The sequence below is a fragment of the Microvirga lotononidis genome, assembly GCF_034627025.1.
GTDB lineage: Bacteria > Pseudomonadota > Alphaproteobacteria > Rhizobiales > Beijerinckiaceae > Microvirga > Microvirga lotononidis.
Map to the genome: position 1 here is coordinate 455,646 of NZ_CP141049.1, position 113,444 is coordinate 569,089.

Sequence of the window (113,444 nt, forward strand, 5' to 3'; positions counted from 1 at the left end):
AGCGCGACAACGCCCAGGCCAAACAGGTGGCCGAATCCTGCCCACCCGAGAAGACTACGAGGGCGGAGGAGTCAGCGGTGGTCATGGCCAACCGGTGCGTGGTAGGTGCAGGTTTCACCGCAGCTATCGCGGTAGATCGTCACCCGTGCGATTGGCCCGATGTGCTGGACCCGATCGAAGATGAACCGGGTAATGTTCTCCAGTGTCGGCCGCTCCAGCCCCGCGATCCGGTTAAGGAACTTGTGATCGAGGGTGTGGCGCATCTCGGCGAGCTTGTCTTCGAGCAGGCCCAGGTCGACCAGCATGCCCGTTTGAGGATCGGGCAGTCCGCGCACGGCGACCTCGGCCCGAAACGAATGGCCATGGATCTCCTCGCTGGCTGGCCCGAGCGTGGTACCGGTGAGCGTATGGGCGGCTTCGAAGTTAAATGATTTGGTGAGTTCCCACATCAGCGGATCCCTAAGTACTTACGTGTTTGGAGGCTTAGCCGCCATTGCGGGTGAGCCAGGCAATATTCGACGGCCAGCGCCGTGTTCGAGAGTTGATCCGGTCCATCCATTGGCTGAAGCGAGAACCGCTCGAAGGACAATGAGGCAAACCGCTCGGGCGGGGCATCCTCCTGCGGGAAGACCAGCTTCAGCTCATGACCGGCCCGGATCTTGAGGTCGGTGCTGCCTTTCGGGCTGATGCAGATCCAGTCGAGCCCCAGCGGGGGCTCAATGGTGCCGTTTGTTTCGACCGCGATCGCGAAGGAGCGGCGGTGCAGTTCATCAATGAGAGCGGAATCGACCTGGAGCAGCGGTTCGCCGCCCGTCAGCACCACAAGCCGGTGATCGGTCCCAGGGCCCCATAGATCCTCGATGCGGTGGCACAGGTCGGCGGCGGTGGCATAGCGTCCGCCGAATGTTCCGTCAGTGCCCACGAAGTCCGTGTCACAGAACCGGCAAGACGCCGCTGCGCGATCGCTCTCCCGTCCGGACCAGAGATTGCACCCGGCAAAACGGCAGAAGACGGCCGTCCGGCCGGCTTGGGCGCCTTCACCCTGAAGCGTCAGGAAGATTTCTTTGACCGCGTAGCTCATTCAGATCTCGTTCGAGAGCTTGCGCCCGCCACTTGGCTGCTGGCCGGCGTCAATCCGGCCAGAAGAGGTTCTGTGGCAGAGAGGTCGATGATGTTGTGAGGCATGCTCAAACGCAGAGTGCAGGCCCGTGCCGAAGCCAGTTCCTTTTTGAAGCGCTGAACATGATCAGAGGACATAAGGCGCGTGGGAGTTCGCTCAGCCACGATCCTGCGCGCAAGCGTGACGGAGTCCAATCCGCCGGAACAGATAACAAAGGTCTTCACCAGGGCTCCTTGTTTTGACCGGGTAGGCTGCGACCGGATCGGCTCACGTGCCGATGAACGTGAAGCAAATTGAAGAAATGAACGCATGGTCTCACCAAGCGCTCACTCCATCAGCTTCTGCGCGACATAAACGACAACCCATGTGCGCATGTCAATGAGAATGCATTCCGTAATAAATGGAACCCCGTCAGGGCTGGTACGATGGTTACGTGCAGGACGGCTGAAGAACGTCCTGTTCGAGGCCGCAGGTTGCCTAGAATGTGTTGTGATGACTGGTTGGTCCCGCCCCTTAACCCGAGCTCTCCTGTAGAAGAGATCTCGACTTCTGGCGCAAACCACGACAGATGGTGGCTCATACCTGACCTGAAGTAAGCCATGACTGCGATCCTGAACGACCTCGGCAGACGCACCCTGATTATGGGTGTCCTGAACGTCACACCTGATTCGTTCTCGGATGGAGGGCTGTTCAGCGATCATGTTACTGCGGTCAAGCATGCCTGCAAGATGGAGCAGGCGGGCGCCGCCATCATCGACATCGGCGGCGAGTCCACGCGCCCGGGCCATACACCAGTTGGAGCCGAGGAGGAGCAGCGGCGGGTCCTGCCGGTCATCCGCAACCTTGCTCCCGTCCTGACGGTGCCGATCTCCATTGACACCTATCGGGCCTCCACCGCCCGAGCCGCCCTCGCGGCAGGGGCCAGGATCGTGAACGACATCTGGGGCCTTCAGCGCGATGGTGACATGGCTGCGGTCGTGGCGGAGCACGAGGCCTATGCAATCATCATGCACAACAGGGCCGAGGTCGAAGCCTCGCTCGACATCATGGCTGATATGTTGCGCTTCTTTGAGCGCTCCCTGGCTCTCGCCCACCAGGCCGGCATCCCGGATGCTCGCCTGATCCTTGATCCCGGCATTGGCTTCGGCAAGACCGCGGACCAGAACCTTGAGGCTCTCCGCCGCCTGCCGGAACTGAAGGCGCTGGGTTTTCCCGTGCTGGTAGGAGCCTCCCGTAAGTCGGTCCTGAGCCGCTTCTATGATCCCGAGGTCCCACCACGGGATCGGCTCTTTGGTACCCTCGGAGCGCATGTGACTGCCGTGAGCCGCGGCGCCGACATCGTTCGGGTTCACGACGTCACGGCTCATGTGGAGGCCTGCCGTGTGGCCGACATCCTGTTGAGGACATTGTTGTGAGCGATACGATCACGCTCTCCCGTCTGGCGCTCTATGCTTACCATGGCGTTCATGCCGAAGAGGTCTATCTGGGGCAGCGCTTCTATGTCAGCCTGACCTGCTCGCTTGATCTGAATCCGGCCGGGTGGGTGGACGATTACCGGCAGACCGTCTGCTATGCGAGCTTGGCCAAGCTCGTTCATGAGATCGGAACCACACGTCGCTTTCATATTATCGAGGGCTTGGCTGAAGCGCTTGCCGCAGCCGTGCTCGAGAGGTTTTCACAGATTACGTCCCTGACGGTGCGGGTCGAGAAGCCTGAGGCTCCGGTGCCCTTCATCCTCGACGGTGTTGCGGTTGAGATCCGGCGCTCCCGCGATGGCTAAGGCCGCACTCAGCCTCGGCAGCAATCTGGGCGACAAGCGTGGGAACATTGCCAAGGCGCTGTCCGCTCTGGATGAGGGCGGTGCGCGGATTGTGACGCGCTCTGCAGACTATCGCACGGAGCCGTGGGGACCCATTGCTCAGGACTAGTTCGTCAATGCCTGTGCCCTGGCCGAGACGGATCTCGCGCCCGATGACCTTCTTGGGCTGTGCCTTCGGGTGGAGCGTGAGTTCGGGCGGATCCGCGAGGTCAAGTGGGGACCCCGGGTCATCGACATCGACATTCTCACCTATGATGATCTTGAGCTGAACACCCCCACTCTGACCCTTCCCCACCCGTACCTAGGAGAGCGCGTGTTTGTGCTGGTACCGCTGGCTGATATCGCACCTGATCTGAACCTCGGCAGTCGACGTGTAGCAGACGTCCTCGCCGGGTTGAATAGGGGCGATGTCACGAAGCTTGCCTAACCGAATACGGGATTTGCTGTTGCCAACCTCCCAGGCGCGAGGTCGGCTCAATCATGGAGCCCTCCATTAACCCAGCATGGTGATGAGCTTAGAGCGAATTCGCTCCACTAATTCCCGCTCTCGTCGAGCCACGGGGTGTTATCGAGCTCCACCACGTGGGTGACGAGAGCCACAGAGTTGGTCAGGAACACGCCATCGGCTTGAAACAAGCTGCCTGCCGATAGACTTGACGTTGGTGCGTAAATCGATCCGAGATGTCGTGCCAAGTCAGAGGTAAGGTATAGAGGCGGCCTTCTGATACCGAGAGCCGCATGCCCTACAAGGTTAATGAAAAGCGCCGCCACAAGATTCCAAAGGCCCGCTACTGCGTACAAAACTGGCGGGATTACGATGCGGCGCTGCGTCGGCGCGGTGACTTGACCGTGTGGGTGACACCAGCGGCGATGGGCATTGTCAACTTGACCAGATTTGCCCTGCTTTGAGGGATCCTGACCCAAGGTCCAGGACGTACTTTCAATAAATTAGGTCTGGTCGTTGCGCCCTCAACCAGTCCTGATTTGCTCAAGTTGACAATGCCCTGACGAATGCAACTTCCAATTACAGGCCCTATCTATCTAGGGCGTGTCATCGCTTGATCCAATCGAGTGTAGCGGCAAGACAGAGAATGCCCATGAACGATGAGGCGGTCTTCTCATAGCGAGTAGCAACCGCTCGCCACTCCTTCAACCGAGCCCAGAGCCGGTCGACGACATTGCGGTTGGTGTAGATCCACTCGGGACAGGCCACCGGCGCCTCATGGTGCTGCGGCGGGATAGCGGGGGGTGCGCCGATGCTCCAGATGTGCTCGCGAAAGGCATGGCTGGTGTAGCCGCGATCTCCGACCCCCACGGTGGGACACCCGCCAGTTGCTCGAGCAGCGGGATGACATGGGGCAGCTCATGCGCCTGCCCAGGCGCGATCCGAAAGGCGATGACGTGGCCAGAGGCGTCGGCGATCACACAGACCTTGGTGCCATAGCCGCCACGAGAGCGGCCAAGTGCTTCACGATCGTCTCGTTGAGCTTGAGATCCCCTTTTCGCCGTGCCTCTGCCGCCTTCTGGTGCGCCCGCACGCTCGTGCCGTCGAGAAACACCATGCCGAGCTGGACCCCACATTCCTGAACAAGGCTCAGCAAGCGCTCCCAGACGCCGGCTCTGGCCCAGCGGATGAAGATCTGGGCGGCACGCCACCAAGGGCCCAGCTCCTCCGGGACAGCCCGCCACTTGGCCGTTCTGGTGCCGCCAGAGGATGGCCGAGACGGTGCGCCGCAGATCCTGTGGCGGGGTCTTGCCTTTCGGCCGGCATGCTTCAATCAGGGGCTCCAGAAGAGCCCATTGTCCGTCGCTGAGCATTGCTCCTCCTCATCGCGACGGAGCAAAACGCAAGTCGATCCAATCAGTTCAAGCGACAACACGCCCTAGTTTTGACTCGTCTCATGGGCCCTCTACGGAGCTTCGCAATCTGAGAGGATGCACTTCGCTTTGCACCAAGAAAGACGGGATGTGCTCAGCTTGCATTGGCCTACCGATCAAGTAACCCTGCGCCGTCGTGCATCCGGCTGCGCGAAGTACACCGAGTTGTTCCTCTGTTTCCACACCCTCAGCGGTTGTAGCAATGCCTAAGCGACTCGCCAGATCCAGGGTGGCATACACAATCGCAGCGCTACCGGATGAGCTATTCATCTCTTGGACGAAGGATTGATCAATCTTGATCTTGTCGAACGGGAAGCTGCGTAGAGAACTCATCGAGGCATAGCCGGTGCCAAAGTCATCGAGCGCAATGGTGGCTCCGAGAGTCTTGACTTGCTGAAGAATGTCACCCACGGCCCCCGCATCCAAAAGCGTCGATTCAGTAACTTCCAACTCTAACCGCTCTGCAGGCAGCCCTGACGATGCAAGCGCGTGCGTGACCGCCGCCATGACGTCGCCAGTCTTGAATTGGACCGGCGAGAGATTAACAGCCACCTTTATAGACGCTGGCCAATTCGCCGCTTGATGGCACGCCTGCTGAATAACCCATTCACCGATTGGCCCGATTAAGCCAGTTTCTTCTGCTATTGGTATAAACTCGTGTGGGGAAACCAGCCCATGTCTCGCATGACGCCAACGCAAGAGTCCTTCGAATCCGACAACGAGATCGGTGCGGAGGTCGAAAATTGGCTGGTAGAAGAGTTCAAGTTCTCCAGCCTCGACAGCCCGCGCGAGATCGCGTTCGAGTGCGCGGCGAGCAAGACGCTCTTCATCCATTTTTGGTTCATAGAGCCGAAACGTTCCTCGCCCTTCTCTCTTCGCACTGTAGAGAGCTAGGTCGGCCCGCCTCATCAATTGATCAGCGTCCTGGTCACCATCAGGGCCGAAGGCGATGCCAACGCTTATGCCAATGGACGCAAGGTCACCGTACAACCTGTATGGTGCGCGCATGGTCTCGATGAGGCGTCTTGCAAGAGCGCTCGTCTCATCGGGATGCTCAACATCTCGCTGCACAACGGCGAACTCATCACCTCCAATTCGTGCAATCAGATCACTCTTTCGAATGCATGCCCGAAGCCGCGCGCCCACGTTCCGAAGCAGTTCATCACCTGCTTGATGCCCAAGTGTATCGTTCACTTCCTTAAACCCATCAAGGTCGAGCAGCAGTACTGCGAACGTCCGATCCGACTGCTTGGCTTCCCTTACAGTTCGCTCGATTTCCTCATTAAAAAGGATGCGGTTAGGCAAGCCGGTGAGCGTGTCATGGCGAGCCAGAAAGCTCTCTGCCTCGGCTCTCTTCGCGGTTGCACGGATCTGCCGAACTCCAAGCAGACAAGCCATCGCCACAGCTACGTCCATTAGGGCCGCAATTGCGGCCAGGAGTGCTGCTTGATAGTACCATGTCGAGAGCGCTGTCTCCACTGTATCACTGACGAGAAGGACCAGCGGATAACGCTTCAGGTTTTGAACTGCAATGATCCTGTCTTTGCCGTCGAGAACACTGATGCTCCTAGTGACCCCTCCCGCTCGCCCAACAAAGGCTCTTGGCGAATTCAGGCGCACGCTATGTGCATCTGTTAGGGCTGACTGTATCTCAGGGTAACGCACGAGAAGAGCACCATCGCTCCGCGCCAAAGTGACCGCACGTTCAGGCAATAGCGCGATTTCACGATACAGGGTCTGAAAATAGTCCAAGGCAATCGCACTAATGATGAGGCCCGTGAACTCGCGGCTTGGGCCGGTCATTCTGCGGACCACAAGCACCGTCAGCGTGCCGGATACCCGACTTACTGCGGGCTCGCCTATCATCAATTGCAGGTCAGGATTGTCCCTGAATGCTTTGAAGTAGGGCCGATCCGAAACGTCCATTTCAGGGATCGGCCATGACCGGGATGAATTCAGTAGCCTTCCCTTATCGTCAACTAGGGTGAGCGCTTCAACGTGAGGCAGTTGTTCGACCTGGTTAACCAGAACTTGGTAGAAACTATAGGTTCGCGCTGCTGTTTTTAGATCATGGGACCAAGCCTCCTCCAAGCCGTCTAGAGCTTGAAGGGCAGTCTGCTGAGAAAGGTCGATGCTCTGGAAAGCGCGCTCTGTCTGCTCTGCTAAGACAAGAGAGAGATTACGCAGGGTATTTTCAGCGCTTGAGATGTCCTTGTTGTAGAGGGTCACCGAAACAAACCCTGCTCCGAGGGTTGCAGAACCGGCGACAAAGCACCCAAGCAAGACTATCCATCGCGCGGGTCGCCGCCTCATCTGATGAAACGATGTCACCTATTCCCCCCCCCGGGAGCCGCAGCGTTCATATATTCTTATGAACAATGGCTAAACCTTCGCATAGTTCACGGCGTTGTGACCCATTGCAGCAGCCCTATGCCAGTTTTTTCCGGGACTTGGTGAGGCCCGAACTAGCGCCATCAGCACAGGGCTCAGAGAAAACTGTCATTCGGCTCTCAACTTGAACCCCGCCACTGGGGAGACACAACCTTCTGAGTCAATACACTCTTTTTTCAAAGTAGGACGGTCACGCGCGGCGCCTCTCGTGCCCCCCGCACTCTGGCAAATTGTTCCGAATGTTCGGGAGTTTGCCTCTTTTCTGGCAGGGGTCGGGATTTCTGCGCCGATTGACAGGCTTCGATCCAATCGCGCACCCGCTCGCGCACGCCGGTCTCGATTGGGTCGATCCAGGTGTCGAAAAGTTGGGGGGCAGGTTGGCCGGTCAGATGCGCAGAATGTGACTTGCTGATCGGTTCGTCATGGCGTGGTCTCCAATGGGACCCTGGCGCTCCAACGCCCGAATCCCGTTTTGTGGGCTTCAACACCCGGAGACTACGCCACCCTCTCAAAAGTCCACCACATCCCAGATGGCGCGAACTTCAGTTCGCCCAAGGGGCGCATTGCCTCACGTTGAATGTTACCGGTAGGCTCGCTGTCCCCGGCGGGATGGGTCATCTTTTGTCATCCTGTTGCGGGGATGGTGGATGGCAAGGTGTCTCGGCATGACAATACGCTCGGAATTGGTCGAAGCAATCGTCGAGCGCTACCGATCAAGCGGGCGCACGCCAACCCTTCAGCCGCGGAAGGAGAGATCGTTCGTTCCATCACAGCGCCCGGTAACATTCTTCGGTGAGGCAACAGGGGGGCAATTCTTCGGTTCGCTTGACACCTATAACACGGTAGATCCGCCAAGCTGCTGGTGTAGGAGGCGCGGAGATTGAGCAGCTCAACGGCCCCGAAGGCACATTGCGTGTTGATCGGTATGATCAGAATTTCTCTATCACCATCAACTGGTAAGAAATCTACCTTCCAGCTTGCATCTTCTGAGTATTGAGAAGCCGGAAAGCCCATGGAGCACGCACTATCAGTTTCCTGTTGAGACACTAACCTGATCTTCGGCGGAAGCGCTGTGGGCTTGGCATGTCCAAAGTCGCATCAAGCTGTAGTCAGGGATCCACTATTACCTATGCGGAGTTCTGTTGCAAACGCGCAGCAAGGATGAGGAGGGAACAGGTGCCTCGTCGTGCGCCTATAGGGCGAGCAGGTCAAACTGCTCGGCGAGAGATCGCTGCGAACGGCAGGCATACTTCGCCTGTCCTTTTCGCATCATGTGGATCATCTCAATACCGCCCAGGATCGCTCGAGCGGACTCCATCGACTTAAATCCGAGCATCGGTCGAACCCGGCATTTGATAGCACGATGGTCCTGCTTGATGCGATTATTCAGGCAGGCACTTCTTCGGATCCGGATCGGCTTCAACTGACGTCCTGATCTGTCCTGGAGACGGTCTATGGTATCGCAGGCCAGAATCGCTTCGCGGTTGGTCTGACTGCCGTCGATCACAATCCGCTCCAGCCGGCCATGTCGCTTAAGAGCCTTGCGCAGGAACCGCTTGGCCGCAGCGAGGTTGCGCCTTTCGCTGAACCAGAACTCGACCGTATCGCCGTTGCTGTCGACCGCGCGATAGAGATAGATCCGACGCCCGCGGACTTTGATGTACGTCTCGTCCATGTGCCACCTCCCGGTGACGGCTCTCTTGCGCCGATTGAACTGATCGAGCAGTTCGGGGGAATAGCGCACAATCCATCTATGAATAGTCGCATGATCAACCGAGATACCGCGCTCGGCCATCATCTCTTCCAAGTTCCGGAGGCTCAGGCCGTAAGCGAGATACCACCGGACACACAGCAGGATTACCGAGCGATCAAAATGGCGGCCTTTGAACATCATAAACCTCCGGGGCTTGCCGAAGGCGTTAACCGAACTCAGTTACTGAACGGTTTGCGACAGTTCCGCCGCGCGAGCCAGAAGGTCGGCTTGATGAAAGATCGCGCGGATCGTCTCCCGCAGGTCGCCCAGTCCCAGCCCAAACCCAAACGCCCGGGCCGTCGGCGCTCCGATCGAGCAGTCTACGCGCCGCCGTCCCAGGCTCCGTCTCACCCGGCCTGACTGACACTTTGACTTTGCACATCAAGCGACATTTCAACTTGGTTGTCACAAGTCGGTAGGTGCAAAGCCAAAACGTCACTGTTTGCACGACGCCGGCTGAACTGGATCAGACGCAATGTGAGAAGAGGACTTTATCAGACATCTTCTATAAGTGAGTGCAGGATAGTACAACAAATCCGCGCTCACTTTCTTCGATCGTATTGGACATGGCCCGCCTTTTTGGCTGCCGCCAATCGAATACTGCAAGGGTGTGAGCCAAAAGCAACTAAAAGAAATGCTGTTTTCCCAAGGTCAGTCCATTCCGAGAAGGTGATAAATCCGCTTGGTATAGGTCCCGAACTGCTCCGTGGTTTTGACTTCTAGCGTGCGTGGCAATGGCAGCACGATGTCGAAATAATCCGCCATGCGGGCTGGCCCAGCCGTTAAAACCGCACAGCGTGAGCCGAGGAATACAGCCTCCTGAATCGAGTGCGTCACGAAGATAATCGTCTTCGAGCTTCGCTGCCATATTCGTAGCATCTCAAGGTTCATCTTCTCTCGGGTGAGGGCGTCGAGCGCCCCGAAAGGCTCATCCATCAATATGAGTTTGGGATCGTGCACCAGAGCTCGCGCGATGGATGCGCGCTGCTGCATGCCCCCCGACAGCTCATATGGATACTTGTTCTCAAAGCCCTGCAGCCCAACCATATTGAGCAGGTCGCGAGCGCGCTCCTTCGCTTCCCTGTTGGGAAGGCCTAGGATTTCCGCAGGTAGGATCACGTTCTCCAGAATGGTCCTCCATTTCAGCAGGAGCGCCTGCTGGAAGACCATGCCCACGTCGCGCCCAGGCGTGAAGGTAGAGGCGCTCGTCCCGATCCTTACCTCGCCATCGTCGGCATCGTGAAGCCCGGCGAGAATCCTGAGGAGGGTGCTCTTGCCGCATCCGCTTGGGCCGACAAGGGAAACCATGTCTCCTTCCGCGATGTCCATCGTCACATCGGATACAGCGACGAATTCGTGCCCTCCTGTGCGGTAGACTTTGCGCACGTTGCGCAGGCGGATCATCGGATCGGCTTCGTTCCCAGTCCGCGTTGGGTCCGATGCAAGAGCGCTCATCATGCCAGCCACCTGTGCAGGTTCTCAGCAACGAAGGAATCGTCGGACAGGTCGGCATGGTCGCGGCTCACCCGGTCGATTTCCTCCAATTGTCCGGGGCTCAGACCCTCGTGCGGATCGATGCACCAGATGCCTTCGAGCAGGCCTTGGCGGTGCAGGATCTCATGGCAGCCGGCGATGCAGCCATGAAAGTCATGGGCGACGTCGAAAAACGCCGAGTTGCAATCGGTCACTCGGGAATCGAGCGCAAGAATCTCCGGTGAGAGGGGGCCCGCTTCGACGGCCTTTTGAAGCTGATCCAGCATCCGGACGGCGTTGCGTGTCCAGACTGACCAATGGCCGAGAAGGCCGCCCTTGAAGCGGACCGAGACAGGCATTCCGTCGCGAATGGCGATGAACGGCGTCACGAGATCAAGCACGATGTGATCGTCGTTTCCCGTGTAAAGCGTCACGCGCTCCTCGGCACGCGCCGCCACCACACCTCGCACCACGTCCAAGGTCCGATAGCGATTGAAGGGCGCTACCTTGATCGCAATGACGTTCTCGATCGCGGCGAACTGCTCCCAGAACGCTGCATCCAACGACATGCCGCCGACGGCAGGCTGCAGGTAGAAGCCGACGAGGGGAATTTCTTCGGCGACGCGGCGGCAATGGGCGATGATCTCGTCGGTGCTCGCGCCCTTGAGGGCGGAGAGGCTCAGCAAGCCTGCGTGGTAGCCGAGACGCACGGCGGTCTGCGCCTCTGTGACGGCCTGCTCGGTCTTGCCGCAGATGCCGGCCACCATCACGAGAGAGCGGTCCGCCCATGCCTTGCTGTCCTCCATGGCGGCGGCGAGAACCGGCTCATAGAGGCCAATCTCGCGGATGGCGAACTGGGTCGTGTGCACGCCCACCGCAAGGCCTCCGACACCTGAATCGACATAGTAGCGGGTCAGCGCCCGCTGTCGCCGACGGTCGAACCGACGCTCGGCATCAAGAGCCAGGGGATGCGCCGGGATGGCGACGCCCCTGCGGATCATGCTGAGAATCTCCGGTGGAAGTTGGGAGTGGTGCAGGGCCATGCGGGTCGTCCTCTCAGCAGGCGGAATGATTAGCCGAATTCGGGTCCTACGGCGGCAAAGAGCCGGCGGGGATCACCGAACGGTGTCGAACGGTTCTGCGCCATGCGCAGGAATGGCCGTTGGATCGAGAACCCTCTGTCCTTCAATACACGCGCGAGCTTCGGGTGAGCGTCAATCACGTCGATGAAGACCGGGCCATCGACCAGATCGAGCGCAGCCTCAAGGAGTTCCCTGGCTTGCTTTTGGGTCTGGGCGATCACAGGACCCAATTGTGTCGCTAATCTTCCCGGTCGGGACAGCACACACCCGGATCCATCGTCGCTTGCAAGAGCAAGCCTTGGCGCTCTCTGAAGCAGAGACTTCAGCAGGGAGGGACGCTCGGCTCCGAACGCCATTGCATCGGAAGCGACGAGAGCCGCCACGTCGCTTTCGCGCAGCGGCCTTATTCCCGGACGCATCCTGTCCGTGTTGCCGCCTTGTCCCTGCCAGCGCGACAGGCCGAAGTGAGGCTCGAATCCCAGAGGGCGATAAACGGCTTCACCAGCAGGTGTCGCGTCCAGAACCGGCACAAGGCCTTTGCTCCGCACCTCCTCCATGCAGGCCTGGAGGATGCGTGTGCCGAGCCCCTGCCGCCGGTGCGAGGCGGCGACCAGAACCATGCCGATCCACGCGAACCCGCCCGGATAAGGAAGGGTCGCCCCCGTGGCCACGGGCTGCCCGCCGTCGCCCAGCAGGGCGAAGACCTTGCCGTGCCCGATGAAGAAGGACCAATCATCCGAAAGCTGGTTCCAGCCGGCTTCCCCTGACAGGGCCATGCAGCCCTCGATCAGGCCTTCATCGATCGGTTGAAGACGGAGGTCCTCAATAGGCGCCATCGCGCGTCTCGAAATGCGTTGGCTTGCCGAGGCTCGGACGATCGCGGGCGACCCAATCGGCGATCCAGTCGATCATGCGATTGAGCGGAACAGAGGGATAGCCGAACAGCCCAGACGCCTGCGCCGTGTTCACGAGCCAGGCGGTTGGTGCTTCCTGGCCGACGATCTGGGGCGTCTTTCCGAGGCGCTCGCCGAAGGCCTTCGCAAGCCAGCGGATGGACGTGGTTTCGGGACCAGACACGTTGATCGGGCTCGTCGGGTCCGTCGCATGGCGCAGGCACCGCAGGGCCTGGGCATTCGCATCACCCTGCCAGATGACATTGACATGGCCCATGGTGACGTCCACCGGCTCGTTGTTGCGAACCTTCTGGGCCACGTCGAACAGGACGCCATAGCGAAGATCAATGGCGTAGCTCAGGCGGAACAGCCGGCCGGGTGTTTTGTAGATCTGGGAGAAGTGCTCGAAGATCCGTTCGCGGCCGATGCAGGAGAATGCATACTCGCCCGGCGGGTTCAGGACGCTGTCCTCCGTCGCTCCCTGGCTGCCGATGCCGACGAACGGGTACACGCAGGCGGTCGAAAACGCGACGATTCGCGCCTCGCGGAAAGCTTCGGCTACGAGCCCGGGCACATGGACGTTCATGGCCCAGGTGAGGGCCTGGTTGCCCTGAGCGCCGAACTTGCGCCCGGCCATGAAGATCACGTTGCGCGTCTTCGGCAGGCTTTCGACTGCGGCGCGATCCGTGAGATCGCAGGAGATCGTCTCGATGCCATGGGCTTCGAGGCTGTCGCGCAGGCCCGGTTCGCTGAAGCGGGCCACGCCGATCACCCGCTTGTCGGGCGCCGCTTTGCGGGCGAGGCGCGCAAGGGTAGGGCCCATCTTGCCGCCGACGCCCAGGATCATGATGTCGCCGTCAATGGCCGCCAGATCGCTTGCGAGCGCGCGCGTCGGTATTGCCATGAAGGCATCCACGTCTTCGGGTGAGTCGAACCCCGTGGGCCAGGAGCCGTCTTCGAGCCAAGCAGTCATGTCATCCTCGCGTCTTTTGGAACCCACAGGTGCTCCATCACCATGACGATGAGGTACAGCGCGATGCCGAGGAGCGTGAGCAGAACGACGGCCATGAACATGGCGGGCGTGTCGAGCGAGGCCTGGACCTGGATCATCAGGTAGCCGAGGCCGCGCTCTGAGGCGATGAACTCGCCGACGACCGCGCCAGCAACGGCCAGGATGGCCGCTACCTTCATGCCGGAAAAGATGTAGGGCAGGGAGCCCGGAAGCTGGATGTAGCGGAACGCCTGCCAGCGCGAGCCCTTGAGGGACCGCACAAGATCAAGAATGTCCGGCTCCACTTCGTTCAGACCGCGCACTGTCGTGAGAAGGATCGGGAAGAAGCAGAGCGTGAAGGTAATCAGGATGTTCGTGCTGATGCCATAGCTAAACCAGACGATCACCAGAGGCCCAAGGGCGACTTTCGGGATCATATTGAGTGTCACCAACAGGGGGAACACCAGCAACGTCATGATGCGCGACCAGGAGAACAGGAGCGCAAGAACGACGCCCAGCACCACCGAGAGGGCATAGCCGCCGAAAATCTCGGCCGCGGTCACCAGCGTATTCTCGACCCAGCTGTAGTTGGGCTTGGCCAGCGAGGCGAGGATCGCCGTTGGGGCAGGCAGAACGAAGGAGGGGATCGGGAAGATGGTGACGATCGCCTGCCAGAGGCCGATCATCCCGATATGGACAGCGGCAATCGTGAGCCACCTTCGGGTGGCTATTGAAGCGATCTTGCCGGAAGCAGTTTCAACCCGGACCGTGGCAGTCTGGACGCCGCTTGCCATGAGAAGCTTCTCCCGTTTCCGTCATGGGAGGAAAGCGTAGCTCACCCAAAACTGCTAATCAACTATCTGGTTGGTTGATAACGTGCAACTATGGTTGCAGAGGACGAAGCGCCCCGAGGGCAAACTCGATGACGTGGCGCCGGCGAACCGCTACCGCCTTCGAGTCGCCCAGGTTCGTGCCGAAGATCGCCGACAAGGTCCGGTTGTTGGAAAAGAAGAAATACGAGAGCCCGGCGATGGAAATGTACAGGTTGATCGGATCGACATCGTCTCGAAATACGCCTTCCCGAACGCCCCGCTGCAGAGCGTCCCGGATGAGTTCAACGAGTGGCAAATGCATGGTCTGCACCTCACGCAGACCATCCAGGTGCATGGCGCCATTACGGTTCTCGTCGTTGAGGAGGGCTATGAATTCCGGATGCTCCGCCAAATAGTCGAAGGAGAATCCGACGAGACTCTCCATAGCCCTGACAGGAGGGAGATCGGAAAGGTTCAGGGCGCGCTCACGAGCACGGATCCGGCCATAGACCTCTTCAAGGGCAGCCTGAAACAAGTCGTCCTTGTTTCCAAAATAATGATACACCATTTGCTTGTTAACGCCTGCACGGCGCGCGATCTCGTCGACGCGGGCTCCTGCCGGTCCCTTGGCAGCGAACTCGGCAATGGCCGCGGTCAGCAGGGCTTGTCGAGAGGCTTGCGGGTCGCGCTTGCCGGCCCGTCGGACATTTTCTTCAGAGTAATTGATGAGATCAGCCATCTGGGCCCCTCTAAGTAGCTATCAACCAACCAGTTAATTGATAGTTGATCTAGGTCGGCTCAGAAGGCTAGTCTTTTTCTAGTGCCGGCACCAGGACGGGCCGGAGACCTAGAGGGACAACAACTATGATCAAACTTTCGTCCGCCGCCCTTGCCGCCGCTGCGCTTCTGGCTCCGGTCGGCGCCTTGGGAAAAGAGAAGGTCAACTTGGTTCTCAACTGGGTCCCGACCGCCGACCATGCTCCGTACTATTATGCGAAGGCGCAGGGATGGTACGACGAGGCCAATATCGATCTGACGATCGAAACCGGAAAGGGATCCGGTGTGTCGGCCCAGCGGGTCGGTGCCGGAACCTCCGAACTCGGCATCTCGGATCTCGCAACCTCACTCCTCGCCCGCGGCAAAGGTGCCAAGCTCGTGGCGGTCATGGCCGTCTATGCCAATTCCCCTCAAGGCTTCTACTGGCTTAAGAGCAGCGGCATCGGCGGCCCGAAGGATTTTCCTGGCAGGAAGATCGGCAACCCGCCCGGTGACGCGTCCCGCATCATGTGGCCGGCCTTCGCCAAGCAGGTCGGAATCGACCCCGGCTCGGTCAGCTTCGTCAATGTGAGCCCGCAGGCCAAGGTGCCGTCCCTCAAGAGCCGCGCCATCGACATCACGAGCGATTTCTACAACGAGCACGATCTCAAGGTGCGCGAGTTCGGTGACGATCTCAGCTTCCTTGCCTGGCGCGACATCGGCATCAATCCTTACGGCAATTCCATCATCGTTAACGCCGACTATCTCGACAAGAAGCGCGACGTGGTGAAAACCTTCACCCAGGTTAGCCAGAAGGCGTTTGCGGCCTGCGTGCAGGACGTCGCGCCTTGCCTCAAGGCCCTGATGGCCAGCGTCAGTGGTCTCGATGAGGACAACCAGCGCGATCAGTGGAATCGGATCAAGGAACTGATGCGCGATCCGACGACGACTTCGACCGCCCTCGGAGCCTTCGATGACCAGCGGGTGAAGAACGACTTCGAGATGGTGAAGACCTATTTCGGCCTCGAGCAGCCCTTCGAAGCCTCCACGGCTTACACCAATGAGTTTCTCGATACTTCGATCAAGATGACAGCAAAGTAGGCACTCATTCGCGACCCGATGTCAGAACACGACAGACGACCGCCAATTTCGTGGTTGACGCCGGCACATCAGCATGAGTCTAGTTTCGTACTTGTATACAGCGTTTGGTTGCACTTCCGGCGTTCGTTGCGCATAGTAGCGGCGTGATGCTGCAATCGGCGTCACACAAGCGCCCTGACAGGGTTAGCCGTGCGGAGCTCACTGTCAGGGCGTTCTCGTTTGTGAGCGCCACGCTTTCATTGTTGGCGAGCCTGGCGGAAACCATATTGTGGGATCAGGGTTGCCGCCCCTGTCCTGCAGCAGATACCAAAGACATGCGTCTTTAACCTTTGTCTCCTCAGGCTTCATGACACTTCGCCGCCGCTTTCTCCTCACCCCATCCTTCGCTCGTCTGATCCGGCGTGAGAGGGATAGTCTGCGCTATGTCGAAGGCTTCTTCCCCGAACAGCGGGATCGCTCCTCCTGGGTTCGCCTCAAAGAGGACAGAGGCCTGCTGATCCTCAAGACAGTCGGACCTGGTGGTGAGGCTGAGGACGAGACCGTAATTCCGATCGGCCATGCCCAGGCGCTGCTTGATGTCTGTGCCGGCGAGGTCAACTACACCCGGACAGCCTTGCCGATCGGTGGGGGTCATGCCCTGGTCGACGAGATCATCCGGCCCCGTGTCCTGCACCTCGTCACTGTGGAATTCGCCTCTGACGGGGAAGCGAGGGGCTTTCGTCCCCCAGAGTGGTTCGGGCCTGAAGTGACGGCGGATGCCCGCTACACCAATCAAGCCATCGCCCTGAGGGGACTTGATGGAGAGCCAGAGATCCCGCTGTCCGATGCGGCGCTCAACAGCCTGATCGATGCTCTGGAAGGTCGCTTCCCCGTCCAGGCACGGATGGCCCTCAACCAGCCCAAGGCTAAGCAGGTCCCGTTGACCCGGACCAAGGCACAGATCAGCGGTGAAGCCGTCAAGGTCAATCTCGACGAAATCGAGGAAGCGATGAGGCGCGAGATGGAGAAGACGCTCCAGAAGGGCAATCCCACGTAAGTGCGCCTCCAGAATGCCTGACGCCCGCTCGCCGATACGGCATCATCTGGTGCTCTATCGGCGAAACCCGGAACAGGGCAGGGCGCGCTTCGTCAGCCTGATGATTGAACGCGACCTGCTCGGCACGATCCGGCTGGTGCGCAATTAGGGCTTCGTTGGTGCCAAGGGCCGGGAGAAGGTCGAGATCTTTCCCGAGGAAGCCCAGGCTGCCCGCGCCCTAGAGGCGTGGGCTGAAGCGCAAAGGCGCAAGGGCGATGCAGACCTCTGACTCGCGGGGAAGGCTCGCTGCGCTGTTCAAGGCAGCGTGTCAGCTCCTGGAGCCCGAGACCTCCATTGTGCCTCTGCCGCCGTCACGCGCTTTAGAGGAGCGCGACCAAAGTGGTCTGGATTTCCGTTTTAACCTTTTCCTAATCGGGATCGAGGGATAGTGCCCAGTGCAACTCACCCTTGGTCATGACCCTGGGCCTGATGATTGTATCCCTTCGGGTGTCACGTTGGGACGTCCAATGAGCAAAGAACATCCTGCCGCCTATGCAATGCAGCTGAAACGGTCTTGGCGCGTGGTAGTCCCTGTCCGGGGGAAACTGACGCCCCGGATCTGTCGGGAGAAGTTCACCTGCCGCGCCGACGCTCTCACCTGGATGAACACGGCTGAAGGTCACCGAGCCATAGCATTCGCTCGAGAGGATGACGTTTTACAAGTATAGAGACTTATCGGCTGCCAAGTTTCCACGTGTCTTGCCGACATCCTATGAAGGCCGCTGCAAGCCGTGCTCAATATCAACCCGGCACAAGATCTTTGCCCGCCATGTATCAAGTTCTATCGCGTGGCCGATTAAGGATGTTTGCAGAATCCCATACCATTCCATCGCAGGTACTGCCTACACTCACCTGAACCTTTCAGAGGGTTTGAGGCATGAAGCGGTTGGTCACGATCACCGGTCCTATCACAGCCGCCCAGCTGGATGGGTACCTCATCGAGGAAAGGCTGTTGGATCAGATCATGATCCAGATCAGCGACAGGGACGACGGCAACTTGGAGTTCGCCTTTCAGGAGCGGGATCAGCGCTACCTGTCGCCGTTCTCTGCCGCGCAGCAAGCGGAATGGCTGCAGAAAGCAATGATCCATGTTGAAGCTGGGTGCCCGCTGGAGACACCCGAAGGGAAGTCAGCCTGGATCACTGACGCAGTGCCAGCTAAACCAAAATCCCCCATCAAAGCCATGAGACCAGCGCGACAGGAACACGACCTACCACCAGGTTTGGAGTTCTTGCGGCGAAGCTAACTCTTGTTCTCGGTCAGACCGAGCTTCAGAAACAGATGGGCTGCCAGCAACGCATCGTTCAAGGCGTCGTGCTCGGCACGCAGGTGAGCAATGCTGATGCCGGCCTGCGAGCAAGCCTGACGGAGTTTGCCAGGAAGACCGGATCGCTTGGCCAGGGCCATGGTGCAAAAGAAGCGCTCCCGCGGGTACGTCGGCCGTGCCGCGCGCTCGAACTCCCGTTTGAGAGTGTTGTACTCGTAGGCGTAGTTGTGAGCGACGATTGTGTCATCGCCCACGTAGTCGATTAAATCGTGAACGACGTTCTCGAAATACGGCTCATCCTTCACGGCGGCCAGGGAAATCCGATGCACCGCGTAGCAGAAAGGGCTCATGGCTGACCGGGGCTTGACCCGTCGGACAAACGAGCGCGGGGAGATAGCCCCGCCGATGACCTCAACCGCAGCGATTTCGATGATATGATCGTAAGATTGCGCGGTTTCGACGTCGATGACAACGTACCTGTCTTCCGGCTTCATTGGGCAGTATCGTTGATAGATCTTGGGGCAATAGGAGGTTTAGGCGTCTATAGCCTACTCAATACCGGTAGCTGGTGATGAATGATACCAAAGTTTCAAGTTCTTAAAGTCGCAGGGTAGGCGACCAACAATGGTGCCCTGTTACCAGCTGTATGCACCACGAGCTCAGGATCAAGGAGTTATGGTTTTGCCACGGGGTCGGCGTACCTGATCCAGTGTTGTTATGCTGCATTCGAGGAGTGCGCTTTAGCGCAGAGCTTCCAACCTTCAAGAGGTCCTTCTGGAATGCCAGATCTGCGAAGTGCGCCGACAGCGTAGCCCTATTCAGATCTCCTGTTTTTCGGCACGCTGATCCAAACAGGGAGACAGAGCCATGCCGCATCCACTTCGATCACTAGCGTTTGCAACCTCTCTGATCGTTCTTGGGGTCCTCACAACTACCCCTTCGAGGGCTCAGTCCCTTGTTCCTGACCTCGAGCAGCAAGTCCGCTCCAAAGCGGCACAGATCGAGGATAAGCTGATCGCCTGGCGGCGAGATATCCATCAGCACCCCGAGCTGGGTGAACAGGAAACCCGGACGGCTGGCCTCGTCGCCGAGCATCTCTCAAAGCTTGGACTCGACGTGAAGACCGGTGTCGCCCGGACCGGGGTGGTGGCTGTGCTCAAGGGAGCAAAGCCTGGTCCGGTCGTGGCGCTCAGGGCCGACATGGACGCCTTGCCCGTCAAGGAACCTGAGGGGCTGCCCTTCGCCTCCAAGGCGAAAGGAAAGTATCTCGGCCGAGACGTCGATGTGATGCATGCCTGTGGCCACGATGCTCATACGGCCATTCTAATGGCGGTTGCCGAAGTGCTCGCGGGCATGAAGGACGAGTTGCCCGGAACGGTGAAGTTCATCTTCCAACCGGCTGAGGAAGGACCCAGTCTCTATGCGGCCGGGTCCGACAAGATCTGGGGCGCAAAGGCGATGATCAGGGAAGGTGTTCTGCAGGACCCAAAGCCTGACGCAGTGTTCGGCCTTCATGTCACATCCGGCTTGCCAAGCGGCCGCATCGGATACAGGGCCGGGGCAGCCAATGCCAGTGCAGACGAGCTGCGTATCAAGGTCACGGGGAAGCAAGGCCACGCAGGCTACCCTTGGCGTGCTGTCGATCCAGTTACGACGGCCTCTCAGATCGTGCTGGGCCTACAGACGGTCGTCAGTCGCCGGACCGACCTGATGAAATCGCCGACAGTCGTGAGTGTCTCGACCATCAACGGAGGCTCGCGCTTCAACATCGTGCCGGAAACGGTAGAGATGAGCGGCACCATCCGCACCTATGATGCCGGTGTGCGGGGCCAGGTTCATAATGATATCCGTCAGATTTCCGAGAACATCGCAGAGAGCGCCAACGCCAAGGCCGAGGTCGAAGTGATTGAGCTGTATGACCCGCTCGTGAATCACGACAAAGTCACAGCCCGCATGGCGCCGGTGCTCGAGCGGGCTGCGGACGGCGATGTCGTTGTCACGGAACGCTCCGGAGCGTCGGAGGATTTCTCGTTCTTCCTGAACGAGGTGCCTGGGTTGTTCTTTAATCTGGGCATCGTGCCCAAGGACCAGGACCCAAGCAAAGCTGCTCCGAATCACAGCCCGAATTTTCTTGTCGACGACAAAGCCTTGGTTGTGGGTGTGAGGGCTCTGGCCGCAGTGACGGTGAACTACTTGGCCGCGGCCAAGATGGATTGAAGGAGAGGTTCATTGAGCACGAGCCGATGCATGGGCCTATTTCGGAACTTGATTGACGTTTGAGTTCGTGGCCGTGCCGTTTAGGCGACTGACGTGCGCTCCTCCTCATTGAGCGGGTGGAGGTCGCGGACCATGTGGTGGAGGCGGGAGGTGTCGAGATGGGTGTAGATTTGGGTAGTCTCGATGCCGGCGTGACCCAGCAGCTCCTGCAGCACGCGCAGGTCAGTACCGCCAGAGTGCATGTGGGTGGCAAAGGCATGGCGCAGCACGTGCGGCGACACCCGCTCCGGATGAGCCAGGCCCGCCGCCACCGCGGCCTCCTTGATCTCGAGCAGCGCCGCCTGGCGGGTCAGGGCCTTGGTACCGTTGCGCACCGAGTGGAACAGCCAGGAGGAGGGGGCTCCGCCGGCATAGGCCGCAGCCAGCCGCTGCCAGAGGGCCAGCGCCTCAATCGCCCGCTCGTGCAGCGGCACGAGGCGCTGCTTGTCGCCCTTGCCGCGCACCAGCAGCATGCGGGTGCCCGCAGGGGTCGCGTCGGCGGGTAGGGACAAGGCTTCGCTGATGCGCATGCCGGAGGCATACAGCGTCTCGAACAGGGCCGCCCGCCGGGCATAGCCGGCCTGCCGGTACAGTCCCACCGACGGATCCGCCGCAAGGGCATGGGCGGTCTCCAGCAGCGCCTCCGTCTCGGCGATCGACAGGACGAAGGGCAGCTTGCGCGACCGCTTCATGCGCGACAGATGCGAGGTGGGATCGCGTGAGCCGAGCTCCTCGGCGATCAGGAACCTGTGCAGGCCGCGCGCCACTGTGATCCGGCGGGCGATGGTCGAGCCCGCGTAGCCGCGCCCATCAAGACCAGCGATGTAGTCCCGGATCTGCTCCAGGCCGACCTCGTTCAGGCCGAGGCTGTTCTCCTCCAGCCACGCAAGGTAGCAGTTCAGATCATCGGTGTAGGTCTCAATGGTGCCAGCCGAGGCCCCGAGTTCCGTTGCCAGAGCATCAAGCCAGAGCTGGGCCAGCCGCTGATTGGTCCGCATAAGATCCTCCTATGGGAGGATCCTGCCACGGCACCGGTTACAGACTTCTTGTCAAAATGCATATTATGCGAAATGTTATAATACATTGGTGGATTCTATTCTGAAGTGCGAATCCCGTTACAACCAAAGGATTTGCACTCGGAGGCTGAATGACCCTGCCCTACATCCATCTGAGCCTGGCTGAACGGCGTGAGATCGCCCGCATGCACGCGGCCAAGATCCCGATCAGTGTGATCGCTGACCGCCTGCAGCGTCATCGGTCGACCATCTACCGGGAGATCAAGCGGAACTGGGTTCACGATGAAGAGCCGTTGTATCGCGGCTATTTCCATGTGGCCGCCGACATGCAAGCCCGCGCCCGGCGTCAGCGTCTGGGCAAACTCTCCCGCAAACCGGTGCTCGCGGTCTATGTCATGGATCGCCTCAAAGCTGGATGGTCGCCAGAGCAGATTGCTGGCCGTCTGCGGGCATCCGGTGCTCCTGAACGGTTGTCGCACGAGACGATCTACCGGTTCGTCTACAGCTCCCAAGGACAAAAGCTCGGGTTGTACCAGGATCTGCCCATGGCACGGCGCCGGCGGCGTGTGCGCTACCAGCGCAAACCTCGCGGCCTTTTCATTCCGGCGAGTAACACCATCGAGCAGCGTCCACCGGAGATCGCAGCCCGCACCAGCTTTGGTCACTGGGAAGGCGATCTGATGATGTTTCGCAAGGAGCTGGGCAAGCACAACCTTACGTCACTTACGGAGCGCCAGAGCCGTTACACGATCCTGACCCGCAACCGAGATCGCAACTCGACAGGGGTCATGACCGGCATGATCGAGAAGCTGAAAGTCCTGCCGGAGACGGCGCGTCTGTCGATCACGTTCGACCGCGGGACGGAGTTTGCCTATTACCCGTTGCTCAAGCAGAGGCTCGGCATGGACAGCTATTTCTGCAAGCCACAGGCCCCCTGGCAGAAAGGCACGGTCGAGAACACCAATGGCCGGGTTCGGCGCTTTCTGGCACGGGACGCGGACATTGCCACTTTGCCCGAGGAGGCTCTGCTTGAGATCTGTGATCGGCTCAACGGGACACCGCGCAAGTGCCTGGGCTATCGCACACCCAAAGAGGTCCTGATGAGTTCTCTGGATCCGGGACTGCCGGAGCTGTGCAACCCTGATCAGCTCCGCCCCGGCAGTCCCTGACCGACCGGGAACCGATGCCCGCCAACCGTCGCACTTCGGCTTGATTCCACAATTAATCGGACCTCATCCGGGATCGCTTCCCGCGATCGAGTCAACATACGTTGATTGTAATTCTTCTGACCCATAAATGAGAGCCCTGGACGCACTCGGGACGCGACATGGCCTCACGGAAAACCCTGAACGCGAAGAATCTCGAGGCGCTCGGGATCGAGCGCCTGGCTGAGCTGTTGATTGAAATCAGCCGGGGCAATGCAGCAGCTCAACGCCGTCTGCGGCTGGAACTGGCCGGAGCCACTAGCCCTGCCGACATGGCACAGGAGATCCGCAAGCGCCTGACCGCCATTGCCCGATCCCGCTCGTTCGTCGATTGGCATCAGCGCAAGGCCCTTGTTGCTGATCTCGAGACCCAGAGACAAGCTATCAGTCAGGTAGCCAAAGTCGATGCCGCTGAAGCACTGGACCTTCTCTGGCGCTTCATGGCCCTTGCTAATTCAATCTTCAATCGCTGTGACGACAGCAGTGGAAGCGTGATTGCGGTCTTCCAGGCTGCCTGCCGTAATCTCGGTGACATTGCCATCGCGGCGAATCCCGGCCTCACGGTGCTGGCCGAGCAGGCCTACCGTGCCTTGATCGAGAACGAGTATGGCCAATATGACGGCTTGATCGAAGTTCTGGCCCCGGCGCTTGGCGCGACAGGCCTCGACCACCTTAGGCAACTCGTCCTTAAGTTGTCACAGGAGCCACGGCAGAAGCCTGATGCGGAAGACCGGAAGGTCGTAGGCTGGGGGATGGGCGGTCCCTTGTACGCCGATGACCTGGCTGAGCGCCATCACAGCAGCGTTGTTCGAATGGCGCTGGAGGCGATTGCGGATGCGCAGGGTGATGTGGACGCCTTCATCGCACAGCAAAGTGAGAAGGCACGAGGCGTCCCAAGTGTTGCCGTGGAGATCGCACAACGGCTCTTGGCCGCCCTGATGAGGCCTGGACTGCGATCAATGCCGTCGATCAGGATCGATCCGGCTGGATCCCCGTCGAGTGGGAGCAGACCCGGATCGATGTTCTGGAAGCCCTGGGACGAGCCGATGAGGCGCAGGCGTTCCGCTGGACCTGCTTCGCGCGCTCACTCAACCCGGAGCACCTGCGCGCCTATCTCAAGCGCCTGCCCGACTTTGAGGATCTGGAGGCTGAGGAGCGCGCCATCGCCCATGCGCTGACCCATCCGAGCGTGCACCATGCCTTGGGTTTTCTGGTGACCTGGCCAGCGCTGGACCAAGCCGCGCATCTGGTGTTCACCCGTGCGGACGAACTCAACGGCGATTTCTACGAGATCCTGGCGCCGGCCGCGGCTGCGCTGGAGGCGAAACATCCTCTTGCTGCTACCGTTCTTCGTCGAGCCTTGATTGACTTCGCCCTGGAGCGGAACCGGACCAAGCGCTATCAGCACGCTGCTCGCCACCTTGAGGAATGCGCGAACCTGGCTGAGCGGATTGAGGATTTCGAAAAGTTCGAGGCTCATGAGGCCTATCTGAGACGCCTCAAAGCCGAACACGGCCGCAAAAGCTCGTTCTGGAGCCTGGTCGTGTGAGCGGGTGCGAAATCAGTGGCTGAAGCAGTTGTATGGCGCAATGCTTGACGCAGAAACATAGCTTTGCTCAGGTCTTCAACGAAGTTCGCGAGAAGAATAGCCCATGAACCCATCGTCACAATGGACCCTCTTCATCGCCCGCCCCGGACGAGATCGGCAGCACGTCATCCGGGATTCAAGAGGCGTGCCCCGTCTCATCTTTGGTGAAGACGATGGCACGCGGATCAACGATCATCTCGCCAAGTATCTCGTCGAGAGCCTTAATGCAGGTCTCGAAGTAGAAGACCCGAATCCGGATGAGGGCTGGTTCCTGGACAGCCTGGAAGACGGTGACGAGCAGGACCCCGCCATTCTCATTTGTGACCCCGATTTCGAGATCCGGCTTGAGATCCTCGATACGGGCAACCTTGAAGAGGATCAGGCGCTGGGCCGGAAGGTTGTCGCCCTGATCAATACCTATTTCATCCAGAACCAGGTTTCACATTCAAGTGCTTCCTCCGTCGGCCCTCCAACTGATACACAGCAAACCGGATCCAACCGCTGAACGGTGGAGCACATAGCGACGACTTTGCAGTGCAACTTTGCTTAGCCTCTACCACAAACTTCTTGTCAAAAACTATCGTTATTTCAAACCTTATCTCGTTTCAGTTATTTCCTATCCTGAAATGCGAATTCCGTTACAAACATGGAGTTTGCACTCGGAGGCCGAAGGACCTTGCCCTCCCTCCACCTGAGCTTGGCTGATCACAAAGGGCAATCCATACTCGGCGTATCATGGGCACGGGGTGCTGTTGATGAACCGTGTGCTGATGGTGTTGGCGTTTTCAGGGTGAGATCTCTGTTCTAAGCCCGCGCATTGTGGGATCCGACACACGAGCTGAGATTGCTCAATTATCCCAAGCAGTCCAAATGGCCGAAGCAGGCCCGGATGCACGTGCTATGGAATTGGGTCATCTCAAGGAGACTAAAGCATCTCGAGTATCTTCGCGCTCGGGTCAGCGACGAGATCGACGGTATACGCCCTTAGCCCACTACCGCTACAACCCGCGCGAAAACTTCGGGACATGATGCGGGCGACACAACTCCAGAGGGACATGATCAGAATCAGTATCAGATCGAGCCAAGGATAGGTCTGCCCGTCGTAGGCTAACCAAGGGTTCACCTTGGCTCCGGCATCCGAACACACGCAGTCATCGGATCTTAAGTTCTCCCTGCTCTAAGCGCCCTCCCCGTCTCGCTCCCTAGAGCAAATCCTATTCACGGACCGATCCTTGAGCATCTCGATGACGAATGAAGCCATTATTTTCACGGACGGCGCTTGCCTCGGAAATCCCGGACCTGGAGGCTATGCTGCTGTCGTCACCATTGCGGGTGAAGAGCAGGTCATTGTGGGACGCAACCGCTCCACAACCAACAACAAGATGGAAATGACGGCAGCCATCAAGGCGCTCGAGGCTGTTCCTCAGGACCTCCCCATCGTGATCCACAGCGACAGCCAATACGTGATCAAGGGAGCGACCGAATGGCTCCGTGGTTGGAAGGCTAAAGGCTGGCGTAAGGCTGACGGAAAGCCTGTCCTGAATCAGGAGTTGTGGATGCAGATGGACGCTGTAATGGTGGGCCGGACAATCACCTGGAAGTGGGTGAAGGGTCATGCCGGTCACCCTGAGAATGAGCGCGTCGATCGGCTCGCCAACTGGGAAGCCGTGAGGGCTGCTGCGGGAGCCGGAACGGACCCGATCACCATTGAAGCGGCTACGGCTTGAGCCAGACATCTGCTTCAGGTGTACCCATCAACAAGCTCGTTTGCCGAACCTGTAGGGTTAGCTGAGCCGTTCACTTACGGTTCAAGGCTGTCGCCCGACCTTCCCTGTCAGTGCTGGACTATACCGGTCGGCGTCGCCAGCGAACACAGGGAGGCTCTCATGGTGAGTTGGTCCAAACGAGTAAGTCCCACCGCCACTCTGGTCGCCGTTGCAACTTTGCTCGGTGGGTGCGTGACCGGTACTGAGGTTTCCTACAGTGAGTATCGGTATGACCGTTATGGCGGGACTGAGCGCAACCTCTACGCAGATCCGTCCCGTGGCATCGAAAACGAGAGATGTCGAACCGTTGTCCGGAGGCTCATAAACCGCTCCGGAGAAGAGGTTGTCAGGCGTGATCGCGTTTGTGGCCCGACTGGTGAGATAGAAGCCGCAGAAACTTGGGGAGTCCGAGAGCCTCGCCGGAACGTCTATCCCAGCCCAGTTGAACCACCTGAGGACGTTCCATATGTCGACTAACAGCAATCAACGTAGTAAGGCGCCCTAAGGTAACTCTGATTCAACGTGCTCGTCTGTGCTGCACTACCAAGTCTAGACCGCCTTCCGGATGCTCAATGGGCTGGCAGTGCGCCTAATCATTGACAACCAAGGACGCTTACCCAATATGACTACTATGGTCACATTATCCCGGAGAGGTGATGTCATGCAGGAAGTTCAGCTCAAGGACGCGAAGGCATCCCTGTCTGCCATCGTTGATCGCGCCGCCGCCGGTGAGGAGATCGTGATCACTCGCCATGGCCGAAAGGAAGCTGTTCTTATTTCCTGGGACGAGTTCCGGCGCCTCTCGACCGTTCCGTCCTTTGGTAAGCTCCTCATGTCAGCCCCAGTCGAAGCAGGAGATATTCCCGAGCGGCACGAGCCGCCGCATCGATCCGAGGAGTTTTAGGTGTATCTGGTCGACACAAACGTCATCTCCGCCAGAGCACCATCCAAGAGCTTCCCCCCGGACGCGCTCATTGGGTGGATGGATGTCATGTCTCCCAGACTTTTCATCTCGGTTGTCACGACAGGTGAGGTGATCGCGGGCATTGCAAAGGCCCTGCGCGAAGGAGCCACGACAAAGGCCAGCAATCTCGAAGCATGGTGGGCTGCTGTGGAGCACCTTTACGGGCCTCGGATCCTGCCTTTTGACGGTGCGGCTGCCCGAGCTGCCGGACGGCTTCTCGACAAGGCTCGCAGCATCGGTCAATCGCCTGGTTGGGCGGATATTGCCATCGCCGGCACGGCAAAAGCTCATGGGCTCACAGTGCTGACCCGCAACCTGAAGCATTTCGAGCCGCTTGGTATTGAGTGCCTTGATCCGTTCAGACAGCTTCCACCGCTACCCTGATGATAGATCCTGCGTTGCTCTTCTAATCACAGTAGCCCGGCCTTAGATCAGGGAAGTAGCCAAGCACATGCCTCATCCCTGATAAGTCTCGGTTATCGGGAGTGAACCAGAACCTTCATCTGTGTTGTCACCGCTCGAGTGGAATAGGTTACGCCTCGGCGGTTGAGGGGCTGCATCAACTTTCTTATCGAGTGGCTTTGCCTCAGTCTCCGGCGACAGATGCATGATAGCTGCCAAGATCACGGTGGGACGGATCTTCATTGCCTGATCGATCGCCTTCAGGAGCTCATCGTCCTTTGCCCCGTACTCGAGGATGCCCAGCAGGAAATGCGATGATGTCGCCGATTCTCGGATCGTCTCGGGCTGCAGGCCGGTGACGTTCAGAAACTGGATGATCCGGTCGACATCCGCGACAATAAAGTTCAGGACTTGGATGGCGATACTCTCGGCGTCGCCTCGGCCGGCAATGGTCCGGCGCTGAAATGTCTCGGTCATGTCAGCTTCCGCCATGTCCCGTATGGGTCGGCACCAGAGTATTCGATACAGCCTGTCCAGACACGATAGCCATTCTAAGCCAACGCAGAAGCCTGCCCATTTTTCCTGACGTGCCGATAAAGCCTGCCCTGGTGACCGTTTGAAGTTTGCAGCGATTGGTGCTAGTCCCCTGCCCTTTCCCATAACTGCTTCCAGGGCAGCCCAATCCAAGACGCTGCGTCTTGCCTATCTTGAAGACGATTATCTAACAATCAGGAATTGCCAGATGCCCGGCATCGCACGTCAGTTCGAGCCGCAGATCACCCGGAGTGGTGGCGCCCCCTCGAAGTACCGTTTCATCATCCACTGCTCGGGCTGTGCAAGTACGGACGTGTATGAAGCAGCCAGACCGACCAGCAGCGAGACAGTGAGACACTACTTCGACGGGCGGGGCTGGCTGCTTGGACGGGATCGCTCCTATGACCTGTGCTCAGCCTGCCTGGCACAACCACAGCGAGCCAAGGGGACCAAGCCTTCCAGTCAGCCCCAGCACAACAGACTGTCTGCCGGCCAGCGCCACCAGGACACGGCCGATATTCTGGCCCGGCACTTGGGCAAACCCGAGGTTCTGGCAGCCGAGGTCTTCCGCCCGAAGGAGACCACATCACTGCAGGCCGCTTCTTCAAGGACTCCGCGACAAGTCAGTCCTCCACCATCTCTCTCGTCCGAGGTTGAGCAAACTATGACCGCGATGGCGGCGGACCTGAAAGGCCTGCGTGCGGCAGTTGAACTCATCGCAGATCAGATGGGCAAACTCGTGGCGCTGGGTGGCCAACAGGTTGAAGTCATAGCCCGCTTGGCCCCTGCCCTCCTCCAGTCCACTGGGGAGCTCTCAGGCAGTCTTCGGCATGTGGCTAGCGCGGTCCAGGCGATTCCGCAGCAGCCGCTTCCGGCCATCGACCCGCAGCCAACACCGGAATCTGTGCCCGAAACAGATGGGACGCGCGCAGGCGATGCTGAACCAGCGGCAAAACCAATGTCGCTGGTGCACCCCCGACCCAAGGGCGTTCAGGGCAAGCGAGCGCCGAAGGGCAAGGCCGATCAGACTCCATCCGCTGCTGTCGTGGTGAAGTCGATTCCAGACGCCAAGCGTTCGGACCGGTTCTACACCTCCATCCGCCTGACCCGCGAATTGTGGGAGAGGACTGGGTTTGGATCCGAGGACCGTCTCCTCCTCGACTGGAGCGGTAAGGTTCTCACCATTGAGCGCGCGACGGACGGTGGTGTGAAGCCGAAATCGATTGGCGACACCTCGGTGGTGCTGCAATCCTGGAAGCTGGGCAATCTCAACTTCGATCAACCGATCATCACCTGTGGCCGAGCCTCCCTGCGCCTAAGCGTCGAACGGGACCGACAAGCACCTTGATTGTCTTCCGCTAGTAACGGCGCGGTAGCCGAAGATGTTGGAGATGGCGCTACCTGCAAGGGGAAGGTCCATGGTCGAGAAATCCTGGTATCGCCTGCGAAACTGCTACCGCCGTCACACACTTTGCGGGAAAAACGGAATCCAACACCTGTTGACAAAAGCCATCAAGGACGTGGTGAGACGCTGAACTTTGTTCGCGCCAATCCGCGAGGACAGGCGGATGAATGCCGAACACCCTTGGGAAGCCTTTGGTCTTGCGTGTGACACGGTTTTCCAGTTGTCACACGCGATAAAAATTGCTCGTTCCCATGTTCCCGCTAGTCTCCCGCGGCAACACCAGGCCCCTAAATGAGCGCACCTCAAAAGAAGAGTGAAACCCTCTCCGTCCGCGTCTGCAGTGAGCTGAAAGCCAGTTTGGATCGCTATGCTGCCGGTCTTGGACGGGATTCGTCATCCGTGGCACGAGAGCTTTTGGTAAGAGAGCTACAGGAGAGATCACTGATGGTGGCACAATACCGGCCGCCCACGGTCGAGATCGGACAATATGGTCCGCAGGCGGAGTTTTTCTCCGATGATGGCCAACTGCATGTTGGGGTCATGGTCGCGACGTATCGGCATATAACAAACCTTGTCGTCTTTAATCCCGCCGACCCCATGACACCGCGGATGGACGCTCTCGGCATCCATTGCTGGATGATGTGATCGCCTTTATCAGATCAGGATCTTATGATTGGGACCACCCGCGCTATCGCGAGTTGTGCACAAAGCTAAACCTCGATCCGGACCGGGGACGACGCCAATTCCGCGCGGAGGATCAGGAACTTGTGTTCCAATTGGACCAAGCGCTAAACCGCAGGTCCTGGACACCGCACACCGCCTTCATTTTTGATCTGATTGAGTGCCTGCGAACGGATCACAGGCCTGATATCCAGGTTGTTGAACGTGTCCAGCGGGAGATGATCGAATGGGAAGACGATGACAAAGCCGCTCTCTTCCAGGAGGCCCTCAGCCGCATCGATACCACACGCCTGAGTGGTTCCAACTTCACCCTCATCCGCTTCTTGCCCAGCGCCTCGGGGGGTGAGTTCCTCTCATCCATCTATGGGACTTATACGGAGGATACCCCTGATGGCTGGCCTCCCGGGCGCTATGACAGGTTGAGAGGGATCGCCCTGGAGCCTGATGGTCAGAGTCTCTGGGTCAAAACGGTTTGGAAGCGTTTAAGCGAGCAGGGGGTGATCTTCCTCTCCCGCGAGGAGGCCCGCCATTATCTTGATGGTGAAGGGGCCTATTGGGCCTACGTGATGCCTGGGGGCACGCCGGAAGCGGGGCTTGAGCCGCGTCGCCCATCACCCAAGGAAGCTCTCCTGTGGCGTGTGAAAAAGCCGAAAACTCTGCTCGCTGACAGAGCGCATGGGCTCCCATAAGCCTATCGGTTCCGAGCAGGCTCGATCGACCACGGGGAGCAGCAGGACAGCGGCCTGCTCCTCCCCAATTTCTCCCGCTTGGGAGAGCAATCTCACTCGCCGGTTTCAATCAGCGCGCCGCCGTCACAGAGGTTCGACCGCGGTTGCCTTGCACGTCGAAAGCGAACTTTTCCTCGCCGAAAAGGTCACCGTTCCCACCCCCCCTCTTGGTCGCGACTACGCTCTTGTACCCGGTCCTGGCTCCGCTCTTCCATTCGATCACGCGTGGCGCTGTTGTGCTCCCGCCCCTCCCGCGCCGCCTGCTGGCGTAGTTCCTGCTCCTGCCGCACCTGGGCCATGCGCGCCTGCCGCTCCTCGGCGGTCAGCGCTCTCTCGGCACCGCCGCTGCGCAAGCGAATTTCCTCCATCCTGGCCCGGCGCTCCTCCGCCGTTATCTCCTGCACCTTGTCGCCTTGTGCCCGCATCCTGGCCTCCTCCATCCGCCGCTGCCGGTCCTCGGCGGTGACCGGCCCGAGTTGGTGTTCCTGCGTCCATTCGCGCGCCGGCTGCCGCTCACCCTCTGGCGTGCCCGCCCTCTCCGCCTGGCGCTCGCGTGTCTGCTCCTGCTGCCTGGGTTCGGCAAGGGTGTAGCTCAAAGCTGCCGCCTTGCCGCCCCCGCGCTCCATCTGCCGCCCCAAGGCCACCTCATCTCGCGCCAGATCCTGACTGGCATAGACCTTCAGGTCCTGCGCGTGCCGGGTCAGCGCCACATAGCTCGCTTCCCGCCGCCAGGCATGGGCATGATCGTAGAGGGTCATGACCTCCCTTTGTGTCTTGCCCTGCCCCTTGTACACCGTGCCGGCATAGCCCAAGCCCCAGCCGCGGTGCTTCACGGCGTCAAAGGTCACGGCCCGACCGCCGTCTAGATGCACCGTGAGCCGACTGTCCTGGATGCGGGTCACAACCCCGCCCTCCCCATTGCGCAGCTCAAGATTTGCCGCCCGATCACGCACGGTGGCGTGGAACGTGACCCGGTCGCCGGGGCTGACCACGGTTTCCAGCTGCCGCTCGCCCTTCTCGGTCGCAAAGGTGCGGCCGGCCTCCTCATCAATCTGGCCGAGCGCGATGCGCGCCTGGCGCAGATCTCGGTTCAGCGCATCCACCGCGTCATTGGTCGCGGCGTAGACAAAGGGCAGCGGCTGGGTCGGGCCTTGCGTGCGCACCACCTCCGTCCAATCACGAACCAGATCAGCGCGCGCCTGCACCAGATCGGAGGACCAGCGCACCGCCCCGCGTTCGCTGTAGGCCCGCACCGTCGCCGACAGATCACCCCGCGCCGCCGCCGCACTCGCCTGGCGCTGCCACTCGTGCCGCTGCCGGCGCACTTGGGTCAGTTCAACCGCCCTCGCCTCCTCCGCCACCAGAGCGAACATGCCGCCGCGCTCGACGCTCGCCAGTTGCCGCTCGTCGCCAAGCCCGATCACCTTTGCCCCGGTCTCGCGCGCATGTGACAGGACCCGCTCCATATCCCGGTGCGAGAGCATGCCCATTTCGTCCACGATCACCACCGTGCGCGCATCCCAGGTCTCACGGCCGCGCTCCTGCCGCAGCATCTCGGAGGCCACCGTGCGGCCTTCGCCAAAACCGTCTTTGCGCATGTCGGCTGCCACCGTGTTGGTGGGGGCCAGCCCGATCACTCGGTAGCCACTGCTCTCATGCGCCTCCCGGATCGCCGCCATGGTGTAGGACTTGCCCGTGCCGGCCCGGCCGCGGATGACGGCAAGCCCCTGCCCTTGCGTCGCATAAACCAATGCCCGCTCCTGCTCACCATCAAGCGTTCGCGACGACCGCGCGGCCTTCATCGCCCGCGCGGGCACTGGATGCGCGGATTGCCGGGTCAGCGCACCGGCATCGGCGAGGATGCCGCGCTCCTGTTCCAACACCGCCTTGGTGGTGAAGCGCTCACTGACCAGCACCTGCCCGTCGCGTCCGGATTGCCGCTCATCGAGATGCACCAGATCGACGTGGCCGAGTACCGCGGCACGTGCGGTCTCAATCTCCTGGGCCGGCAGGCTGGACTTCGTCAAATACGTGTCGAGATCGCGCGCCGTGAACGTGGCGGCGCGCGCCGTCAGGTGGGCCAAAACTCGCTCCGGCCGGCGCGCGTTCTCCCGTTCTTTTTCCGCCCGCGCCGCATTGGCCTGGTGCAGTGCCGAGGTCTCGGTTCGAAACGCGGCCCCGAGATGCAATTGCGGTGTCATCCGCGACGGATCGACGGTGAGCGCCAGCCCGCGCGCCCGGAAGAATTCATCCTGGAACGATCGCCACTCCCGTGTCAGCGCACCGGTCTCCGCAATAAAGCCCTTTTGAAGCCCGGGCGCGCGCGCAAATTCCGGATTGAGCTCGCGCGCCTTGGCCCCGAATCCGTCAGGTCCAAGCCGGCGCGTCGAGACCAGAACATGCGCATGCACGTTGCCGTTCTCGCCATGATCGCGGTGGATTGCCCATTGTACCGCGACACCTGCTTGGGCGAACTTCCGATCGAGCCAGGATTGCAGCAGCGCGCGGTTGTCCTCGGCCGACAATTCCTTTGGCAGCGCGAGCACGTAGGACTTGGCCACCTGCGGCTCGCCGTGGCGCGAAAACCGCAGCTCGCCGGTCTTGCGGTCCCGCACCAATTCACGCTCTGTTGCGGCGTTCCACAAGGCATTCGTATCGAACGCCCAGTCCGGCGCAGTCTCGGGAACCATCAGCCCCCGCGCCAGCACGTCGACGTCCTTGCCATCGAAGCAATAGCTCGTGCCGCTGACTCGATCGCGTCCGTTCGAGCGATCGATGTAATGCGATAGGCCCACGGCAGAGCCGGAGCCGGCACGTACAATCGCGACGGAGGCAAACTCGATGGCCATGCGGGATGTCATACCCCTCGGAGAGCGCACAAAATGCACAAGCATTTTGTATATTGCGTCTGAAACTCCTTCGGAGCCTATTGCCAAGCTTGGCTGGCGTCAATATCAGCCTCCCCGTCATTCAAAGGGGACTGACAACAAACGATGAGTATCGAAGTGAATAACGCTGCTCCGTCTGGGGCGGCAAAGACGGCTGATCCAGCCGTTGGCATTCTCGCCGAGATCGAGAGGCTGCGGGACAAGTCGAAGGCCAAAACTGCAACCCCCGCCGAGAAGCTGCGCCTGCGCCGCCTCTCGCTCGATCTGGCTGAGCTGCGCCTGGCCCAAAAGACCGCGGCCCTTGCCGAAAAGCGCCGCAAGATCGAAACCCAGCAGAAGGTGATTCTGGGCGGCTGGGTCCTGCACGCCAAGGGCGATCCGCGCCTGGCCGCTCTGCTGCGGGAATCTCTGTTTGATTACCTCAATGACCGCGACCGCGCCGTGATGGCCGATCTGCTCGCCGAGATCGGAGGCTGACTATGGCGGAAGCGACCAAACCTTCTCCCGGCGAATCCATGGCTCCGTTCTGGATCGGCCTCGTCCTGGCGCTTGGCGTGATCTTTTGCCTCTACTTCGCTCTCTTCGCCGTCGTCTATGACGCTTTCCTGTGGCGCTGGGAGGCGATCCCGGCCCTGATCGCCCGCCCCTGGGCTACCATCGATTGGGCCTTCGGAGTTGTGAACAAGTTCGGCTTCATCGATCCGATCCGGGGGCCGATGATCGGCGCTGGCGTCCTCGAAGCCCTCATCGCCGTCGGCGCATACGCCGGTCTTAAGCGCCTCGGCCTGTTCAAGGGCAAGCAGCGTTATTCCGAGCGCCGTCTGCGTGGGGCCCGCGTCCTCAACGACATGGCCTACGGGGCTGCGGAATTGATCGCCTACGGCTCGCCCAAGGGCATGAAGGTCCGGCACATCGAGCGCCTGGCCAAAAAGCCCTGGGCCAAGATCGTCACGACCGCCCATGAGCAGGACATGATCCGCGTCGGCGGGCTTCCTATGCCGCATTTCGTCGAGACCGAACACACCCTGATTACCGGCTCCTCCGGCTCCGGCAAATCCTTTCTCATCGCCCAGACCTTGCATGACCTCGCAAAGCGCGGCGACCGGGTGATCTGCTTTGATCATGGTGGCGCCTTCCGGCGTCAGTTCCCGAAAGTCGATGCAGTCTCGCTGTCCCCAGCTGAGGAAGGCTCGCCGGGCTGGGATCTGCGCAACGAAGTGCGCGCGCCACACGATTGGGAACTGCTCGCCGCCTCCGTCGTTCCTGAGGGCTTTGGGGCGAGCGCCGATTGGCGCAACTTCGCCCGCGATCTGCTCGCCAATCTCGGGCACAATGTCGGGGCGCAATCCTCCAATGCCGAACTGCTGCGCCTGTGCACCGTCGCCGACCGGACGGAGCTTGCAATCGCTCTCGAAGGCACGGCGGCAGCCGCCCATTGCAGCGATGACAACAAGGCCTTCCTCGCCTCAGTGCGTTCAACTCTCGTGCCCTTCGTCTCCGGCTGGAAGTACATGAAGGGTGGCGACTTCTCCCTGCGCCACTTCATAGCTGAGGACACGCGCTGGCTCTGGCTGCCCTATGACGCGACCAACATCGCAGCCCATAAGACCCTGCTTGCCACCTGGGCTGACATCCTGGTGACGGCCGGCCTCGAACGGCCTGACGACGCCCCGCCGGTCTGGATCGTAATCGACGAGATGGATGCGCTCGGAGCGCTGGGCCGCTTCCGCGATGCGGTCTCGCGCCTGCGCAAGAAGGGCGTGCGCATCCTGGTCGGCGTCCAAAGCCGCACGCAACTGGTCGAGCTCTATGGCGAGGCTGGAGCCGATACGGTGCTGGCCTCCCTCAGTAACAGAGTGATCATGCGCGCCTCCGATCACCGGCTCGCCGAGTGGTCCTCGAAGACGCTCGGCGACGTGGAGGTCGAGGAAACCCGTCTGCAACGTGGTACGCAGACCAGGGACAATCCAACCTCCTTCGCCTCGACCAAAAGCAACAGCGAGACCGAGATTGTGCAGCACCGCACCAAGCGCGCCGTGATGCCGGAGCAGATCTCGGCGCTCAGTCGAGGCCATGGCTATGTGAAGTTCAGCCAAGGCCTACCGACAGTCCGTATCTGGCCGCAGGATATGGCAGCCTGAGAATGAAGCACCGGTTCTTCGGTCTTTTGCTTAGAATCGGTGCTTCAAGCTCGTGGAACCGCCCTCCCCTCACGCCCGGGCCTCGTTAGGGGTCCTCGCAGGGCCTCGGTCCGAAAGATGAGGAGACCGGATTTTCAGGTTGCTGGGGAGAGAGGGCCGCGCCTCTCTTCTCTCCCCTTCTTCATGGTCCTGAGAATGTCGCCGACGGCGGCGGCCTTGTGAACGGGGAGGCTCGGCCTCCCGCAAAAGCTGTCCAGGCGCGCAAGCGGTAGCCGCGCCCGGAGCGATGGCGAAGCAGGCCCGAAGCCGCCGCGCCTTCATCAAGCGCTGAAGGTGTGCTGAGGGCTATGTGGCCAGGGTTTCCGCCTTTTAGGGTCCGATAATCGTTCCAATAAACTGAAACGGGTCCCCTGATATGCCTCCTGAGCTTGCCCTCATCCTGTCTCTGGTCAGGATACCGCGCTGGTAATGCGGCATAGGAGTAACCTTTCGGGAGTTCGAATCCTCCCTCACCACCTGAATTTGGATGGGACAGCCACTTGGTGCCCAGGAGAGGATTGTACCATTATAAGGATTGGTCCAGCAAAATCAAAGACTTATCCTGCCTCTGACTTGGTCATGTGTACCACCTTCTTGGACCACCGTCGAGCCCCTGCAAGGTATCGGTGCCTCTCCGGAGTCTACGATTAGCAGCCTGCTTCTACACCGATGAAAAAGGCCCTGGACTACTCCAGGGCCTCACACCGCAGGTGGCTGGACTTAGAAATCCATGCCTCCCATGCCGCCCATTCCTCCGCCTGGCATGGCCGGAGCGGCTTCCTTCTTCGGCAACTCGGCCACCATGGCTTCGGTGGTGACCAGCAACCCGGCCACTGAAGAAGCATCCTGGAGAGCCGTGCGAACAACCTTCGCTGGATCGACGATCCCGGCCTGGAGCAGATCGACGAACTCCTCGGTTTGGGCATCGAAGCCAAAGGTCTCGGACTTTGTGTTGTCGGTGATCTTGCCGACCACGATCGAACCTTCCACCCCGGCGTTCTCGGCGATTTGGCGGATTGGAGCCTCGAGCGCACGCAGCACGATGTTGATGCCGGCTTGGATGTCTGGATTGTCGCTCTTCAGCTTGGCGACGGCCGCCTTGGCGCGCAGCAGAGCCGTTCCGCCGCCGGGGACAATGCCCTCCTCAACTGCGGCCTTTGTGGCATGCAGCGCGTCGTCGACACGGTCCTTCTTCTCCTTGACTTCAATCTCGGTGCTCCCGCCGACGTGGATCACCGCAACACCGCCCGCGAGCTTGGCCAAGCGCTCCTGGAGCTTCTCACGGTCGTAGTCTGAGGTGGTCTCCTCGATCTGTGCCTTGATCTGCTGAATGCGCGCTTCGATGTCCCGCCGGTCACCGGCCCCGCTGACAATGGTGGTGTTTTCCTTCTCCACCCGAATGGTCTTGGCCCGACCCAGCATATCGAGGGTCACGTTCTCGAGCTTAATGCCGAGGTCTTCGGAGATCGTCTGGCCGGCGGTCAGAACAGCGATATCCTCGAGCATGGCCTTGCGGCGATCACCGAAGCCCGGAGCCTTCACGGCCGCAATCTTGAGGCCACCCCGCAGCTTATTCACGACCAATGTTGCAAGAGCCTCGCCCTCGATATCCTCCGCGATGATCAGCAGCGGCTTGCCAGTCTGAACAACAGCCTCGAGGATCGGCAGCATGGCTTGCAGGGAGGAGAGCTTCTTCTCGTGGATGAGGATGTAGGGATCCTCGAGCTCGGCCACCATCTTCTCGGTATTGGTGATGAAGTAGGGAGAAAGATAGCCGCGGTCGAACTGCATGCCCTCGACCACAGCGAGCTCGGTTGCAGCCGTTTTAGCCTCCTCGACCGTGATCACGCCCTCGTTGCCGACCTTCTGCATGGCTTCCGCCAGCATGCGGCCGACCTCGGCATCGCCATTGGCGGAGATGGTGCCGATCTGCGCAATCTCCTCGGACGAGGCCACCTTCTTGGCGCGGGCCTGGATGTCCTTGACGGCTTCCGCGACAGCCATGTCGATGCCGCGCTTGAGGTCCATCGGGTTCATGCCGGCGGCCACTGACTTGGCGCCCTCGCGAACGATGGCCTGGGCCAGAACCGTCGCGGTGGTGGTACCGTCGCCTGCCACGGTGCTGGTCTTGCTTGCTACCTCGCGGACCATCTGGGCGCCCATGTTCTCGAACTTGTCGGAGAGCTCGATCTCCTTGGCGACGGTAACGCCGTCCTTGGTGATGCGGGGCGCACCGAAGCTCTTCTCGATCACCACGTTGCGGCCTTTGGGGCCCAGCGTGACCTTCACCGCATCGGCGAGGATGTCGACGCCGCGCAGCATCTTTTCGCGGGCATTCGCGGCGAACTTGACCTCTTTGGCTGCCATCGTTTTTCCTCCTGATGATAATTGTCGTGTGGCGCCGCTCAGGCGGCCTTCTGGGCTTCGGCGGTCTGCTCGAGCACGCCCATGATGTCGGATTCCTTCATGATCAGGAGATCCTGACCGTCGATACGCACCTCGGTACCGGACCACTTGCCGAAGAGCACACGGTCGCCGGCCTTCACGTCGAGAGCAGCCACCTTGCCGCTCTCGTCGCGAGTGCCGTGGCCGACGGCGACGACTTCGCCCTCTTGCGGCTTTTCCTTGGCAGTGTCCGGGATGATGATGCCGCCAGCCGTCTTCTCTTCGGCTTCGATGCGGCGGACGACCACGCGGTCGTGCAATGGGCGAAAGGTCATGGGTGCCTCCTCGTTCTTAGAATTGGGGCACTCGTCTGCGCCAGACAGCAGCATTAGCACTCGGCGCATGAGAGTGCTAACCGGAGATAATCATGGGGCCGGGAGGGCTGCAAGCCCATCCTTATGGATAGGTGAGCCCGGAGAGAACCGGATCCTCGGGAGCGACGTTGACCCATAGGCTGCTTGGCCGTTTGGAGGTTCAGTCGTGTTGAGTTTTGAGGCTGTTGAGGAGGTCTGTGAGAGCAAGCAGACGACACTTGTCATCCACCCGGCGATCCGCCGCGCGATCAAAGGATACGAGGAGAGCTTCTACGTCGGCTTGCGCTGCTACCTGGCAGGAGAGTCCGATGGTGTGTACTTCCTTCCTCTCAACGGGAGTGGCTACGTGCGCCTCATCTTCTCGAAGCGGGTTTCGTCTGGGGGACATAACCTTCTCAGGATCGACCCGCTGACCAAGGAAGGGCTGGCTCGAATCAAAATATCGTTGGGCTAATCAGAGCCAATGCAATAATACTGCGTCTTCGATGGTTTCCCTAGGCCTCGAACTCTGGATCTAGCAAGACCACCCGCAGCTCAGCATGCAGCGTATCAATCCTATTGTCAGGGGGCCCAGACCTGTTTCGCCTCACCTGATGAAGCTCAGACAGATGAGTAGTATGACGTCTCATCGGAGCCTGAATGAGCTTTATTTACCCTTGGTCTCTTGCTGGTGATCCGTGGCAAGGACAAAAGCCAAACTGTCTCGGAGGGTGCCATGGCCGACCACAACCACGACAACGCCCACGATCCGCACGAGCACTGGAAGCACCACGGCGTTCAGGTGATCAAGGGCGACCGCCTCGATCCGAACACTGCCCAGACCCCAGGCATGTTTCGCCAGGCCGCGATCAATCATGCTCGGGTGGGGGCCCAGAAGATCTGGGCGGGCACGGTGTCGATCCAGCCGAATGCTAAGACCGGGGTGCACCACCACGGCGAGCTGGAGAGCGTCATCTATGTGATACGCGGCAAAGCCCGCATGCGCTGGGGTGAGCGTTTGGAGTTCGTGGCGGAGGCCGGACCAGGCGACTTCATCTATGTGCCGCCCTTCGTGCCCCATCAAGAGATCAACGCCAGCCCCAACGACCCGCTGGAGTGTGTCCTGGTACGCAGCGACAACGAGGCCGTCGTGGTGAACATCACCGATGTGGACCCGGTCGAGCAACCAGAAGAAGTCTACTGGATTGACCCGATCCACAAGCACCCAGAATAGGGCCAGGACAGCGGCTCAGAGACAGGCTCAAATGTAGCCGTTGCTTTATCTGGGCCGCCTGCGGGTTCACTCTGCCCGCTCGCTTGCCCGCAAGATCACCCCAAGGACGGAATTTACGCCCACATGCAAGCCTACAAGACGCTGGAAGAACGCTTTGCCCGCATCAGCTCGATCGAGGACGCGATCGGCATTCTGCAATGGGATTCCGAAACCCTGATGCCGGAGGGCGCCGCCGACAGTCGGTCCGATCAGCTCGCAACTCTCAAGGGCATCGCCCATGAGCTTCTCACCACCCCTGACATGGGCGACCTGCTGGACCAGGCGGATCAGGGCAGTGATCGCCTCGACAATTGGCAGCGCGCCAATCTACGTGAGATGCGGCGGATCTATCTCCATGCCGCCGCGGTTCCGGCCGACCTCGTCGAGGCGAGCTCGAGAGCCGTCTCCCGGGCGGAGCTGGTGTGGCGCGAGGCCAGGCAGAACGGCGATTTTGCCCTGCTCCTGCCGCAACTGTCCCAGGTGCTCGCCTTCCAGCGGCAGATCGGCCAAGTCAAAGGCGAGGCGTTGGGGCTGTCCCCATACGATGCTCTCCTCGACAGCTACGATCCGGGCCTCCGCCAGGCGACCATAGATCGTCTTTTTGCCGATCTCGGCGCCGAGCTGCCCGCCCTAATCCAGGAGGCGCAGGAGCGCCAGAAGGAACTCCCCGCCATCCAGCCACTCAACGGCCCCTTCCCTGCCGATGATCAGCGACGCATCGGCGAGCAGTTGATGAAGGCCGTCGGGTTCGATTTCAACCGGGGTCGGCTGGATGTGAGCCTGCATCCGTTCTGCGGCGGATCCACGGGCGACGTCCGGATCACCACCCGCTACAGCGAGGCCAACTTCATGAGCGCACTCATGGGGGTGCTTCATGAGACTGGTCACGCGCTCTATGAGCAGGGCCGCCCGGAACTGTGGCGGCGTCAGCCGGTCGGGCTGGCGCGCGGGATGAGCCTGCACGAGAGCCAGTCGCTGCTCATCGAGATGCAGGCCTGCCGCAGCCGGGAGTTCGTCACCTATCTTGCCCCCCTCGTGCGGGAGACTTTCCAGGGAGAGGGTCCAGCCTGGAGCCCGGACAACCTCCACCGGCTCCTAACCAAGGTGGAGCCCGGCTTCATCCGCGTGGATGCCGACGAGATCACCTACCCGGCCCACATCCTGGTCCGTTATAAACTCGACAAGGCGCTGATTGGTGGCGACCTCCCGGTCCAGGACTTGCCCTCAGCGTTCAATGACGATGTCAAAAAGCTTCTCGGTCTCACAGTTCCCAATGACAGCCTGGGATGCTTGCAGGATATCCACTGGCCAGGCGGCGCCTGGGGCTACTTCCCAACCTATACCCTTGGCGCCATGACGGCGGCCCAGCTCTTCAGAGCTGCCTGTCAGGTCGATGCGGACATCCTCCCAGGGCTGGCCAAGGGTGATTTCGCGCCACTACGGACATGGCTGCGCGCCAACGTTCATGCCAAGGGCAGCCTGATGACCACCGATCAGCTTCTCGTGGCGGCAACCGGGCGACCGCTGACTGCTGAGGTCTTCCGCGCTCACCTGCGGGAACGATACCTCGGACGCTGAAGGGGCGTAAGCTGCACATGAGATCCATCATCTTCACTCTGGACCGAGCGTTTTCGCGGATAGCCACCATCCTGTTTACAGTCCTTATGTCTCTTGGGCTGCTTCCCGGACGTGCAGCGGCTCAGCCCGTCAGCGATCCATGTCGGCCAGTCCGATACGCTGATAGCGGCTTCGTGGTTTGTACGGTGGATCTCCGACAATACGAGGTCAGGCTGTTCTGGCGCGGGCCGAACGGGGAAGTCCTTGGCTCGTTTGATCGGTTGAGAGGGACGCCGGAGGGTTCACGCCTTGCTATTGCGATGAATGCCGGCATGTACCATGAGGACCGCTCGCCCGTAAGACTTTACGTTGAGAACGGAAAAGAGCTGAAGGCGACCAACACAAGGAACGGGCCCGGTAACTTCCACCTCAAGCCCAACGGCATCTTCTATGTCAAAGGCCGTCAGGCAGGCGTGCTTGAGACAGGAGCCTATCTGAAGCGGAAAATCAGGCCGGACTTCGCGACGCAATCGGGCCCAATGCTCGTCAACGACGGGAAGATCCACCCTCAGTTTTCAGAACAAAGCACCTCCCGCAAGATCCGGAATGGCGTCGGCGTGAAAGGCCAAGACGCGGTCGTGTTTGCGATTTCAGAAGACCCAGTCACGTTCAGCACATTCGCTCGTTTGTTCCGGGACGAGCTAGGTTGTCCGAATGCTCTGTTTTTGGATGGAAGTGTCTCCAGCCTCTATGCCCCTTCATTGGAGCGGATGGACACACTCATGCCCATGGGGCCGATCGTCGGGGCCTTACGCCGGCGCCCATAGTAGGTGGCTTCAGTGGCAGTGCAGACGTTTCAGGCGGAAGCTAGAGGCGGAACGGCGATGCCTTCAGGGTCTATGCAGAAAGTGGTCATTCACAAAGCCGGCGGGTACGAGCAGCTGAAGCTTGAAACTCATCCCGTGCCCAAACCTGGCGAGGGTCAGGTTTTGATCCGCACCGAGGCAGTGGGTGTGAACTATGCTGACATCTGTGTTCGCTGGGGCGTGTACGAGTCCGCGCGTCGGTTTGTGGGCTGGCCGATCACGCCCGGATTCGAATATTCAGGCTGGGTGGAAGACGTTGGCCGTGAGGTCAAGCATGTGAAACCCGGCGACCCGGTGTTTGGGGTCACTCTCTTCAACGGCTATTCCACGCACGTGTGTGCCCCGGCGGATCTGGTATGGCCCAAGCCTAGGGCGCTCGACTTCGAGGCCGCCGCCGGTCTCCTGGCCGTCCATCTCACCGCCTATCATGGCCTGCTGCAGAACGTGGTAATTCGGCCCGGCATGAGGGTGCTCGTGCATTCGGCCGGCGGCGGCGTAGGGTCGGCGCTCGTCCAATTATGCAAGCTGCACAATCTGCATGTGACAGGAGTGGTGGGGAGAAGTCACAAGGTCGAGTATGTGCGCCGGCTCGGCGCAGACGCCGTGATCGACAAATCCACTCATTCGCTTTGGGATGAGACCAAGCGCCTCTGCCCTGACGGCTACGACTTAATCTTTGATGCGAACGGCCCTGAAACTTTGGCGCAAAGCTACGCCCATCTGAAGCCCACGGGTAAGCTGTTGGTCTATGGCTTTCATAGTTTGTTGCCCAAACAGGGTGGGCACATCAACTACCTCAAGGCGACCCTTGGAATGCTGAGGATGCCACGCTTCAATCCTTTGTCGATGACAAGCGAGAACAAAGGTGTCGTGGCGTTCAATTTGTCGTTCCTCTTTCCGCGTGCCGACCTGTTGCACGCGGCTGTGAACGATCTCACCGCCTGGTTAGAAGCGGGGGACATTCGGGTCCCCAAGGTTCGTTCTTTTGCATTGGAAGATGTGGCTCAAGCTCACCGAGTTCTGGAGTCAGGCGAAACCACGGGCAAGTTGGTCTTGCGAACAGCGCCGCGCTTCAGTGCGTCAGCGAACGAGGCAACTGTTCAGGGAGCCTCTGCTCCCGATCAATGAGCGCCAGAGTTGCCTGAATACGCTGGGGAAGAGGCTGCCTGATCACCTCGGCATAAATAGAACGGAGATCTTGCCCGATCCGGCGCAGGAGTTCGGTATCGGAGATTGCCACGGGTCGCTCGCCTCCATCCGATCCGTTGTCCATCTTCACCTCCAAATCCGCAGCCATCTCCTGAGTATCGCTTTGCTAACCAATGGTTAACCACATTCCTTTTCGTCTGTGGAAACCGAGCAGAACTCTGTGACTGTTCAGATTTGACGCTTGCAACCTCAGCATCACAACTGGACCCGCGAATTGCCCTTCCTCACGGTCGTGTCAAGCCGAATCGCCGCAAAAAAGCCTTGAAACGAACCAAGAACATCTGATGCCAATATAGGGAGAGCATCCTCGTCAGCGGTGCCATCCAACGATACAGTCGGAGAGCCCAGGAACCTTCCCTGGCAGGCACCATGAACCAGATGATTCGCCCATCACAAACTGATCAGAGGCCTGCCCTCGAGACGCTCGCGGGTTCGGTGGAGCGCGTCACTTTCCACAATGCGGACAATGGCTTTGCCGTCCTGAAGGTGCATACGCGGGGCAAACGTGACCTTGTGACAGTCGTGGGCCATACCCCGGCGGTGTCGGCCGGGGAGTGGATCACGGCAAGCGGACTATGGATCAGCGACCGCACGCACGGCCTCCAATTCAAGGCCGAGGTTTTGAAGACCACCCCGCCGACTGGGGCAGAGGGCATTGAGAAGTATCTGGCCTCAGGCCAGATGCGCGGCATCGGGCCAGCTATGGCCAAGCGCATCGTCGCTGCCTTTGGCGTGGACACCTTTGAGATCATTGAGGCCGCCCCTGAGCGCCTCACGGAGGTGCCCGGCATCGGCCCTATGCGGGCCTCTCGCATTGTGGCGGGCTGGGCTGAGCAGAAGGCGGTGCGGGAGATCATGATTTTCCTCCACGCGCACGGGGTCGGCACGGCGCGAGCCGTACGGATCTTCAAGACCTACGGCTATGAGTCCGTTCAAGTCATGACCGAGGACCCGTACCAGCTGGCCAAGGACGTGCGTGGCATCGGCTTCCGGACGGCGGACGCCATTGCAGCCAAGCTCGGGATGGAAAAGACTGCTCCTCAGCGCATCCGGGCTGGTATCTCCTTCGCCCTCCAGACAGCGACGGATGAGGGGCACTGCGCATTGCCGGTCGAGGCTCTCACCCGGCTGGCCGAGCAACTCCTTGAAGTGGATGAGGCCCTGATCCGCACCGCCATCGTCGAGGAGCTGTCCAAGGGCGAGATCGTCTCGGACACCATCGGTGAGGAGACCTGCCTCTTCCTGAAAGGGCTGTACTTGGCCGAGCAGGCGATTGCCTCCCGGTTGATCGAGCGAGCGTCTGGTCCAGCACCTTGGCCCGAGATCGACCTCGACAAGGCCATTCCCTGGGTCGAGAGCCGCACCGGCAAGACCCTGGCGGCCTCGCAGCGTGAGGCGCTGAAGCTGGTGCTCGGCTCGAAGGTAGCCGTGGTAACCGGCGGTCCAGGCGTCGGCAAGACGACGCTGCTCGACACCATCCTGCGCCTGCTCGTCGCCAAGGGCGTGCAGGTGGCGCTGGCGGCGCCGACGGGACGCGCAGCAAAGCGCATGACCGAACAGACCGGCCTGGAGGCCAAGACCATTCACCGTCTGCTGGAGATCGATCCAAAGCACGGCGGCTTCTCGCGCAACGAGGAGAACCCGCTCGACTGCGATCTGCTGGTGGTGGACGAGACCTCCATGGTGGACGTGCCGCTGATGAATGCCTTGACGAAGGCTATTCCCTCTCATGCGGGCTTGCTCCTGGTGGGTGACGTGGATCAGTTACCCTCTGTCGGCTCGGGGCAGGTGCTGGCCGACGTCATCGCCTCCGAGCGCATCCCAGTCGCCCGTCTGACTGAGGTCTTCCGGCAGGCGGCAGAAAGCCGGATCGTGGTCAACGCCCACCGGATCAATAAGGGTCAGATGCCCGAGGTGCCAAGGGCTGGCGAGGAGACTGACTTCTACTTCGTGGAAATCACCGATCCCGAGGAAGGTGTGCCGAAGATCATCCAGATGATCAAGGAGCGGATGCCGCGCCGGTTCGGCCTTGATCCGATGAAGGACATCCAGGTGCTCTGTCCCATGAACCGGGGTGTGCTCGGAGCCCGCAACCTCAACATCCAGCTTCAGGAGGTGCTCAATCCCAATCCGCCTGCGAAGGTCGAGCGCTTCGGTTGGCGCTTCTCGCCGGGAGATCGCGTGATGGAAACCCAGAACGACTATGACCGGGATGTGTTCAATGGCGACCTCGGCACAGTGGTGCGGATTGACGACGAGGAAGGAGCTTTGATCGCCTCGTTCGATGGGCGAGAAGTGTCATACCCCTTCGGCGAACTCGATACGCTGATGCCGGCCTATGCCACTACGATCCATAAGTCGCAAGGCTCCGAATATCCCGCCGTCATCATCCCGGTCGTAACACAGCACTTCACGATGCTGGCTCGGAATCTGCTCTACACAGGCGTCACCCGCGGCAAGCGGTTGGTCGTTCTGGTGGGCCAGAAGAAAGCAGTCGGAATTGCAGTTAGAGGCGGGCAGATGAAGAGGCGCTGGACGAAACTGCGGGAGTGGTTAGCTGCCCACTGATCAACAGCTCAAACTTCCTTTGTTATGACGCGCCCAAGGTGTGGGATTCCAACACCATACGCAAAGCTCGAGATAAAATAAGTTAGACCATGCCGCTGCTCGCATACACCAACTCAGGAGAGCCGCTTATTGCTCCACTGATGACCGATGTTGAATGGGAGCAATTGCGATCAGCGCGAAATCGCGATGCGTGGATGCCATATGGGAAAGGGCGGGCCATTCCCAAGACATCGCGCCTTGGAACACGTTTCTTCGCGCACCCTCCTGGGCAGACTCCCAGGGGAGCAAAGGAAAGCGACCTCCATCTTTACATCAAAGCCCAAAGCCTGATTGGAGCTCGAGCCGCGGGTTGGGACGCCCTGCCGGAGCAATCTGGGACAACACCGGATGGTCAGGATTGGCGGGCAGATGTCCTGTGCCGCCGGCCTGGAAAACCCTGGACCGTCGCCATTGAAGCTCAGGTTCAGCTCCAGGGGGAGGAAGCCTACCGCCAGCGGCAAGAGCGCTATGTGGCTTCGGGCATTCGCGCCCTCTGGCTGGTCGCTCATGAGCCTGCGGCCCTGCATCATTATTGGCTTAGGCCTGACCCACATCTACCGGCCTTCAAAACCACAACCTGGAAGGATCAGGATGGCCAACCGGGAGCGCATGTGCATGTCGACCACCTGTCGCTCAGCATCTCTGATTTTGTCACCGGTGCCCTCACTGGTCAGCTTCAGTGGTCCGGAAATGGCCGGCACGGGATCATCACACTTGTTCTTCGTGAGGACCAATGTTGGCACCGCACCTGCCGAAAAAGAGTTCTCCTGGCCTACAGGGCTGAGGCGCCACATGGGAGACCTCTTGAACTTGAGGTGGTCCAAGCGATGAACGGCTATGCAGACGCTTATACCAAGGCTCAGGCGGCTCTTCCTGATCTCGCAGAAAGCCCACTGCGCTTCAGAAAAGTTCTCACGTCGCGCTGTCCCCATTGTACACGGGAGATCCGTTATCAGCGCGAAGATTGGGCAGGCCAGAGCGCCGCTTATAAGTTGCCAATCGGCATCAATATTCCGGAGCAGGGAAGCCAGATCGGCTTACCCCCCCATACCCAGTGGCGCTGGGGGCCCGAGGCCCGCTGGCCCCAGTGGGCTCCCCTCGGTGGCATCGGTCCGATCTCCCATCAGCCTCTTGAGATCCGGCCGAGGCGCCTGGCGCCTAAGACAGGTTGATGGATCTCGATCATCGAGCTTGACGCGAGAGTCATAGGTCCCGCATCCGGGGTGAGGAGCTTGCCGGGTCGCAAAGCTATGTCTAACAATCGGCTGTCAGGAGATCATTCATGCTGCACGTTCCGGCCTACATCACTGCAAAGCCCGGTATGCGCGAAGCTGTGCTCCGGGAGTTCCGGGCGAACATGCCGGATGTGCATGCCGAAGAGGATTGTATCGAGTACGTTCCCGTTGTTGATCTTCCGGCATTCGGACCCTCCCAAACCGAGCTTGGGCCGGACACCTTTGTTGTGGTCGAGAAATGGGCGAGCCCTGAAGCGCTCAGAGCGCACGCAGTCGCCCCACACATGCGGGCCTATAGTGAGGGGACGGCTGACATGATCGAGACCCGCGTGATCCACGTCCTGTCGCCTCTCTAAAATCCTCCCTGAAGAGTCGCCCCTGCTGCTGGAGCTCTCCTTTGATTACATTCTACTACAATCTTGCCCGAACCCGATGAAGGTGGCGCTGTGCCTGGAGGAGATGAACCTCCCGTATGAGCTCAAGCCCGTGGATACCCGTAAAGGCGAGCAGCACCAGCCGGACTTTCTGGCTATCAATCCGAATGGCAAAGTGCCTGTGATCATCGATCAGGATACCGGCGCAAGGGTCTTCGACTCGAATGCAATCCTGCTCTACCTTGCGGAGAGGACCGGACGGTTTCTGCCCGACAGCACACCGGTTGCGCGGGGTGAGCTTCTCTCTTGGCTGATGTTCGTTGCAACGGGCGTCGGCCCATTCTCAGGCCAAGCCGTGCATTTCAAGCACTTTGCTCCTGAGCCCAAGAACTACGCCGTCAATCGTTATCTATACGAAGCGAAGCGGCACTACGGTGTCATTGATGCCCATCTATCCGGGCAGCGCTACATGGTGGGTGAGACTTACACCATCGTGGATATGGCCTTATGGGGATGGGCACGCATGGTGCCGTTCATCTTGGGCGAGAACTCATGGGGCGACTTCCCGAACCTCAAGCGTCTCTTCGATGAGATCAGCGCTCGCCCGGCTGCTCAGGCCGCTGCCGCGCTGAAGGAGAAGCACAGCTTCAAAGCTGAGATGGACGACGAAGCCCGCCAACATATGTTTCGGCATTTGGCCGCCCCGGCCAGCTGACTTCTCACCCGTGCCGCGGCTCCTCCGTCCAGTATGCAGAATCGCCACTGGGCGGAGATAAATGCCGTAGAGTAACATAGATGTCCAGGGGAGTTCCCCGTCGGATGCTGCAGGTACGGCACCCGATGGGACGAGCGGCCCTGGTGCGAAACTGCTAAGGCAGCCTTCCCGCCTTAGGTCCCACAGAATGTCCGATAGACGCGCTGGTGCGGTTCCGGCGGCTCGGAATAGTGGGCGAAAGCGGGCTGATCCTGATAGGGATTCGAGAGAACAGCCAGAAGCTCCTCGAAAGGAGCAAAGTCGTCCCGCTCCACCGCAGCCTGTATCATCGCCTCCACGCGATGATTGCGCGGGATAAAGGCTGGATTGACGGCGCGCATCGCGACTTGGCGGCTTGCGCCATCCTGCGGCTCAAGGCTCAACCGCTCCCGCCAGCGGACGGCCCAGGCGTCGTAGGCGAGCGGGTTGATGAAGAGGTTTCGGACGGCCTCGTCTCCCGCAGGACCAGCGGCAGCATCGCTCAGCCGCCGGAAAGTCAGGGTGAAGTCAGCCTGGTTCTCAGCCATCGCGTTCAGCAGATCCCCGGCCAGTGTCAGGTCTTCCTCGCGCTCCGTCAGCAGCCCGAGCTTGCGCCTGAGCCCCGCGTGATAGGCCGCCTCGAACTTACCCGAGAAAGCTTCGAGCGCCTCGCTCGCGTCAGCCACGGCCTTATCCTCGTCCAGGAACAGGAGCGGCAGAAGCGTCTCGGCCAGCCGGGTCAAATTCCAGAGGCCGATGCGCGGCTGGTTGCCATAGGCATAGCGGCCCTGGCGGTCGATGGAGCTGAACACCGTTGCGGGATCGTAGGCATCCATAAAGGCACACGGGCCGTAGTCGATCGTCTCGCCGGCGATGGACATGTTGTCGGTGTTCATCACCCCGTGGATGAAGCCGATGTGGAGCCAACGGGCGATAAGGTCTGCCTGGGCTGCAATGACTTGGTCTAGAAACGCGCGATAGGGCCGGTCGCTCTCGGCAGCCTGCGGGTAGTGCCGGGCAATGACGTAGTCCGCAAGGAGGCGTAGCCCCTCCACATCCTGCCGGGCTGCGAAGAACTGGAACGTGCCGACCCGAATATGGCTCGACGCCACCCGGGTGAGAACCGCACCGGGAAGCAGCGTCTCGCGGGCAACCGTCTCTCCGGTTAACACTGCCGCAAGCGCACGCGTTGTCGGCAGGCCGAGCGCTGCCATGGCCTCGCTGAGGAGATACTCACGCAGGACAGGTCCCAACGCCGCCCGCCCGTCGCCGCGGCGTGAGAAGGGTGTCGGACCCGAGCCCTTGAGCTGAATGTCCCGACGGATGCTATTTTGGTCTACCACTTCGCCAAGGAGGATGGCGCGTCCATCGCCGAGCTGTGGCACAAACTGCCCAAACTGGTGCCCGGCATAGGCCATGGCGATGGGCTCGGCCGCATCCGGAACGCGGTTGCCGGACAGAAGCTCAACTCCGTCAGGACTGGAGAGGCGATCAGGGTCGAGGCCGAGGTGTAATGCGAGATCCCGGTTCAGCCGGACGAGCCTTGGAGCTGCGACGGCTTCGGGTTCTACGCGCGCATAGAACCGATCAGGCAGGCGCGCGTAGGTGTTGTCGAAGGGAAAATGAATTGTCATGGGACCGATTTCACCGTCGGGACTCCGTGAAATCGTAGCTGGCCCTCCTGAAAGCAAGGGGCAGAGGCCACAACGTTCCTTGTTATATGAGAATGAGCGACGCCTTAACGTCGCTCCCTAGATTCGACAGGCACTGCGTTGGGCTGCCACTCGAGAGCGCCCTGTCTTTATGCTGTCAAGGCAACCATACCCGTTTCAGCAGCTCGCTAACTGACAGGGTTGGCCTGACATCTTCAACATGTTCCGGTACCGGCTGTTCAGGCCATCGGTGTTGGTGCGTCAGGCGGGATTAGCCGCTCTTCCTTCAACTCGCTCCAGACTGCCGATGGGATCTTCGCCGCCATGAGCTGGCCATTCTCGCGCACCTTGTCGGGATGCTTGGCGCCGGGGATGACCCCTGCCACAACCGGATGCGCGGCGCAGAACTGGAGCGCGGCTGAGCGTAGATCGACACCGTGACGGCGGCAGATTTCCGCTATCCGATCTCGCTTCCGCACCATTTCGGGTGGCGCCTCCCGATATTCGAAGTTGCGTCCGCCCGCGAGCAGCCCGGAATTGTATGGCCCTCCGACAACCACATGCACGCCCCGCTCCGCGCACATGGGGAAAAGGCGATCAAGCGCAGGCTGGTTCAGGAGGCTGTAGCGGCCGGCGAGCAGGAACACATCGGGATCGGACATTTGGAGCGCACGCTCGCACGGTTCGGTCAGATTGACACCGAAGCCCCATCCCTTGATGACACCTTCGTCGCGCAAGCGAATAAGTGCCTTGGCGGCACCGTTCATCGCTACCTCGAACAGTTCCTCCCAGGCAGGGCCATGGTGATCGGCGGCGAGATCATGGATGTAAACGATATCGATCTGGGCCAAGCCAAGGCGCTGATAGCTATCCTCGATGGAGCGCATCGTTCCGTCATAGGAGTAGTCGTACTCGCCCCGGAACGGCAGGCCATGAACGAAGGGCGGGTTTTCCGGTCCGCTCGGATCAGCACGCATAATCCGCCCTACCTTCGTGGACAGGACGAACTCCTTGCGCGGGTAGCGGCGCAGTACATTGCCGAAGCGGTGTTCGGATAGCCCGCTTCCGTAATGAGGCGCGGTATCGAAGTGGCGTACTCCCGTCTCCCAGGCTGCAAGAAGCGCCGCTTCCGCTGTTTCGTCGGATACCACGTCGAACATGTTGCCCAGCGGGGCGCCGCCGAAACCGAGCGAACCGGGCGGAGCGAAGTGTGATTGGGTCATCTTGTATCTTTCCGTTTCAGGGGATGATGCGCTTCAGCTTCAAGCTATCGATGGTGGAGAGGAGCGATAGGCGAGAATCCATTCGTTCCGTAAAGCCGAACCGGTAAATCTTGTTCGACCAAGACTTCGCCCGCCTTTGGCTCAGGAGTTTCGATCTCGCCAACGTGAAGGACGTTGCGTGCCGCGCCCCTGCTCTCGTGCCAGGCCACCTCATCCCAACCTCGCAGTCCTTGTGATTAACCCGTGTTGTCCTCTCAACGCGCTATGGGGACCTGGTTTCCATCCTAGCAGCAGCCCAGGGGAGGCTAACAGAACCGGTCATCACTCGAACGCAGAAGCGTGGCCTCTTAGCTTCCTGCCACACGGGGACCTGGGAATTTGCGTTGCGCCTGACCCTGAACCTCATTCGGGTTGGACGGCTCACCCCGTTCATGGCCGTCCAAGTCGCCGTGCTTGTATTGCTCCTTGGACCATATCCGGGTTCATGCTTGAAATCTTGGCTGTGCGCCGCCATCTCATCGCCCGCCAGAGCAACAAGGTTCATCTCACGCCATGACGACTGCTGACGCCCCTCCCGCCCCTGAGAGCCATACCTTCGAGGCCGATGTCGCCAAGCTGCTGCACCTGATGGTGCACTCGGTCTATTCCGACAAGGACGTCTTCCTGCGCGAGCTGATCTCGAATGCGGCCGATGCCTGCGAGAAGCTGCGCTATGAGGCGATCGCCAACCCTGCCCTGCTCGGCGACGATCCCAAGCCCCGGATCACGCTGCTGACTGATACCGAGAACCGCCGCCTGACAATCCAGGACAACGGCATCGGCATGAGCCGCGATGAGATGATCGAGGCCCTCGGCACCATCGCCCGCTCGGGCACCAAGGCTTTCATGGAGCGGATCCAGGCCGCCCAGGGTGGCGAAGGAGCCCAACTCATTGGACAGTTCGGCGTCGGCTTCTACTCGGCCTTCATGGTGGCCGACCGAGTCGATGTCGTCTCACGCCGCGCTGGCAGTGATGAAGCCACGATCTGGTCGTCCGACGGCAAGGGCTCCTATACGGTTGCGCCGATAGCGTTGGATGAGGCCCCGGCCCGCGGCACCCGGGTGGTCCTGCACCTGCTGGAGGACGCGGCCTCCTACACTGAGCGCTACCGGCTCGAGCGCATCGTCAAGGAGCAGTCCGGCCACGTTCCCGTGCCGATCGCCATCATCGAGAAGCCCGGCGCGGAGCCGCAGGAGGTCGCTGACGGCGCTGCTCTGTGGGCGAAGCCGCGCTCTGAGATCACGCCTGAGGACTACACTGACTTCTACCGCAGCGTGGCCGGCCAGTTCGACGAGCCAGCCCTGACGGTGCATTTCCGGGCCGAGGGCCGCCACGAATACACGGCGCTTGCCTTCGTGCCGGGCTCCACGCCGTTCGACCTATTTGATCCCGACCGTCACGGGCGGATGAAGCTCTATGTGAAGCGGGTCTTCATCACCGACGAGGCCGAGATCCTGCCGCGCTACCTACGGTTCGTGCGCGGACTGGTCGACTCGGCCGACCTGCCGCTCAACGTCTCGCGCGAGATGATCCAGGAAAGCCCGCTTCTGGCTGCCATCAAGAAGGGCGTGACCAGCCGGATCTTGAGCGAGCTCGAGAAGCTCGTGCAGAATGATGCGGAGGCCTACACCAAGGTGTGGGAGGCCTTCGGCCCAGTGCTGAAGGAAGGGCTCTACGAGGATTTCGAGCGACGCTCGACATTGCTGGGCCTGGCCCGGTTCAAGACCACCGCGTCGGGTGGCGGGTGGCGCTCGCTCAAGGATTATGTCGGCTCACTGAAGGAGAGCCAGACGGCCATTTACTATGTGACGGGAACGGATCTCGCCCGGCTTGAGGCCTCGCCGCAGCTCGAAGGGTTCCGGGCCCGCGGCATCGAGGTGCTGCTGTTGCCGGATGCGGTTGACAGCTTCTGGGTCACGGCCGGCATCGATTACGAGGGCAAGCCGCTCAAGTCGGTCACACAAGGCGCTGCGGATCTGGCATTGATCCCGCTGACCGAAGCCAAGCAGGAATTGGACACGAATGCTACAGAAGCGGTGGCGCGCTTCATCCAGTCTGTGAAGGAGACCCTAGGTGCGAGCGTCGCCGACGTCCGCGCCTCTGAGCGACTGACGGAAAGCGCCGTCTGCCTCGTGGCATCTGAGACCGGGATGGACCGCCAGCTGGAGCGGCTGCTGGCCCGAGCCGGGCAGCTGGGATCGGCGGCAAAGCCTGTTCTCGAGATCAATCCTCGCCACGACCTCGTCCTCGCTTTGGCGAACCTCGGAGACGCCGAGCAGCCCCTCCGCGAAGACGCAGCCCATCTCCTGCTGGATGAAGCTCGGATCTTGGACGGTGAGCTCCCGGGCGATGCGAAGGCGTTTTCACAGCGGCTCACCCGGGTGATGCGACGAGGCATGCCTTAAGCGGCGACTGCGAACGATTATTCGCGGGGGCGATCAACAATGACCGCCTCCTGCTACGACGCGGACAACCGCTCAGGCGGTCTTCCGTTTCAAATCGAGCGCCTTTCGCACTTCCGGCGCGACCTTCGTGCCCAGGATCTCGATGGCCCGCATCAGTTTGGCATGATCCAGCACCCCGATGGCCATCTGGATCAGGATACGGTCGAAGCGGAAGATTTCGTGCGCGGCTAGGATCTTGTCCGTCACCTCTGCGGGGCTCCCGACAAAGAGCGCACCGCGTGGACCACGGGCCGCGTCGAAGTGCGAAAGGCTCGGCGGTGGCCAGCCTCGCTCTCGCCCGATCCGGTTCATCACCTCCGCTTGCGGGGCATAGAAGATATCGACTGCTTCCTGAGTAGTGTCGGCAACGAAGCCATGCACGTTGATAGACGTCTTCAAGGTTGCTGGATCGTGCCCTGCCCGCACGGCCGCCTGCCGGTAGAGGTCAAATAAGGGAGCAAAGCGCGCCGGCTCGCCTCCGATGATCGCCAGAGCCAGTGGCAGGTTGAGCACCCCCGCCCGCGCGACGGATTGGGGCGTGCCGCCGACCGCAATCCAGATCGGCAGGTTCTCCTGATAGGGCCGTGGGTAGACGCCACGATCCATAATGGCAGGAGTATGCTGACCGCCCGGCCAGCTGACGCGCTCGCTCTCGTTCAGCTGCATCAGGAGTTGCAGCTTTTCCGAGAAGAGCGTGTCGTAATCGTCGAGTTCATAGCCAAAGAGGGGGAAGGACTCGATGAAGGAGCCGCGTCCGGCCATGATCTCAGCGCGTCCGTGGCTGAGATTGTCCAGGGTGGCGAACTGCTGGAACACGCGAATTGGATCGTCAGAACTCAGCACCGTCACTGCGCTCGTCAGGCGAATGCGGTTCGACTGCGTCGCAGCCGCCGCCAGTGCCACAGCGGGTGCTGAAACTGCATAGTCAGGCCGATGGTGCTCACCGAGGCCGAACACATCAAGCCCCACTTGGTCAGCGAGCACGATCTCCTCCACGAGATTACGGAGGCGCCCGGCCGGGCTGATCCGGCATCCAGTGACGGGATCGGCGCCCACGTCGCCGAAGGTGTAGAGTCCGATCTCCATAAGAATGGTCCTTCCGTAGGGCCTTTGCCCAATCACAACTCCGCTGTCATGGGCACCAGCTGCCCTTTAAATGGCAATGCCCCTGGTGCTCGGCCTATGACTCGTGGGTGAGACACTGGTTACTGCCGGCTGTCGCCGCCTCCTTAGGGGGCGTCTGCATGCACGCATGGTTTCCGAAGCGGGACATAACACACCTCATGTCCCGGTCTAGCGACTTTGAACCCTCGAGCAAGCTTGTGCCTACGCAAGGCAAGCAACTCGGTCTGAAGGTCGATTTCGCCGCTCTTAACGAGGCGAATAATGGTCTGGATGAACCCAACATGAAAACGCATGGAGGTTTGGCGAGTGATAGACCGGCCCGAGACCATAGGTCTGCTGCGGCGACGGCGGCTCTCCGAGGAAGAACTGAGCTAGGAACGTGAACACGCCACTGCCTCCAAAGATGCGGGGAGTGTCACCTCCCCTTCCCTCGATGTGGCTCAGCTCTGCGCCTGGATCGTCACCGAATCGCCGAGACAGCGTAAGCGGTGCGGTGAGCGAAGCGAGTGGAGCCAGATAGGCTGAAGGCCGTCGCGCCCTCTCCTACCCTCATGCTTACGGAAAACACTTACTTTTGCATTTGTCGACTGAACTCTTCTAACGAGTTGTGCATAGTCCAAGCAAAAGCTGACAAAGATTTCTATCAATAGAACATCCGTAGCTTCATGGCGGCTTTGCGCTCAAACGTTGCCCATCAATTTTCCTGGATAGCGCGGCTTCATCATAAACCTTGCATGTTCCGATCGCTGCATTGTCTTATTGTGAGGATCCACTCACCATGCCGCCGAGCCAACTCAGGACCGTGTTGGCGAGAGCTTCCGGAGTATCACGCCCGGAGTCTAAGAAGCGGGTCCCCTCCGGCATGATGTCCCGCGCAGCCACGCAGCGATCTACTTGGGCCAAGCGCCAGTCCCGGATCCGCTCGTTCCGAGTTGGATCGGGGGACATCGTTTGGTGTTCAATGCGCTCACGCAGAACCTGTTCATCAACAGTGAGAAAGATATGAAGGATGGGCTCCCCGCGTCCCGTGAGATCACCCAGGATCTCGTTCAGGTAATCGGGCCGGACAAGGGTCATGGGCACGACGATGTCCTGCCTGTAGTGCTTCCGAAGCTCGATTAGCGCAGCAGCGGTCATTCCTCGCCATAGCGGCAGGTCCTGATAATCTCCGCTCGGAGCGGGAGGGACCATCGACTTGACGATAAACCCGATTTCTTCGGGATCAAACAACAGCAGGTCCGGTCTCCGCTTGCAGAGCCTCTGAGCAAGCGTGGTCTTCCCAGCACCGAATGGGCCATTCAGCCAGATGATCATTCAGGATTCCTCCATAGGCGTGCCAACCCACCTGGCAAACCGCTGCTCAAGATAGTTGACGCCGAATGAGACGATGGGCTGCCCGTCGAACCAGGAGTCGTGCGCGTTTGCTACTCGGCCCTCGGCGGCTCACAATCCATTCCCTATGCCATTCTTCGCCTCCGCATGGCGAGGAGCTCGACGGCGAGGTCGATCTTGCCGGCTTTGACCATGCGGGTGAGCGCGCGGAAGTAGCCGCCCGGGTTCTTGATCCGGCTCTCGCCACCGTTCCTGGCCACATCGTCCTCGTAGAGCTGCAGGGTGTAGATCACCGCGATCGCCGCCCTGACGGTGCCGATCTCCTCCACGGCCTCGGCCCAGGCGCTCTCATGCGCCCCGAGAGAGGCCCTCAGGTAGCGCCCGGCCGAGACGATGTCGGCCAGATCCCGCACCGGTTGGCCGTAGTCGCTCAAGGTCGGGCAAGCCTCAAGGATCAATTCCGGTGATAGGTGCTCCGGGGTTTGTTCGGTTGAACGAACCGCCTCAGCTTTCTTCGGAAAGCCTTTGTTACAAGGCTCACTAGGAGATCCGTTGTTGTTATCAGAGTGCCGGACTCCGAGTCCGGCATTGCCCGCTTCAAAGAATACTTCCTCAACCTGGGTTCTCAACAGCTGCCAGGCCTCCAGCAGGTCCGCCGGCAGCGTCACCTTCGACCGGGCTGGCGTGCGGGCCTGCAGGCTCTTCAGCTCGCCCTCGAAGGCCGTGCGGTCGACCTCGGGGAAGTGCTCCGCCAGGGCGCTCAGGGCCTCCTCGGTCGCTCTCCGGCAGATGGTGACCTCGTCAAACGCCCGCTTCTGCACCTCGCGCAGCTGCTTCTGCTCCATGAGCATCACGGCCCAGTCGCCCCGGCGGGCATAGACCGGGGTCAGATCGAACCCGAAGGCGTCGACCACCTGTCCCGCTAAGTCCTTGACGGCATAGCGCTTGCCGTTGGGCGAGTCCTTGGGCGCCAGCAGCTGCAGGTCGATGAGCTGGCGCAGGATGCGCCGGATCGCCCGCTCGGTCAGGCCGGTGCGGCTCATGAGGTAGTCGTTGGATGGCCACACCAGCAGCCGCTCCCATTCCTGCTCGCCCCAGCAGGCGACCAGTTCCGAGAGAACGGCCCGCTGGGCGGGCCTGAGGTCGAGCGCCTTGCCGGCGTCCCGGGCCGCGGCCGACAGTTCTTTACGCGTAACCGTGCGCTCCGCCTCGAGCACAAGTTTCCTTGTGGCCAGAGCGGCATGTCTCAGCCGCCGGCCTCCTGACGATGCAAGCTGCATCGTACCCTCCTATGTGAGGGCAAAGCGGGAGCGTTCACCGAAACCGATGCTCTTGACAGTCAGCTTGTCGGGATGGCATAAGGAAGCTGCAACACTTTCCTGATGGCCACCCCTCGGTGGTTCTCCAAAGGCCCTCGAAGTTTCCAGCTTCGTGGGCCTTTTGCTTTGCCTGGGTTACGTCACGACATTTCGCTCCTTATGGGCAAATGCGGTCTCGAGGGCGTGGGTGATGGCGTCCTGACGGGACTTGAAGCGACCGTTCTCGACGGCTTCGTCGATCGCTGCGCTTATCATCCCTGGAACCCAGACGTTCATCTCCTTGTCACCTCGCTCACGGCGAGACTGACGGAAGCGCTGAACCCGCTGGGCTTGCTTTGCATCAGGCATGGCATCCACCCGTTACACTCGTGCCATATCGAGTGATGACCGATTCTGAGTTGGCTGTGGAGTCGCGCGTCAAGAATCCATTCACAATAGATCGATTCAGCGGTGGGAAACTTCTTTGACTAGAATCATTTAGCCCAAAAGGCCGAGTCAATTCGCATGTAAAAGCCCGGTTCCGGGTGATTCCAAGTTACACACTGGATTCGATGTTGCGTAGTATTCAGCCCGAGGTTGGACTCGCGATCCCGCATTATGATTCGGGCGCGGTGGAAAGGAAGTGGTTAAGAACTGTTAACGGAACCACGAAGGCGGCTGGATATTTAAGCTAGATTCAAGGATGCCGCTATCGGGTCCGTCTTGGTTGGCCGAGGCAGCCCTTTGTCCATCCTCCGTCGGATTTCCTGGCGATTTGAGTGTGTCCCGCACGGGAAGACGTAGGCGTGATTGCCGTTGTGGCGCATCTTGCTAAATGGTCCTTCCTGTAAGGCGCGACGGATGTAGTCAGCTTCCTTCTCACCTGACGCGATAGCAGGTGCCCCATGGGAGCGGAGAAAATCATAGGCGTAGGCGGCACCCCGCTCCCCGTTCTGGAGTTTCGAGAGAGTCCGCGGCGACACGATGGAGCCATCTTGGGTCAGCCAATGGGTCCGTGCCTTTCCACGACCGAGATAGGCGCTGGACCCGCCGCAGGCCTGATAAATCCGGCCCACATGACCAACGTGGATCAGATCCCCGGCAGCGCTCGTCCGAGGAACGGGATCGTTATATGACAAACAGAGGTCGTAGTATGGCCTTCGGTCAGGACGCTGTTTGTCCTTTGCCAGCATCGAAAGGGCACGCCGAAGAAGCCAAGTTTCTCCGTTCCCACCAACGTGGTCCTTCAGTACGAAGCGTCCAAGTTCGCAGAATTTGGCATCGCTGGGCGCCCCATAGGCAGCATGGGCACCGAGAACACGGCAATACCCACGAGTTCCTCCTGGAATGGAGCGACTCGTTCAAACATACTGTAGGCCGCGGCCGCAGCGGGATAAGAGCCGGAGTAGTGATGCCTGATGACGAAATCACGAGCCACGGCATCTCCTATCGGGTTCACTGAGAACAGGCTCAGATCGATAGGCTCCTGAGAGGGGCGATAGGACGCGCGGCGGCGATTCCACAGCATCGATAGATCGAAGAGCGATAGCTGGGTCATTCCCGAAGGTGATTTGAGAGAGGCGGCTGCGAGAACTGGTACCGGGGCGGTGAACGTCGCGACGGGCCGGAGCCGAAAACAGAAAACCCTGCGTAGCGGGGGCAACAGCTACGCAGGGTTCCCTGGGGGTAGGATCAGTCAGGTCGATCCTTGACGCCAGAGGTAGGCGCTGGCTCTTAACAAAAGCTTATCGAGAAGGCGGATCCACAGGCAGGAGTTTGAAAGGTGTGATGGCACTATCGGGGATCGGCGCACTGTATCTCACCTGGCCGGTGATCTTGAACACCGGGGCCCAAGGGATTACGCCGGCGTCCCATTCGGACTGGGTGTAGCCCAGGACTAGGATGTCATCGGCCATGATTTGCGCTTCCTGATCCATATCTGGCAGCAGGTGCGCCGGGTCTAGGACCGTCGTGTCGACCTCGAGGACAATCAAGTCGACCGGCCACTCTTCACCCCGATTGCAATCAGCGTAGTTCGTGGCGATCCCGACTTCGTCTGTCGGAAAAATGACCGGCACATCCCTACTCGAATGCATGCTCGGTTTCAGGCCATGGTCTTTGATCTGACCATGAACAGCGGGGGCCCAGATGCCGTGATTGTCGGTGGCATTGGGATTGTATCGATAAAGAGGGGTTGCGTGGAAAAGCGTACGCGGGAGAACAGCTGTCATCAGAAAGCCAAAACCCCGCGCAGCGATGGGACAGCTGCACGGGGTTCGCTGGATTAAGGTCATCTGAGCAAGGACCTTAATGTGAGGATGGCATGGTATGGTTAATGGCTGCTTAAGGGAGATCTAGGCTGCCATCCGCTTAAAGAAGCGATGTTGGCCCCCAAGCACGTACTCAAGCATACACTCAGAAGCGACCCACCGGCGGCCCAGAGCCTCGGCAACGGCGGCAGTCGTGAGAGAGCCGACGAAGGGTTCAAAGACAAGGTCCTTGCGCCGCGTGAGGAACTTGATGAACGTCTCAGGCAGTGCGGCTGGGATCCTGGCTGGATGAACTGGGAGCCCGGCCGCCTTAACGCTCCAGATGTAGTCGGAGTTGCTCTCGGTGTTGGCTGCTACAATGAGGTTGCCTGGAATGGCACCACCATTGCCATTGCCGAATCCGCCTTCTGCCATCTTGTATTCGGCTGGTCGCATCGCTGCTTCCTGCCCTTCTCTCTTCAGGACTGCCTTCATGCTTTCGGAATAGGGGACAAGAACCTGCCGATTGTCAGCATACGGATTGTCCGAGGCAGACAACCTGTTGCAGCCCCCGAAATGAGCAGACAGGGCTTCCCACTTGGCCGAAATGCTGCAGGAGTGCGGTATCAAGGCCGACCCATCCACGATCTTCCGTTGGGTACAGCGTTATGCCCCTGAGCTCGAGAAGTGGGTCCGTCAGCACCAGGGATCCCGTTCCGGATCGTGGCGTGTGGATGAAACTTATGTGCGGGTCGGTGGGAAATAGAAGTACCTGTTCCGTGCGGTCGACAAGCATGGGCAGCTGATCGACTTCATGCTCTCCAGTCGTCGCAACACCCGAGCCGCGTATCGTTTCTTGCCCAAAGCCCTCAATATGATGAGCGACTATCCTCCATGCTCGACTACAACCGACAAACTGGCCTCATACCCGAAGGCCATCCGACGCTTACAAAGCGAAGGGCTGCCGGCGAAAGATGTCGAGCATCGGACCTCGAAATATCTCAACAATGTCATTGAGGCGGATCACGGCGCGCTCAAGCGGATGATCCGGCCGACCCGTGGCTTTCAGAGGATGAAAACCGCCTCCGCGACCCTTAAGGGATTTGAGATCATGCGGATGATCCGCCGCGGCCACTGCGTCCTTCCACAGCCTGGCGCGACAGGCGAAATCCGTCTTGTGAACCAGCTCTTCGGTCTTGTCGCCTGAGCAATCCACTCAGGCTGAGTTCGTCATGTCCATTCCAGGTTCATGCACCCAAGCCATCCTTCTTCCAAGTGAGCAGGATCGGATTCACGGACTGGTGATTTCCGGCACAGACAAAGCGCAGATCGCGAAAAGGATCGAAGCCTACATAAAGCGCAACGGCTGGGTGGGGATCAGCATGGTGCGCTTATTGATATGGGCCTAGCGGCCTTTTGGCAGCATCCGTGCTTCGAAAAGCTCGATCCGACCGCGAGAGAGAAGATCGTACGTTTCGCTTCTATGCGGGAACACATAAACGATAAGGCTTGCGAGATTTACGTCGGCACTACAGGCGAGGGTAAGCAACCCAATTTCCGATTGAAGTTCCCGAATGGCGACGAGGATCATAATGGAGCCACGTATGATCCGGTGTCTAAGGGATTCAAACCCAAAGACGACATTAATAATCCAGAGAATTTAGCCCGCTTATTCATCAGAAAACTCTCGTAGGCGTCGTCTGAACTCAAACGCGATTGGCGGCGCACGTCTTTCCCTTCCGGCGCCGCTACTCGAGGCAGTCAGGCCGCGGCTTCGCTCTCTGCCGATTTGCCTGGTCGAGGAGCGCTGGCCAAGCTCTGTTCAATGAGCTTGCGGGCTTCTGTGTCGGTGATTTGGTTCACCGCTGCGACCTCCTTGATCATGAAGTCCAGAGCACCCTCGAAGATCTGCCGCTCACTGTAGGAAGCTTCTTCCTGCTGCGGGCCTCGGTTCAGATCCCGCAGAACCTCAGCGATAGCGACGAGATCCCCGGTTCCGATGCGCTCCTGGAAATCTGCCGCACGGCGGTTCCACATGCCGCGCTTTGCGCGAGCCTTTCCGCTGAGAACCTCAAGGGCCTGCTTGACGACAGCCGGCTCCGATAATTTCCTCAAGCCGCTGCTTTTCGCCTTTGCCAATGGGATGCGAACCGTGAGTTTGCCAGAGTCGAAAGTGATCACGAGGAGTTCGAGTTTGAATCCAGCGATCTCTTGCTCCCCAATTCCTGTGATCAGACCGACGCCATGGCTCGGATAGACGACTGCTTCGCCAGTCTGGAAGGTCAGAGCGTTGTTCTTCGTCGTCATGCAGAAATGATCTCCTTGAGCTACAGACGGTTCTGATGCTGAGCCGATCTGTGTCGCAGACGTCGAACTCCCTACGCTCGCGAGGGAGCGTAGATGATTTGAACTCGATATCTTTGGCGCGGTTCCCGCATATCGGATTCCCACCGTGGCTGTGCAAGGGGGAGGTTCAACGATGGTCTACGCTCGCTACGCTGGAGCTGTTACGGCGCGGTCTCATTCTCAGAGACTTGATGGCGCCGCTTAGATGCAATTCGACAACGGTAGGGTGCTTTTGGTTAACGTTCCGTTTACGAGAGCGGAATCGGCTTCAAACCGGACAAGGGTGGCTTAAGTCCTGCCCTCTGCCGGGCTCGACGCCGAAGTTCTTGGCAGCCGGCATCGAGACTGGCTCCTGGCGGGTTGATGTGTTCGTAGTCGCCCCAGAAGGCTTTTCGGCCTGCAGGTGACCGATCAATGCCGGCAAGGATCTCCAATTGTCCAATCGTACTGGCCGCCCGGAGAATTTTCTCGATCGGATGTTCCGGCGGTGGTTTCCTCCGGCTACTAGACATGGATTCTCCTTGGTGAAAGTGGACTGAGGGCGATTGGCGGCGCAACCCCTTCCCTCCTGGTGCCGCCAATCGAAGCTGTCAGGCAGCCAAAGCTAACTTTGGGATCGAAGCGGTCTCGGCTTCACCGTCATCGCAGGTGAAGGCCAGTACGCTCTCATCATGACGCTGCTGCCAGTCGATCTCCCCTGCCTCGAGGAGTTCGCGCATCTGCTCACGGGCGCAATGAAGTCGTGCCTCGAACGGGCTTAAGGGGGCTGGCATTCTCAGATCGAGAAGCGCCGGAGGATGGCGGTTTTCGCCGGCCGGAGCCTGAAGGGCTTCGATCTGCTTCAGGTACCATTCGGTCATGATCTGGGCGAGGAAGCGGTTGGTTTTGCTGATCCCGGCTTCCCGCGCCTCGACCCTGGCCTTCGTGCCGTAGGCCTGAGAGTCGACGGTCGCCACGCGGGAATGCTGGCGGAGTTCGGCCGCCCCTATACCTTTGAGACCGAACAGGTGAAGCTGGATGCTGGTCCCGCGGAGTTCCCGGTCGAGGGTTTCGATGACCTGCAGAATGCCCTGCGGCCCATGAAGGTGCCGCCGGCACATGGAGCCGACGCCAATGATCGGAAATCCCGAGAGATGGGCATCCGCTCCAGGCAGCGGACGTAATCCTCCGGCAACCAGCCCTGTAACACAGGCATCAAGCGGTTGAGGATGCCCCGTTCTCGGGCGCCGCGGATGCAGGCCCGATTGAGGTCCACCGTCTCGGAGATCCTGTCGAGGACCAGATCGCGGTTTCCGGCGATTTCGGGTTCCACGCAGAGGTCAGCGGATGAGGTCCATTTCCAGGGATAGGCCGCGCACAAGTCGAGGTATTCATCCACGGACCAAGGCGGTGCGCGGTAACGACTTGCAGCCGCGAAATCCGCGCTATCAAGATACGCCTCTAAACCATTGAGATAGTGTAGGTTATTGGTTCTGAACCCGTGCCAGACGGGAACGCCGCTGTTGTCCTTCTTCCGAATGGAAAGGGCGTTCGCACTGATCAGAACCGGCGCATTCAGGGATCGGGCGGCGTCGATTAGCGGCCCTCTCATGACATGAGGGAGGCCGTAGCAGAAACTTGAGCATGAGTTCTTTGTCCGGAAGGGCGGGGTTGGGGATCGCAACGGGCAAAGAAAAAGGACCGGCGGAAATCACCGATCCCTCCGACTTTTCAGCATGTTAGAGAAATAGCTTAAGCTGCCACCTCAATGGTGCTCATGCCGCTGTTTACGGTAGTGCCGATGGTTGAGCCATGCGGCACCCCATGCCATTCCCAGAACGAGAGCCGGGGTGATGACGAAAGCCAGTAACGCAGTTCCATTCATGGCTCTAAATCCCTAAGGACAAATCTTGCTGCAAAATGTATCCCAGCCGACGTACCAAGGAAACCCAGAACGGCCAGGCCAAGTTGCCATGGTGCTACATTTTGCCCAAATCCGTTGATCTGGAATATGATGCCGACGATCGGAGATGCAACCCCTAAGGTTAGAACTGCCGACGACGCTCGATCGATGTTGCTGGCGAGAAGTTTGATCCGCTCGTTTCGGATGTGCTTCATCTCAAGCCGCCTCCCTCCTGGATCTGAGTCCGGTTGAACTTTCTGGGGTTTGTCTTCCCTTTCGCTCATTGGGAGGGCTTCTAGGTTCCTTAAGCGACTTTGGTGCCGCCGCGTGCGGCGATGGCTTCCAAGGCTGCCTCCGCTCCCTGCTGCAGGCGCAGGTCAGACAGCTGCTGGCGCAGGCTCAGGTACAGCGGCCGGAAAGCTGGGCCATTCCTTTCCACGAGATCGGCGAGGATATTGACGGCCTTGAGGAGCTTTTCCTCGGTGATGGGTTCACGGTCATGGGTGGGCAAAGCCGTCATGGTGCGTACTCCTTACAAACGAGGAGGCACACTGCCGCGATCGTCTTGATACAAGGTTAAGCTTGCCCAAGGCTTCTGAGGGATCCGAGTTAAGTGACTGATCGTGCGGCGTCACCCTCACACAATGCTGACGCGGTAACTGGCTGTCGGGGAAAGGGGGCTCCCATGTGCAAGAGACAGATCAGGAAGACGCCGGCACCGCCGAAGCCGTGCAATGACAATGAGCCACGTACCGTCAGCTTTTTGGCGCCACGGCGGCAGATTGCGTACCGTACGGGCATCCTGGCGGTAGCCTTGGAGCGGACGGAGCGTGTCAGGCTGGATGTCCTGACTGCGGGTGTGATGACGATCCAGGGGTATAAGGATCCGTTAACCGTCCTCGCGCGACGATAGACGGCCTGATCAAGACTGGGGGAAATGGCATGAATGTCGTGGTTTTTGCGTCCCGCAAGGGAGGTTCCGGAAAGAGCTCCCTTGCCGCGCATTTGGGGAGCTACATGGCCGAAAATGCTCGGCCGACGCTGCTGATCGATGCGGACCCGCAGGGGTCGCTGGCCCTTTGGCACCGGATTCGGGGCTCTCAGGATCTCGCGCTTCACATGGGCACCAAGCATCTCACCGCCACCTTGGCGAAGGCGCGCCGCGCCGGGGCTGAATGGGTTCTGATCGACACGCCGCCGAACGCGGACGCCCCTGTCGCCGAGGCGATCTGGCATGCGGACCTCGTCGTGATCCCGATGCGTCCGGGGCTGTTCGATGTCGATGCCGTCCAGGCCACGATCAAGGTTTGCCGTGAGCTCAAGAAGCCTTATGCGGTGGTGATCAACGCGGCTCCGGCCAAGAATGGCTCGGAGGATCCGATGGTGGCGGATGCCCGAGGGGCGATGCGGGTGCTCGACATTCCAACCTGGGGTGGTCAGATCACCCATCGCCCGGAACTGTCGCTCTCCCTGGCCCATGGGGCTGGCGTGAACGAGTCCCACTTCGGATCGGCTGGATCGGAGGAGATCGGCAGCCTCTGGCGCGCGCTCACAAAGAGCTTTGACGCGATGAAGGCGATGTCGGGCACCCAGGCTCAATCGGCCTGACCGCTACGAACGAGCCAATGGGCGGTCTTCAGTACTGCTGAGTGACACAGCAGCGGCGCAAGCAAGCGTCTGTGTCACTAGCCTTGTGGCTCTGTCGGTCTCTTACCGAGCGCCGATACGATGTCACTCGTATCGTAGTAGAAGGGTGTCGCCCCAATCAGGCGCTCACCATGCCGCACGGAAGTTCGAAAAATTGTCAGTCCTTGAGGCACGACGCTAGGCTACCTCGAATGAAACCTGATTCCCGCATATACATCACCGGGGCTTCGTGCGCAGGCGTGACGACCTTGGGCCGGGTGTTGGCACGGCGGCTTGCTATCCGGCACTTGGACGTCGATGACTTCTATTGGATGCCGACGGACCCTCCGTTCACCACAAAGCGCCCTCCTGAGGAGCGTGTCAGCCTCATCCGTCACGAGCAAGGGAACGACGGGTGGGTGCTGACTGGCTCCTTCGACGGTTGGGGGGACGCGCTTATCGTCGATGCTGATCTCATCGTGTTCGTCGACACACCGACACCGGTCCGGATGGAACGGTTGCTGGTGCGCGAACGAGAACGCTACCGAACCCGGATCGAGCCAGGCGGCGACATGCGCGAGATCCATGTCGCGTTCCGCGACTGGGCATCGCAGTATGACGACCCTGCATTCTCGGGACGCAATCGGGCCCGGCATGAGGCTTGGCTTTCGGTCCAAGCTGTCCCTGTCCTTCGCCTGGATGGGACGCTTGACGTCGAAGAACTCTCAACGACAGTGATGGCTGCCCTGACTGGGGAGCGGCGCGCCCTCCCTTCCAGCGAGCACACAGCGTAGCGCGCATCGGCACTCCACTCGTTACTACCGTCCGTGGGGACATCATTGAGTTGCAAAGGTGCCTCGGATCGGGGGCCAGGATCCCCGCGCTCGCGCGATCTCCCGACGGCCAACCAGCGGACCCGAATTTCCGAGAAGCGCCGTTACGCAACGAGGCAGAACCTGAGCTAAAGCAGGGCTTGGGTCCCTTGTCTGATCAAGAGCAGGCCGCCAAAGACGACCACCCCATCGAGGATCCTTGCATGGGCTGTATGTGAGAGCCCTCGGGTGAGGCGCTTTGCCAAAAACGCTCCCGGTAGCGCGCTCACACCGATCAGCAGTGCCATGATCCACGCGGAGGGCGGCAGCGACCCGGCGGATTGAAAGACAAGGACCTTTGCAAGGCCGAGGACGAGCGAGATACCGGCATCCGTTGCGATAACCGCGGCCCCTTGCAGCCCCGCCGCCAGAAGGATCGACAGCAGCAAAACCCCGGCACCTGATGTACTCCCCGTGATCAGCCCATACCCGACTGCCGCAGCGGCAACCTGTGATCGGCTCAGATGCCCTCGCACCCGTTTGAGGACCCGACGCAGTGGCACGAGCAGCACCAGCATGATGCCGATCAGCAAGGTGACGGCCGGTCCGGACAGGCGGGTGTAGAAATACGCGCCCATGAAGCATGTCGGCAGGGCGACAGCGGCAATCAGGATCGCCGTCCGCCTGTCAAACTCCGTGCGGAAGGCCGTCACCCTGCTCGCATTCGTCATGAGAGCAGACAGACTGATGATCGGGACCACAAGTTCAGCGCCAACAATGGGGATGAGAACAGGGGGTAACAGGAGGCCTGTCCCGTAGCCTGTGATACCGCCGAGCAACGATGCGGCGAATGCGACCACCGCAACCAGAACATAGGATGCGGCTCCAACGCCATCGATGAACATGACCATGGTTCAACTATGAACCTCGGATGGTGATGTCAAACAGCGCAGGTGCATAGCACAAGGGTTATGCACCACTCCCAAAGAGCATGAGCGTAATTTCCGATAAGCCTTTATGCAATGAGGGTAGAGGATGAAGTGCGCTTGGCTCGGTAGCGCAGTACGCACCAGCTTCCGATCAACGCAGGAAGCAAAGTGGCGAACATCATGAGTGTCCGATGAACAGGCGTGAAAGCATCCGGGCCGTCGAGAGAGAATGGATATCCGAGCAGCGCGTCCTGTCCGTAGATGACCAAACCGCAGACGGGCACAAGCAGAGGCACTGTCCAAATTGGAGCCTGCCCAAGGCGACGCACAAGAGCCGCTGTGATTGCCGCAGCCGTGACTAAGGCCCCAGACAACTGCACCAGTGCGATCCCCAAGCCTACGACTATCCCGAGGAACGGAATGAGCAGGAGGGCGTGAGCTTGTGACCGGTTTGGGTTCTGCTGAACGACGTCGATCCAGAAGACGTCCCAGCTCGCACGGGCCATCACGGTCAGGATCACAAAACCAAATCCGCTACAGATGACCGTCCAAAAGGCTCGGGTCGGAGGGCTGATCATTGCTGGGTAAATCCAAGGGTCGTGGGCCTGCATAGACCTTTTAGACCGAAGGGTGTGCTGAGTTGATGATGAATTTTGCAGAAGTCCATTTATTGAATGATCTTCCATCAAGCGTTATAAAGCAACACCCGCTTGCCGCTCTGATCGAAACGGATGTTGAACCCCAGCCCGGTGTAGAACGACCCAACATCATTGCCTGGAAGAACCGTGCCCGTCAGGCGTCTGCCTGTTTCAGCAGCTTCTCGCTTCATCTGCTCAATTGCGGTGGTCCCAATCTTCTGGTGCTGAGCCTGCGGATCAACACACAGCAGGAACAGGATCAATGCGTCATCGGCTTCCTTGATGATCGAGAAGCCATCGAAGGGGCTCACAAGTGAATAGACGGTCGTCCGGTGCTCAAGGCAGGTCCTTGCCAGGTTCAGCCGTTGAAAGCCCTCATCCCAGCCGAAGTTTGCCTCGATCACTCGCCCCATAGCTCTCGTGTATACGGAGAAAAGCGCGTCGAAGTCGGCCTCTGTGTATGGTCGCGCGTGCAAACCCGTCTCCTGCTCACGAACACCCGGGTCTACGACTGACCCGGGAGATGGCTGACCACCAGCGCAAGAAGGCCGAGGGCCAGGAGCAGGACCAACAGCAGGGCAGCCCGACTCAATCTCTCATGACGGGCTAACTGGGCTTGAGCCGCCTCAACCTTGCGGCGTTGCTTGTCCAAGTTGGGGTTGAAGCGGGGCACAATCCACCATGAAATCGTTTACATCGAAGCTCGCTTATCAGCCTCGCATTCCCATGGGAATAGAGTCCGAACGCGTCATATGAGGCGGTGTGTGGAACAGCACATGCAACGATCCATTAGAGCATGATGCAGGTCGAGCCGACGACGATTTCGCGGAATGCCCTTTATAGAACCGGATAAGGTGTCTTTTGAGCGTATTCGGAAGAATTTTACGGTGACCGAGTGGATGGTTCAGTAAATAGCTAGTCTAACAGTGTCAGAGCGCACCTCGAGAGCCCACCGGAATACTTAGAAATTCTATCAGTCGGTCTTATCGCCAATCCCCGAGGAAAGGGTGGGGATGATCCACCCTTTCCTCACTTTTCAAGCAGTGAGCACCCGGTAAAACAGCCTCATCTCACCGGGCATTCCCTCTATAGGCACTGCCCGATCAAGGACGCCGGCGTTCGCTTCGATGACCTTGATCGAGGCAAGGTTCGTGTCCTTGCAGGTGATCGCAACTCTTTCGAGGCCCTCTGCCTTTGCAATCGGAAGAAGGAGCCCCAGGGCAGCCGTGGCATAGCCACGACGCTGCTTCCACGGCACCACCGAGTAGCCGATGTGCCCCAGGGTGTAGGGCGGCAACTCCTCTGTCCCAGGCCGGAAACGCAACATGATGCTTCCGCAAAACTCGCCATCCCAGATCCAGAAGAGATGGAATGGCAGGCGCGGAACGATCGTCCCGTTGGCAAGTGTGACAGTGCCGTTTTGATCGGTGAGGCACTCAATGAAGGATCCGGGATCAGCACGCAGGGCCGTGAGCTGCTCCTGGCTCACATCCCGGGTCGTATCGGAGGACCACCCTTTCTCAAGGGCGACCTCGTAGCCGGGTAGCCGCTCCGGGCTAGGGGCAACAAGTTCGATCCCGGTACGACTGATGAGCCGAACAGGTGGAGGCTTCTGGGAAAAGGGGGTGGTGCTCATTGAGCTCTCCAAGGCTTGGCCACGAGGAGAGCAGAAGTCAGCACCCTACCCGCCTCGGGAGGGTCCGCAGGATGATCAGGCTGTCCTCAACGCAGCACCGTTCCCGCACACCCTCTCAGGTGCGTGGAATTTTGGGCTTGATTGAACGGGCGAATGATCATGACTTTAATCTTAGCATAGGCGAGCCCAATGCCAAGCCTGATGCTGAGGCGGCAATTTCGCGGAACGGAAGCTTATGGAACGCACGGGCATTATTTTGCCCGAAGAGACCACCCTGGCTTGATGATGCCCGGACGAATTATTTGCGCTCAGGTTGGCGCTCTTTCGGCTGCACGATGATGGTCCCAGCGTTCGGGTGGCGATTGTCCGCCTGCTCTTCCCGCCGGACACCATCACCTTTCATCCGTCCGTCGAAGAGGAACGGTTGAGTTCCATTCGCGCTCGATGCCGCCGGAGCCTGCAATTGACCGGACGGAGCATTTTGAGCGTTGGCGGTTGTTGCGGCCAATGCCAGTGCAAACGCGACTACCAATCTTGTCATGATAGAGTTCTCCTTTTCCTGCCTGGAGTCCTTACTACATTATCACGTGTCCTTAGTTGCCGTTGTGGAGCAACTGGAAACTAGGATGATAACCCTTTTCCAGGTCTTCTAGAATCGTGCTCTGTAACTGGCTTTCGCCGCCGGGCGACCTATAGCAAGGGATTATAAGTCCCTTGCGTCTACAGGCTTCGTCAGAGGTCCGAGTATCCCTTGCGCCTCTGGGCATCGGCCCACGCCTCTAGGGCATGGGCCGCCTGGGCTTCCTCGGGGAAGATCTCGACCTTCTCCTGGCCCTTGGAGCCTACGAAGCCCCAGTTCCTCACCAGCCGGATCGTCCCGAACAGGTCACGTTCGATCATCAGGCTGAAGAACCGCGCCCTGCCCTGCTCCGGGTCGCGCCGATAAAGCACCAGGTGGTGCTTGATGGGTGACCGGGCGTCCGGCATCCGGGACGAGGTCCTTAGGAGGAGCGGCTATTCTGGAGCGCCCGCTCCATTTCGCCCATCATGGCCGCCTCGAGCTCGCCGAGGTCGACCTTGGCGCCCTGCCCGTTCCCGATCGTAGATCCTGCAGACACCTTGGTCACTGGCACCTGCTTGGCCGAGGGGCGGCTTACCGGGATTCGAGCCTGGATGGGAAGCCGGTTCTCGAGGGTGTCAATGAGGCCGTTGAGGGCCTCGTCGGACAGCGGAATCTCTGGAGCCTCATCGAGCCCAGTCAGGGCCAAGGACTGGTTCGTGTAGCGCTCGTCGCCCGTGACCTCAGGACCAAACCAGGGGAGTGGCCGGAATGCCCGCGCCTCGCCGTCTGTCTCGAACTCTACTGTGACGACCTGAAACGAGCGAGGACGGAAAATCTGATCCACCAGAGCGGCCTGATCTCCGATCTGGAGCCTGGTGCGGGCGTAATCGACCTCGCCGGCACAGACATCGAGGAGTGCATGGGCATGAGCCACCGGAACCGCGGTCTGTTCCTCTGTCTCCCCATGAGGGCCAGCCGCCCTCAGGATCAGGAAGGCCCTGTCCTCTTCGAGCCGGACCCAGGAGGTGCGATCGCTTTGAGCCGGGAAGAAGCCTTCAACCTGGCGGAGCCCGCCCCGCTCACGTTGGATGAGGCGGGCAAGGGACGGGGCGAGGAGAAATCGGCGGCGAAGGGTCATGCAATCCAGGAAATGTAATGAATGCGGGGTTTGGCTTCCTATAGGACGGCGTCTGGCCGTGGCAACCCTGAACCGCGCACCGCAGCCCCTTGCCTAGCGGCTTGCCCGGGACGCCTCCTTCTCCCGGATCTGCCGCTCGGACAGGTACTGGCGATCGTAGAGAAACAGCGGGTCAGCGTCTTCGCCCCGCATGTCAGACCATGCAGCGATGTTGGACAGCGGGATGTAATGGTAATGCGAGGAGCCTTTGTGCCGAGGCTCGAAGAGACCAATCTGGTCGTCCGGGCACTCCGCCAAAGCACCTGTGAGCGAGTGGCCTGAAGTCAGATAAAGGGTCACGGCACGGTCGAGTGGCATTTCCTTGAGGCCGGAGAGAGGATCGCTCTTCTCAGATCTCAAGACTAGCGCCGGGACAGGGGCCTTGGCTTTCAGCTTGTCCTGAAGCTTCTCGATAAGGTCAAGGCCCGTGCCGCCGATATGGGTGATGTCCGTCAGGGACAGGGCGTTGGCCTCCTCAGTCGCAGAGAGGGAGACCTGCTCGCAGTTCGCCAGCATGGCGAAGTAGGCATGGATCGTGTTCAGGAGGGCTCCAACCGTCTCAGGTTGATCTCCGGGCTTCTGTTGGGTTGTGTCCACGAGGCGAATTCCTTGAAATAGAAAGCGGCGTCAGGCGGCGATCTGCTGGCCGATCTTGTCGACCAGGTCGTTGGCGCGGGCGATGATCCTGGTCCGGATCTCGCGCTCGCTCTCGGCATACTGATCCGGGTGGTAGATCAGGGTCACTGCGCGGCGAAGTTTCGTGAGCTGAACCTTCTCTTTGATCGGCTGCGCCCGGATGAAGGTTTCGGTAACGGACCAGAGCCGATCTTCCTGAAGATCGGACTGCTTGGCCCCGGGCTCGGGCACCCTCGGACGAGCCTTTTGGTGCGAGGGCTGGAGCGTGCAGGTGAGATCCAGCGAGGAGATGTCGCCGACGGCGAGGTCAGCGACCGGCACCGGGACCGTGAGCTTGTCTGATCCGAAGTCGACAACCAGGGTCATCGACTTCGTAAAGTCACGCTCTCTTCCAGCAAATGCGCTGCCGTAATAGGTCGTGCCGTCCTGGCCGGTTGCGCGCAGCTTGCGGTACATGCCGCCATTCGTGGCCTGAAACACAGCGTCGGTCAGGTGGATAGGGGTTTGCAGGCTTGGCTATTGATCAGTGAGACCGCGTGCAAAAGCGCGCAGGTGCGATGCCCGTTCCTGAGCTTGAAATCATGTGTCATGGGATCCTCCGGTCAACGCTGTGCCGGTAAGGGTGGGTTGCGGTTTGATCGACCCTGCGTCGAGCCCGCGCCGTCGAGCTTCTTCTCTCGGAGATTGAAAAATGCCGACTGGCAGATGATCAGAACTGAAAAAGAAAAAGGCTGGCCCGAACTCAATCGGGACCAGCCTTGTGACGTCTCAGGTATCGAAGGACTAGGCGCCCGTTGGAACCTGGTCGAGGAAACCCACGACCTCCTTCAGGCGCCCATTGTCCAGGGTGGCGAAGTCCGTACCTTTGATCGGCCCGTCTGCGCCCTCGGGGCCGAGCTGCCATGAGAACCGGACGTTGCTGCCATGGCCGTCAGGCTGACCAACTAACGTGAAGCGGAAGCCGGGGAAGCGCTCGTGCACCGCGCTGATGAGGGCGTCAATCTGGTTATGGCCGCTGCCCTGCATCAGTGGGTCGATATAAGTCCCGTTCTCGGTCCAGAGATCGGCCAGCAGCGCCCGCCGACGGTCGGCATTGGTCTCATTCCAGAGAGCGAGGTAGCGGGTGGCGATCGAAGTGGCGTCGGTCATGTGCTGTCTCCTGATGGTGGGCTGGGGTAATCCCGGCATGAGGACCATGGAAGAGACGCGGCATCGGGTCGATTACGCCGGAGGTAATGCTTTACGCGGCGGTCGCGACGATGTCGTCGGCCGCCGTTTCCGGAGAATGGCCGGTCTCGTAGTAATCCCGAGCCTCGCCATAGCAGGCTTCGGGAAGCTTTCCCTTGGCCAATCCCCCGTTCAGCGCCAGCCACCACGGCGAGAATTCTGTGTTGGCCTTCGTTGATGCCGTCTCGAGAAGGCGAAGGCTTGTATTGGTGAAGTAGGTCACTGATCCTCCTTGGGGCTGACAACAAAGGTGACAGACATGCCGATGCGCGCTCACTCCGCGAGTGGAGTGAACACTGGGAACATCGGATGAAATCGGGGAAAAACGTATGCTCGGTAGGCTGCGAGACGCAGAAGAACGCCTTGGCAGAGGTGCTGTCTTGGAAACCTCGACCAAGGCGTTCGTGGTCCAAGGGAATGACACCACACCTGGGAGATAGGCAGCAGACGCAATTCCGTCAACGCTGCTCAAACGAAAACGCCCTGACAGAGTTAGCCGTGCGGAGCTCACTGTCAGGGCGAATTGTTGTGATGCCGGTTGCAACACCACATCGAGATAATACGCCAAGTGTCTGGTCGGTTCAACATTAGGCTGTGCATAAACAGGATTGCCCTGGCAGGAGGCTGAGCACCAGACCTCCCACCAGGGCGCTTGCGATGTGTTCCGGCATCGCAAGATCTATGTAGATGCACGCGCGGCGCAGCACTGTGTGGCGGCGCACATCATCAGTTCCGAGCGCGATCACTGGACCGCACCGTCGAAACGTCACTTGGCTCGGCTGCGGTCGACGCCAATATCACGCAGCATATGCGGGCTGAGTTCGTGACGCAGCGCCTGCTCGAGATCGTGATGCAGGAAAGGATCGAGTTCCGCAGTTGTTAGAGGTCGCTTGTGATCGTTCGCAGGCCCGCGCGGCACGCGAAGGAGTTCAAAGCGGAAGGCGAACCCTACGAAGGGCAAAGGAAAGACAGTCGGTTTCATGGGAGCCACCAGCAGCAAGAGTCATGACGAGGAGAGCGGCGCGTCGGTACATGCAAAGTCGCATAGACATGTAACCCCTCCTCTGGCTGTGGCTGTGAACCGAACGGAAGATCCGCGGGGCAGCTTCAATACCAGAATTCGTCTGTCGTTTCTACCCCTGAGACGCACAATCGTTGATTTCGCCTACGTGATTAGGGTTCAAGCGGTAGTAGGTGGATACCGATGTGCTGTTTGCGGGCACGATCAGCCCGTGTCCTTTCAGTTCATACATCGTGCTAATGCCGATACCGCGAACCATGCGGCCAGAGGCGGTCTTGAGGCGTGCCTTGAACTGCTCCCGCCTGGTGTAGCTGCTCGTTTCGAGCGCATAGCGAAACTCCCGGCTCTCTTGGAGCAACGTCAGGGCTTTCCTAGCCAGTGATGGGAGGGCGGGAAGTTTGCTCATGGTAACCTCTATCTTATGGGGACACGCCGAGTGCAGCGCATCGGATCCGCCAGAGCTCGGTTGCCTGGCAGGCGTGACCAGCCTGACCGAACAGGTCCTGCAGGCCGCTGGCGGACGTGAGCACCGGCAGAAGGTGCGGATTCTCAGCGATGTATTCATCCCAGAGCACCGAGTAGAACGCCCTGACCTCGTCGGCGTTGACGGCACGCTTGCCTTTGGCGTCTCGCCAGGTCAGGCCGGTCGAGCCATCCTCGAACCGCTTTGCGGCCTGATAGATCTCTTCAATGGACCTGCTCCCACGGGCCCTGATCCGGGCCGCGAAGGCACTGAAGCGGCGATCTCCGCGGCTGGAGCATTCAAGGAACGGAGCCGTGCCATGCTGAATCATTTTCTGGGGATCCTTCACTGATTTCGCCAGTCCAAGATTCCAGAGTTCGGTCTTTACTGAGTGCCTGCCGCTTCAGGCTGAGGAGGCGCAGCCTGTTTGTGGCGGTTTGCCCATGCCGGCTTGACGGGATCGCGCCACCCGAGCTTCGCTTCCGGCCGATCCGTGCGGTGGCAGACGACAGCAACACCCTCGAGGATAGCAGTCGCGATGTATGTGCCTGGAGGAGCGGCACGGATAGTCACTTCTCGGTCGCGCAGACCCGGACTTCCCAATTCGTCCTCGTGCACCCGGACCTCCTTGCCGATCCAGGTGTCGGGCGCCCACCACCAACTGCGCTGGAAGAGGATGGTACCATCGTTCCGAACCCGCCGAAGGCCGCCGAGCAGGTACCCGTCCGGCGCCTTGATGTCGTTGGGCCGTGTCATGATGGGATTGCGACGGCTTCCGTCTCAGCGCGGTACTCGCCGCGATCATCGGCAGGGAATTCGAACTGCGACAGCTTGTTGTGGTTCGTCGTCAGCATCTGGTCCGTGACCTCGAAGTTCAGGACCTTTTCGAAGTCGCTGCGGTTCTTATGGAGGCCTGCGACCTTCATCACGCAATCCGGGACCTCGGAGTAATAGGATTCCACCGACTTGAACCAACTTGGAGATTCCTGGCCGGCGGGTTCACGGATGGCGCTATCGGCGATCATGAAACTCCGCCGGCGCTGAACGGCCAGGACGATGTTCAGCATGTCGTAGTTGAGGCTGCGCATCGGACATCCTTGGGTGAGTTTTCGGGGAATAGTTCGCAAGTGAACCTCATTAAGTAGAACTACTTAGGGAAAGGATCCCTCTTCGAATTATTCCAAAGTTTAAGATCTTCTTCACCGGTTTAGCCAATTTTCGCCGCAACCCGATTTATTGCGCGTCAGGGGGCGCGTGCTTCCCGCGGCGATGCGGGCGGGTCATCGAAAGACAATGCGTGCGCTCAATAATTTGAAGCTTCTCTCGAAGCTCGCCATTCCGGTTACAATCTTCGTCGCTGTTGCAATCGGGCTCGTCACCCTGGCAAAGTTCGGGCTCGACGATATGGCCCAGGACACTCAGGAGCTGGTCGAACAGGAGGTGGCTCGTCAGATGCTCACCCTGCAGATCAACGCCGAGGTCAACGAGACCACGACGCAGGAGAAGAACCTGATCCTCTTCAGTGATCCGGAGATGATCAAATCGGGCGATAAGACCTTCAGTACTTACAAGGGCCTGGCCCTAAAACATGCGGACGAATTGATCGCTCTCGCCGACACCCAGGAGCGGAAGACTTTCTACTCCGATCTGAAAGCCAACATCGTCAACTACTTTGGCCTTCTTGATAAAAGCGTGGACCGTGCCAAGGTCAACGATGATGAAGGTGCCCTTAAGATCTCAAATGGCGAGGGCCGGGATGCTCGTATCAAGCTGCGCAATCTCCTCACCGAACGGGTCGAGACCAGCAGGCAGTCTCTGGCGCAAGCGGCCGACGATGCCGATCAGCTTGCGGCCGATACCTCCCGCACCCTGATTGCGTCTGCTGCTGCTGGCATCATCGCGGCTCTTGGCTTGATCGGAGCGATCGTGATCTACGGCATCACCCGTCCGCTCGGCGCGATGACCGCGGCGATGGGCCGGCTGGCCAATGGCGACCTTGCTGTCGAGGTGAGTGGCACGGAGCGCAAGGACGAGGTCGGCGGGCTTGCCCGCTCGCTCCAGGTCTTCAAGGACAACGCCATTGAGGCACGCCGCCTCGCTGCCGAGCAGGCCGCCGAGGACGAAGCCAAGATGCGCCGCGCCCAAGTCCTCGATCAGCTGACCAAGGACTTCGAGCGCAATGTCTCGGCCATGACCCAGGGTCTCGCCTCGGCCGCGACCGAGATGGAAGCGACCGCCCAGACCATGACGTCCATCGCGGACCAGACCAACAATCAGACCGTCAGCGCTGCCTCGGCGGCCGAGCAGACGTCGGCCAATGTGCAGACGGTCGCTGCCGCCACGGAGGAGCTGTCGATTTCGATCCGGGAGATCGCCTCGCAGGTGACCCAATCCTCGCGGATTGCCGAGCGCGCGGTTCAGGATGCCCAGCGTACCGACACGATCGTTCAGCAGCTTGCTGCCACTGCGGAGAGGATTGGCAACGTGATTGCCCTGATCAACTCGGTGGCCGGTCAGACCAACCTGCTGGCACTCAACGCCACCATCGAGGCGGCGCGCGCCGGCGAGGCCGGAAAGGGCTTCGCGGTCGTGGCTTCCGAAGTGAAGGAGCTTGCCAACCAGACAGCGAAGGCGACGGACGAGATCTCGCAGCAGATCGCTTCGGTACAGCAGGCGACCCGAGAGGCTGTCCAGGCCATCCAGACGATCGCCCATACCATTGGGGAGATGTCGCAGATCTCGACTTCGATCGCGGCTGCCATGGAGGAGCAAGGCGCGGCCACCGGTGAGATCGCCCGCAACGTCCAGGAGGCCGCCCGTGGCACCGAGCACGTGACCGGGAACATCGGCGACGTACGCCGGGGTGCTGGCGAGACTGGGGCGGCGGCCTCTCAGGTCCTGAGTGCCGCTCAGGAGCTCGCTCGCCACTCCAACAGCCTCGGCGACGAAGTCGGCCAGTTCCTCCGGGGTGTGAAGGCAGCTTAAGGCAAGCTTTCGGAGCTATATGCCGGATATCGGCGGACTGAGGTTCGCTGGGCGGCTTGCCCCGCGGCGAGCTGAAAACGGAAGGCGCCCCGACTGGGTAGGGGCGCCTTTCTTTTCGGGCCGGCGGACCGCCGTCAGACCGGGCTGAGAGCAACCACCCCGAAGGTGACCCCTCCAAGAGACTTCGGAGTTCCGTTGAGCGGCGGGTACACCAGGTGTCCGGTGCCATATGTATGGTCCGGCCGTGCGTCGCAAGATGATGTTGGCAGACTAACGAACGTGAGAGCTGCATCAATGTATTCGGCCTCGTGGTGGAGCCTCAGCTCCGGGCCATCATGGGTATCCGCGCGCATCCAAGACTCGCTAGCTGAAAGACCTCGATGGGCCATCATGGCACCCAGTCTCATGGTTGCGCCGGGCAGACCGTTCGTCCATCTCCTTCGTTACCTCGCAGACCTCGGCGGGAAAGTCGTTGATTACCTGACTGACGTCATCATCACATCCTCAGTGTTGAGGGTTCATCCGAGCCGGTTCCGGAAACGCTCACGCGCAAGTTCGTCTCACATCGTATGAGAGGCGCTCCGGGGCTGATAGCCATGCCCTCGCGCCAGCACCGCCCAGGCGATGCGGGCGAGCTTGTTGGCGAGCGCAATTACCAGCATGTTGCGGTGCAGCCGTCGTCCCGCGGCCTCGATCCAGGACCACAAGCCCAATCGCGCCCTATGCGGGCGAGTCAGCAACACGATGTGAGCCGCCTGCACGAACAGCGTCCGCAGGTACTTGTTGCCGCGTTTGGAGATCTTGCCCAGGATCGTGCGGTCGCCGGTCGATTCCTGCTTCGGCACCAGCCCGAGCCAAGCCCCGAAGTCGCGCCCCTGCTTGAACCCGGCACCCGTTCCAACCGCCGCTACCATGGCCGACGAGATGATCGGCCCCACGCCCGGCACGCTCATCAGGCGCTGACAATGCTCGTCCTGGGCCGCGAGCGCCTCGATCTCGGCCGAGACATGGGCGATGCGCTCATCCAGCCGGTGCCAATCCTCCATCAGGTCAGAGACGAGGCGCACCAGCCGAGGCGAAAGCACCTCAGAGGACGAGCCCAGAATGCCGGGCAGTGCCTGCCCTTTCAATTACCCACATCTCCGGGGTAAGGGCCGCTCCAGCTTGCAAGACGTGGCTTGGGCGTGATTCCTTGTTGGGCACCCGTTCAGATGGAGGGGTACCATGGATCCGATGCTCGAGGGTGCCGCGTGGCTCGATGAGGAGCTGGCCGGATCGACCTTTGCCGATGCCCGGCTGGACCAGCGTCTGCGGCGGCTCCTGGAGCAGCTCGGCGGGGCGATGGGAGCAAGCCTGCCGCTGGCCTGCCAGGACTGGGCCGCCACCAAAGCCGCGTATCGCTTCTTCGACAACGATCGCGTCAGCGAGGCTCAGATCCTGGCCGGCCACTTCGCCGCCACCGCCAGCCGCCTGGCCGCGACTGAGGGGCCGATCCTCATCCTTCATGACACCACTGAGTTCGTCTATCACCGGGTCCGGCCCGAGCCGATCGGCCTGACCGGGCAATATCCCTGCCGCAACACCAGTTACGATCGCCGCCAGTTCTATACCGTCTGTGGTCTTCTGATGCACTCAAGCCTCGGTGTCACGCCGGGCGGGTTGCCGCTGGGACTGTGCGCGATCAAGTTCTGGACCCGCGCCAGCTTCAAGGGCACGAGCACCCTCAAGCGGCATATCAACCCGACGCGGGTGCCGATCGAGCAGAAAGAGAGCCTCCGTTGGCTCGAGAACATGCGCCAGGCATCCGGACTTGCTGCCGATCCGGCGCGGTGCATCCACATCGGTGATCGCGAGGGCGACATCTATGAGCTGTTCGTCACGGCGCACGAACTCGGCACGCACTTTCTCGTGCGCAGCAGCGTCGACCGGCGGGCGGATGACGGCACCCGGACGATCATCGCAGCCATGGACGAGGTGCCGGGCTTGGGCGAGCACTGGATCGAGGTGCGCGACGACAAGGGCAAGAGCGGCCGGGCCCACCTTACCATCAAGTACCAGCGCCTTCATGTGTTGCCGCCCCTCGCCAAGCGGAAGCGCTATCCTGCTCTCGAACTCACCGTGATCTGCGCTGATGAGCGAGGAACACCCGAGAACCGCCCGCCGATCCAGTGGCGCCTCCTCACCGATCTGCCCGTCACGTGCGTTGATGAGGCGGTCGAGAAGATCGGCTGGTACGTCCTGCGCTGGAAGATCGAGCTGTTCCACAAGATCCTGAAATCGGGCTGCCGCGCCGAGGATGCGAAACTCCGCTCGGCCGAGCGGCTGGTCAATCTGCTGGCGCTGTTCTGCATCCTGGCATGGCGGGTGTTCTGGCTGACGATGCTCAATCGGACGGCACCCACGGCATCTCCACGCCTGGTGTTCACCCCGCTCGAGATCCGCCTGCTCGATCAACTGATCAAGGACAAGGCGTCGTCACCGGCGCCAACACTGCCCCACTATCTGACCAAGATGGCCCGGCTTGGCGGCTATCTCGCGCGCGCCAAGGATCCGCCGCCCGGCAACATGGTCCTGTGGTGCGGCCTCTCGCGCTTCACCGATATCGAACTGGGCGCCTCCCTCGGCATGAGGCTTGTGGGTAATTGAAAGGTGCCTGCCGCAAGGGCGCAAGCCCCTGGCGTACAGTGATGCCGCGCTCGAGCAGGAAGCCGCGGATCTGGTTGGTGACGCCCGTGCGCTGGCTGACCAGGCGCGAGCGCACCCGGTGCAAGGCGAGCAGATCCATCTGGTCGGGGGTCTTGATCGCCACGAAGGACATGGTGGGCCGTTGCACCGCCTCAGCAATGGCCTCTGCGTCGCGATAGTCGTTCTTGTGCCCCTTGAGAAATGGTTTGACGTACTGGGCCGGGATCAGGCGTACATCGTGACCGAGCGCTTGTAGCTGACGGCCGATGTGGTGGGCTCCGGCACAGGCTTCCATGCCGATCAGGCACGGCGGGAGGTTGGCCAGCCGCTGCGGGAGCTGGGAGCGGGAAAGCTTGATCCGCAGCACGATGGCGCCGCGCTGATCCTGACCGACAAGGTGGAAGCTGTTCTTGCCCAGATCGATGCCCAGCGTGGCAATGGCGGCAGAGGAAGAAGACCGTGACATGGGACGTGCTCCTTACGTGGCTCGAAGCCCCACAGCTTACGAACAAGCGGGGCAGGAGCCCGGCCGGACCATTCCATTAACTGACCTTCCCGCTAGCGGGTTGACGCAGGCGATCCTGATTCAAGGTAGGCAGGGGCGTGCTGGTCCGAAAACCCTCAAGGCTTGCGGAACGACACTACGTTGGCGGGCTCGCAGGCTGGCGTGACTAGGGACGCTATCGCATGTTCCAACTCATCGCGACGGAAGGGCTTGGGCAGTCGCGGGAGAGCAAGCCCGGCCCGCTCCGGCAGCTCGGCATGGCCGCTGGCCAGAAGGATCGGCATGGTCGGCCACTTCGCCCGGATCCGCTCTGCCAACTCCAGCCCTGTCATGCCCGGCATGGCGTGGTCGGTCACCACCAGATCAATGGACGTGTTTTCCCGGAGGACCCTCAGGGCTGCCTCGGCGGACGAGGCCTCCACCACCGTATGGCCGAGATCTTCCAGCATGGCAGCCGTCCCGGTCATCACCAGCGGATCGTCCTCGACCAACAGCACCGTGCAGGTGCGATGCTCCGCACGGGCTTGCTCACTGCCGGCAGACGCTTCCGTCAACGTCTCGCCCTGAGGCAGCCAGATCTTAGCCGTCGTGCCCTTGCCCACTTGGCTCGTCAGCGTCAGGGTGCCGCCGGACTGGACGGCGAGCCCGTGGATCATCGACAGACCCAAGCCCGTTCCCTTGCCAACTCCCTTGGTCGTGAAGAAGGGCTCAATGGCGCGGGCCAGGGTGGCCGCATCCATGCCCATGCCGGTGTCGCTCACTGACACGCAGACATAGGCTCCCGGCGGGAGGCTGTTCCCGTCGCCATCCGCCACATCTTCCGGATTCGCCGAGATGGTGATCGTGCCGCTGGTCGGCATGGCATCGCGGGCATTCACTGCCAGGTTGAGCAGCGCCATTTCCAGCTGGTTCGGATCCACCTTGACCGGCGGCAGGCCCGCGGGAAAGCGGGTGACGATCTCGATGCTCGGGCCCAAGGCACGCGCCAGCAGGTCGGTCATGCCAGCGACTAGTTGCGGCACGTCGACGGCTTGTGGCGTGAGATCCTGGCGGCGCGAGAAGGCCAGCAGCCGCTGGGTCAGAGCAGCCCCGCGCTGGGCGCCCTGGATGGCGCCCTCCAGCAGCCGCCTGGCCCGGTCATCATCCTTGATGCGCTTGCGCAGCAGATCGAGGTTGCCGAGGATCACTGCCAGCAGGTTGTTGAAGTCATGCGCGATACCACCCGTGAGCTGGCCAATGCTCTCCATCTTCTGCGCCTGCAACAGGCGCTGCTCGGCGGCATGACGCTGTTCACTCTCATGCCGAAGCTGGATGAGGGCTGCCTGTTCGGCCTGGGCGCGTCGAAGCGCCAGCCAGGAGACCAACCACAGGATCAGAGCGGACAGGACCGCGACCACTCCATAGACCACCAGATTGCGGTACCAGTGTCCCAGCACGACGGCGGCATCAATCCCGAAGGCGACATAAACCGGGTAATCGCCGACATGGCGGTAGGCATAATACCGCTCGCGCTGGTCGGTCGATGAGGTTCCAAACAACACGCTTCCGTCGGACTGGGCTGCGATGCTGCGCATGAGAATGTTGTCCGGCCCGAGGCGGCTGTAGGCCACCTGCGTGGGAGACCGGGCCAGGATCGAGCCGTCTTCGCGGATTAGGGCTGCCGCATGGGGTCCCGGCGGGGCTGCCTCCCGGAAGAAGCGGCTGAAGTACTCAGGGCTGAGCGCGACATGGATGATGCCATCGAAGTGACCCTCGGGAGTCGATCGACGGCGGCTGACGGCGAACGACGACTTGCTGGTGGCCTTGCCCTGGAACACTGCGCTGATGTAGGTGCCGGCATCGCGGCCGCGCTGGGCCTGAAAGAACTCGCGCTCGTCAATGGTGACATTGGTGTCCCACGGTTGGCTGCCCGCCCGAACATGCCCGGTGGCATCCGTGATCCAGATCGAGACCGCCTGTTCCAAGGGCGCCTTGAGCCTTTGGAGGAAGACACTGGTCTCAGGGGCTGCGATCTCGTCCCAGGACATGCCATGGGTGCGGTCCTCGACCCTCCCGATCACGAGCTCGACTGTGTCGAACACCTTGCGGGCATGCTCGTGCAGGATCGCGGTCGTGCGGGTGATGGTTTCCTCGTTGTCGCGCAGAACTTCCGTCCGGTTCCAGACTCCGGCGGCCGCGAACACGACAGCGGGCACGAGCAGCGCGGCGACCAGCAGCAGCTGGTGCAGGCGGACAGAGGGCATCGACACAAGAGGTTCCGAGCTGAGTCCAGGTGGGAAGCGATGAGGCACGATAGGCACCGGTGGATTCAGCCGGTGCTCTGTGGTGGGATTACATGGGTCTAGGCTGAGGGTAAGGCAACCCTTGGAGCGCTCTGTGCCTATCATGAGACCGCTAGGTGAAGTGCACCGGGAAACCTTCAGATGCAACGCAACGCGGGCTCAGGCGGCGCTGTACCCGTCGCGGGTCGAATCCCAGATGATCGCGCGGCCTCCTTCCGGCTCGTCGACCAGCACCTGGACCCTCCGGCCGTAGGCTGCCGTGCGGGAGGCGACCTGGACGGCAGCCTTGATGGCCTCGGGAAGGGTTGGGCAACGAGCCACGATGATCTCGCTGCTGACGACCGTCCACAGGCCGCCGATTGGCTGAATTACGAAGTAGTCGTCCACTGCCCTGCCCCAGCAAGACGAGCTGAGATATCGCGGCCGTCTGACTGATCAAGGCCTGCTGAAGCGGGCCACGGTGGCATGCGACCCGGTAGCCAATGCATTGCGGCCTTAAGTCGAAGATTTCCGCAGGTGGCGCGACCCAGACGCTCAGGCTTCTAGCGCGTTTGACAGGAGCAGATGGCAGCAGTTGCCCTACCATGCATGAATCGGCTTGTTGGGCGTCTCCGTGAGGAAGCCTTCGGGGGGCTCCGCATCCGTGTAGTAGTAGGTGTCGAAATCGACCGCAGCATTGGCGTTGATCCTGCGCACGGCCCGGCGAGGCTGATCCAAAGATAGGCCATGGGGCAGCCGTAACTTGATGGCCCGTGGGCCAAGGCTGCCCCTCGTCCGAGCCTGGACGCGGAAGCCCCGTGCTTTCAGCTTCGTAAGATCAGCATCGGTCAGCCCTGAGGCAACAAGGGTGTATTTCGCCCGCTGTGGGTTGACCCGCACGTCGCGTGCCTTCGCAGAGGCTGTCGGGCGATGCCCCTGCGCTGGTCCGTGACGAACCCGCGCGCGAGCGGTCCCATGGTGCTGAGCGGAGCCTGTGCCCTTGTGGCTGATGTCTCCTCCGCCAGGGTTGGTGTTCTTATCCGCATTGCCTACATTGCGCCCGGAAGGATCATTTCCGCCGCGGCTGGCACCTCCACCATTACCGTTGCTGTTTCCTCCGCCGTGATCGCCGGCGCCCTTGGCACTTCCACCGCGGCCGTTTCCGCCCCCGCCATTGCCGGATTTCGCGAGAGCGAAAGAACCCTCAATATGAGGCAGGAGGGCGTGAGTGATATGGAAACGGACGACCATCGGACAGCATACGGCGATCATCGAAGCCGCGACCAGAAGAGCAGTCTGTCGGCGAGACAAGGTCGCTATATCGCGTTGGCGCTGACACGACCTGACCCCTGATCCGGTCCCACAGGAAGGATAGAGCCTCGCCCCACAGGTTGGCTCGGTTGCGTCTGTCGTGGTTTGCACATCTCCTGCCCCGTCCAACTCAACCTATTCGCGCTTAGGATGAAGAACGAACAGGGTGCGGGTTTATTCCCTCAGCAGGTAGCCAACCTATTGCTTCCTGCGTGCTGAAGCATCCTGTCGGGAGTGCCGCATCAGGCGGCCCTTCGCTTGCTTATGCGTCTCGTTCTGGTCAATCTCCGCTGATGGTCTTTGGCCAGCATTGCCGTCTCCGCAACGATCGCCGTTGCCGGGATGATGATCCTGCGAGATATGATCAAATCCACTCCGCAGCATCGTGCTTAGCTCGGAGCAACGTTTGCCCTTGCAGGCAAGCCTCTCTCGAGCCCCTGGGTCAGGATCCGAGCCCTGCGCCCCAGGTCACCAAGCCATCACGTCGAAGCGGTAACCGGGCCGAGGCCTTCCTTGATGCCCGCCCTTTGATGCGGCCAGGGCGTTGGGCTCGGCAAGGCATTGGATTGGCATCCAGATCATACGGGTGACCTCGCTTGGATGCGCGAACAAGGCCTCTGCATCGGTGACGACGCCCACGACTGGCATCGTCCGGTAGCACTTACCAACCGTAATCTCATCCAACAAGGCGATAAATGAGCACGCATCAGGGGACAGCCCGACCTCTTCCTGGGTCTCGCGTAGAGCCGTTTCGACCGCATCGCGATTGCTGGGTTCGGCTCGTCCGCCGGGGAACTCAGATCTCTACCTTGGGAGCGTAGCGCCGGCGCCCGCGAGGTGAGGAGCACCTTGTCTCCAGCGGAAGTGCACCGGATGCCGACGAGAACAGCGGCCCGGTCCAATTTAGCAGTTTCGACTTGGGTGGGAATATGTCGAGCACGACGCTCAAGGTCGAGCTGCACAGGAAGCTCCCGGAGATAGCAGAGGAGAGTCAAGCCATATGGGTGGACGATTCTGTCATCCGCACATCCGCTGGACGGATCCCCACCGATGTGAGAGCCGGCCCATGGTCGAGGCCGTCTGCCGGTTCGGCCTCTTGGTCGAGCCGACGTTGCGCTTCCGAGGACCCTCAATCTTAATGCGTGGTGATCACCGCCAGTGTCACTGAACAGAGGGCGATAAGCATAACGACTGCGTTCACTGCATGCGAGTATTCCCACTCCTGGCGCAACTGGCTCCAGTCGTCCGGCAGGGTGGTCCAATTGGAAGTCGCCTGGTTAACAGGGAACGTCCACGTGAAGAAGATGGCGAAGAACACAACAAAGCAAAGGACTGCAATCACGGCAAAGGAGAAGGCTGGGTGCTGCCGACGTAGCCTGACCGCCAGAAAGACATTCGTGACGAGCGCAGCCAGATCGATGATGCCGAAGAAAGCCCAGCCAGCGTACATGCCCTGAACGGTCAAATAGGCATCCCGCGATAGATTGAACTTATTGGGCAGCTCGAATAGATGAGCCCCGGTAGGTACTAAGGCTAAAGCCGTCAACACGACGGCGAAGAACTGGACCATGCGCAAAGCCATGTGGCACCTCCACGTCTCGGAGTTTCTGCCAACGCCGGCTGCCCTCCAGGACGAAGGAGGCGCGTCGGCGGGAGACCTCCCCGATCAACCTAGATGTCAAAATGCAGCATCTCCTCGCGGGTCTTAGGCTTCTCGTCCAGCGGTTGCCGCGTCGTCACTGTAGTCGGCCCGCACGTAGATGAGGCAAGCATGAAGTTTCGAGGGCCAGTTACAGCCCTGGGAGCGGCTCTCGAGGCCCGGACGATCGTATGGCAATGGCAGACTCCTGAAGCCGAATCAGCACCGATCGCCTCATAGATCTCTATGCTCCCTTATCACCTGGCATTGACAGTGCCCGCGGTGCTCCCAGCGATTTGCAGTGGCGCGACCAAGACGAATATAGACTATCGTGAAAAGCGCGGCCCAGATCAGATCGACGGAGCCCAGTGACACGATGCCCAGTCCAACGCGAGACATACTCCAGAGCATCCAGACAGGAATTCCGAAAGCCAGTTTCTCGATCACGCACGCGACCATTGCCGGTCTGAAGCGGACCGGGTCCGTCGAGACGATGAGAAAAAGGATCTGCGCAGACAGCGCCGTGCCGACAAAGCCATAAAAATATTCAGGATGGGCAATCGGAACGGTCACGGCACCAATCTGTTTCTCCAAGAAATAGAAGGGGGTGAGCAGAACAATCCCGTAGAGACCGGCAAGTCGGAAGACCCATCGTGCAAATCTCATCGCTACCTCCTGGACCGGGCCGCTTCCAGCCTTTTTGCAGCCCTACAACTCGCGCCCATGCAGTGATGCTCTGTGGCGCGCCCCTCACTTCTTCCCCTCCATGTCATCGAGCGGCTGAACCAAAGTCGCTGTCTTTCAACCGATGACTCGCATGAGACTCACGCCCCTGGCTCGGTAAGCCCATAGAGGATCAAGCCAAGTGCTGCTCCATAGACGATCCAGCCCGGGTGCCGGCCTCGGGTTGCCCAGAGATTGCCGAGGGCGGCGAACAGGTACGAGCTTCCCACCAGCAGACCCGCTGCCAGCCTTGCTTCCTGCCCTGAGAGGCAGACGGCTGCGATCAGCGCGAGCCCCCCAACGAACCAGTTGAAGGTGCTGAACTGCAGCAGGATCATCACCAGCCTCTGGATCGGCACCCTGATCCGTGTAGCCGAGAGTTCCCGGACCGGAACGACAAGATGCGATTGGGTGAGCATCCCGTGGATGACGGCACCAAAGCTGCCGATGAGCCCGGCGAGGACAAGAGCGGCCTTGTAGCTGGTCATAACCATACACCTCTGTATGGTTATGACCATAGGCTGACGGCTGGACGAGTCAATACACATGTGTATGGTGCAGCCATGGGTGAGCGGCTGACGAAGCTGGACTGGTTGAAGCACGGCCTGCGGACGCTGGCAGGAAATGGGCCGGGCGCGTTGAAGGTTGGCCCAATGGTAGCCAAGCTCAATGTGTCGCGCGGCAGCTTGTATTGGCATATCCCGGACATCGAAGACTTCCGCTCCGAGCTTCTGCAGCACTGGCAGGAAACCTCAACGAACCAGATCATCGATGCGTTGGATGCTAGGCCGAACGACCCGGAGCTATTGCGGGACCTGCTGAACGAGGCCTTCGCCCGACAACCCAGGGTAGATCGTGCCGTCCGGTCCTGGGCCGCCCACGACGACGATGTTGCCCGTCTTGTTGCCGCCGTCGACGAGCGGCGGATCGCCCGGGTATCTCAATTGCTGGTCGATGCTGGCGTGGACACCACACGCGCGGCCCATCGGGCTTTGTTTCTCTACTGGGCTTTTCTGGGGCAGGCGGCCGTCGCGGACCAGCGCCACAGATCGTTGGCGAAGGATGCACTGAACGACATCGCACATCTGTTCGGGGGGCCCGACTAGGCGCTGTTCGGCAGCCTAGTGACTTTGCCGGCCGTGCCTCGTTGTGCTCGGAGGAACTCGCCGCAGCGGGCTGGTATGGCGACTATGTTTCAGTTGGCACACTTCGCCCTCATAGGCATCGGGACAAGAATTGCTCCGAGACATCGTGTCATCGGGGACGGCTCTTGTTCTGCCCCTCCTCACGCTCCGTCCGCTTGGGTGGAGTCTCAGTGATCTGAGATGCCCGAAGCGCGCGACGAGAGCCTACGGACCTGGAAATCCGCCACCGGCTCCCTGGTCTGCTCGCCTGTGGTCACAGAAACCCAGGCGCGCGGGTTGGCTCGCGACTGGCGCGACAGATACGTGTAGCCCGTCTGCGACATAGTTCGCAGAGTGTCCGTCCGGCTGTCGAGAACATAGTCCCCCTTGTCCGTGACCGCAGTCAGGACCAGATGCGGGTCACCCTGTGGCGTGAGCGCCGCCGTCAGCAGGAGCACCGACGACGGCCAGCCGCGCTCGATCAACAGCTTGCGCTTCATCAGCGCATAATCCTCGCAGTCCCCGCGGCCGGTCGTCGGCAAGCTCCAGACATCTTCCTTTTCCCATTGCTCCCGGTCAGACATCTCTTCGACCGACCTGTTGACGGTAAGATTAATCTGCTGAAGTTCGCTCATGTGCTGGGCTGTCGCAGCAACCTGCCTGACCGAAGGACCAGCCGGCCTGCATTCGGACGGGTGGCGGCGGCAGAACTCATGAAAGCCATGGAGCGCTTCATGGCCGCTTTGGGCGAACGTTGGACTTGCTAACGAGCACAATGAGAGAGCGGCAAAGACCGAGAACATGCCGCCATGCAACATCGCCAAGATCCCTGAACCATTCATCGAATAAAGCTGACTCGCACGCATGCGGCCCGGCGCTCCCTTCGTGACAGGAAGGCGGGCGGAGGCCCCTCTCTCCGCCCGCGCGTCTCTACCTGGCGTGAGGACATCCGGCTCATGTAATTGCACAGAGCCGTCCTATCCGCCTCACCGCGATCGGGAGACGCAAGTCCATCAGTGGGTTTCTTTCAAGGCTTTGTTGGCACCGGAGTGAAGCTTGCCGTTCGTCCCGGTCGCGGCACCGCTTGCGCCAAGAGTCGAGTTGGTCGTGCCGGTGGCACTCCTGTTGGCAGGCGGAAGCACTGTACCGGTCGTATCCGACTTGGCCCCGTTCAGAGCCTTGTTGGCTCCAGAATGCAGGGCGCCATTGGTCCCGGTCGCAGCACCGCTCGATCCAAGGGTGGAGTTGGTTGTCCCATGAGCGCTCTGGGCCAACGCGGCGGACACGATCCCGCAGGCGAAACCAGCGGCCATCACACTGATACTGATCTGCTTCTTCAACACGAATGATCTCCTCATCTCAAGGTTTCTACTGACGACTCGCGATCACGGCACCAACAAGCCTCCCCCTCAAGGACGTCGAGTGAGAGGTTCCAGTCTGGAGGCATAGGCAGGTGAGCCGCACCTCTAAAGGAGTAATTCGTCAGGGGTAGGAGAGGTTTCAGCTTTGCTGGGCAAAAACGGACACAATGGATATTGTAGGAATGGGCTACGTCCACCGAGCGACGGCGGCTGGCCGCAAGAATGCGGATCATGGCCCAGCCCACGCCTAGTGCCCGCGATCCATTGCTCATCGAGTACCTCCACGGGCATCCCGCCCGGCATCGGCATGTGCAAAGCTTGGTCCAGAGTGCTCAGGCTGTTGGAGCGAGGATCACCTGAGCCCAGCGGGCTTTTGCGATCCAACTCCGGTGTTCCGCTCGAAGGGGCATGGGGCGGCCCACACGATTTGCTCTTGTAGCTCTTGGCCTGCCCCCCTTCCGCCTCCGCGAGCAGATCGCCGAGATCCTCGGCAAGCTGAAGGATCTGCTCGGATCTGGTGGTAAACAGCGACTTCGCCCGATCCGTCCTCGATCTGAAGCTGGTGCTCGCCGTCTTGTCCCGTGACAGTGATTCGCGTCAGCGTCTTGGTCATCGGGAATCGCGCCATTGAGTCCTCTGTGGGGAAAGCTGAACGCGTGGCCCTCAGGCTAGATCCACCTTGACAGAAGGGCATCGGAAGCTTTGCGCCGCGGGATACGAGCCACGCAGGAACGTCTGGTAGTCCTCTTGGACAAGCGCCGCAGCCAGATATGACGCTGTCTGTAAATCGGCTCCGAAACGTTGCCCCCTGCTAGAACAGCCACACCCAGCTGAACATTCGAAACAAACAGCTATAGCAGAGGGGTCACAGGCGGTGCCGGTCGTGACTCCCACTGTGAGAGAAGATCCAAGCCTCTCAGGGGCTTACGCTAGACAAGTGACAGGGTCCAGGTTCAAAGCCAATTGGATGCTCAGCTATTCGCCCCTTCGGTCTTGTCCCCTATCCTGAGGATGCGAGTTGCATCGTGCGGCATATGGGAAGGACGCGGGATCATGCCGATCCTGTCAGCGTTTGCCCCCGCCTCCGTGGCCCCCACCATTTCCTCCGCCATTGCCGCCCCCGCCTGCACCGGAGCCGCCACCGTGATCGCCGCCTCGGCCTGCGCCCTGGTTGCCGCCGCCGCTATTGCCCTTGCCGTTGTTGCCGCCGTCGCCTGAACGATTGCCAGATGATCCGCCTTGGCCGTCGCGGCCGCGAGCGGCGCCCGGCGAGGTGTCTTGGCGGGAAGGCCCGAAGCCTCGGTTCGAGTCACGAGGGGTGGCCCCGCGTCCCCGGGCATCCGCCGGCGTGTTGCGTGAACTGCCGCTATCCACCCCTTGCGGTGCTCCGCGCGACGTTGGTTTTCCTTCGAGGGACACACCCTCGATGCCGAGACGTCCTCTCTGATCGGTCACGACAGTCACCACCGCCGGGGCATAGGACCCGACCGGCAGGTTCGCTGAAGGGCGGCCTGCCACCTCGAGCCCCGACCCGAGGCGCAACCCGTTTCGCGTCCGCTCGACATAGGCCTCGATGGAGAGCCGCCGGACATTCGCCCCCAGGAGATCCCGCTCCCGGGCGGTTGTAGTCACCTGGAGCGTCTCATTGGCATAAGATCCTTCGAGCACCGCCCGCGTGCCGACGAGCGCAGGATCCACGCCAGTGAGCCTCAATGTCCCGATCCCAAGGCTGCCGTTACGCGATCTGATCACCTGGCCGGCAACCCTGTCGGGTCCGCCATCCCGCCGCTCGATCAAGCTCGCGACGATCGTGCCGTCCGGCCGCCGCAACCCAAACACCGCCACGCGGTCGCCGCGCTGCCACGGGCCTGAGGCGCCCAGCGCCTGCATGGAGACGGTCTGACCGAGCACTGTCAGAATCGTCCTGCTTCTCGTCTGAATCGGGCCGACAACCTCGCTGGTCACATCAATCTGCCGGGTCGCCAGCACGCCGTTGCGGTTTTCGGCGACCACCCGCACCACCTGACCGATCTTGAGGTCGGCTGCTGTGCGCGGCTGCCCGTCGATCCGCACTGACACGTCCGGCGCATAGTTCACATGCTGGCCGTTGACGATGATGCTGCCGAAGCCGCGGATGCGGCCCATCATGCCCGTGCCGCCGATGCCCCGGTCGCCGTCCTGATCGTCGGCCACGACCCCAGTGCCGCCGATGCCGCGGTCCTGACCGTTCTGACCCCACGCAAGACTCAGCGAGGCGACAAGCAGAGTCAGTGCTACGAGCCAGTGGGCATGGGCTCGTGCGAGCGAAGCGGCGTGATCCTTCACGTCCTGGAGTCCTTGTCGTTGGTATCGGTGGATGTCGCTGGCGTAGATGGAGGCACGACCTCTTCGGAATAGACGTAAACGCCGAAATTCCAGCGCCATTGCCCCGGGGGAGCCTTGTCGCTGGCGGCGTGGGCTTCACGGTTCAGCGTGTGGAGAGCCTCCATGGCCACGTCGCGGGAGCGCCGCTGCAGCTGCTCGGCCAGTTCCTTCGTCAGGCCATCGTAGTGGACGGCGCGTTCGAGAAAGGGAGGAGATTGGGCCTCCACATTCGCGACTGCAGCCGCGATGTGGTCGTGCAGGTTGCGTCCGAGATAGTAGAGCTGCTGGTCCTCTCCGCCTCGCGGCACGTAGGCCGCCTCGGCCAGCACGGCGCGATCCTCGTCGTCCAGCATCACCAGCTTGCGGTCGAGCCACTCGTCCAGCACGGCGCGCGGCCGCACGTCGCGCGTGACCGAGGCGACGAGGCGCTCGAAGGACGGCTGCGATGGTTCAGCCATGCGGGGGAGAGGCAGGGGACGCCCGTCGGGGCCGGTGAAGTCCGGGTCGGCAAGCCAGCAGGCCAGGATACGGCTCGTCTGCGAGACCGTTGCCGGCACCGCGTTGACCGGGGCTCCCGCGCCCCGCAGCCGGCGCACCTCCTTACGGTGGATGCCCGTCAGCAGGCTGACGCGGCTGTCCGTCTGCTCCTTGCCCGGGAGGACGAAGTCGTACTCGGCGACGTTCACGTAAAGCTCGCGCAGCAGCTCCGACAGCATGGGGAACGTGATCCCGCTCCGGATCAGGAGCCGCACGAGCGGGCGAAGCAGGCGCGCCAGAGGCGCATGCAGCTTGGCTGGATCGGGTGAGCGGGGGGCATCGCCGGGCATAACGTCTAAGTAGGCCGATCAGCCGTGGGAAGCAATCCCACACCGCTGTTGACGTGGGAAAATTTCTCACATAACTCTTGAGGCAACGGGCTCACAGGCTCACATGTTTTGGAAGGAAACCTCATGACACGACGTCTTACTCTCACTGTCTCTGCTTTCGCCTTGGGTCTCGCCATCGGCTTGCAACCCCTGTCGCTCGATCTAACCTCCTTCAAGCTTGAAAAGGCGCAGGCCCAGGCGAAAGGTGGCGATGGCGGTGGTAACGGGGGTGGGAACGGCGGTGGTAACGGTAATGGGGGTGGAAACGGCGGCGGTGGCGGAAACGGCAACTCCGGTAGCGGCGGCGGCAACTCTGGCGCCCATGACGGCGGCTCCGGCGGACATTCCGGCGGCGGGTCGCGCGGTGGTGGCGCCGAGAACTCCCGCGGCGGCGCCAGCGGCCGCAGCTCCGGGCCCAACGATGCAGCCTCGAAGGGTCAGGCCAGGGCCGAGCAGGCGCACAGCACCCGCGATGCCAAGCGCGAGGCCAGGGAAGCCGAAACGCCCATCTCCGCCGGCGCAAAGAAGGCAGCCTCCAGCGCTAAAACCATCGGCCTCGACGCCGCCAAGCTCGGCCGAATGAATGCGGTGAATGCCTCGGCGACGGCCCGTCGGAATGCGGCGCCGAATTCGACGGTCGGGTTGATCGCCGCCTATGAGAAGGCACTGACGCTCGGCCCGAATGTCGAGGACGAGATCACCGACGTGGAGATCACCGCAGCCGCCACCGCTTTGGCGTCGCTGTCGAAGCCAGGCGTGCCGGAAGAGCCCGTCAAGGTGCTCAACGAGAGGCTCGGGCTCAAGATCGATCCTGAATCCGCGGTGTTCGATCAGATCGTCGATGAGGCCCGCGAGATCCAGGCTGCTCGGCAGTAACACGCGCGGCGTCCTGCCGCCGGTCGGCGGCAGGACGCGTCATTCATCACGATCCATCCTACGCAGTCGAGCTCACATGCAGGGATCCGTTCATTACAGTCGAACCACCGGGAGAGCGCCCATGCAGACCGCCCGCGGCCCTCGCGTTCTCATCGTTGAAGACGAGACCCTGGTGTCGATGCTGATCGAGGACATGGTGGGTGATTGCGGAGGATACGTCGTCGGCCCTGCCGCCACTTTCGAACAGGCTATTGCGATTGCACTAGATGAGGATCTCGACCTCGCCATCCTAGACGTCAATGTTGCCGGTCTCGTGGTTTATCCTGTGGCCGATATCCTGCGTCACCGCGGCATCCCGTTCATGTTCGTGACAGGCTACGATTCCAGCATCGTGCCCGCGCGCTATCAGCATGAGCGTGTGCTGATGAAACCCTTCTCGTACGAGACGTTCAGCGATGCGTTCGACCCCATCGTCGCCGAGCGGCGTGCGGCTTTAGCAATCTGATAAACGCATAACGCATCCCCACGCCGAAACCATTCGCTTATAAGGTGCTGAACGCCTGAATATCAAAGACGAAAGCCCGTGATTTCCTCCTTCATGTCGGATGTCTGCTTCAGCCGAGTCCGCTGACGTACATGTACTGTCTCGGATCTGCCAAAACGCGACATTTAGGCTCGCGTGGCCATCTTTCAGGTCATGGCTTTCCTGCAATGGCTGTTCAAGCGCCAATGATGTGCCCGACAGGCTTCAACGGCTCGACACGGTCCGCCACAATCTTCATCATAGCCAGTAGCGGCACTGCCAGCAGTGCGCCGGGGATGCCCCAGAGCGTGTGCCAGAAGAATAGTGAGATAATCACTAGCACCGGATTGAGCGTGAACCGCTTGGCCAGCAGCATGGGCGTGATCGTTTCGCCTTCTGCGACGTGGATGAGAAGATAGATTCCGGCGGGGATCAGTGCGTACCAAGGCCAGCCGAAACTCAGAACACCCGCGATGAAGAAAATTACGAGGCCGGCCATCGGACCGAGGATCGGGATATAATTCAGCAGGAACGCGGTAGCGCCCCACAGAAGTGGCGTGCCGAGCCCACAGGCCCACATGGCTAGCCCTGTGGCCACTCCGACAACGGCATTCATCATCGTGATCGTCAGAAGATAGCCCGTGATGTTCTCCTGGATTTCGGTCGCGATCTCGACTGCCTGCCGCTTATCGGAAAAACGTGGCAAGACCTCGACAAAGCCACGTAACAGGCGATCCCCTGAGGCTAGCAGAAAGAAGAGCATGATCATGGTGGTGAAAAAGCGGGACAGCATCGTCGCCGTACCGCTGGCCAACGATCCCCCGAGACCTGAAGCCTGCTTGACCGTGACGGTCTGAGCGCCTCCATCCTGACTGGCCGCACTGGTGACGTTCTCCAGTTCATTCAAGCCTTGTTGGAGGAAGTCGAGCGGCTGGCGCAGCACCGCCAGTTTCTCCTTGAGAAGCGGCAGGCTCTCGGGAGCGCGCTGGATCCAGCCGGAAGCTGGCAGCGAGACCGCAAAGCCAACGGATGCAATGGCACCGAACACAACGAGGATCAGGAGCAGGGCTGACAGCGCCTGGGGCACGTGCAGCCGCTCGTGCAGCAGACGCATCGCAGGCTGAAGCAGAAGCTTCAGCACAACGGCCAGCGCGATTGGCAGGATGATCTCTTTGCCGAAGTACAGTGTATATACCACGGCCAATACGCTTAGCACGAGGAGGCCGACCGAGCGGATGCCCTTGGGCACGGCTTCGCCGCTGGCCACAGCCTCCTGCGCTTCGCGGGTTCTTCGTGCCTCGACCTGCACATTGGCTTGCGACGGAGCGACGGTCTGTTGTTCCCGTGCCACTCTGATTCTCCTCAAGCGCCAGGACGGCCAACTCCCACCGGAACGGAAGGTTGCCAGATGTCCGACCGGAGCGGGGCTTCGCTCGGGATCGGGGATTGCTAATGGCTTTCACGGTACTGCCGGGGACGAGCCTAACGCTGAACCGGAACGGCGCACCCGGCGGGGCACGATCCGCAGACCCGCCGTGGCCTTGGCGAGCGCGACGTGCCGCAGCGCCGATGCCAAGGTTCACGCCCGACCACGGCGCAGTGACAACTCTTCCGCCAATGTGGCGGGGCGCTCCTGAACCATTGCAGGTTGGGCCGGTAGACCGAGCATCAACTCGGATGGAGGAGGGCTGGCGGATGGTGCTGCAACCGAACTGGCCGGGGAGTTCAAACGGCGCGGCACCTAATCCCCCACCCATTCCGAGCATCTCCGCAGACCGGCCGTGCCGTCCAGGCTGCGGGCGGTGTCATGGCTTGGGAAGGCGGCAGCGGTGACGACCTTTTGAAGATCGTGCTGATGCTCCAGATCAAGGGTCAGTTACCGGGCACGGGCGTCGCCCTAACTGGGCCTGTGGCGACTCGTTTACCGCACTAGGATCGATGCCACTCCTTCGATACGGACGGAGGGGCTGAGCCTGGAGGTAAGTTTCCCGGGTCACTGCTGGTCAGGTAGTCCAGAAATCCGACAGCAGGAACGTCGTGCAGGTGGAGATCCTCAGTGTCTATCTGCCACCCTGAGGGCCTATCCGATGAAGGATAGTAAGAAGAGAGCGAACAAGATGAAGGACGTCTCATTGTCCCACAGAATTTGACGCATTCACCTAGCCGCGCGCGGGTGAATGACTACAGTTCGTCAACGCGGAGGCGGATTGTCGTTTTCAGGCTCTGCCTCATCGGCGACAGTGGCACCAGCCTGGGCCTCGCGCTCGATGATCGCCCGTTGCTTGCGCAGGGTGACCGGCACCTCGACGGATTCGGTTTCGATGCGGCGCCTGATGTGCAGTTCCTCCTTTAGGACGAGCTGCTTCGTGACGATGAGGACCTCCTCAAGTATCGGCACGATCGTGACGTCGCCCTCAGTTCGGATTTCCGGCGCCGTCTCGACCACCCGATCGATAGGCACGCGGGTGACCTCAACGTCGTCCCGTTGCACGGATGCGTGAGCCAACTCCTCGACAGTATCGGTGACCGTTTGCACTCGCACATGCCCGGTCACAACCTGCCGCTTGTCGATAATGGCTCTCTCCGCGACGACAGGGATGGCCTCCTCCGCCACGGTTTGAGGATCGCTCCTCAGCGCGTCATCAAGGACAGGTACCTGCTCCTGGTCATCCAAGGGCGCGTTCGGGTCTGGGACGGGGTTGGCCATCGATCCTCTTACAGTATGCGACAACCAACGGGTGCTGGGAAGGCGAGTTCCCCGCTCCTCGGCAGGAATAGTCCACTGCTCACAAGCCTGACATTCGGAACCGCCACCGTGGTCGCACATTGAGCCCCTACCTGTTTGAAAAAGAGGAGACGCACCTTGAGACGCCTCGGCATTGCAACTCTGGCCGTCCTGTCGACCCTGACCACGGCGGCGATGGCCCAAACCTCAACGACCCAGCCGACGAACAACAGTGGCTCGTCAAATCCTGCCGTCACCCACAAGCCCGCCGACAGTCCGCAGACCACCGGCGCGGTCGAGCCGGGCGCCAACAGCTTCACCGAGGCGCAGGCGCGCTCCCGCCTGGAGGCACAGGGCTTCAGCAACGTCACTGAACTGCGCAAGGATGATCAGGGCATCTGGCGCGGCAAGGCCCAGCGCGACGGCAAGTCCGTCAGCGTGGCCATCGACTACAAGGGCACCGTCCAGACCCAGTAAGCCCGCTTTCCATCACGCCTTCCGCACAACACACAGGGTGGGCCGCGCAGCCGCACCCATTTCCCGAGAAAGTGGAACAGACATGACTAACAAGACCCTCACATCGTTCTTTGACAGCTACGAGGATGCTTCGGAGGCCGTCCGCCGCCTGGAGGCCGCCGGCGTTCCCCGCAGCAACATCAGCCTGATCGCCAACAACGAGGGTGACCGCTACTCGTCGCATGCCAGCCGCACCTTCGACGGCACGAACCATCATGATGACGATGTGAGCGACGGCGCCGGCACGGGCGCTGCGGTCGGCACGCTCGCCGGCGGCGGCGCCGGCCTGCTTGCCGGTCTCGGCATGCTCGCCATCCCGGGGCTCGGTCCTGTGGTGGCGGCGGGATGGCTGGTGTCCACGCTGGTTGGTGCCGGAGCCGGCGCGGCCATCGGCGGACTGACGGGTGCGCTCGTTGACGCCGGCGTGGACGAGAATGACGCCCATGCCTATGCCGAAGGCGTCCGCCGTGGTGGTGCCCTGGTGACGGTGCGTGCCTCCGACGCCGAGGTCGACCGGATTGTCGACATCCTCGACGATGAAGGTACGGTCGACTTCGACGAGCGCGAGACCACCTGGCGCTCCGAGGGCTGGGCGGGAGCCAACGCCGCAACGGCGGGCACAACCTCCCCTTCGGCCACCACTGGGCTGACGGACCGTGCCTCATCCCCCTCTCGTGGTACGGACGAGGTGATCCCGGTCGCCGAGGAGGAACTGCATGTTGGCAAGCGCGAGGTCAACCGCGGGCGCGTGCGCCTGCACTCGCGCGTGATCGAGCAGCCCGTCCAGGAGCAGGTCACCCTGCGCGAGGAGCGCGTCGACGTGGAGCGCCGTCCGGTCTCGGGGGCAACACAGGCTGGTGCCATCGCCGGCGATCCCTTCCAGGAACGCACCATCGAGGTGGAGGAGCGCGGCGAGGAGGCAGTGGTCTCCAAGGAAGCCCGCGTGGTCGAGGAAGTGGTTGTGCGCAAGGAAGCCGACCAGCGCACCGAGACTGTTTCGGACACGGTGCGCAAGACCGAGGTCGACGTCGAGGACGAGCGGGGTAACACCGTCTCGCGGACGGGCACCATGGGCAACCCAAGCGGCCGCACCCGCTGATGGTCATGGGAAGCCCGGCTCAGCCGGGCTTCCCAACTCATACGGGACTTCCGCCTGGGAAATCACATTGGGCTGTGCCACGGCCGAAAAACAGGAGATTGCGATGGGATTGCTGGACTCGATCCTCGGTAACATGATGGGTGCCGGAGGCGCCTCAATGCAGGGCCGCGGCGGAGCGACGTCGCCGATCGTGAAGGCGCTGATGATGCTTCTGGCCGCCAAGGCCTTCCAGCACTACCGCTCCGGTTCTCAGGGTGGATCCATGGGCGGAGGGCTCGGGGACATCCTGGGTGGCCTCGGGGGCTTGCTGGGTGGGCTGCTCGGCGGCGCCAATGCTGGAGGGGGCGCCTTGGGTGGGTTGTTCGACCAGTTCCGTCAGAACGGCTACGGCGACCACGTCGACTCCTGGGTGAGCCCGGGCCAGAACCGACGGATTGCACCGGATGAACTCTCGCAGGCGCTCGGGCCGGGCACGCTCGACGAGCTGGAGCAGCAGACCGGATTGCCGCGCCAGCAACTCCTGTCCGAACTCTCGCAGGAACTGCCCGACGCGGTCGACCAGTTCACCCCGGACGGCCGCCTGCCGACGGAGCAGGAGGTCTCCGGCCGCTGGGTCTGAGTGGCCTGCTCACCGCAAGGACTGAAGTATCCCACGCTTGCAGCGGGAGGAACGTGCGCGTGGGGACAACGTTGATCCGTAGCCCCTGTGGCCGAGAGAGGACCATGATGCTCAACAGGCTCTACGCTTCGACGATCGTGACACTCGCTGCGGTGAACGAGGCCCTTGCCCAGGCCACGCCGCCCGCCACGTCCGGCTCGCCCGCGGCACCCGCAACAACCGGTGGCGGTGGTCCCTCCTGGCTGTGGCTCATCATCGGCTTGGTGATTGTTGCCGGCCTTGTCTGGTACTTCATGCGCGGGCGGTCACGGACCACCACGGCAGGCACGACCCGGCCCTCGGCCACCTCCGGGACGACCACGGGCCGCACCAACGTGTACGACAACGACAGAGGCAAGTAAGCGGCACCCTGGCCTCACCTCGCCTCCTCCACTACTACAGCCGAGGACGTGAGATTGGAATGATGGTTTCCGGAGGGCCATGTCTCGTGATCCAGCGCTGCGGCGAGGATGCGGTTCCGTTCGCTGGAGACCCGGTATCCGTTGCTTGCCTGTCGAAGCATAGCAGCGACCAAGGGTTGGCCCTGCCGCTCCAGCTCGGCGGCGAACGATGCCAGTTCGGATGCGAGGATCTCCTCCTGGCGGGCGAAGTCCTCCAAGGCTCGCTTGGAGGACGGACGATCCGGCTCCGTGTCGGCCGAATTCTCTATCTCGAGCCTCCCGGGGCAAATTGGGCAATGGTGACCTGGGGCGCCCATAGCGGGTGCAGCAGCGGCCAGGCGACGATGGCGCCAATGAAGGCGAAGGAGACGACGATGAGAGCGGTGCAGCCGTAACGCGCCAACCAATCCTTAGGGGCCATCATAAACCCTCCAAGCCCAGCATCACGCACGATAGGCAACGAACGGATCGAAATCCAGTTTCCAGCGGATCAGGGCCCGGACCTCAAGGGCTTGAGGCAGCATCCCCTGGCTTGCCGAGGGCCGGTCATCTCCCCACCAAAAGCACCTGACCTTATCGCGCCTCGGATCCATGTCGGAATGTGACTTTCCTGCCGACCCGGTAGCCATGTCAGGGCATGACTATGAAGCAGCGTCGAATGCTGACCCATGCGCCGACTGCTATTAAATGGATAGCATTGCTAGTGAATTCATCGCACCGGCAGGGTCGTCGGCGGCGCCGATCATAACCCCACCGAATTTTCATTTTATGTCGGTAAGCCAAGGCGTTGCGCTTCTCTCGCGAGGGGTCAACCTTCGGTGCCGCTTCACACTTCATCGAAATCATCGGGCGCGAGATCGAGGCGGCTCAGAGCGCGGACCATGAACATGCCGTCGCCGGCATTCGGATCGACCAGACTTCCGTCGGCATCCGGCCAGCCGATCCGGTCGAGGAGAACGTCGACCACAGGCTCCGCCGTGTAAAGGGCCGTGGCGGCATGAAGAGCTTCGATAGCAGCCGATAGGTCGCCTGCTGCATCAAACAGATCGAGCATGTTGGGGGATTGCCTTGGAATCGAGCCGTGGTATGAGGCTGCAAGCCTGATCGAGGCACTTCCAGGGGTTTTACCTGGACCTGTACTTCTTGGATCAGATGATTGATCCAGTGTTGAGTATCACCTTCCGATTTCCAAGCATTTGGGTCCGGTTTTTAGACCCGACAGAATTGAAGTGATGAAAAAATCAACATCTCATTTTATTTTCGAAGTGAAACGGTCCCGTCTACCCTCCCAGAAAGCTTCAACGTTCCAGCGATTCATTCTTGACCCTAAACCGACAGAAGCTGCTCCAAGGCATGAGCCACGGGTTACCGGCGGGAACTCTAGTGCTGTTTCAGAAGGTGCTTTGCCAGAGCGGCGCGTGTTGCCGAGTCTCGTCGAGAATGTCGTCCCGCAGGAGCTTATCGCTCCACGCCCTAGGAAGCGGCGGGTCATAAAACCGAAGCGGATGGTTGAGCCTGAGGCCGCTACAGAGAGCCGGCCTGAAGTGGTGAGTGAGCCGATCGCGATCGACGAGACCGTAGCGGTCCGAGCGGCGCCTATTCTTGCCTCTTCAAAGCGGCAAAGAGCAATCCTGAAAGCGGTTGCGGATCTGCCCAGAGCTCAGAAATGGAAGCGCAGGCTTCCTCGGGCAGCATGGTGAGTTCGTACGACTTTTTTGCTATTGCCCGGCGTCGACTGGGAGTTAGCTTACTGAGCACAAAAAAGGCCGCTCTAAAGCGACCCGAAGTTTAAGGAGGAAACGCCCAGGAAGGGCGGCAACACTGCGACGCCAATCGCCGTGCTGCAATGCAAAAGATAGCCCGAACTATGGGCAAGATCAATCGGGCAGCGTCGCTGCCCTTTTTTATGTCACGCGATTGCGCTTCCGATCACTGCCACCCAAAATCACCGCGCAGCATTTCGGATCAGGCAGGACAACTCACAGAAGATAGCGCATCGGGGGGAGCGTTAAAGTGCGCTTTCTGCCGAAAAGCCATGCAATCTGCACACACTATCTGAGCGCTGGATCTTTACTTTTAGCCTTGTTCTCGCGGGAGAAAGATTCTTTCATTGGAAAGTGTCGTGCTGATTTGGAGGAACAGCTGCGCACCAGCAGCGGTAATATTTCGAAATTCGAAATATTCCTTTCCACGGACGCTGGCACATGTCATCGGGAACAATGAGGGAATTATGAAGAAGAGAGTGCTGTGCATGGCAGTTGGATTGCTTGCCTTATCAACCGCTTCGGCGACGGTAGCCGTTGCGCAAAGCCCGCAACCAACCAACCATGCTGAGGTTGCAAGCTCGATCATCGCTGATCCAAAGTTCAAAGCGGCAACCGCCGTTTTCGACCGCGATCACGAGAAGATTGTTTCTGAGCTGATCGAGATCACCGAAATTCCCTCTCCCCCCTTCAAGGAAAAGGTCAGAGCGGAAGCTTACCGGAAAAAGCTTGCAGATCTGGGCCTTTCAAACGTCGAGATCGATGAGGAAGGCAACGTGCTTGCCATCCGAAAGGGAACAGCAAGTGACGGGAAGTTTGTCGCCGTCATTGCCCATCTGGATACGGTGTTCCCGGAAGGCACTGAGGTAAAGGTCCGCCGCGAAGGCACTAAGCTCATGGCTCCCGGCATTGGCGATGACGCCAAGGGGCTCACTGTCGTTCTGGCGTATCTCAGAGCCATGGATGAGGCGAAGATCCAGACGAAAGACGATATTCTGATCGTCGGCTCTGTTGGCGAGGAAGGCCTTGGCGACCTTCGCGGCGTCAAGCATCTATTCCAGAAGGGCAAGTACAAGGACAAGATCAAGTCCGCCCTCATCGTCGACGGCGGCGACATGGAGACGGTGACCAACGGCGCGACCGGCTCGAAGCGCTACCTGGTGACGTTCCGCGGGCCTGGTGGGCACAGCTATGGCGCCTTTGGACTGGTAAACCCAGCATTCGCCATGGGCGAGGCGATGGCTCAGTTCTCCCGGACGCAAGTCCCGTCCAATCCGAAGACGACGTACAGCATCGGCGTGATCGGAGGCGGCACATCGGTCAACTCGATCCCGAATGAGCTTTGGATGCAAGTCGACATGCGGTCCGTCTCTGTCGAGGAACTGGCAAAGCTCGAAAAGCGCTTCCTCGAGATTGTCGATCGGGCTGTTGATACGGAGAACAATGCCCGCTCGACCAAAGAGGGGCCGATCACGGTCACGAAGGAACTGGTCGGCGATCGACCTGCCGGAAAAACCGACGAGAGCAATGATATTGTTCAGGCCGTCTCAGCCGTCCTGAAGGCGTATGAGTACAAGCCGAAGTACAACACCAGTTCCACCGATTCCAACGTGCCCATGAGTCTCGGGATCCCTGCTGTCACGGTCGGCCGTGGTGCCGCCGGAAAGTCAGACCGTAGCCACTCCCTTGACGAGTGGGTCGATGTCGAAAAGGGCCCCGATGTGAAGGCCTTGACCGCCGGTCTCGCGATGCTGCTTTCGGTTAGCGGAATGACCGATAGCTCATTGTAATCGCTTCCACTGGCGGCGGAGTGGTCCGCCGCCAGTGGTGCCCATCGTTGATTTGCCCAGAAGCCAGAAATGAAAGCGCCGTCTGCCACGGGTTGCCTGGTAAGTTAGAGCCGCAGCATCGAGATGGTTTTCGGCGAGGCTCTGGCAGCCTTCATTGTCTTCGTGCGGGCTTCATCTTCATCTGTATCCAAAACAATTACAGCGACACGTGATTGCCCCAAGTAATTGCTTGCTTGTTGTCGCTGAGGCGTGGTGCAAGATCACCGACGATCTTCTGGAAACCTTCAAAATCAGAGTGACTTTCAGGAGACAGGTTTCGTTAAACCGCGTCGCTTGCGTGAAAGGGATATGGACGTTTAGGCATCTTCTCTTAAGGTGCAGCCCCAATCAAGATGGTTGATTTGACTCAAGAACGACCACGAGGGGCAGCATGGTCACGTTAGCACATATCCGTCGCCGCAGGTCCGCCGTGGCATTCTATGCCTTGCTGGCGTCAACCTCCTCACTGGTATTGTCTCTTCATTGCACGCCGGTATCGGCACAGCAGAACATTATCGACAATGGAAACGTAGTCAGAATCCCAGGGGATTCTTTGGCCTTCGGTTGGGACACGATCATTGGAAAGAATGGCGCGGGCACGCTGTTCATCGAGCAAGGAGTTACACTCGAATCGTTCGATGCGACCCTTGGCGAGAATGCAGGGTCGTCCGGTACCGTTTATGTGCGAGAGGGTAGTACTTGGGACCTGCTGCAGTACAGCTGGGATCCCTTTGAAATCGGCCGCAGAGGGACAGGGCAACTGTCCATCGAAGGCGGCAGCCAGGTTCTCAGTGCTGGCAGTGTGATCGGTTCTGGCTCCGGCGTAATCCTAACAGGACCCGGCTCGAAGTGGGACATCAGCCAAGGCCGCCTGGGTGCCTATCTCGACATCGGCGGGAGCCTGGAGGTGACAGAGGGCGGCGCTCTAAATGTTGCAGGCCCGATCCATATCAGAGACGGAGGTCTAGCTAAGGTCAGCGGACCTAACTCCAAGATGCTCTCCAGTCATGACATCAAGGTGGAACCCACAGGGACCTTCATCATCGAGAAGGGCGGCAAGTTTGAAAGCACGGATGCTGTTATCGAGTCGGCCAGTTCAAATACAAACAATGTGATTGTCACCGGGGCCGGGTCCGAGTGGATACTCGCAGATCAAATCCAACTTGCGAGCGATGGCTCCGGAAACCTTCTCATACAGGATGGCGGCTTAGTCCACAGCCCATATCTGCTGCTCGGACGTCTTGAAGGTTCAAGAGGAGCTGTAACAGTAAGCGGAACGGATTCAGCACTGGTGAGTGCTGAAATCTCGATTGGCACCGCACTTGGAAACCTCTGGACACGCGGGGGTGAGGGTGTTCTTCGCGTCGAAGACGACGGTGGAGCAAGCACGTTTTTTCTTACGGTCGGAGACAGTGAGGCGTCAAATGGGACGGCGATCGTCACCGGACCGGGTTCATCACTAGCCGTCAGAGAGACATTAACTGTCGGTGCCCATGGAACAGGCGCCTTGATTGTCGAGAAGGGCGGTTCTGTATTCGCCTCTGATAACAACTACTTCGGCTTCGAGGCTGGATCTTCGGCAACAGTCGAGGTCACAGGCACAGGCTCGCGATTGCGGGTTGGTGAACTTGAAGTTGGCACTAGAGGTCAGGCGAGTGTCACTGTTGCCGATGGAGCATCGCTCGAAGCCGCTTCCCCCATCCGGATGGCGACTAATGCAAGTGCAGAAGGAACGCTGACCGTCACTGGGAGCAGCGATCGTCGAGCCACCCTAACGGCCTATTCCCTCGTGGGAGGTTCCGGCAAGAGCAGTGTGATGGTCGATGGCGGCATTATCCGCGCTGGGGCCGGTGTACCGTTGCTTCGTGGCTTTCGGCCAGGAAGCGTTGTGTTCGGGAGTGGCGGAGCGTTCCTGGACACAGCCGGCTTTAACGCCGGCATCAGCAGCAATCTCAGTGGCACAGGCAGTCTCACAAAGCAGGGAAGCGGCGTCCTCACGCTCAGCGAAGTGAACACCTATGCCGGAAGCACCATCCTTGAAAGCGGAGGCATCGCCCTTGCTGGGCAAGGCACGATCGGGGTGGGCTTTCTTCAGATGGCCGCCGGTACGACCTTTGACATCTCCGGCAGCAGCAATGGCCCCTCGATTGGGGAACTCCGCGGCAGTGGTGCGATCAGCCTCGGTGCGAATTCTCTCACCGTGGCGAGCGGCGACTTCAACGGCACCATCAGCGGTACGGCCGGACTTGCCAAGCAGGGATCCGGGACGCTGACACTGGGCGGCGCAAGCACTTATACCGGCGGCACGACGGTCAACGAGGGTTCGCTCGTAGCAACGACGTGGGACGCGCTTGGCACCGGGCCGGTGACCAACAATGCAACTCTTGTCCTGCGCGACGCCAGCTTCAGCGGCGGATGGCATTTTGCGCCTGTAATCTCCGGCGTTGGCCAGTTGATTAAACAGGGGCCGGGTCTCCTGACCCTGACGGGAAGTCACCATTACCAGGGAGGGACCATAATCGAGGGCGGTGGAATTGACACCACGGCGACCGGTCTCGGTACGGGGCCTGTCACCAATAACGCGTCCCTCTGGATCAACGAAGGCGGCAGCGCTGTTTTTGGTGCCGGCAGCATCCAGGGAACAGGCAACTTCAGAAAATGGGGTGCCGGTACTCTCACCTTTGACCAGGCGAACAGCTATACGGGCACCACCGAAATCTCTGATGGAATCCTTGCACTATCAGGGGCGGGTACAGTCGGCTCGGGAACCCTCAATTTGGCAGCCTCCGGCACATTGGACATCTCTGGAGCTGATGGAAGCCGGACGTTTGGAGGCCTGACGGGATCCGGCCGGGTCCTCCTCGGCTCAAGGAGCCTCGCCGTGAATGCTGGATCTTCCAACAGCACGTTCGACGGCGTGATCGCCGGAACAGGCGGGCTGACCAAGGAAGGCGCTGGCGGACTCGGCCTTTACGGTGCAAACACCTACACCGGAACTACCAGTGTAGCCGGCGGCACGCTGATGGTGCATGGCTCGCTGGCGAGCACGAGTACGCAGATACAGGCCGGAGCGACACTTGCGGGATCGGGCAACCTGGCCGGATCTGTTGCTGTGCAGGATGGCGGCACCTTGGCCGGCACTAGCAATCAGACGCTCACCATGGGCAGTCTCAGCCTGGGCTCTGATGCGACCCTCAAGGCGACGCTGGGTGGCAACGGCAACTCCAGTCTGTTTGCCGTGACGGGCAATTTGACTCTCGACGGGCGGTTGGTGATCGATGGAGCATCCAACCTGACGGGAGCCACGCGCTACACCCTGCTCACGTATGGCGGCGCGCTCACCAGCACGCCTCTGACCGTGACCTCCGCCCCAGTCGGCTACAAGCTGTCCAATTTTGCCCTCGATGCTAGTTCCGGCAAAGTGGCGCTGAGCCTGCAGGATGCAACCGGTCAGCAGGTCTGGAGCGGAGGTTCGGGCCTGTGGGGCAGCGCTGGATGGAGCTATCCCGCAGGAGGAGGGCTGACCAGCGCCTGGGAAGGTGACACCGCTGTTCTTCGCGGCAGGGGCGGCATCGTCACAGTGGAAGGCCCACAGACATTTTCGGCCCTGCGTTTCGAGGCCGACGGCTACACCGTCGCGTCAGGCAATGCTGGCGAACTCGTGCTCACGGACGATGGGGATGCGTCTACTCTGGAAGGGATCCGCGTGGAAAGCGGGCTCAGCGCCACGGTGTCGGCTCCGATCAGCGGCACGGCGACTCTGGCCAAGGACGGCGCCGGCACACTCAACCTGACAGGGAGCAACACCTATACGGGAGGCACCGCGATCGGCAGCGGTACGCTGGTCGGCTCAGTCACCAGCTTCGGCACGGGTGACATTCTTAACAATGCAACGCTGGTGATCGATCAGGCATCGGATGCGACCTTTTCCCAGCAGATCAGCGGCAACGGCCTCCTCACCAAGCGAGGAGCGGGTCGGCTTAATCTGACCGGCATCAGCACGTTGTCCGGCCCGACGACGGTTGAACAGGGTCGTCTGGCCGTGAATGGCTCCTTGGCGAATTCGGTGGTGACCGTCACCGGCGGCTCGCTGGGCGGCAATGGCACCGTTGGCGGGATCGTGGCCCAGAGCGGTGGCATGGTGGCTCCCGGCAACTCCATCGGCAACCTCCATGTGGCTGGGGATGTCGGCTTCAAGCCGGGCTCGGTCTATGAGGTGGAGGTGAATGCAGCCGGCCAGTCGGATCGCATCACGGCGAGCGGCAAAGCCACCCTGTCTGGTGGCACCGTCCGGGTACTGGCCGAGGATGGCACCTATCAGCCTTCGACCACCTACACGGTTCTCACGGCGGATGCTGGCGTGAGCGGTACATTCGCAGGCGTGAGTTCGAACTTCGCATTTCTGACACCCAGCCTCGGCTACACTGCCAACACTGTCGGCCTGACGCTGACGCGCAAGATTGTACCGACGGATCCCACCGATCCGACACACCCTTCTGATCCCACAGATCCTCATCAGCCGACACCCGTGGCCTTCAATTCCGTGGCCGCGACGGGCAACCAATTCAATGTAGCCAACGCTGTGGAGGCATTAGGCTCAGGCAATCGCCTGTTCGATGCGGTCCTGGGCCAGAGTGCAGCTGGGGCTCGGCAGGCCTTCGATGGGCTGTCGGGCGAGGCATATGCTTCTGCCGCTGGGATCGCTCTTGGCAGCGCCCTCCGGGTGCAGGACACCCTGTTGAGCCGGTTGCGCAACAGCTCCATGCCGACCTTCACGCGGGCGCAGGGTACCTACCCAGCCGCTTTTGCCGCCGACGCACTTGGCTCAATAGTGGATCCGGTGGCGAGTACGGCGCCGATCTTCGATCCTCGCCGGTTTGCTCTATGGGGTGAAGGCTTCGGCTCTTGGGGCAAGGCAGGCACCAATGGAAATGCTGCCGGTCTCGACATCTCGACGGGGGGCTTCATCCTCGGAGCAGAAGCGCAGATTGATCGGACGTACACGTTGGGCATCGCGGGCGGGTTCACGCGCACCACGTTTGAGGCGGACGCGCGCCTGTCCTCAGGCTCCAACGACACCGTCTTTGCTGCTGTCTATGGCTCCGGGTCCTGGGGCCACATCAACCTGCGGCTCGGTGCGACTTATGCCTGGCATGACATCGACGTCAGCCGCACCATTCGGTTCCCTAACTTTGCCGATCAGGCTCACGCCTCCTATGACGCTTCAACCGCACAGGCCTTCGCCGAGGTAGGCTACGCATTCGATCTGGGGCGGGTGGCGATCGAGCCTTTCGCCGGTGCGTCGGTGCTGCGGCTGCACACGGACGGCTTCGCGGAGGAAGGTGGGGCGGCGGCGCTGACCGGCTACTCCCAGGACCAGGATCTGGCCACAACGACGCTTGGTCTGCGTGCGGAGACGCGGTTGGGCGATGATCTGCCTCTCACCCTCAGAGGGATGCTGGGTTGGCGCCGGGCTTATGGTGACGTTGACCCTACGGCTCTGCTGGCTTTTGCCGGTGGGGCATCGTCGTTCGTGGTCGCAGGCACTCCCATCGATCGTGATGCGCTGGTCGCAGAGGCGGGACTGGATTGGCAGGCCACTCCCGACATAAGCCTCGGGATCGCATACTCGGGTCAGGTGGGTTCTCGGGCCCAAGAACATTCGGTCAAGGGCAACCTGACGTGGCGCTTCGGTACCTATTGACGGGGCACAGGGCGGCACGGCTGCCCTACATTGTTGCAAGCCCGGATCAGTCCTATAGCGGTGATGGCTCACCCTCTCGGACGGCCGCGATCATCCGTTGACCGTCAACCGTGCCCATCCAGGTCACAGCTTCTGTCCGGCAGGTGAACCGCTCTCGGCATATCCTGGGCCGACATCACGTCGGAACAACTGGCCGACTTCGTCGGAATCCGCAGCTGGATCGGCTGGGTCTGATCGACGAGTACAAGATCCTCGTCCATCCAAGGATCGCCGGGCACGGCCCGACCCTGTGCCAGGGCGGGCTGCCCGGCACGCGGCGGCTCGAGCTGGTCTCGGCGACGCCACTCCGCAATGGCGTGGTGGCCATGCACTACCGGCGCGATCGCTGACTGCAAGCAGCCGGATCCCCCTGGTCTCTTAAAGAGCAGGGGATCATCCATGGTGTGATGGTCAGATGATGACGAAGTCGTTCACGGTCAGGAACACGTGCTTGTCGATACGGGCGAACTGCACCTGGGCTGCTCCGCCGGCACCATCCTCGTCATAGTAAAGCGCACCCGAGAACCAATCGTAGATGATCCGGTCATCGGCATCGGCCGCATGGGTGCCATAGTGGAACGCATTCCAGGCGAGATGGCCCTTCGGACCGATGTTCGTGAACACGGCATTCTCAAGCCGGATCGTATCCTCCCAGGGATTGAAGTCCCTGATCGTATCGATCTCACCCTTCCCGAGCTTGGTATCGAACACGAAGGTGTCGCGTCCGGTACCGCCGGTCAGAATATCCTTGCCCGTGCCGCCGTAGATCACGTCATTGCCGGAGCCACCATTGATGGTGTCGTGGCCGTCACCGCCCTTGAGGATGTCGTTGCCGCTATCGCCAGCGAGGTAATCGCGTCCGGTGCCACCCTCGAGCCGGTCCTTGCCCGTGCCGCCATACAACCGGTCGTTACCACCATTGCCGTACAGGCGATCATCGCCGCTGCCGCCGTAGAGACGGTCGCGTGAGGCTCCGCCCCAGAGGGTGTCGTTGCCGCCCCAGCCATATAGGACGCTGCCCGCGTCGGAGGCGGTCATCCTGTTGGCGACGCCGTTACCATAGCCATAGGCGCCATTGCCCGTGAGCACGAGGTTCTCGACGTTGGCGTTCTCCAGCATGTAGCTGACCGAGCTGCGAAGGGTGTCGATGCCCTCGCCGCGGTACTCGATCACCTGGTCGCTTGCCGTGTCGACGATGTAGGTATCATCACCCTCACCGCCGTACATGATGTCGATGCCCGTGCCACCGTCGAGGGTGTCGTTGCCGATCCCGCCAGAAATGGTGTCGTTGCCCTCGTCGCCGTGGAGCTCATCATTCCCACCAAGGGAGCCGACGTAGTCATCACCGCCCCCGCCGTGCATCGTGTCGTCATCGGCACCCATCACGATGCGCTGGCTGGCGCCGTCAGCCACGATGAACTGGGCGCCGTTGCCGCCATAGATGTCGGCTACCCCCTTGAGGGCGATGAAGCCCACGTTGTTGATCTCGACCCTCCGGTGGACGCCATCGCTGGAGGCGTCCAGAACCATGAGGTTGTTGTAGGTCGGTAGGCCGTTGAGGATCGTATCCCTGGAGGCCACTCCCGTGAGCTCGACACTTGAGACAGCGTTCACGAGGCCTGCTTCAACAGCCTGCTTGACGTAGTTGACTGTCCAATCCGAGACGCCCGGAGCGACATCCGAAAAGCTTGGAGTGCCAGTAGGTTTAAACATCTCCAGCTTGAGGATGCGCGCCAAGAGGACCGCGAGGTCCTCCCGAGTGATGTTGGAGGTGGGGTCGAACTGGCCATCGACGGTGTGGATGTTGGCCAACAAGCCGGAGCCTTCCGCCAACTTGGCGAGAAGAGCTGCCTTTCCTTCACTGGTGTCGAGCGGAATGTCGGCAAACAATGAACTTCCGGTGTCGTCCACGCGTCCGGACTGGATGGCGCTCACCTGAATGAGCTTAGTCTTTGCACCCGCGATCATGTCTACCAACGATGAGACCACCTCAGCGCCGTCAATCAAACTGCCGGTCGTGCTGTTGGGGGTCATCGCAGAATCTTCCCGGAATCCTACGCTAAGCCGCTTCGAGGAAAGGTGAGCGTGGATTCCGCAGCGGACGGAAGTGCCCGGTAAGAGGCTCGGTCGGCCAGACATAGTCCCCATTGAAGCTGATGTGCTCCCAGCCGAGCGGTGCGATATGGGCCAGGAGCTCATCCGGCAGGTGCTCGCCACCGGCGCGGCGCTCGTCAACGGCTCGGCTGAGATAAACCGTGTTCCAGAGGATGATGGCCGCGATCGTCAGGTTGAGCCCAGAGGCGCGGTAGCGCTGGTTCTCAAAGGTTCGGTCCCGGAGCTCGCCATGGCGATGGAAGAACAGAGCTCGAGCCAAAGCGTTACGAGCCTCGCCCTTGTTGAGACCAGCATTGGTGCGCCGGCGCAGGGCTGGGTCTGAGATCCAGTCCAACGTAAACAATGTGCGTTCCAAACGACCGATCTCGCGGAGAGCTTTCGCGAGAGCGTTCTGGCGTGGGTAGGCGGCGAGCCGACGCATCAGCGTCGAGGGTGCAACCGTGCCTGCCCGGATTGAGACCGCCATTCGCAAGACTTCGTCCCAGTTCTCCCTGATGCACTGGAGGTTGATTGAACCTCCAATCATCGCGCCGAGGCTGCTGTAATCAGCCCGGTCGCCGGCGACATAGAGGCGGCGATCGGCAAGATCCCGGATCCGTGGAGCAAACCGGAAGCCGAGAAGATGGCACAGGCCAAACACGTGCTCGGTAACGCCGCCGGTATCGGTGTAGTGCTCCCGGATCGCGAGCGTGCTCTCGTGATGCAATAGGCCGTCCAGAACATGGAGTGCTTCGCTGGCGTTGGCGGCAATCACCTGAGTGTGGAAAGGCGCGAACCGATCGGAGATGAACGTGTAGAACTTCGCTCCCGGCTCCGAGCCGTAGCGGGCATTGTGATCGGCGCGGCCTTGCCCATGCCCACCGGCTCGGAAGAACTGCCCATCCGAGGATGAAGTGGCACCATCACCCCAGACGACAGTGAAGGGCTGAGCATGGATGGCATTGACCAGGGCAGCCAGGCCGGCTTGATACGTCTCGTCCCGGATATGCCACTCCGCCGTCCAGAGCAGATGAGAATGGCTGAAGAGGCCGGAGCTTCGCGCCATCCGCGCCAGTCCCAGATTGGTCGCATCCGCCAGAATGGCCGTCTTGAGCGCGACTGGATTCTCCGGAGGCGCCCCGGATCGAAGATGGCTGAACCGGTCCGCAAAATTCGTCCAGCCGTGGACCTCGGCGAGAAGGTCTGTGATCCGCAGGCGGGGAAGCATGCTGTAGAGCCGCCGGGCGATATCATCAGCACCACTATTGTGCTGGCGGATCGGGCTGATCGAAAGCCCGGTCGATGAGATGACCGCCTCAGAGAGTTCGCCGGCCTCAGCCTGCGCTCCAACCTCGCGAAGCCGCCGATCCAGCGTGGCACAGCGCTCCTCACGCCAAGCCTGGAAGCTGTCAGGGATCGCAAGACCAAGTTCACCACTCTGACGACGGGTGGCAAATGCAGTTTGAGGCAACAGGAAGTCGTCGAACGCCCGGTAGGACCGGCTCCCTTCCACCCAGACATCGCCAGCCCGCAGCCGGTCCCGAAGGGCGACGATGACACCGATCTCCCAGGTCCGCCGGTCGACAGAGGCGCCTTTCCCAACGAGTTTTCGCCAGGCAGGTGTCATAAAGGCGGTCGGGACTCGAGCCGGGAGCCTGCGCTGGCCGGAGGCGTAAAGGGTCCGCAGGAGTTCGACTGCGGTAAGCAGGGGATCTGATGCCTTCCACGAATGGAACGTGAAGGTCCGAAGGATCATTTTGCCAACCCGGTGAATGCCGGGATAGTGGTCAATGACCTCCGCCATGTTATCCTGCCGGGTGTCTCCTATCGTCTGATCAATCTCACCCACCAACGTCTCAAGCCCGCGCCAGCCGATGGTTTGCTCGACCGCCATAAGCGGATCGGCTCCTCTCGCCCGAGCTTTCAGCATGGCCTTGGCCATATCGATCAGCGCCCGGGCGGCACTGTCAATTGTCTTCGCTCGGCTAACAACCTGCTCCTTGTGCTGGCGATCGGCCTTGCGGAACACGCTGCCAATCATCTTGTCGAACATCGTGATTGCAGCATCGGTCAGCTCGGCTTCCATCTCGCGGGCGAAGACCACCAGAGATGCAAGCCGCCGCTCACTTTCCAGACGAGACAGATGCTGAGCGCTGAGGATGGCTGTCTCCCGGGCAATCCCCGCGTAGCGGGCCCGGTGAACGCGCCGCTCGCGATCCGGCTCGACGCCCAGCGAGCGTACGACCCCTAGTCGCTCCACAATCGAGGCGAGATTCTTCTGAGTTGGCGCCTCTGGCCAATCCCGGAGCCAGGCCAGAGGCGTCCTCCTTTGGTCCTCAGCCACCTCGATCAGATCATTCAGCCTCGCTCTGACAGTGGAGGTCAGGCCATCAACCAATGATCGATAGGCCCGCTTACGGACTTGCGCGCGAGCTGTGAGGGCAATCCGCTCGAGTTCT

Annotated in this window: 104 protein-coding genes, 1 tRNA gene and 9 pseudogenes (2 of these 114 cut by a window edge); 48 read left to right on the top strand and 66 right to left on the bottom strand. The window is 60.7% G+C overall.

Annotation, left to right across the window (positions count from 1 at the left end):
• The 4 genes in view from queC to U0023_RS35655 are tightly spaced (each overlapping or abutting the next) and all read right to left on the bottom strand, a layout consistent with a single transcriptional unit that may run on beyond the window.
• On the bottom strand, positions 1–85 hold the 5' end (the start) of the coding sequence (gene queC / locus U0023_RS25630; RefSeq protein ID WP_009762491.1) for a 7-cyano-7-deazaguanine synthase QueC. It extends 656 nt beyond the left edge of the window; only the first 85 of its 741 coding nucleotides appear in the window; it begins with the start codon at positions 83–85; its stop codon lies beyond the left edge, outside the window.
• Entirely contained in the window at positions 72–449 is a 378-nt protein-coding gene (locus U0023_RS25635; RefSeq protein WP_009762492.1) for a 6-pyruvoyl trahydropterin synthase family protein, read from the bottom strand. Before U0023_RS25635 ends, queC begins: the two co-directional genes overlap by 14 nt.
• Entirely contained in the window at positions 449–1,081 is a 633-nt protein-coding gene (gene queE, locus U0023_RS25640) for a 7-carboxy-7-deazaguanine synthase (protein WP_009762493.1), read from the bottom strand. Before queE ends, U0023_RS25635 begins: the two co-directional genes overlap by 1 nt.
• Entirely contained in the window at positions 1,078–1,431 is a 354-nt protein-coding gene (locus U0023_RS35655) for a 7-cyano-7-deazaguanine synthase (protein WP_245272957.1), read from the bottom strand. The genes queE and U0023_RS35655 overlap by 4 nt, the downstream gene beginning before the upstream one ends.
• Before the next feature lie 288 nt (positions 1,432–1,719).
• On the opposite strand from U0023_RS35655, the gene folP reads away from it, so the two are divergent.
• The 4 genes and pseudogenes from folP to U0023_RS25665 all read left to right on the top strand — a co-directional run.
• A complete protein-coding gene (folP, locus tag U0023_RS25650) occupies positions 1,720–2,535 on the top strand; it encodes a dihydropteroate synthase (RefSeq protein WP_009762494.1) in 816 nt (271 codons plus the stop codon).
• On the top strand, positions 2,532–2,900 hold the full coding sequence (gene folB / locus U0023_RS25655; protein ID WP_009762495.1) for a dihydroneopterin aldolase: 369 nt from the start codon (positions 2,532–2,534) through the stop codon (positions 2,898–2,900). Before folP ends, folB begins: the two co-directional genes overlap by 4 nt.
• A pseudogene (gene folK / locus U0023_RS25660) lies at positions 2,893–3,366 on the top strand (2-amino-4-hydroxy-6-hydroxymethyldihydropteridine diphosphokinase). The gene folB and the pseudogene folK overlap by 8 nt, the downstream one beginning before the upstream one ends.
• A 311-nt stretch (positions 3,367–3,677) precedes the next feature.
• A pseudogene (locus U0023_RS25665) lies at positions 3,678–3,812 on the top strand (IS5/IS1182 family transposase); the annotation flags it as partial.
• 178 nt (positions 3,813–3,990) lie between these two features.
• On the opposite strand, the pseudogene U0023_RS25670 reads toward U0023_RS25665, so the two are convergent.
• The 10 genes and pseudogenes from U0023_RS25670 to U0023_RS25710 form a co-directional block, all read right to left on the bottom strand.
• Positions 3,991–4,757 (bottom strand): annotated as a pseudogene (locus U0023_RS25670) (IS5 family transposase).
• A gap of 81 nt (positions 4,758–4,838) precedes the next feature.
• Positions 4,839–7,046 (bottom strand): putative bifunctional diguanylate cyclase/phosphodiesterase, encoded by a 2,208-nt coding sequence (locus tag U0023_RS25675; protein WP_322883841.1) that lies wholly within the window; start codon positions 7,044–7,046, stop codon positions 4,839–4,841.
• A 416-nt stretch (positions 7,047–7,462) separates the two neighbouring features.
• Positions 7,463–7,621, bottom strand: a pseudogene (locus U0023_RS35930) (IS256 family transposase); the annotation flags it as partial.
• A 779-nt stretch (positions 7,622–8,400) separates the two neighbouring features.
• Positions 8,401–9,099 carry an IS6 family transposase gene (locus U0023_RS25680; RefSeq protein WP_009762499.1) on the bottom strand — a complete coding sequence of 233 codons (699 nt, stop codon included), beginning with the start codon at positions 9,097–9,099 and terminating at the stop codon, positions 8,401–8,403.
• A 513-nt stretch (positions 9,100–9,612) separates the two neighbouring features.
• The gene (locus tag U0023_RS25685; RefSeq protein ID WP_009762500.1) at positions 9,613–10,419 is read right to left on the bottom strand and encodes an ABC transporter ATP-binding protein; all 807 of its coding nucleotides are present in this window, start codon (positions 10,417–10,419) and stop codon (positions 9,613–9,615) included.
• Positions 10,416–11,477, bottom strand: coding sequence for a dihydrodipicolinate synthase family protein (locus tag U0023_RS25690; protein WP_009762501.1), 1,062 nt, complete (start codon positions 11,475–11,477; stop codon positions 10,416–10,418). The genes U0023_RS25685 and U0023_RS25690 overlap by 4 nt, the downstream gene beginning before the upstream one ends.
• Before the next feature lie 29 nt (positions 11,478–11,506).
• On the bottom strand, positions 11,507–12,352 hold the full coding sequence (locus U0023_RS25695; protein WP_052600553.1) for a GNAT family N-acetyltransferase: 846 nt from the start codon (positions 12,350–12,352) through the stop codon (positions 11,507–11,509).
• A complete protein-coding gene (locus tag U0023_RS25700) occupies positions 12,339–13,382 on the bottom strand; it encodes an NAD-dependent epimerase/dehydratase family protein (protein WP_009762503.1) in 1,044 nt (347 codons plus the stop codon). Before U0023_RS25700 ends, U0023_RS25695 begins: the two co-directional genes overlap by 14 nt.
• Positions 13,379–14,194, bottom strand: coding sequence for an ABC transporter permease (locus tag U0023_RS25705; RefSeq protein WP_009762504.1), 816 nt, complete (start codon positions 14,192–14,194; stop codon positions 13,379–13,381). Before U0023_RS25705 ends, U0023_RS25700 begins: the two co-directional genes overlap by 4 nt.
• Before the next feature lie 88 nt (positions 14,195–14,282).
• Positions 14,283–14,951: a TetR/AcrR family transcriptional regulator gene (locus tag U0023_RS25710; protein WP_009762505.1), complete on the bottom strand. Its 669-nt coding sequence runs from the start codon at positions 14,949–14,951 to the stop codon at positions 14,283–14,285.
• Between the two features lie 125 nt (positions 14,952–15,076).
• On the opposite strand from U0023_RS25710, the gene U0023_RS25715 reads away from it, so the two are divergent.
• The 4 genes from U0023_RS25715 to U0023_RS25730 all read left to right on the top strand — a co-directional run bounded on the left by U0023_RS25715 (position 15,077) and on the right by U0023_RS25730 (position 18,390).
• On the top strand, positions 15,077–16,069 hold the full coding sequence (locus U0023_RS25715) for an ABC transporter substrate-binding protein (protein WP_009762506.1): 993 nt from the start codon (positions 15,077–15,079) through the stop codon (positions 16,067–16,069).
• Positions 16,070–16,415: 346 nt separating this feature from the next.
• Complete coding sequence (locus U0023_RS25720; RefSeq protein ID WP_009762507.1) at positions 16,416–17,105, top strand: CYTH domain-containing protein; 690 nt, start codon at positions 16,416–16,418, stop codon at positions 17,103–17,105.
• A gap of 13 nt (positions 17,106–17,118) precedes the next feature.
• Positions 17,119–17,253, top strand: coding sequence for a hypothetical protein (locus U0023_RS25725; protein ID WP_280941314.1), 135 nt, complete (start codon positions 17,119–17,121; stop codon positions 17,251–17,253).
• A 768-nt stretch (positions 17,254–18,021) separates the two neighbouring features.
• Positions 18,022–18,390, top strand: a complete 369-nt coding sequence (locus tag U0023_RS25730) for a hypothetical protein (RefSeq protein WP_009762509.1) — start codon at positions 18,022–18,024, stop codon at positions 18,388–18,390.
• Here U0023_RS25730 and U0023_RS25735 read toward each other — a convergent pair.
• On the bottom strand, positions 18,387–18,905 hold the full coding sequence (locus U0023_RS25735) for a 3'-5' exonuclease (protein ID WP_009762510.1): 519 nt from the start codon (positions 18,903–18,905) through the stop codon (positions 18,387–18,389). The genes U0023_RS25730 and U0023_RS25735 overlap by 4 nt on opposite strands.
• A 373-nt stretch (positions 18,906–19,278) precedes the next feature.
• Here U0023_RS25735 and U0023_RS25740 point away from each other — a divergent pair, with 373 nt between their 5' ends.
• Positions 19,279–20,628, top strand: coding sequence for an amidohydrolase (locus U0023_RS25740; protein WP_009762511.1), 1,350 nt, complete (start codon positions 19,279–19,281; stop codon positions 20,626–20,628).
• A gap of 80 nt (positions 20,629–20,708) precedes the next feature.
• Here the strand turns inward: U0023_RS25740 and U0023_RS25745 are convergent, their stop codons facing one another.
• Entirely contained in the window at positions 20,709–21,665 is a 957-nt protein-coding gene (locus tag U0023_RS25745; protein WP_009762512.1) for a tyrosine recombinase, read from the bottom strand.
• Positions 21,666–21,814: 149 nt separating this feature from the next.
• On the opposite strand from U0023_RS25745, the gene U0023_RS25750 reads away from it, so the two are divergent.
• From U0023_RS25750 to U0023_RS25775, 6 genes and pseudogenes are all read left to right on the top strand, one after another.
• A complete protein-coding gene (locus U0023_RS25750; protein WP_009762513.1) occupies positions 21,815–22,852 on the top strand; it encodes an IS30 family transposase in 1,038 nt (345 codons plus the stop codon).
• A 158-nt stretch (positions 22,853–23,010) separates the two neighbouring features.
• Positions 23,011–24,437 (top strand): annotated as a pseudogene (locus tag U0023_RS25755) (DUF6880 family protein).
• Positions 24,438–24,621: 184 nt separating this feature from the next.
• On the top strand, positions 24,622–24,981 hold the full coding sequence (locus U0023_RS25760) for a hypothetical protein (protein WP_154660927.1): 360 nt from the start codon (positions 24,622–24,624) through the stop codon (positions 24,979–24,981).
• A gap of 739 nt (positions 24,982–25,720) precedes the next feature.
• On the top strand, positions 25,721–26,203 hold the full coding sequence (rnhA, locus tag U0023_RS25765; protein WP_009489504.1) for a ribonuclease HI: 483 nt from the start codon (positions 25,721–25,723) through the stop codon (positions 26,201–26,203).
• A gap of 700 nt (positions 26,204–26,903) precedes the next feature.
• On the top strand, positions 26,904–27,146 hold the full coding sequence (locus tag U0023_RS25770; protein WP_009489506.1) for a type II toxin-antitoxin system Phd/YefM family antitoxin: 243 nt from the start codon (positions 26,904–26,906) through the stop codon (positions 27,144–27,146).
• Positions 27,147–27,590: a PIN domain-containing protein gene (locus U0023_RS25775; RefSeq protein ID WP_009489507.1), complete on the top strand. Its 444-nt coding sequence runs from the start codon at positions 27,147–27,149 to the stop codon at positions 27,588–27,590.
• Between the two features lie 72 nt (positions 27,591–27,662).
• On the opposite strand, the gene U0023_RS25780 is transcribed toward U0023_RS25775, so the two are convergent.
• Positions 27,663–28,085: a DUF3572 domain-containing protein gene (locus U0023_RS25780; RefSeq protein ID WP_009489508.1), complete on the bottom strand. Its 423-nt coding sequence runs from the start codon at positions 28,083–28,085 to the stop codon at positions 27,663–27,665.
• 265 nt (positions 28,086–28,350) lie between these two features.
• Here U0023_RS25780 and U0023_RS25785 point away from each other — a divergent pair, with 265 nt between their 5' ends.
• The 3 genes from U0023_RS25785 (at position 28,351) to U0023_RS25795 (ending at position 30,917) form a co-directional block, all read left to right on the top strand.
• Positions 28,351–29,490, top strand: coding sequence for a hypothetical protein (locus U0023_RS25785; protein ID WP_009489509.1), 1,140 nt, complete (start codon positions 28,351–28,353; stop codon positions 29,488–29,490).
• A 348-nt stretch (positions 29,491–29,838) separates the two neighbouring features.
• Positions 29,839–30,192, top strand: coding sequence for a ribbon-helix-helix domain-containing protein (locus tag U0023_RS25790; RefSeq protein ID WP_154660928.1), 354 nt, complete (start codon positions 29,839–29,841; stop codon positions 30,190–30,192).
• The gene (locus U0023_RS25795) at positions 30,189–30,917 is read left to right on the top strand and encodes a hypothetical protein (protein ID WP_009489512.1); all 729 of its coding nucleotides are present in this window, start codon (positions 30,189–30,191) and stop codon (positions 30,915–30,917) included. Before U0023_RS25790 ends, U0023_RS25795 begins: the two co-directional genes overlap by 4 nt.
• Before the next feature lie 185 nt (positions 30,918–31,102).
• Here the strand turns inward: U0023_RS25795 and U0023_RS25800 are convergent, their stop codons facing one another.
• Entirely contained in the window at positions 31,103–33,805 is a 2,703-nt protein-coding gene (locus tag U0023_RS25800; RefSeq protein ID WP_040638015.1) for an AAA family ATPase, read from the bottom strand.
• A 156-nt stretch (positions 33,806–33,961) separates the two neighbouring features.
• Here U0023_RS25800 and U0023_RS25805 point away from each other — a divergent pair, with 156 nt between their 5' ends.
• From U0023_RS25805 to U0023_RS25815, 3 genes are all read left to right on the top strand, one after another.
• On the top strand, positions 33,962–34,321 hold the full coding sequence (locus U0023_RS25805; protein WP_040638016.1) for a hypothetical protein: 360 nt from the start codon (positions 33,962–33,964) through the stop codon (positions 34,319–34,321).
• A 2-nt stretch (positions 34,322–34,323) separates the two neighbouring features.
• Complete coding sequence (locus U0023_RS25810; protein WP_322883842.1) at positions 34,324–35,985, top strand: type IV secretion system DNA-binding domain-containing protein; 1,662 nt, start codon at positions 34,324–34,326, stop codon at positions 35,983–35,985.
• A gap of 434 nt (positions 35,986–36,419) precedes the next feature.
• Positions 36,420–36,500 (top strand) — tRNA-Thr (locus U0023_RS25815).
• A 244-nt stretch (positions 36,501–36,744) separates the two neighbouring features.
• Here U0023_RS25815 and groL read toward each other — a convergent pair.
• Positions 36,745–38,391 carry a chaperonin GroEL gene (gene groL / locus U0023_RS25820; protein ID WP_009489516.1) on the bottom strand — a complete coding sequence of 549 codons (1,647 nt, stop codon included), beginning with the start codon at positions 38,389–38,391 and terminating at the stop codon, positions 36,745–36,747.
• Between the two features lie 38 nt (positions 38,392–38,429).
• The gene (gene groES, locus U0023_RS25825; protein WP_009489517.1) at positions 38,430–38,744 is read right to left on the bottom strand and encodes a co-chaperone GroES; all 315 of its coding nucleotides are present in this window, start codon (positions 38,742–38,744) and stop codon (positions 38,430–38,432) included.
• 205 nt (positions 38,745–38,949) lie between these two features.
• Between groES and U0023_RS25830 the strand changes: the two genes are divergently transcribed.
• From U0023_RS25830 to U0023_RS25870, 9 genes and pseudogenes are all read left to right on the top strand, one after another.
• Positions 38,950–39,237 carry a hypothetical protein gene (locus U0023_RS25830; protein WP_009489518.1) on the top strand — a complete coding sequence of 96 codons (288 nt, stop codon included), beginning with the start codon at positions 38,950–38,952 and terminating at the stop codon, positions 39,235–39,237.
• A gap of 261 nt (positions 39,238–39,498) precedes the next feature.
• Positions 39,499–39,996 carry a cupin domain-containing protein gene (locus tag U0023_RS25835; protein ID WP_009489519.1) on the top strand — a complete coding sequence of 166 codons (498 nt, stop codon included), beginning with the start codon at positions 39,499–39,501 and terminating at the stop codon, positions 39,994–39,996.
• Between the two features lie 123 nt (positions 39,997–40,119).
• Entirely contained in the window at positions 40,120–41,613 is a 1,494-nt protein-coding gene (locus U0023_RS25840; protein ID WP_009489520.1) for a carboxypeptidase M32, read from the top strand.
• Between the two features lie 17 nt (positions 41,614–41,630).
• A complete protein-coding gene (locus U0023_RS25845; protein WP_009489521.1) occupies positions 41,631–42,419 on the top strand; it encodes a phosphodiester glycosidase family protein in 789 nt (262 codons plus the stop codon).
• Positions 42,420–42,491: 72 nt separating this feature from the next.
• A complete protein-coding gene (locus U0023_RS25850; protein ID WP_154660929.1) occupies positions 42,492–43,586 on the top strand; it encodes a synaptic vesicle VAT-1 family membrane protein in 1,095 nt (364 codons plus the stop codon).
• 450 nt (positions 43,587–44,036) lie between these two features.
• Complete coding sequence (gene recD2 / locus U0023_RS25855) at positions 44,037–46,235, top strand: SF1B family DNA helicase RecD2 (RefSeq protein ID WP_009489524.1); 2,199 nt, start codon at positions 44,037–44,039, stop codon at positions 46,233–46,235.
• Between the two features lie 89 nt (positions 46,236–46,324).
• Positions 46,325–47,446, top strand: coding sequence for a competence protein CoiA family protein (locus U0023_RS25860; RefSeq protein WP_154660930.1), 1,122 nt, complete (start codon positions 46,325–46,327; stop codon positions 47,444–47,446).
• 110 nt (positions 47,447–47,556) lie between these two features.
• Positions 47,557–47,865 (top strand): putative quinol monooxygenase, encoded by a 309-nt coding sequence (locus tag U0023_RS25865; protein WP_009489527.1) that lies wholly within the window; start codon positions 47,557–47,559, stop codon positions 47,863–47,865.
• 41 nt (positions 47,866–47,906) lie between these two features.
• Positions 47,907–48,598, top strand: a pseudogene (locus U0023_RS25870) (glutathione S-transferase family protein).
• Positions 48,599–48,771: 173 nt separating this feature from the next.
• On the opposite strand, the gene U0023_RS25875 reads toward U0023_RS25870, so the two are convergent.
• Together U0023_RS25875 and U0023_RS25880 are read right to left on the bottom strand one after the other, a co-directional pair.
• Entirely contained in the window at positions 48,772–50,250 is a 1,479-nt protein-coding gene (locus U0023_RS25875; RefSeq protein ID WP_009489529.1) for a protein adenylyltransferase SelO, read from the bottom strand.
• Positions 50,251–50,507: 257 nt separating this feature from the next.
• Complete coding sequence (locus U0023_RS25880) at positions 50,508–51,491, bottom strand: aldo/keto reductase (RefSeq protein WP_009489530.1); 984 nt, start codon at positions 51,489–51,491, stop codon at positions 50,508–50,510.
• Between the two features lie 552 nt (positions 51,492–52,043).
• Between U0023_RS25880 and htpG the strand changes: the two genes are divergently transcribed.
• The gene (htpG, locus tag U0023_RS25885) at positions 52,044–53,936 is read left to right on the top strand and encodes a molecular chaperone HtpG (RefSeq protein ID WP_009489531.1); all 1,893 of its coding nucleotides are present in this window, start codon (positions 52,044–52,046) and stop codon (positions 53,934–53,936) included.
• Positions 53,937–54,008: 72 nt separating this feature from the next.
• Here htpG and U0023_RS25890 read toward each other — a convergent pair whose 3' ends face one another.
• The 6 genes from U0023_RS25890 to U0023_RS25915 form a co-directional block, all read right to left on the bottom strand.
• On the bottom strand, positions 54,009–55,061 hold the full coding sequence (locus U0023_RS25890; RefSeq protein WP_009489532.1) for an LLM class flavin-dependent oxidoreductase: 1,053 nt from the start codon (positions 55,059–55,061) through the stop codon (positions 54,009–54,011).
• Positions 55,062–55,856: 795 nt separating this feature from the next.
• Positions 55,857–56,414 (bottom strand): AAA family ATPase, encoded by a 558-nt coding sequence (locus tag U0023_RS25895; protein ID WP_009489533.1) that lies wholly within the window; start codon positions 56,412–56,414, stop codon positions 55,857–55,859.
• 143 nt (positions 56,415–56,557) lie between these two features.
• Positions 56,558–57,712 carry a plasmid replication protein RepC gene (gene repC / locus U0023_RS25900; protein WP_009489534.1) on the bottom strand — a complete coding sequence of 385 codons (1,155 nt, stop codon included), beginning with the start codon at positions 57,710–57,712 and terminating at the stop codon, positions 56,558–56,560.
• Between the two features lie 174 nt (positions 57,713–57,886).
• Positions 57,887–58,099, bottom strand: coding sequence for a ribbon-helix-helix domain-containing protein (locus tag U0023_RS25905; RefSeq protein WP_040638042.1), 213 nt, complete (start codon positions 58,097–58,099; stop codon positions 57,887–57,889).
• A gap of 1,376 nt (positions 58,100–59,475) precedes the next feature.
• Positions 59,476–59,961 carry a hypothetical protein gene (locus tag U0023_RS25910; RefSeq protein ID WP_154660931.1) on the bottom strand — a complete coding sequence of 162 codons (486 nt, stop codon included), beginning with the start codon at positions 59,959–59,961 and terminating at the stop codon, positions 59,476–59,478.
• A gap of 123 nt (positions 59,962–60,084) precedes the next feature.
• A complete protein-coding gene (locus tag U0023_RS25915) occupies positions 60,085–60,474 on the bottom strand; it encodes a DNA methyltransferase (protein WP_154660932.1) in 390 nt (129 codons plus the stop codon).
• 319 nt (positions 60,475–60,793) lie between these two features.
• On the opposite strand from U0023_RS25915, the gene U0023_RS25920 reads away from it, so the two are divergent.
• Together U0023_RS25920 and U0023_RS25925 are read left to right on the top strand one after the other, a co-directional pair.
• A complete protein-coding gene (locus tag U0023_RS25920; RefSeq protein ID WP_009489540.1) occupies positions 60,794–61,186 on the top strand; it encodes a DDE-type integrase/transposase/recombinase in 393 nt (130 codons plus the stop codon).
• Between the two features lie 25 nt (positions 61,187–61,211).
• Positions 61,212–61,388: a hypothetical protein gene (locus U0023_RS25925; protein WP_009489541.1), complete on the top strand. Its 177-nt coding sequence runs from the start codon at positions 61,212–61,214 to the stop codon at positions 61,386–61,388.
• A gap of 352 nt (positions 61,389–61,740) precedes the next feature.
• Here U0023_RS25925 and U0023_RS25930 read toward each other — a convergent pair whose 3' ends face one another.
• The 3 genes from U0023_RS25930 to U0023_RS25940 form a co-directional block, all read right to left on the bottom strand.
• A complete protein-coding gene (locus U0023_RS25930) occupies positions 61,741–62,286 on the bottom strand; it encodes a CarD family transcriptional regulator (RefSeq protein ID WP_009489543.1) in 546 nt (181 codons plus the stop codon).
• Between the two features lie 629 nt (positions 62,287–62,915).
• Positions 62,916–63,425 carry a hypothetical protein gene (locus tag U0023_RS25935; protein WP_009489544.1) on the bottom strand — a complete coding sequence of 170 codons (510 nt, stop codon included), beginning with the start codon at positions 63,423–63,425 and terminating at the stop codon, positions 62,916–62,918.
• Between the two features lie 1,086 nt (positions 63,426–64,511).
• Complete coding sequence (locus U0023_RS25940) at positions 64,512–64,727, bottom strand: hypothetical protein (RefSeq protein ID WP_009489546.1); 216 nt, start codon at positions 64,725–64,727, stop codon at positions 64,512–64,514.
• A 422-nt stretch (positions 64,728–65,149) separates the two neighbouring features.
• Between U0023_RS25940 and U0023_RS25945 the strand changes: the two genes are divergently transcribed.
• Positions 65,150–65,815 (top strand): ParA family protein, encoded by a 666-nt coding sequence (locus U0023_RS25945; RefSeq protein WP_009489548.1) that lies wholly within the window; start codon positions 65,150–65,152, stop codon positions 65,813–65,815.
• Positions 65,816–66,045: 230 nt separating this feature from the next.
• Positions 66,046–66,627 (top strand): ATP-binding protein, encoded by a 582-nt coding sequence (locus tag U0023_RS25950; RefSeq protein ID WP_009489549.1) that lies wholly within the window; start codon positions 66,046–66,048, stop codon positions 66,625–66,627.
• A 167-nt stretch (positions 66,628–66,794) separates the two neighbouring features.
• On the opposite strand, the gene U0023_RS25955 is transcribed toward U0023_RS25950, so the two are convergent.
• From U0023_RS25955 to U0023_RS26030, 16 genes are all read right to left on the bottom strand, one after another.
• On the bottom strand, positions 66,795–67,550 hold the full coding sequence (locus U0023_RS25955) for a sulfite exporter TauE/SafE family protein (protein ID WP_040638044.1): 756 nt from the start codon (positions 67,548–67,550) through the stop codon (positions 66,795–66,797).
• 110 nt (positions 67,551–67,660) lie between these two features.
• Complete coding sequence (locus tag U0023_RS25960; protein ID WP_009489551.1) at positions 67,661–68,152, bottom strand: hypothetical protein; 492 nt, start codon at positions 68,150–68,152, stop codon at positions 67,661–67,663.
• A 107-nt stretch (positions 68,153–68,259) separates the two neighbouring features.
• Positions 68,260–68,616 (bottom strand): GNAT family N-acetyltransferase, encoded by a 357-nt coding sequence (locus U0023_RS25965; RefSeq protein ID WP_195904158.1) that lies wholly within the window; start codon positions 68,614–68,616, stop codon positions 68,260–68,262.
• A gap of 632 nt (positions 68,617–69,248) precedes the next feature.
• Positions 69,249–69,848: a GNAT family N-acetyltransferase gene (locus tag U0023_RS25970; protein ID WP_009489553.1), complete on the bottom strand. Its 600-nt coding sequence runs from the start codon at positions 69,846–69,848 to the stop codon at positions 69,249–69,251.
• A gap of 298 nt (positions 69,849–70,146) precedes the next feature.
• Positions 70,147–70,389 carry a hypothetical protein gene (locus tag U0023_RS25975; RefSeq protein ID WP_009489554.1) on the bottom strand — a complete coding sequence of 81 codons (243 nt, stop codon included), beginning with the start codon at positions 70,387–70,389 and terminating at the stop codon, positions 70,147–70,149.
• A gap of 191 nt (positions 70,390–70,580) precedes the next feature.
• Entirely contained in the window at positions 70,581–70,835 is a 255-nt protein-coding gene (locus U0023_RS25980; protein WP_009489555.1) for a WGR domain-containing protein, read from the bottom strand.
• 14 nt (positions 70,836–70,849) lie between these two features.
• Positions 70,850–71,548 (bottom strand): hypothetical protein, encoded by a 699-nt coding sequence (locus tag U0023_RS25985; protein ID WP_009489556.1) that lies wholly within the window; start codon positions 71,546–71,548, stop codon positions 70,850–70,852.
• 93 nt (positions 71,549–71,641) lie between these two features.
• The gene (locus U0023_RS25990) at positions 71,642–72,184 is read right to left on the bottom strand and encodes a hypothetical protein (protein WP_009489557.1); all 543 of its coding nucleotides are present in this window, start codon (positions 72,182–72,184) and stop codon (positions 71,642–71,644) included.
• Between the two features lie 30 nt (positions 72,185–72,214).
• Positions 72,215–72,679 carry a hypothetical protein gene (locus tag U0023_RS25995; RefSeq protein WP_009489558.1) on the bottom strand — a complete coding sequence of 155 codons (465 nt, stop codon included), beginning with the start codon at positions 72,677–72,679 and terminating at the stop codon, positions 72,215–72,217.
• A 327-nt stretch (positions 72,680–73,006) separates the two neighbouring features.
• Positions 73,007–73,372, bottom strand: a complete 366-nt coding sequence (locus tag U0023_RS26000) for a nuclear transport factor 2 family protein (protein ID WP_009489559.1) — start codon at positions 73,370–73,372, stop codon at positions 73,007–73,009.
• A 91-nt stretch (positions 73,373–73,463) separates the two neighbouring features.
• Positions 73,464–73,673, bottom strand: coding sequence for a hypothetical protein (locus U0023_RS26005; RefSeq protein ID WP_009489560.1), 210 nt, complete (start codon positions 73,671–73,673; stop codon positions 73,464–73,466).
• Positions 73,674–74,216: 543 nt separating this feature from the next.
• Positions 74,217–74,432 carry a hypothetical protein gene (locus U0023_RS26010; RefSeq protein ID WP_154660934.1) on the bottom strand — a complete coding sequence of 72 codons (216 nt, stop codon included), beginning with the start codon at positions 74,430–74,432 and terminating at the stop codon, positions 74,217–74,219.
• Positions 74,433–74,583: 151 nt separating this feature from the next.
• Positions 74,584–74,877 (bottom strand): hypothetical protein, encoded by a 294-nt coding sequence (locus U0023_RS26015; RefSeq protein WP_009489561.1) that lies wholly within the window; start codon positions 74,875–74,877, stop codon positions 74,584–74,586.
• Between the two features lie 13 nt (positions 74,878–74,890).
• Positions 74,891–75,265, bottom strand: coding sequence for a hypothetical protein (locus tag U0023_RS26020; RefSeq protein ID WP_009489562.1), 375 nt, complete (start codon positions 75,263–75,265; stop codon positions 74,891–74,893).
• Between the two features lie 53 nt (positions 75,266–75,318).
• Positions 75,319–75,690 carry a hypothetical protein gene (locus U0023_RS26025; RefSeq protein ID WP_009489563.1) on the bottom strand — a complete coding sequence of 124 codons (372 nt, stop codon included), beginning with the start codon at positions 75,688–75,690 and terminating at the stop codon, positions 75,319–75,321.
• Complete coding sequence (locus U0023_RS26030) at positions 75,687–76,022, bottom strand: hypothetical protein (RefSeq protein ID WP_009489564.1); 336 nt, start codon at positions 76,020–76,022, stop codon at positions 75,687–75,689. The genes U0023_RS26025 and U0023_RS26030 overlap by 4 nt, the downstream gene beginning before the upstream one ends.
• A 205-nt stretch (positions 76,023–76,227) precedes the next feature.
• Between U0023_RS26030 and U0023_RS26035 the strand changes: the two genes are divergently transcribed.
• Complete coding sequence (locus tag U0023_RS26035) at positions 76,228–77,919, top strand: methyl-accepting chemotaxis protein (RefSeq protein ID WP_009489565.1); 1,692 nt, start codon at positions 76,228–76,230, stop codon at positions 77,917–77,919.
• Positions 77,920–78,479: 560 nt separating this feature from the next.
• On the opposite strand, the pseudogene U0023_RS26040 reads toward U0023_RS26035, so the two are convergent.
• Positions 78,480–79,034: pseudogene (locus U0023_RS26040) on the bottom strand (IS110 family RNA-guided transposase); the annotation flags it as partial.
• Between the two features lie 109 nt (positions 79,035–79,143).
• Between U0023_RS26040 and U0023_RS26045 the strand changes: the two are divergent.
• Positions 79,144–80,565 (top strand): IS4 family transposase, encoded by a 1,422-nt coding sequence (locus tag U0023_RS26045; protein WP_009489568.1) that lies wholly within the window; start codon positions 79,144–79,146, stop codon positions 80,563–80,565.
• 10 nt (positions 80,566–80,575) lie between these two features.
• On the opposite strand, the pseudogene U0023_RS26050 reads toward U0023_RS26045, so the two are convergent.
• From U0023_RS26050 to U0023_RS26065, 4 genes and pseudogenes are all read right to left on the bottom strand, one after another.
• Positions 80,576–81,070: pseudogene (locus U0023_RS26050) on the bottom strand (IS110 family RNA-guided transposase); the annotation flags it as partial.
• A gap of 155 nt (positions 81,071–81,225) precedes the next feature.
• A complete protein-coding gene (locus U0023_RS26055) occupies positions 81,226–83,352 on the bottom strand; it encodes a hybrid sensor histidine kinase/response regulator (protein WP_009489570.1) in 2,127 nt (708 codons plus the stop codon).
• A gap of 198 nt (positions 83,353–83,550) precedes the next feature.
• On the bottom strand, positions 83,551–83,778 hold the full coding sequence (locus tag U0023_RS26060) for a hypothetical protein (RefSeq protein WP_009489571.1): 228 nt from the start codon (positions 83,776–83,778) through the stop codon (positions 83,551–83,553).
• A 192-nt stretch (positions 83,779–83,970) separates the two neighbouring features.
• Positions 83,971–84,270, bottom strand: a complete 300-nt coding sequence (locus U0023_RS26065) for a hypothetical protein (protein WP_009489572.1) — start codon at positions 84,268–84,270, stop codon at positions 83,971–83,973.
• Positions 84,271–84,345: 75 nt separating this feature from the next.
• On the opposite strand from U0023_RS26065, the gene U0023_RS26070 reads away from it, so the two are divergent.
• Positions 84,346–84,723, top strand: a complete 378-nt coding sequence (locus U0023_RS26070) for a hypothetical protein (protein ID WP_040638025.1) — start codon at positions 84,346–84,348, stop codon at positions 84,721–84,723.
• Between the two features lie 426 nt (positions 84,724–85,149).
• Here the strand turns inward: U0023_RS26070 and U0023_RS35660 are convergent.
• The 4 genes and pseudogenes from U0023_RS35660 to U0023_RS26085 all read right to left on the bottom strand — a co-directional run.
• A pseudogene (locus U0023_RS35660) lies at positions 85,150–85,419 on the bottom strand (hypothetical protein); the annotation flags it as partial.
• A gap of 397 nt (positions 85,420–85,816) precedes the next feature.
• Positions 85,817–86,263, bottom strand: coding sequence for a DUF1772 domain-containing protein (locus tag U0023_RS26075; RefSeq protein ID WP_009489574.1), 447 nt, complete (start codon positions 86,261–86,263; stop codon positions 85,817–85,819).
• 291 nt (positions 86,264–86,554) lie between these two features.
• Positions 86,555–86,986: a hypothetical protein gene (locus U0023_RS26080; protein ID WP_322883843.1), complete on the bottom strand. Its 432-nt coding sequence runs from the start codon at positions 86,984–86,986 to the stop codon at positions 86,555–86,557.
• 158 nt (positions 86,987–87,144) lie between these two features.
• Complete coding sequence (locus U0023_RS26085) at positions 87,145–87,531, bottom strand: hypothetical protein (RefSeq protein ID WP_009764903.1); 387 nt, start codon at positions 87,529–87,531, stop codon at positions 87,145–87,147.
• A 75-nt stretch (positions 87,532–87,606) separates the two neighbouring features.
• Between U0023_RS26085 and U0023_RS26090 the strand changes: the two genes are divergently transcribed.
• Positions 87,607–88,149, top strand: a complete 543-nt coding sequence (locus tag U0023_RS26090) for a TetR/AcrR family transcriptional regulator (RefSeq protein ID WP_322883844.1) — start codon at positions 87,607–87,609, stop codon at positions 88,147–88,149.
• Between the two features lie 206 nt (positions 88,150–88,355).
• Here the strand turns inward: U0023_RS26090 and U0023_RS26095 are convergent, their stop codons facing one another.
• From U0023_RS26095 to U0023_RS26110, 4 genes are all read right to left on the bottom strand, one after another.
• Positions 88,356–89,033: a transglutaminase-like cysteine peptidase gene (locus tag U0023_RS26095; RefSeq protein WP_322883845.1), complete on the bottom strand. Its 678-nt coding sequence runs from the start codon at positions 89,031–89,033 to the stop codon at positions 88,356–88,358.
• A gap of 147 nt (positions 89,034–89,180) precedes the next feature.
• Positions 89,181–89,510 (bottom strand): hypothetical protein, encoded by a 330-nt coding sequence (locus tag U0023_RS26100; RefSeq protein ID WP_322883846.1) that lies wholly within the window; start codon positions 89,508–89,510, stop codon positions 89,181–89,183.
• Positions 89,511–90,593: 1,083 nt separating this feature from the next.
• The gene (locus tag U0023_RS26105; protein ID WP_322883847.1) at positions 90,594–91,853 is read right to left on the bottom strand and encodes a DUF5666 domain-containing protein; all 1,260 of its coding nucleotides are present in this window, start codon (positions 91,851–91,853) and stop codon (positions 90,594–90,596) included.
• The gene (locus tag U0023_RS26110) at positions 91,850–92,719 is read right to left on the bottom strand and encodes a DUF6502 family protein (protein WP_322883848.1); all 870 of its coding nucleotides are present in this window, start codon (positions 92,717–92,719) and stop codon (positions 91,850–91,852) included. The genes U0023_RS26105 and U0023_RS26110 overlap by 4 nt, the downstream gene beginning before the upstream one ends.
• Before the next feature lie 123 nt (positions 92,720–92,842).
• Between U0023_RS26110 and U0023_RS26115 the strand changes: the two genes are divergently transcribed.
• Together U0023_RS26115 and U0023_RS26120 are read left to right on the top strand one after the other, a co-directional pair.
• The gene (locus U0023_RS26115; protein WP_322883849.1) at positions 92,843–93,634 is read left to right on the top strand and encodes a hypothetical protein; all 792 of its coding nucleotides are present in this window, start codon (positions 92,843–92,845) and stop codon (positions 93,632–93,634) included.
• Between the two features lie 121 nt (positions 93,635–93,755).
• The gene (locus tag U0023_RS26120) at positions 93,756–94,139 is read left to right on the top strand and encodes a response regulator (RefSeq protein WP_009489576.1); all 384 of its coding nucleotides are present in this window, start codon (positions 93,756–93,758) and stop codon (positions 94,137–94,139) included.
• 214 nt (positions 94,140–94,353) lie between these two features.
• Here the strand turns inward: U0023_RS26120 and U0023_RS26125 are convergent, their stop codons facing one another.
• Together U0023_RS26125 and U0023_RS26130 are read right to left on the bottom strand one after the other, a co-directional pair.
• Positions 94,354–95,508: an AI-2E family transporter gene (locus U0023_RS26125; protein ID WP_009489577.1), complete on the bottom strand. Its 1,155-nt coding sequence runs from the start codon at positions 95,506–95,508 to the stop codon at positions 94,354–94,356.
• An 840-nt stretch (positions 95,509–96,348) separates the two neighbouring features.
• Positions 96,349–96,864, bottom strand: a complete 516-nt coding sequence (locus U0023_RS26130; RefSeq protein ID WP_009489579.1) for a YsnF/AvaK domain-containing protein — start codon at positions 96,862–96,864, stop codon at positions 96,349–96,351.
• A 156-nt stretch (positions 96,865–97,020) separates the two neighbouring features.
• Here U0023_RS26130 and U0023_RS26135 point away from each other — a divergent pair, with 156 nt between their 5' ends.
• The 4 genes from U0023_RS26135 (at position 97,021) to U0023_RS26150 (ending at position 99,517) form a co-directional block, all read left to right on the top strand.
• Positions 97,021–97,359, top strand: a complete 339-nt coding sequence (locus U0023_RS26135) for a PepSY domain-containing protein (protein WP_009489580.1) — start codon at positions 97,021–97,023, stop codon at positions 97,357–97,359.
• 82 nt (positions 97,360–97,441) lie between these two features.
• Complete coding sequence (locus tag U0023_RS26140; protein WP_322883850.1) at positions 97,442–98,497, top strand: YsnF/AvaK domain-containing protein; 1,056 nt, start codon at positions 97,442–97,444, stop codon at positions 98,495–98,497.
• A 103-nt stretch (positions 98,498–98,600) separates the two neighbouring features.
• A complete protein-coding gene (locus U0023_RS26145; protein ID WP_009489582.1) occupies positions 98,601–99,116 on the top strand; it encodes a YidB family protein in 516 nt (171 codons plus the stop codon).
• Between the two features lie 104 nt (positions 99,117–99,220).
• The gene (locus U0023_RS26150; RefSeq protein WP_040638029.1) at positions 99,221–99,517 is read left to right on the top strand and encodes a hypothetical protein; all 297 of its coding nucleotides are present in this window, start codon (positions 99,221–99,223) and stop codon (positions 99,515–99,517) included.
• Positions 99,518–99,821: 304 nt separating this feature from the next.
• Here U0023_RS26150 and U0023_RS26155 read toward each other — a convergent pair whose 3' ends face one another.
• Together U0023_RS26155 and U0023_RS26160 are read right to left on the bottom strand one after the other, a co-directional pair.
• Complete coding sequence (locus U0023_RS26155) at positions 99,822–99,980, bottom strand: hypothetical protein (protein ID WP_322883851.1); 159 nt, start codon at positions 99,978–99,980, stop codon at positions 99,822–99,824.
• 402 nt (positions 99,981–100,382) lie between these two features.
• Complete coding sequence (locus tag U0023_RS26160) at positions 100,383–100,610, bottom strand: hypothetical protein (RefSeq protein ID WP_009489585.1); 228 nt, start codon at positions 100,608–100,610, stop codon at positions 100,383–100,385.
• 1,176 nt (positions 100,611–101,786) lie between these two features.
• On the opposite strand from U0023_RS26160, the gene U0023_RS26165 reads away from it, so the two are divergent.
• From U0023_RS26165 to U0023_RS35665, 3 genes are all read left to right on the top strand, one after another.
• On the top strand, positions 101,787–103,109 hold the full coding sequence (locus tag U0023_RS26165; protein ID WP_009489586.1) for a M20/M25/M40 family metallo-hydrolase: 1,323 nt from the start codon (positions 101,787–101,789) through the stop codon (positions 103,107–103,109).
• 469 nt (positions 103,110–103,578) lie between these two features.
• Positions 103,579–108,852, top strand: a complete 5,274-nt coding sequence (locus U0023_RS26170) for an autotransporter domain-containing protein (protein ID WP_322883852.1) — start codon at positions 103,579–103,581, stop codon at positions 108,850–108,852.
• A 110-nt stretch (positions 108,853–108,962) separates the two neighbouring features.
• Positions 108,963–109,241, top strand: a complete 279-nt coding sequence (locus tag U0023_RS35665) for a dihydrofolate reductase family protein (protein WP_245272870.1) — start codon at positions 108,963–108,965, stop codon at positions 109,239–109,241.
• Between the two features lie 61 nt (positions 109,242–109,302).
• On the opposite strand, the gene U0023_RS26180 is transcribed toward U0023_RS35665, so the two are convergent.
• Together U0023_RS26180 and U0023_RS26185 are read right to left on the bottom strand one after the other, a co-directional pair.
• Complete coding sequence (locus U0023_RS26180; RefSeq protein ID WP_009489588.1) at positions 109,303–110,925, bottom strand: calcium-binding protein; 1,623 nt, start codon at positions 110,923–110,925, stop codon at positions 109,303–109,305.
• A 25-nt stretch (positions 110,926–110,950) separates the two neighbouring features.
• Positions 110,951–113,444: the 3' portion of a Tn3 family transposase gene (locus tag U0023_RS26185; RefSeq protein WP_009489589.1), read on the bottom strand. 479 nt of this gene lie beyond the right edge of the window; only the last 2,494 of its 2,973 coding nucleotides appear in the window; the start codon falls outside the window, past its right edge; the stop codon is at positions 110,951–110,953.

What these genes read in the sequence shown, in the direction of transcription:
- U0023_RS25635 (WP_009762492.1), bottom strand. Translation starts at nt 449, where the DNA reads ATGTGGGAACTCACCAAATCATTTAACTTCGAAGCCGCCCATACGCTC.
- queE (WP_009762493.1), bottom strand. Translation starts at nt 1,081, where the DNA reads ATGAGCTACGCGGTCAAAGAAATCTTCCTGACGCTTCAGGGTGAAGGC.
- U0023_RS35655 (WP_245272957.1), bottom strand. Translation starts at nt 1,431, where the DNA reads ATGCGTTCATTTCTTCAATTTGCTTCACGTTCATCGGCACGTGAGCCG.
- folP (WP_009762494.1), top strand. Translation starts at nt 1,720, where the DNA reads ATGACTGCGATCCTGAACGACCTCGGCAGACGCACCCTGATTATGGGT.
- U0023_RS25680 (WP_009762499.1), bottom strand. Translation starts at nt 9,099, where the DNA reads ATGTTCAAAGGCCGCCATTTTGATCGCTCGGTAATCCTGCTGTGTGTC.
- U0023_RS25685 (WP_009762500.1), bottom strand. Translation starts at nt 10,419, where the DNA reads ATGATGAGCGCTCTTGCATCGGACCCAACGCGGACTGGGAACGAAGCC.
- U0023_RS25690 (WP_009762501.1), bottom strand. Translation starts at nt 11,477, where the DNA reads ATGGCCCTGCACCACTCCCAACTTCCACCGGAGATTCTCAGCATGATC.
- U0023_RS25695 (WP_052600553.1), bottom strand. Translation starts at nt 12,352, where the DNA reads ATGGCGCCTATTGAGGACCTCCGTCTTCAACCGATCGATGAAGGCCTG.
- U0023_RS25700 (WP_009762503.1), bottom strand. Translation starts at nt 13,382, where the DNA reads ATGACTGCTTGGCTCGAAGACGGCTCCTGGCCCACGGGGTTCGACTCA.
- U0023_RS25705 (WP_009762504.1), bottom strand. Translation starts at nt 14,194, where the DNA reads ATGGCAAGCGGCGTCCAGACTGCCACGGTCCGGGTTGAAACTGCTTCC.
- U0023_RS25710 (WP_009762505.1), bottom strand. Translation starts at nt 14,951, where the DNA reads ATGGCTGATCTCATCAATTACTCTGAAGAAAATGTCCGACGGGCCGGC.
- U0023_RS25715 (WP_009762506.1), top strand. Translation starts at nt 15,077, where the DNA reads ATGATCAAACTTTCGTCCGCCGCCCTTGCCGCCGCTGCGCTTCTGGCT.
- U0023_RS25720 (WP_009762507.1), top strand. Translation starts at nt 16,416, where the DNA reads ATGACACTTCGCCGCCGCTTTCTCCTCACCCCATCCTTCGCTCGTCTG.
- U0023_RS25725 (WP_280941314.1), top strand. Translation starts at nt 17,119, where the DNA reads ATGCCTGACGCCCGCTCGCCGATACGGCATCATCTGGTGCTCTATCGG.
- U0023_RS25730 (WP_009762509.1), top strand. Translation starts at nt 18,022, where the DNA reads ATGAAGCGGTTGGTCACGATCACCGGTCCTATCACAGCCGCCCAGCTG.
- U0023_RS25735 (WP_009762510.1), bottom strand. Translation starts at nt 18,905, where the DNA reads ATGAAGCCGGAAGACAGGTACGTTGTCATCGACGTCGAAACCGCGCAA.
- U0023_RS25740 (WP_009762511.1), top strand. Translation starts at nt 19,279, where the DNA reads ATGCCGCATCCACTTCGATCACTAGCGTTTGCAACCTCTCTGATCGTT.
- U0023_RS25745 (WP_009762512.1), bottom strand. Translation starts at nt 21,665, where the DNA reads ATGCGGACCAATCAGCGGCTGGCCCAGCTCTGGCTTGATGCTCTGGCA.
- U0023_RS25750 (WP_009762513.1), top strand. Translation starts at nt 21,815, where the DNA reads ATGACCCTGCCCTACATCCATCTGAGCCTGGCTGAACGGCGTGAGATC.
- rnhA (WP_009489504.1), top strand. Translation starts at nt 25,721, where the DNA reads ATGACGAATGAAGCCATTATTTTCACGGACGGCGCTTGCCTCGGAAAT.
- U0023_RS25770 (WP_009489506.1), top strand. Translation starts at nt 26,904, where the DNA reads ATGCAGGAAGTTCAGCTCAAGGACGCGAAGGCATCCCTGTCTGCCATC.
- U0023_RS25780 (WP_009489508.1), bottom strand. Translation starts at nt 28,085, where the DNA reads ATGACCGAGACATTTCAGCGCCGGACCATTGCCGGCCGAGGCGACGCC.
- U0023_RS25785 (WP_009489509.1), top strand. Translation starts at nt 28,351, where the DNA reads ATGCCCGGCATCGCACGTCAGTTCGAGCCGCAGATCACCCGGAGTGGT.
- U0023_RS25790 (WP_154660928.1), top strand. Translation starts at nt 29,839, where the DNA reads ATGAGCGCACCTCAAAAGAAGAGTGAAACCCTCTCCGTCCGCGTCTGC.
- U0023_RS25800 (WP_040638015.1), bottom strand. Translation starts at nt 33,805, where the DNA reads ATGGCCATCGAGTTTGCCTCCGTCGCGATTGTACGTGCCGGCTCCGGC.
- U0023_RS25810 (WP_322883842.1), top strand. Translation starts at nt 34,324, where the DNA reads ATGGCGGAAGCGACCAAACCTTCTCCCGGCGAATCCATGGCTCCGTTC.
- groL (WP_009489516.1), bottom strand. Translation starts at nt 38,391, where the DNA reads ATGGCAGCCAAAGAGGTCAAGTTCGCCGCGAATGCCCGCGAAAAGATG.
- groES (WP_009489517.1), bottom strand. Translation starts at nt 38,744, where the DNA reads ATGACCTTTCGCCCATTGCACGACCGCGTGGTCGTCCGCCGCATCGAA.
- U0023_RS25835 (WP_009489519.1), top strand. Translation starts at nt 39,499, where the DNA reads ATGGCCGACCACAACCACGACAACGCCCACGATCCGCACGAGCACTGG.
- U0023_RS25840 (WP_009489520.1), top strand. Translation starts at nt 40,120, where the DNA reads ATGCAAGCCTACAAGACGCTGGAAGAACGCTTTGCCCGCATCAGCTCG.
- U0023_RS25845 (WP_009489521.1), top strand. Translation starts at nt 41,631, where the DNA reads ATGAGATCCATCATCTTCACTCTGGACCGAGCGTTTTCGCGGATAGCC.
- U0023_RS25850 (WP_154660929.1), top strand. Translation starts at nt 42,492, where the DNA reads ATGCAGAAAGTGGTCATTCACAAAGCCGGCGGGTACGAGCAGCTGAAG.
- recD2 (WP_009489524.1), top strand. Translation starts at nt 44,037, where the DNA reads ATGAACCAGATGATTCGCCCATCACAAACTGATCAGAGGCCTGCCCTC.
- U0023_RS25860 (WP_154660930.1), top strand. Translation starts at nt 46,325, where the DNA reads ATGCCGCTGCTCGCATACACCAACTCAGGAGAGCCGCTTATTGCTCCA.
- U0023_RS25865 (WP_009489527.1), top strand. Translation starts at nt 47,557, where the DNA reads ATGCTGCACGTTCCGGCCTACATCACTGCAAAGCCCGGTATGCGCGAA.
- U0023_RS25875 (WP_009489529.1), bottom strand. Translation starts at nt 50,250, where the DNA reads ATGACAATTCATTTTCCCTTCGACAACACCTACGCGCGCCTGCCTGAT.
- U0023_RS25880 (WP_009489530.1), bottom strand. Translation starts at nt 51,491, where the DNA reads ATGACCCAATCACACTTCGCTCCGCCCGGTTCGCTCGGTTTCGGCGGC.
- htpG (WP_009489531.1), top strand. Translation starts at nt 52,044, where the DNA reads ATGACGACTGCTGACGCCCCTCCCGCCCCTGAGAGCCATACCTTCGAG.
- U0023_RS25890 (WP_009489532.1), bottom strand. Translation starts at nt 55,061, where the DNA reads ATGGAGATCGGACTCTACACCTTCGGCGACGTGGGCGCCGATCCCGTC.
- U0023_RS25895 (WP_009489533.1), bottom strand. Translation starts at nt 56,414, where the DNA reads ATGATCATCTGGCTGAATGGCCCATTCGGTGCTGGGAAGACCACGCTT.
- repC (WP_009489534.1), bottom strand. Translation starts at nt 57,712, where the DNA reads ATGCAGCTTGCATCGTCAGGAGGCCGGCGGCTGAGACATGCCGCTCTG.
- U0023_RS25905 (WP_040638042.1), bottom strand. Translation starts at nt 58,099, where the DNA reads ATGCCTGATGCAAAGCAAGCCCAGCGGGTTCAGCGCTTCCGTCAGTCT.
- U0023_RS25910 (WP_154660931.1), bottom strand. Translation starts at nt 59,961, where the DNA reads ATGACAGCTGTTCTCCCGCGTACGCTTTTCCACGCAACCCCTCTTTAT.
- U0023_RS25915 (WP_154660932.1), bottom strand. Translation starts at nt 60,474, where the DNA reads ATGAAGGCAGTCCTGAAGAGAGAAGGGCAGGAAGCAGCGATGCGACCA.
- U0023_RS25920 (WP_009489540.1), top strand. Translation starts at nt 60,794, where the DNA reads ATGCTCTCCAGTCGTCGCAACACCCGAGCCGCGTATCGTTTCTTGCCC.
- U0023_RS25925 (WP_009489541.1), top strand. Translation starts at nt 61,212, where the DNA reads ATGTCCATTCCAGGTTCATGCACCCAAGCCATCCTTCTTCCAAGTGAG.
- U0023_RS25930 (WP_009489543.1), bottom strand. Translation starts at nt 62,286, where the DNA reads ATGACGACGAAGAACAACGCTCTGACCTTCCAGACTGGCGAAGCAGTC.
- U0023_RS25935 (WP_009489544.1), bottom strand. Translation starts at nt 63,425, where the DNA reads ATGTGCCGGCGGCACCTTCATGGGCCGCAGGGCATTCTGCAGGTCATC.
- U0023_RS25940 (WP_009489546.1), bottom strand. Translation starts at nt 64,727, where the DNA reads ATGACGGCTTTGCCCACCCATGACCGTGAACCCATCACCGAGGAAAAG.
- U0023_RS25945 (WP_009489548.1), top strand. Translation starts at nt 65,150, where the DNA reads ATGAATGTCGTGGTTTTTGCGTCCCGCAAGGGAGGTTCCGGAAAGAGC.
- U0023_RS25950 (WP_009489549.1), top strand. Translation starts at nt 66,046, where the DNA reads ATGAAACCTGATTCCCGCATATACATCACCGGGGCTTCGTGCGCAGGC.
- U0023_RS25955 (WP_040638044.1), bottom strand. Translation starts at nt 67,550, where the DNA reads ATGTTCATCGATGGCGTTGGAGCCGCATCCTATGTTCTGGTTGCGGTG.
- U0023_RS25960 (WP_009489551.1), bottom strand. Translation starts at nt 68,152, where the DNA reads ATGATCAGCCCTCCGACCCGAGCCTTTTGGACGGTCATCTGTAGCGGA.
- U0023_RS25970 (WP_009489553.1), bottom strand. Translation starts at nt 69,848, where the DNA reads ATGAGCACCACCCCCTTTTCCCAGAAGCCTCCACCTGTTCGGCTCATC.
- U0023_RS25975 (WP_009489554.1), bottom strand. Translation starts at nt 70,389, where the DNA reads ATGACAAGATTGGTAGTCGCGTTTGCACTGGCATTGGCCGCAACAACC.
- U0023_RS25980 (WP_009489555.1), bottom strand. Translation starts at nt 70,835, where the DNA reads ATGCCGGACGCCCGGTCACCCATCAAGCACCACCTGGTGCTTTATCGG.
- U0023_RS25985 (WP_009489556.1), bottom strand. Translation starts at nt 71,548, where the DNA reads ATGACCCTTCGCCGCCGATTTCTCCTCGCCCCGTCCCTTGCCCGCCTC.
- U0023_RS25995 (WP_009489558.1), bottom strand. Translation starts at nt 72,679, where the DNA reads ATGTACCGCAAGCTGCGCGCAACCGGCCAGGACGGCACGACCTATTAC.
- U0023_RS26000 (WP_009489559.1), bottom strand. Translation starts at nt 73,372, where the DNA reads ATGACCGACGCCACTTCGATCGCCACCCGCTACCTCGCTCTCTGGAAT.
- U0023_RS26010 (WP_154660934.1), bottom strand. Translation starts at nt 74,432, where the DNA reads ATGAAACCGACTGTCTTTCCTTTGCCCTTCGTAGGGTTCGCCTTCCGC.
- U0023_RS26015 (WP_009489561.1), bottom strand. Translation starts at nt 74,877, where the DNA reads ATGAGCAAACTTCCCGCCCTCCCATCACTGGCTAGGAAAGCCCTGACG.
- U0023_RS26020 (WP_009489562.1), bottom strand. Translation starts at nt 75,265, where the DNA reads ATGATTCAGCATGGCACGGCTCCGTTCCTTGAATGCTCCAGCCGCGGA.
- U0023_RS26025 (WP_009489563.1), bottom strand. Translation starts at nt 75,690, where the DNA reads ATGACACGGCCCAACGACATCAAGGCGCCGGACGGGTACCTGCTCGGC.
- U0023_RS26030 (WP_009489564.1), bottom strand. Translation starts at nt 76,022, where the DNA reads ATGCGCAGCCTCAACTACGACATGCTGAACATCGTCCTGGCCGTTCAG.
- U0023_RS26035 (WP_009489565.1), top strand. Translation starts at nt 76,228, where the DNA reads ATGCGTGCGCTCAATAATTTGAAGCTTCTCTCGAAGCTCGCCATTCCG.
- U0023_RS26045 (WP_009489568.1), top strand. Translation starts at nt 79,144, where the DNA reads ATGGATCCGATGCTCGAGGGTGCCGCGTGGCTCGATGAGGAGCTGGCC.
- U0023_RS26055 (WP_009489570.1), bottom strand. Translation starts at nt 83,352, where the DNA reads ATGCCCTCTGTCCGCCTGCACCAGCTGCTGCTGGTCGCCGCGCTGCTC.
- U0023_RS26070 (WP_040638025.1), top strand. Translation starts at nt 84,346, where the DNA reads ATGGTGCTGAGCGGAGCCTGTGCCCTTGTGGCTGATGTCTCCTCCGCC.
- U0023_RS26075 (WP_009489574.1), bottom strand. Translation starts at nt 86,263, where the DNA reads ATGGCTTTGCGCATGGTCCAGTTCTTCGCCGTCGTGTTGACGGCTTTA.
- U0023_RS26080 (WP_322883843.1), bottom strand. Translation starts at nt 86,986, where the DNA reads ATGAGATTTGCACGATGGGTCTTCCGACTTGCCGGTCTCTACGGGATT.
- U0023_RS26085 (WP_009764903.1), bottom strand. Translation starts at nt 87,531, where the DNA reads ATGACCAGCTACAAGGCCGCTCTTGTCCTCGCCGGGCTCATCGGCAGC.
- U0023_RS26090 (WP_322883844.1), top strand. Translation starts at nt 87,607, where the DNA reads ATGGGTGAGCGGCTGACGAAGCTGGACTGGTTGAAGCACGGCCTGCGG.
- U0023_RS26095 (WP_322883845.1), bottom strand. Translation starts at nt 89,033, where the DNA reads ATGCGTGCGAGTCAGCTTTATTCGATGAATGGTTCAGGGATCTTGGCG.
- U0023_RS26110 (WP_322883848.1), bottom strand. Translation starts at nt 92,719, where the DNA reads ATGCCCGGCGATGCCCCCCGCTCACCCGATCCAGCCAAGCTGCATGCG.
- U0023_RS26115 (WP_322883849.1), top strand. Translation starts at nt 92,843, where the DNA reads ATGACACGACGTCTTACTCTCACTGTCTCTGCTTTCGCCTTGGGTCTC.
- U0023_RS26120 (WP_009489576.1), top strand. Translation starts at nt 93,756, where the DNA reads ATGCAGACCGCCCGCGGCCCTCGCGTTCTCATCGTTGAAGACGAGACC.
- U0023_RS26130 (WP_009489579.1), bottom strand. Translation starts at nt 96,864, where the DNA reads ATGGCCAACCCCGTCCCAGACCCGAACGCGCCCTTGGATGACCAGGAG.
- U0023_RS26140 (WP_322883850.1), top strand. Translation starts at nt 97,442, where the DNA reads ATGACTAACAAGACCCTCACATCGTTCTTTGACAGCTACGAGGATGCT.
- U0023_RS26145 (WP_009489582.1), top strand. Translation starts at nt 98,601, where the DNA reads ATGGGATTGCTGGACTCGATCCTCGGTAACATGATGGGTGCCGGAGGC.
- U0023_RS26150 (WP_040638029.1), top strand. Translation starts at nt 99,221, where the DNA reads ATGATGCTCAACAGGCTCTACGCTTCGACGATCGTGACACTCGCTGCG.
- U0023_RS26155 (WP_322883851.1), bottom strand. Translation starts at nt 99,980, where the DNA reads ATGATGGCCCCTAAGGATTGGTTGGCGCGTTACGGCTGCACCGCTCTC.
- U0023_RS26160 (WP_009489585.1), bottom strand. Translation starts at nt 100,610, where the DNA reads ATGCTCGATCTGTTTGATGCAGCAGGCGACCTATCGGCTGCTATCGAA.
- U0023_RS26165 (WP_009489586.1), top strand. Translation starts at nt 101,787, where the DNA reads ATGAAGAAGAGAGTGCTGTGCATGGCAGTTGGATTGCTTGCCTTATCA.
- U0023_RS26180 (WP_009489588.1), bottom strand. Translation starts at nt 110,925, where the DNA reads ATGACCCCCAACAGCACGACCGGCAGTTTGATTGACGGCGCTGAGGTG.